The organism is Marinomonas phycocola (genome assembly GCF_047525455.1).
Classification (GTDB): domain Bacteria; phylum Pseudomonadota; class Gammaproteobacteria; order Pseudomonadales; family Marinomonadaceae; genus Marinomonas.
This window is the reverse complement of record NZ_JBLIXL010000013.1, coordinates 1-87,745: the sequence shown is the minus strand read 5'-3', so window position 1 is coordinate 87,745 and position 87,745 is coordinate 1. Positions and strand designations below refer to the sequence as shown.

81 protein-coding genes and 1 pseudogene are annotated in these 87,745 nt (G+C 40.1%); 34 read left to right on the top strand and 48 right to left on the bottom strand.

Going from position 1 to position 87,745, the window contains the following annotated elements; genetic code table 11:
• Window positions 1-31 precede the first annotated feature (31 nt).
• The gene (locus ACMUMJ_RS11035) at window positions 32-583 is read right to left on the bottom strand and encodes a recombinase family protein (RefSeq protein WP_414678891.1); all 552 of its coding nucleotides are present in this window, start codon (window positions 581-583) and stop codon (window positions 32-34) included.
• Window positions 584-744: 161 nt separating this feature from the next.
• Here ACMUMJ_RS11035 and ACMUMJ_RS11030 point away from each other — a divergent pair, with 161 nt between their 5' ends.
• Complete coding sequence (locus ACMUMJ_RS11030) at window positions 745-1,113, top strand: DUF4158 domain-containing protein (RefSeq protein WP_414678890.1); 369 nt, start codon at window positions 745-747, stop codon at window positions 1,111-1,113.
• A pseudogene (locus ACMUMJ_RS11025) lies at window positions 1,050-1,343 on the top strand (Tn3 family transposase); the annotation flags it as partial. The gene ACMUMJ_RS11030 and the pseudogene ACMUMJ_RS11025, both read left to right, overlap by 64 nt.
• Window positions 1,344-1,635: 292 nt before the next feature.
• On the opposite strand, the gene ACMUMJ_RS11020 reads toward ACMUMJ_RS11025, so the two are convergent.
• The 4 genes from ACMUMJ_RS11020 to ACMUMJ_RS11005 form a co-directional block, all read right to left on the bottom strand.
• Window positions 1,636-1,875: a hypothetical protein gene (locus ACMUMJ_RS11020; protein WP_414678889.1), complete on the bottom strand. Its 240-nt coding sequence runs from the start codon at window positions 1,873-1,875 to the stop codon at window positions 1,636-1,638.
• Window positions 1,876-1,893: 18 nt separating this feature from the next.
• Window positions 1,894-2,991 carry a chorismate synthase gene (gene aroC / locus ACMUMJ_RS11015; protein WP_414678888.1) on the bottom strand — a complete coding sequence of 366 codons (1,098 nt, stop codon included), beginning with the start codon at window positions 2,989-2,991 and terminating at the stop codon, window positions 1,894-1,896.
• Between the two features lie 17 nt (window positions 2,992-3,008).
• The gene (prmB, locus tag ACMUMJ_RS11010) at window positions 3,009-3,914 is read right to left on the bottom strand and encodes a 50S ribosomal protein L3 N(5)-glutamine methyltransferase (RefSeq protein ID WP_414678887.1); all 906 of its coding nucleotides are present in this window, start codon (window positions 3,912-3,914) and stop codon (window positions 3,009-3,011) included.
• 74 nt (window positions 3,915-3,988) lie between these two features.
• Window positions 3,989-4,762 (bottom strand): hypothetical protein, encoded by a 774-nt coding sequence (locus tag ACMUMJ_RS11005; protein ID WP_414678886.1) that lies wholly within the window; start codon window positions 4,760-4,762, stop codon window positions 3,989-3,991.
• A gap of 467 nt (window positions 4,763-5,229) precedes the next feature.
• Here ACMUMJ_RS11005 and ACMUMJ_RS11000 point away from each other — a divergent pair, with 467 nt between their 5' ends.
• Entirely contained in the window at window positions 5,230-6,183 is a 954-nt protein-coding gene (locus ACMUMJ_RS11000; RefSeq protein WP_414678885.1) for a hypothetical protein, read from the top strand.
• Window positions 6,184-6,611: 428 nt separating this feature from the next.
• On the opposite strand, the gene ACMUMJ_RS10995 is transcribed toward ACMUMJ_RS11000, so the two are convergent.
• The 8 genes from ACMUMJ_RS10995 to dinG form a co-directional block, all read right to left on the bottom strand.
• A complete protein-coding gene (locus ACMUMJ_RS10995) occupies window positions 6,612-7,415 on the bottom strand; it encodes a DUF4892 domain-containing protein (RefSeq protein WP_414678884.1) in 804 nt (267 codons plus the stop codon).
• 34 nt (window positions 7,416-7,449) lie between these two features.
• Complete coding sequence (locus tag ACMUMJ_RS10990; RefSeq protein WP_414678883.1) at window positions 7,450-8,313, bottom strand: alpha/beta fold hydrolase; 864 nt, start codon at window positions 8,311-8,313, stop codon at window positions 7,450-7,452.
• Window positions 8,314-8,340: 27 nt separating this feature from the next.
• Window positions 8,341-8,823, bottom strand: a complete 483-nt coding sequence (gene sixA, locus ACMUMJ_RS10985; protein ID WP_414678882.1) for a phosphohistidine phosphatase SixA — start codon at window positions 8,821-8,823, stop codon at window positions 8,341-8,343.
• A complete protein-coding gene (locus ACMUMJ_RS10980) occupies window positions 8,816-9,094 on the bottom strand; it encodes a DUF4389 domain-containing protein (RefSeq protein WP_414678881.1) in 279 nt (92 codons plus the stop codon). The genes sixA and ACMUMJ_RS10980 overlap by 8 nt, the downstream gene beginning before the upstream one ends.
• Window positions 9,087-10,118: an NAD(P)H-dependent glycerol-3-phosphate dehydrogenase gene (locus ACMUMJ_RS10975; RefSeq protein WP_414678880.1), complete on the bottom strand. Its 1,032-nt coding sequence runs from the start codon at window positions 10,116-10,118 to the stop codon at window positions 9,087-9,089. The genes ACMUMJ_RS10980 and ACMUMJ_RS10975 overlap by 8 nt, the downstream gene beginning before the upstream one ends.
• Before the next feature lie 38 nt (window positions 10,119-10,156).
• Window positions 10,157-11,605, bottom strand: a complete 1,449-nt coding sequence (locus ACMUMJ_RS10970; protein ID WP_414678879.1) for a protein adenylyltransferase SelO — start codon at window positions 11,603-11,605, stop codon at window positions 10,157-10,159.
• A gap of 34 nt (window positions 11,606-11,639) precedes the next feature.
• Window positions 11,640-12,956, bottom strand: coding sequence for a DEAD/DEAH box helicase (locus ACMUMJ_RS10965; RefSeq protein WP_414678878.1), 1,317 nt, complete (start codon window positions 12,954-12,956; stop codon window positions 11,640-11,642).
• Window positions 12,957-13,073: 117 nt separating this feature from the next.
• Window positions 13,074-15,206 carry an ATP-dependent DNA helicase DinG gene (gene dinG / locus ACMUMJ_RS10960; RefSeq protein WP_414678877.1) on the bottom strand — a complete coding sequence of 711 codons (2,133 nt, stop codon included), beginning with the start codon at window positions 15,204-15,206 and terminating at the stop codon, window positions 13,074-13,076.
• Between the two features lie 68 nt (window positions 15,207-15,274).
• Between dinG and lexA the strand changes: the two genes are divergently transcribed.
• Window positions 15,275-15,895 (top strand): transcriptional repressor LexA, encoded by a 621-nt coding sequence (gene lexA, locus ACMUMJ_RS10955; RefSeq protein WP_414678876.1) that lies wholly within the window; start codon window positions 15,275-15,277, stop codon window positions 15,893-15,895.
• Between the two features lie 117 nt (window positions 15,896-16,012).
• On the opposite strand, the gene ACMUMJ_RS10950 is transcribed toward lexA, so the two are convergent.
• From ACMUMJ_RS10950 to topA, 3 genes are read right to left on the bottom strand one after another with little or no spacing between them, the layout of a single operon-like run.
• On the bottom strand, window positions 16,013-16,291 hold the full coding sequence (locus ACMUMJ_RS10950; RefSeq protein ID WP_414678875.1) for a hypothetical protein: 279 nt from the start codon (window positions 16,289-16,291) through the stop codon (window positions 16,013-16,015).
• A gap of 2 nt (window positions 16,292-16,293) precedes the next feature.
• Window positions 16,294-16,761 (bottom strand): DUF6586 family protein, encoded by a 468-nt coding sequence (locus ACMUMJ_RS10945; RefSeq protein WP_414678874.1) that lies wholly within the window; start codon window positions 16,759-16,761, stop codon window positions 16,294-16,296.
• The gene (gene topA / locus ACMUMJ_RS10940) at window positions 16,758-19,388 is read right to left on the bottom strand and encodes a type I DNA topoisomerase (RefSeq protein WP_414678873.1); all 2,631 of its coding nucleotides are present in this window, start codon (window positions 19,386-19,388) and stop codon (window positions 16,758-16,760) included. The genes ACMUMJ_RS10945 and topA overlap by 4 nt, the downstream gene beginning before the upstream one ends.
• A 191-nt stretch (window positions 19,389-19,579) precedes the next feature.
• On the opposite strand from topA, the gene ACMUMJ_RS10935 reads away from it, so the two are divergent.
• Window positions 19,580-20,362, top strand: a complete 783-nt coding sequence (locus ACMUMJ_RS10935; protein ID WP_414678872.1) for a DNA topoisomerase I — start codon at window positions 19,580-19,582, stop codon at window positions 20,360-20,362.
• On the opposite strand, the gene ACMUMJ_RS10930 is transcribed toward ACMUMJ_RS10935, so the two are convergent.
• Window positions 20,359-20,748 (bottom strand): hypothetical protein, encoded by a 390-nt coding sequence (locus ACMUMJ_RS10930; RefSeq protein WP_414678871.1) that lies wholly within the window; start codon window positions 20,746-20,748, stop codon window positions 20,359-20,361. The genes ACMUMJ_RS10935 and ACMUMJ_RS10930 overlap by 4 nt on opposite strands.
• A 137-nt stretch (window positions 20,749-20,885) precedes the next feature.
• On the opposite strand from ACMUMJ_RS10930, the gene ACMUMJ_RS10925 reads away from it, so the two are divergent.
• Complete coding sequence (locus ACMUMJ_RS10925) at window positions 20,886-21,317, top strand: universal stress protein (RefSeq protein ID WP_414678870.1); 432 nt, start codon at window positions 20,886-20,888, stop codon at window positions 21,315-21,317.
• A 104-nt stretch (window positions 21,318-21,421) separates the two neighbouring features.
• Here the strand turns inward: ACMUMJ_RS10925 and cysS are convergent, their stop codons facing one another.
• The 5 genes from cysS to ACMUMJ_RS10900 all read right to left on the bottom strand — a co-directional run bounded on the left by cysS (window position 21,422) and on the right by ACMUMJ_RS10900 (window position 26,622).
• A complete protein-coding gene (cysS, locus tag ACMUMJ_RS10920) occupies window positions 21,422-22,804 on the bottom strand; it encodes a cysteine--tRNA ligase (RefSeq protein ID WP_414678869.1) in 1,383 nt (460 codons plus the stop codon).
• A 9-nt stretch (window positions 22,805-22,813) separates the two neighbouring features.
• Window positions 22,814-24,484: a glutamine--tRNA ligase/YqeY domain fusion protein gene (locus tag ACMUMJ_RS10915; protein ID WP_414678868.1), complete on the bottom strand. Its 1,671-nt coding sequence runs from the start codon at window positions 24,482-24,484 to the stop codon at window positions 22,814-22,816.
• Window positions 24,485-24,591: 107 nt separating this feature from the next.
• Complete coding sequence (locus ACMUMJ_RS10910) at window positions 24,592-24,918, bottom strand: branched-chain amino acid transport AzlD family protein (protein WP_414678867.1); 327 nt, start codon at window positions 24,916-24,918, stop codon at window positions 24,592-24,594.
• The gene (locus tag ACMUMJ_RS10905; RefSeq protein WP_414678866.1) at window positions 24,915-25,658 is read right to left on the bottom strand and encodes an AzlC family ABC transporter permease; all 744 of its coding nucleotides are present in this window, start codon (window positions 25,656-25,658) and stop codon (window positions 24,915-24,917) included. Before ACMUMJ_RS10905 ends, ACMUMJ_RS10910 begins: the two co-directional genes overlap by 4 nt.
• Window positions 25,648-26,622, bottom strand: a complete 975-nt coding sequence (locus ACMUMJ_RS10900; protein WP_414678864.1) for a GNAT family N-acetyltransferase — start codon at window positions 26,620-26,622, stop codon at window positions 25,648-25,650. Before ACMUMJ_RS10900 ends, ACMUMJ_RS10905 begins: the two co-directional genes overlap by 11 nt.
• Before the next feature lie 183 nt (window positions 26,623-26,805).
• Between ACMUMJ_RS10900 and queC the strand changes: the two genes are divergently transcribed.
• The 4 genes from queC (at window position 26,806) to ACMUMJ_RS10880 (ending at window position 29,611) form a co-directional block, all read left to right on the top strand.
• Window positions 26,806-27,486, top strand: coding sequence for a 7-cyano-7-deazaguanine synthase QueC (gene queC, locus ACMUMJ_RS10895; RefSeq protein WP_414678894.1), 681 nt, complete (start codon window positions 26,806-26,808; stop codon window positions 27,484-27,486).
• A gap of 120 nt (window positions 27,487-27,606) precedes the next feature.
• Window positions 27,607-28,257: a 7-carboxy-7-deazaguanine synthase gene (queE, locus tag ACMUMJ_RS10890; RefSeq protein WP_414678863.1), complete on the top strand. Its 651-nt coding sequence runs from the start codon at window positions 27,607-27,609 to the stop codon at window positions 28,255-28,257.
• Window positions 28,258-28,317: 60 nt separating this feature from the next.
• A complete protein-coding gene (locus tag ACMUMJ_RS10885) occupies window positions 28,318-28,818 on the top strand; it encodes a peptidylprolyl isomerase (RefSeq protein WP_414678862.1) in 501 nt (166 codons plus the stop codon).
• A 1-nt stretch (window position 28,819) separates the two neighbouring features.
• Window positions 28,820-29,611 carry a UDP-2,3-diacylglucosamine diphosphatase gene (locus tag ACMUMJ_RS10880; protein ID WP_414678861.1) on the top strand — a complete coding sequence of 264 codons (792 nt, stop codon included), beginning with the start codon at window positions 28,820-28,822 and terminating at the stop codon, window positions 29,609-29,611.
• A 56-nt stretch (window positions 29,612-29,667) separates the two neighbouring features.
• Here ACMUMJ_RS10880 and ACMUMJ_RS10875 read toward each other — a convergent pair whose 3' ends face one another.
• A complete protein-coding gene (locus ACMUMJ_RS10875) occupies window positions 29,668-29,973 on the bottom strand; it encodes a hypothetical protein (protein ID WP_414678860.1) in 306 nt (101 codons plus the stop codon).
• Between the two features lie 110 nt (window positions 29,974-30,083).
• Window positions 30,084-30,689 (bottom strand): MiaE family protein, encoded by a 606-nt coding sequence (gene miaE, locus ACMUMJ_RS10870; RefSeq protein WP_414678859.1) that lies wholly within the window; start codon window positions 30,687-30,689, stop codon window positions 30,084-30,086.
• 90 nt (window positions 30,690-30,779) lie between these two features.
• Between miaE and ACMUMJ_RS10865 the strand changes: the two genes are divergently transcribed.
• Together ACMUMJ_RS10865 and acnB are read left to right on the top strand one after the other, a co-directional pair.
• A complete protein-coding gene (locus tag ACMUMJ_RS10865) occupies window positions 30,780-32,534 on the top strand; it encodes an SUMF1/EgtB/PvdO family nonheme iron enzyme (RefSeq protein WP_414678858.1) in 1,755 nt (584 codons plus the stop codon).
• A gap of 194 nt (window positions 32,535-32,728) precedes the next feature.
• Window positions 32,729-35,329 carry a bifunctional aconitate hydratase 2/2-methylisocitrate dehydratase gene (acnB, locus tag ACMUMJ_RS10860; protein WP_414678857.1) on the top strand — a complete coding sequence of 867 codons (2,601 nt, stop codon included), beginning with the start codon at window positions 32,729-32,731 and terminating at the stop codon, window positions 35,327-35,329.
• Between the two features lie 275 nt (window positions 35,330-35,604).
• On the opposite strand, the gene aceF is transcribed toward acnB, so the two are convergent.
• Both aceF and aceE read right to left on the bottom strand, forming a co-directional pair.
• On the bottom strand, window positions 35,605-37,548 hold the full coding sequence (gene aceF / locus ACMUMJ_RS10855; RefSeq protein ID WP_414678856.1) for a dihydrolipoyllysine-residue acetyltransferase: 1,944 nt from the start codon (window positions 37,546-37,548) through the stop codon (window positions 35,605-35,607).
• A gap of 93 nt (window positions 37,549-37,641) precedes the next feature.
• On the bottom strand, window positions 37,642-40,308 hold the full coding sequence (gene aceE, locus ACMUMJ_RS10850) for a pyruvate dehydrogenase (acetyl-transferring), homodimeric type (RefSeq protein WP_414678855.1): 2,667 nt from the start codon (window positions 40,306-40,308) through the stop codon (window positions 37,642-37,644).
• 746 nt (window positions 40,309-41,054) lie between these two features.
• Here aceE and nadC point away from each other — a divergent pair.
• The 12 genes from nadC (at window position 41,055) to ACMUMJ_RS10790 (ending at window position 52,122) form a co-directional block, all read left to right on the top strand.
• A complete protein-coding gene (gene nadC / locus ACMUMJ_RS10845) occupies window positions 41,055-41,903 on the top strand; it encodes a carboxylating nicotinate-nucleotide diphosphorylase (protein ID WP_414678854.1) in 849 nt (282 codons plus the stop codon).
• Window positions 41,903-43,096 (top strand): acetate/propionate family kinase, encoded by a 1,194-nt coding sequence (locus tag ACMUMJ_RS10840; RefSeq protein WP_414678853.1) that lies wholly within the window; start codon window positions 41,903-41,905, stop codon window positions 43,094-43,096. Before nadC ends, ACMUMJ_RS10840 begins: the two co-directional genes overlap by 1 nt.
• A gap of 66 nt (window positions 43,097-43,162) precedes the next feature.
• On the top strand, window positions 43,163-45,256 hold the full coding sequence (gene pta / locus ACMUMJ_RS10835; protein ID WP_414678851.1) for a phosphate acetyltransferase: 2,094 nt from the start codon (window positions 43,163-43,165) through the stop codon (window positions 45,254-45,256).
• A gap of 104 nt (window positions 45,257-45,360) precedes the next feature.
• Window positions 45,361-46,155, top strand: coding sequence for a putative metalloprotease CJM1_0395 family protein (locus tag ACMUMJ_RS10830; RefSeq protein ID WP_414678850.1), 795 nt, complete (start codon window positions 45,361-45,363; stop codon window positions 46,153-46,155).
• Window positions 46,156-46,216: 61 nt separating this feature from the next.
• Window positions 46,217-46,684: a pilin gene (locus ACMUMJ_RS10825; RefSeq protein ID WP_414678849.1), complete on the top strand. Its 468-nt coding sequence runs from the start codon at window positions 46,217-46,219 to the stop codon at window positions 46,682-46,684.
• Entirely contained in the window at window positions 46,681-47,607 is a 927-nt protein-coding gene (locus tag ACMUMJ_RS10820) for a GspE/PulE family protein (protein WP_414678848.1), read from the top strand. Before ACMUMJ_RS10825 ends, ACMUMJ_RS10820 begins: the two co-directional genes overlap by 4 nt.
• A complete protein-coding gene (locus ACMUMJ_RS10815; RefSeq protein WP_414678847.1) occupies window positions 47,594-48,646 on the top strand; it encodes a type II secretion system F family protein in 1,053 nt (350 codons plus the stop codon). Before ACMUMJ_RS10820 ends, ACMUMJ_RS10815 begins: the two co-directional genes overlap by 14 nt.
• 50 nt (window positions 48,647-48,696) lie before the next feature.
• Complete coding sequence (locus tag ACMUMJ_RS10810; RefSeq protein WP_414678846.1) at window positions 48,697-49,434, top strand: prepilin peptidase; 738 nt, start codon at window positions 48,697-48,699, stop codon at window positions 49,432-49,434.
• Window positions 49,431-50,033 carry a dephospho-CoA kinase gene (gene coaE, locus ACMUMJ_RS10805; protein ID WP_414678845.1) on the top strand — a complete coding sequence of 201 codons (603 nt, stop codon included), beginning with the start codon at window positions 49,431-49,433 and terminating at the stop codon, window positions 50,031-50,033. Before ACMUMJ_RS10810 ends, coaE begins: the two co-directional genes overlap by 4 nt.
• Window positions 50,026-50,241: a DNA gyrase inhibitor YacG gene (locus tag ACMUMJ_RS10800; RefSeq protein ID WP_414678843.1), complete on the top strand. Its 216-nt coding sequence runs from the start codon at window positions 50,026-50,028 to the stop codon at window positions 50,239-50,241. The genes coaE and ACMUMJ_RS10800 overlap by 8 nt, the downstream gene beginning before the upstream one ends.
• A 19-nt stretch (window positions 50,242-50,260) precedes the next feature.
• Window positions 50,261-51,460: a response regulator gene (locus ACMUMJ_RS10795; RefSeq protein WP_414678842.1), complete on the top strand. Its 1,200-nt coding sequence runs from the start codon at window positions 50,261-50,263 to the stop codon at window positions 51,458-51,460.
• 5 nt (window positions 51,461-51,465) lie between these two features.
• The gene (locus ACMUMJ_RS10790) at window positions 51,466-52,122 is read left to right on the top strand and encodes a sensor histidine kinase (protein ID WP_414678841.1); all 657 of its coding nucleotides are present in this window, start codon (window positions 51,466-51,468) and stop codon (window positions 52,120-52,122) included.
• A gap of 336 nt (window positions 52,123-52,458) precedes the next feature.
• On the opposite strand, the gene ACMUMJ_RS10785 is transcribed toward ACMUMJ_RS10790, so the two are convergent.
• The 3 genes from ACMUMJ_RS10785 to ACMUMJ_RS10775 all read right to left on the bottom strand — a co-directional run bounded on the left by ACMUMJ_RS10785 (window position 52,459) and on the right by ACMUMJ_RS10775 (window position 54,857).
• A complete protein-coding gene (locus ACMUMJ_RS10785; RefSeq protein WP_414678840.1) occupies window positions 52,459-53,295 on the bottom strand; it encodes a phytanoyl-CoA dioxygenase family protein in 837 nt (278 codons plus the stop codon).
• 510 nt (window positions 53,296-53,805) lie between these two features.
• On the bottom strand, window positions 53,806-54,147 hold the full coding sequence (locus tag ACMUMJ_RS10780) for a hypothetical protein (protein ID WP_414678839.1): 342 nt from the start codon (window positions 54,145-54,147) through the stop codon (window positions 53,806-53,808).
• 32 nt (window positions 54,148-54,179) lie between these two features.
• Complete coding sequence (locus ACMUMJ_RS10775) at window positions 54,180-54,857, bottom strand: DUF3047 domain-containing protein (protein ID WP_414678838.1); 678 nt, start codon at window positions 54,855-54,857, stop codon at window positions 54,180-54,182.
• Between the two features lie 895 nt (window positions 54,858-55,752).
• Here ACMUMJ_RS10775 and ACMUMJ_RS10770 point away from each other — a divergent pair.
• Window positions 55,753-56,406 carry a DUF2959 domain-containing protein gene (locus ACMUMJ_RS10770; RefSeq protein ID WP_414678836.1) on the top strand — a complete coding sequence of 218 codons (654 nt, stop codon included), beginning with the start codon at window positions 55,753-55,755 and terminating at the stop codon, window positions 56,404-56,406.
• Between the two features lie 231 nt (window positions 56,407-56,637).
• Here the strand turns inward: ACMUMJ_RS10770 and ACMUMJ_RS10765 are convergent, their stop codons facing one another.
• The 5 genes from ACMUMJ_RS10765 to hrpA form a co-directional block, all read right to left on the bottom strand.
• Complete coding sequence (locus tag ACMUMJ_RS10765; protein ID WP_414678835.1) at window positions 56,638-57,927, bottom strand: hypothetical protein; 1,290 nt, start codon at window positions 57,925-57,927, stop codon at window positions 56,638-56,640.
• Window positions 57,928-58,095: 168 nt separating this feature from the next.
• Entirely contained in the window at window positions 58,096-59,523 is a 1,428-nt protein-coding gene (gene modF, locus ACMUMJ_RS10760) for a molybdate ABC transporter ATP-binding protein ModF (RefSeq protein WP_414678834.1), read from the bottom strand.
• Between the two features lie 187 nt (window positions 59,524-59,710).
• Window positions 59,711-61,186 carry a ketol-acid reductoisomerase gene (gene ilvC / locus ACMUMJ_RS10755; RefSeq protein WP_414678833.1) on the bottom strand — a complete coding sequence of 492 codons (1,476 nt, stop codon included), beginning with the start codon at window positions 61,184-61,186 and terminating at the stop codon, window positions 59,711-59,713.
• A gap of 259 nt (window positions 61,187-61,445) precedes the next feature.
• Window positions 61,446-62,261 carry an MlaA family lipoprotein gene (locus ACMUMJ_RS10750; protein ID WP_414678832.1) on the bottom strand — a complete coding sequence of 272 codons (816 nt, stop codon included), beginning with the start codon at window positions 62,259-62,261 and terminating at the stop codon, window positions 61,446-61,448.
• 9 nt (window positions 62,262-62,270) lie between these two features.
• Window positions 62,271-66,185 (bottom strand): ATP-dependent RNA helicase HrpA, encoded by a 3,915-nt coding sequence (hrpA, locus tag ACMUMJ_RS10745; protein ID WP_414678831.1) that lies wholly within the window; start codon window positions 66,183-66,185, stop codon window positions 62,271-62,273.
• 218 nt (window positions 66,186-66,403) lie between these two features.
• On the opposite strand from hrpA, the gene cysK reads away from it, so the two are divergent.
• Window positions 66,404-67,369 (top strand): cysteine synthase A, encoded by a 966-nt coding sequence (cysK, locus tag ACMUMJ_RS10740; protein WP_414678830.1) that lies wholly within the window; start codon window positions 66,404-66,406, stop codon window positions 67,367-67,369.
• Between the two features lie 240 nt (window positions 67,370-67,609).
• Here the strand turns inward: cysK and ACMUMJ_RS10735 are convergent, their stop codons facing one another.
• The 10 genes from ACMUMJ_RS10735 to ACMUMJ_RS10690 all read right to left on the bottom strand — a co-directional run bounded on the left by ACMUMJ_RS10735 (window position 67,610) and on the right by ACMUMJ_RS10690 (window position 77,740).
• Window positions 67,610-68,389 carry a class II glutamine amidotransferase gene (locus ACMUMJ_RS10735; protein ID WP_414678829.1) on the bottom strand — a complete coding sequence of 260 codons (780 nt, stop codon included), beginning with the start codon at window positions 68,387-68,389 and terminating at the stop codon, window positions 67,610-67,612.
• Between the two features lie 59 nt (window positions 68,390-68,448).
• On the bottom strand, window positions 68,449-70,344 hold the full coding sequence (locus tag ACMUMJ_RS10730) for a VWA domain-containing protein (RefSeq protein WP_414678828.1): 1,896 nt from the start codon (window positions 70,342-70,344) through the stop codon (window positions 68,449-68,451).
• Between the two features lie 117 nt (window positions 70,345-70,461).
• On the bottom strand, window positions 70,462-70,941 hold the full coding sequence (locus ACMUMJ_RS10725) for a YcgN family cysteine cluster protein (protein ID WP_414678827.1): 480 nt from the start codon (window positions 70,939-70,941) through the stop codon (window positions 70,462-70,464).
• Window positions 70,941-71,240 carry a YcgL domain-containing protein gene (locus ACMUMJ_RS10720; protein WP_414678826.1) on the bottom strand — a complete coding sequence of 100 codons (300 nt, stop codon included), beginning with the start codon at window positions 71,238-71,240 and terminating at the stop codon, window positions 70,941-70,943. Before ACMUMJ_RS10720 ends, ACMUMJ_RS10725 begins: the two co-directional genes overlap by 1 nt.
• A 15-nt stretch (window positions 71,241-71,255) precedes the next feature.
• Window positions 71,256-72,401, bottom strand: coding sequence for a ribonuclease D (gene rnd, locus ACMUMJ_RS10715; RefSeq protein ID WP_414678825.1), 1,146 nt, complete (start codon window positions 72,399-72,401; stop codon window positions 71,256-71,258).
• A 1-nt stretch (window position 72,402) separates the two neighbouring features.
• A complete protein-coding gene (gene recR, locus ACMUMJ_RS10710; protein ID WP_414678824.1) occupies window positions 72,403-72,996 on the bottom strand; it encodes a recombination mediator RecR in 594 nt (197 codons plus the stop codon).
• A gap of 12 nt (window positions 72,997-73,008) precedes the next feature.
• Entirely contained in the window at window positions 73,009-73,335 is a 327-nt protein-coding gene (locus ACMUMJ_RS10705) for a YbaB/EbfC family nucleoid-associated protein (RefSeq protein ID WP_414678823.1), read from the bottom strand.
• Between the two features lie 12 nt (window positions 73,336-73,347).
• Window positions 73,348-75,642, bottom strand: coding sequence for a DNA polymerase III subunit gamma/tau (gene dnaX, locus ACMUMJ_RS10700; protein ID WP_414678822.1), 2,295 nt, complete (start codon window positions 75,640-75,642; stop codon window positions 73,348-73,350).
• 256 nt (window positions 75,643-75,898) lie between these two features.
• Entirely contained in the window at window positions 75,899-76,885 is a 987-nt protein-coding gene (gene trhO / locus ACMUMJ_RS10695) for an oxygen-dependent tRNA uridine(34) hydroxylase TrhO (RefSeq protein ID WP_414678821.1), read from the bottom strand.
• Window positions 76,886-77,077: 192 nt separating this feature from the next.
• Window positions 77,078-77,740, bottom strand: a complete 663-nt coding sequence (locus ACMUMJ_RS10690) for a 2OG-Fe(II) oxygenase (protein WP_414678819.1) — start codon at window positions 77,738-77,740, stop codon at window positions 77,078-77,080.
• 94 nt (window positions 77,741-77,834) lie between these two features.
• On the opposite strand from ACMUMJ_RS10690, the gene radD reads away from it, so the two are divergent.
• Complete coding sequence (gene radD, locus ACMUMJ_RS10685) at window positions 77,835-79,619, top strand: DNA repair helicase RadD (RefSeq protein WP_414678818.1); 1,785 nt, start codon at window positions 77,835-77,837, stop codon at window positions 79,617-79,619.
• 89 nt (window positions 79,620-79,708) lie between these two features.
• Here radD and ACMUMJ_RS10680 read toward each other — a convergent pair whose 3' ends face one another.
• Entirely contained in the window at window positions 79,709-80,461 is a 753-nt protein-coding gene (locus ACMUMJ_RS10680) for a DUF1499 domain-containing protein (RefSeq protein ID WP_414678817.1), read from the bottom strand.
• A gap of 397 nt (window positions 80,462-80,858) precedes the next feature.
• A complete protein-coding gene (locus tag ACMUMJ_RS10675; RefSeq protein WP_414678816.1) occupies window positions 80,859-81,335 on the bottom strand; it encodes a DUF2947 family protein in 477 nt (158 codons plus the stop codon).
• A 315-nt stretch (window positions 81,336-81,650) separates the two neighbouring features.
• Between ACMUMJ_RS10675 and ACMUMJ_RS10670 the strand changes: the two genes are divergently transcribed.
• Both ACMUMJ_RS10670 and ACMUMJ_RS10665 read left to right on the top strand, forming a co-directional pair.
• Window positions 81,651-81,839: a hypothetical protein gene (locus ACMUMJ_RS10670; RefSeq protein WP_414678815.1), complete on the top strand. Its 189-nt coding sequence runs from the start codon at window positions 81,651-81,653 to the stop codon at window positions 81,837-81,839.
• 282 nt (window positions 81,840-82,121) lie between these two features.
• A complete protein-coding gene (locus tag ACMUMJ_RS10665; protein ID WP_414678814.1) occupies window positions 82,122-82,757 on the top strand; it encodes an HAD family hydrolase in 636 nt (211 codons plus the stop codon).
• A 76-nt stretch (window positions 82,758-82,833) separates the two neighbouring features.
• Here ACMUMJ_RS10665 and ACMUMJ_RS10660 read toward each other — a convergent pair whose 3' ends face one another.
• Window positions 82,834-83,853, bottom strand: coding sequence for a nucleoid-associated protein (locus tag ACMUMJ_RS10660; protein ID WP_414678813.1), 1,020 nt, complete (start codon window positions 83,851-83,853; stop codon window positions 82,834-82,836).
• 109 nt (window positions 83,854-83,962) lie between these two features.
• Here ACMUMJ_RS10660 and ACMUMJ_RS10655 point away from each other — a divergent pair, with 109 nt between their 5' ends.
• From ACMUMJ_RS10655 to ACMUMJ_RS10640, 4 genes are all read left to right on the top strand, one after another.
• Window positions 83,963-84,286 (top strand): hypothetical protein, encoded by a 324-nt coding sequence (locus tag ACMUMJ_RS10655; RefSeq protein WP_414678812.1) that lies wholly within the window; start codon window positions 83,963-83,965, stop codon window positions 84,284-84,286.
• A gap of 177 nt (window positions 84,287-84,463) precedes the next feature.
• On the top strand, window positions 84,464-84,958 hold the full coding sequence (locus tag ACMUMJ_RS10650) for a hypothetical protein (RefSeq protein ID WP_414678811.1): 495 nt from the start codon (window positions 84,464-84,466) through the stop codon (window positions 84,956-84,958).
• Window positions 84,959-85,034: 76 nt separating this feature from the next.
• The gene (locus tag ACMUMJ_RS10645) at window positions 85,035-86,390 is read left to right on the top strand and encodes a hypothetical protein (RefSeq protein ID WP_414678810.1); all 1,356 of its coding nucleotides are present in this window, start codon (window positions 85,035-85,037) and stop codon (window positions 86,388-86,390) included.
• 167 nt (window positions 86,391-86,557) lie between these two features.
• Window positions 86,558-86,980: a VOC family protein gene (locus ACMUMJ_RS10640; RefSeq protein WP_414678809.1), complete on the top strand. Its 423-nt coding sequence runs from the start codon at window positions 86,558-86,560 to the stop codon at window positions 86,978-86,980.
• Window positions 86,981-87,046: 66 nt separating this feature from the next.
• Here the strand turns inward: ACMUMJ_RS10640 and ACMUMJ_RS10635 are convergent, their stop codons facing one another.
• Window positions 87,047-87,295, bottom strand: coding sequence for a nucleotidyltransferase domain-containing protein (locus ACMUMJ_RS10635; protein ID WP_414678893.1), 249 nt, complete (start codon window positions 87,293-87,295; stop codon window positions 87,047-87,049).
• Window positions 87,296-87,610: 315 nt separating this feature from the next.
• Between ACMUMJ_RS10635 and ACMUMJ_RS10630 the strand changes: the two genes are divergently transcribed.
• On the top strand, window positions 87,611-87,745 hold a 135-nt coding region (locus ACMUMJ_RS10630), incomplete at its 3' end, for a helix-turn-helix domain-containing protein (protein WP_414678892.1).

Genomic DNA, 87,745 nt, shown 5'->3' with positions numbered 1-87,745 from the left:
AGATTCATTTTGATTTCTGGACTTTAAGTAATTAGTTCGACTCTTTAAGTAACTTATAAATTGTTGATCTACCAATACCAAGATTTTTTGCAACTTCAGTAGGGCTAATCCCTTGATCTATAAGATTCAAAACATTAGCTCTATTAATTGTTCGTTTACGACCAAACTTAACACCTTTAGCTTTTGCTTCAATACGACCCTCGTTTGTTCTTTCTAAAATTCTTTGTTTTTCTGCCTGAGCAACAGCAGATAATATTGTGACAACCATTTTACCCATAGTACCTTCGGTGCTAATGCCATCATCTAAAAATCGAATAGCAACATTCAAGCTATCAAATTCTTTTATTAATTGAACCATGTCAGCGGTGTCTCGACCAAGCCTATCAAGTTTAGTCACTAAGACAACATCACCATCCTCTACCTTCACACGAAGTAAACTTAAACCTTTTCGATCTGTATGGCTGCCTGATGTTTTATCAGAAAAAATTCTGCTGGCTTTAACCCCTTCGCTAACTAGTACTTTAATTTGCTCATCAAGTGATTGTTGGCTTGTAGATACACGAGCATAACCAAAAGTCCTCATAACCTTAAAATGTCTCCTAAATCGATTTGTAGAAAAACTTTCTATTAATGCTGTAATATCGATTTAATAGACATGATAATCAAAGGCAATTACTATGTCTACGAATTTATAATATAGTAGACAGTACCGAATTTACTCTTAATTATTATTTTGGATAACTGATGGCTGTAGATTTTTTAACCGTAGAGCAAAAATCTCAATATGGTCAGTTTTCCAATGATCCTAACGACATTCAGCTAACACGTTATTTTCATCTCGATGAAGCAGACATGGCTATCATTTCGAATCGTCGCGGCAATCAAAATAGACTGGGATTTGCTCTTCAGCTAACTTCTGTCAGATTTTTAGGTACTTTTCTTACAGAAATATCACTAGCACCAATCAACGTTCAGGTATTTCTTGCAAGACAGCTATTGATTACAGATTTGAGTGTATTAACAGATTATGCTCAAAGAGAACCGACCAAATTTGTCACGGCCAAAGAGGGGAAATTCGTAAGCGGTATCGAGAAGGACAGGAAGACCAGCTAGGGGCACTTGGCTTGGTAACGAATGCAGTTGTTTTATGGAATACTATTTACATGCAATCAGCTTTAGATCATTTACAAGGTTCTATTGAAATTAGAGAAGATGACGAGGCTAGATTATCACCATTAGGATATGGGCATATAAATGTATTGGGTCACTATTCTTTTACATTGGCGAAACAAGTGGCTAAAGGTAACCTCAGACCTCTTAACCTCTCAAGTATGGATGATTAAAACTGCTTAACGTACGTTTTCGTACCGTTGGACTTCAAACCCCTTTTAAAAACCTGAAAACCGACTATTGTTGCATGTATACAAGACTATTGGAGCACCTTCTCTATTGACAAAATGCACAAATAATAGCGTATGCTGGTTCTTTTATACGCAATCCGAGTGACCATATACACGCTCTAGTTACTGTCCGAAACTTTGTTTGTTTTAATGCCTTACGTTATGCGTTTTTAGTTTGAATACTTTTCTATTGCTCGGCATTGGTTATTTCTTTGTCCGTAAACTTAGCTTTAGGTTAGCCTTTTGTATCACTTTCGGCTAAGTTCCAATGCTCACCTATCCTGAGGCCATGCCAATCCTTCAATACCCCCCATTCAGGCTCACTCCCATCTGTGACCAATGAAGAATCAAGGCGTAGTGATTTTTCTACTAGGTACCATGCGATTGGCAAAGCGACTTTCAAGTGATTAATGATTTCTTGTTCATCATCGGCAATTTGAAAATTGTAATTTCTTAAATGCACCACGGGTGACATTAAATGATTTTTATAAACTTAAGACTGTGCAGGCACAATTGGTGTTGCACATTGAACGTCTGCATTTTGTCCGCGGTTTCTCATTATGTGATCAATCAAGGTTAATGCCAGCATCGCTTCTGCAATGGGTGTGGCTCGAATACCAACGCAAGGATCGTGACGACCCTTGGTTATAACATCGATTTCTTCACCGCTGCGGTTAATACTTTTACCCGGGATGGTAATGCTTGAAGTGGGCTTCAATGCCATGTGCACCACAATGTCTTGTCCAGACGATAGTCCACCTAACACGCCACCAGCATGATTGCTTAAGAAACCATTTGGGGTGATTTCATCACGATGCTGACTGCCCTTTTGTTCGATCACTTCAAAGCCGTCACCAATTTCCACGCCTTTCACTGCGTTGATGCCCATCATAGCTTTGGCAATGTCTGCATCAAGTCGGTCAAAAACAGGTTCACCTAGCCCTGGCATCACATTTTTAGCGATCACAGTGATTTTTGCACCGACTGAATCCCCCTCACGACGCAATGCGGTCATGTAGGTTTCCAACTCAGGAATGGCGTCAGGGTCTGGGCTAAAGAAGCTGTTTTCATACACTTGAGACAGATCTTTTACTGCCAGCTTGATAGGGCCAAGTTGGGATAAAAATCCCTGAATTTCGATCCCAAAACGCACTTTTAGGTATTTTTTAGCAATGGCACCTGCGGCCACACGCATTGCCGTTTCTCGTGCAGAGGAACGACCGCCACCACGATAATCGCGGAAGCCGTATTTTTGGTCGTAGGTATAATCCGCATGAGCAGGACGAAACGTATCGGCAATGTTGCCATAATCTTTGGAACGTTGATCGGTGTTTTCAATCAATAGACCAATTGGTGTGCCCGTTGTTTTGCCTTCGAACACCCCAGACAGTATTTTAACTTGATCGGCTTCACGACGCTGTGTTGTGTGTTTTGACGTGCCTGGTTTGCGTAGATCAAGGTCTTTTTGAAGATCCGCTTCCGTAATCTCTAAACCCGGTGGGCAGCCATCAATAATCGCGCCTAACGCTAAGCCGTGGCTTTCTCCAAACGTCGTTACTGTAAATAAAGTACCAAATGTATTGCCAGACATAATGTATTGTTACTCTCTTAAAAATTGAATTGTGATAATTGTTCTTTCGTCAAAACAAATACGCCATTGCCACCAGCGGGTAGGTCGACCCACATAAAAGGAACATTTGGATAGTTTTCTTGCAATGTCACTTCCGTATTACCGACTTCGTACACAATAATGCCGTTATTCGTTAAATAGTCTGCTGCTTGGGATAAGAATTGACGGGTGAAATCTAATCCATCAATACCAGACGTCAGCGCTAATCGCGGTTCATTGTGAAATTCTTTTGGTGCTGAATTGTAATCGTCCGCATCAACATAAGGTGGGTTGCAGATAATTAAATCATACTTCTTACCAAAAAGGTTGGTAAACATATCGGATTCAATCACTTCAACGCTTTCTCCTACTTCATGTAGCTGCACATTGTCTTGAGCGACTTTTAACGCCGCAGAACTGATGTCAGTAATATCGACCTTAGCGTCTTCAAACACCAACGAAGCAACAATGCCCAAACAACCAGAACCTGTACACATATCCAGTATGTTTAGTGGGTATTCAGACAACCAAGGTTGAAACTCAGTTTCCAGCAAAGACATGATCGGTGAGCGAGGTATCAAGGTGTCTCGGGTGACTTTAAAGGGCAAACCCATAAACCACGCTTCGCTTAACAAATATGGCAAAGGCTCTCTTTTACTGATTCTTAATTGCACTAACTTTAGAATGCGCTTCTTTTCATCAGTTGTTAGTGCGCAGTCCAACATAGAGCGATCAAAATCCATTGGTAGTTTTAGACTGCGCAATACTAGGTGTACAGCTTCATCCCATGCGTTGTCGGTGCCATGGCCGTAAAACAATTCGGCTTTCAAAAAGCGGCTGTAAGTCCAACGGATAAAATCTTGAATGCTTTTAAGGTCACGTACTGCGGATTGATTGACACTCATAGGAATCACTTATCAAAATCGAAAGGACGGGATTATAACCTGTATTACCCCACGCCTCCATCGAGTAGAAACGGTTATTGCTTCTTTTGAGTAACTTTGTTCAGGCTGTCTATTTTTGCAGAGAGAACATTGATAATGTTGGCGTCATTATGCTGTTGTAATGTTAATACGGTTTCTCTCAATTTTTCTATCTCATTTTTTTGTTGCTCTGTTTGGCGTATAAGGCGCCTGTTCTCGTTTTCTATTGCTTGATAGGCACTTTCTGCTTTAACCATATCGATTTCCTTTTGTACGAGATTAAGCTGACTTTCTTTAAGCTGTTCTTCCAAATGAAGCATATTTTCATTCGTTACATGTAAGGTAGATAAAGTGTCTTCGTATCGTTGCTTCATGTAGTCCAATTTGCTGGATACACTCACCCTCTCTTGTTCCATGGTATGGGCTTTGTTCTGACTGTCAGCCAATTCCTGCTCTTGTTCGCTCAATGCTGCTGATAGAGATAAGTAATGGCCATTAGTTGAATCAGACTTCAGCTTTTCTGCATGTTCAAACTCTCCGATCTTATCGTCCAATTGAGACTGCAAGACTTGAATGAACTCACGTTCTAGCTTTTTGAACACGGGCTTAACCGCTTCCCCTAGATCATTGAACTTTACTTGTTGCTGTTCTTTATAGATCAGCTCCCATTCACTGATGCTATTCAGCAAAGTGGTATTTGAACATTTTCTACCATCAAGTGTTGAAAAGTATTCTGCAACACGCGGGATGTTTGGAAAGTAGTTTTGCTCAAGTAAATTCCAGCAAGCTTGATGAATTTCTTCACGGGATATATTTGCTTTACGGGCCATAATGATAAGAGTCCAATCTCAAAGATAAATTTGGTAATTTATTTCTTAATTCTATCTTAAATAAATAAGATAACAAGCACTTCCCTTCTCTCGCCATCTTCGATGGTTGGGACTATGTTTTAAAGGCATGTTACAGCTCTCCAAAAGATCTTGAAGAAACTGTCTTACACATAAAGAATCGGGGCAGCATTGGTAATTACCTCATAGCTACATAAAATGACAACCATTATTTAGTCGTTTAGAGCTTAGAGTAACTTTTCGTACCATTGGGCTTTCCCCGTTACTAGCTTAAGGAAGGTGCGAATAAGTCTACTAAGACTCAGTCTTTCAGAGAAACCGTCAAATAAGGCACGATTCTGCAGGAATGTTCAAATTTATATGCTAGTCTAATAAAAGGGATTAATTTTTTATTTAAAACACTTGCGGTTTTTTAAATAAAATCAGCGGTGGCATAATGGAGATAAACAATGATTTCTTCTACAAGAGTCAATGTTGAAGATCAGTATTCGAGATTTGACAAAGGTACTAAACTTAATACCAGTAATCAAGAAGGTAATACGTTGCCAGCAAGTGAAAAAGCAACATCCTTACCTGCTATAGATAAGATAACGATATCTGATACTGCTATAAAAGCATTAGAGAAAGATCAAAACAATTCACCCAAAGGATATTATGAACAATTCATACCTACGTATGAGGGTTTTTCATCTAAAAATCTTGCTTTCGGGGTAAAAGAACCTGGCATGGAAACATTTTCCGCGGGGAAAGAGTTGGCTCAGGTTATTACGGATGCTCGTGCAAGTCTCGATAAAAACTACCAGAAATTAAAATCTATCGGTAAACCACATCTGGTTGGCCATTCCTCTCCTGAAAGTAGAAATTCATTATTCGGAGAGCTTGATCGACGAGCACTTAATGCAATTGTAAATGATAAACAGGGAACATTTACAAAGTATGAACAAGATATTGCTCGTAATAAAATGAGTCAACAGCAAGGACTAGCAATGGGGCTGTATAATGGCCCTATTAGTGAAGAAAGTAAATTTGTTGATCCGTTTTTAGGAAATAAAACAGAGCAATTTAAAGCCGGAGTTCAATTCTTAGATAAAGTAGGAAATGAAGAAAAAGCGACGATTGAATATGCTTTCCAACGGGCTGGGGTACAAAGATCTTATGAAAACCTTTCACGCGAACAAGGAGAGATTCCCGAAGATTTTACTTCGGAGCATCCATTATTAATTCTCATTCTCCAAGCTAGAGAATCTGCAAATGGTGATTTTAACAGAGGATTTACGACCGGAAGCATTAGAGACACAGATGATCTTAAAAGTCAGCCTTGGTTTGAAGGATTTGAGAGCAAACTGGATAATGCAATTAAAGCCACTGAAGATTTATTTTTTCCTAAAGAACAAATCGTATAATTTTTTCCAAATAAGCAAAGAGCAATATATTTATTTAGCACAGCTCTTTGCTTGTAATTTTTAGTAGATTTCTACTTTATCTTAAACTGAACCGAATACTCACCAGTAAAAGAGTTTTGTGAAATAACTTGTGATTCACAGTCAGAAGAAGGTGTTGCACCGTCCGAAAATTGATAAATAGAGCCTATCTTTATCACAGACCAATTGAACCGACAATCTAGGTAAGTAAATACACCTGCATCTATAGTACCGTGTTTAGACGATTCAACCAAGAATTCGAATTCAAGAATGAAAAATCGAGCGCTGTATTCTTATCTAATAGAGCGACATGGAAATAGAAGGGAATGGAGTGAGTTCGATTATATAGAGGGAGTGGCGATGTACGGCATCGCTAAAAAGCAATGCCGCATAACGTTCAATGACATGTTTTATTTTTCTATAAAGGTCAACTGATCCACACCATAGACCTCTAACCCTGAATTCCCTAAGTTCACAAACTCCATATTTTCCAGCAATCTAGGGCCAAGACCTAATTTTAAATCGTCAATATTCTCTGATGCAGCATCAAATGCCTCACTGGTCGTACTACCACTTGCGGTTACCGCAAGGTAATAACGTGCGTCAGAAGGCTGATCTTCAATATAGAGCCTGATCTTAGCGATATCATTCACAGATATTTGCTTTTTAAACGTAGGGTCAACTTTGAATTCAGACATAGGGATGATTTGATCAATTCTCACCATCACATCGCCCGCACCACGACGATTAATATACATAACCGTATAAAACTCGTTATTTTGAAGCACTTTCAATACTTGGTTATTGTCTCTTCCATAAAGTCGATAATCATTAAAGAAGTTGTTTGCCCAAGCATTACTGCTGCCACAACTTCTACCTTCACATTCAAATAACACTGTGTTTTGTTCTGTCGTGACTTGGTCTGAGTAAAAACGAATCACATCGTTTAAATCTGCACCTCTAGCAATTTTAAACGTGTGCCGGGTTGATTGTGACTCAATATTCAAAACCGTCTCAGGAAACCAGCTACGGTCTGCTCTCTGCATTTTAGACAGAGGAATTACATAATTTGAATTGTCTTTAATATCCGTCGTAGCAAGAGCAACTTCGCGGTGAGGGGTAATGGAAGGTAAAGGCGTGACAGCAGAAGATAATGTTGGCACCACTAAGGCACTGCTAATCAGTAGCATTGATATTGTATTTTGTATTTGCATATACACTTAACCTTAAACGTTAAAACACCGTTTGTTAATTATGGTCAATAAAATGCCTTATCTCTTCAGCAACTCGTTGACTCGTATCGGGTTCAAGATGGAAGTGGTGACCACCATCAATCCATTTCAATTTAACCCAAGAAAAGTGTTTTGCTCGAGCTTCAACAAAATCCGCCTTTTCTTTATAGATACCATCATTTGCAATTAAAACAAACGTCGGACAAACCACTTTATTAATAAAACTGTAAACGCTTTCTTCATCCATTCTATAAGGAGATGGAAAAGCCAATTTTCCATCGTGTCGCCACACCCATTGATCTTTTTCTTTATAAGCACCTCGCTGAACCAATGTACTGGAAGCAAAGTAACCCAGTTTAGTAAAGCCATCCATACGTGCCGTAATCATATCTTCTTGGGTTTTATAGCGAGTGCCATTGCTTTGTTTGAATTTTAACATCCTTTGAACAGCACGTTGCATAGTAGCAACACGGGTCTCAGGCTCCTCTGTGATTGGCCCAATATTGTCTAGCATAATGAGACCCCGTATCTTATCAGGCGCTAAAGCCGCAACAAGCATGGCTACCGTGCCACCCATGCTATGACCTATTAACCACACACTCTGTCTTTGTGTTTGTAAAAACTCAATTACATCCAAAGCATAGTCCCATAAATGATAAAAAACACCGACTGGACGATGCTTTGAAAATCCATGCCCAGCCAAATCCAATGACGTGATGGTCATGTTATCCATTTTAGGGCATAGTTCACAAAATGTTGCTGCGTTGTCTAACCATCCATGTAACGCAACAGCAGACAGTATTTCAGGGCTTTGTGGTGATTGCCATTTCAGTCCAGCTAACGAAGTATGTTTAAGCTGAAAATGCATCTCTTTTAGCATAAATAGACAACTCGACTTTTCTGAAATTTAAACGGAAGGCGAATAAAAACTGTTTAGAGTACAGCAATCTGTCACTAACAGTTCACCACTCATGGATATCAAGGTACCTGTGTCCATTGACAGTTCTGGCGGTAAATGAGAATTCGCCAATAAGTCCACCAACTGATAAGCAAACGGTTGATGAGTAACAATCAAAATATTGTCTGCTTTTAAGTTAGACAACCATATGGCAACATCCAAAGGACGACCACTAGGCGTAATAAGATCAGATGTTTCGACCACAACATCCTGACTAAGTTCATTTGAAAAATGCTTTGCTGTTTGTTGTGCCCTAATGTATGGACTCGCATAAACCGCATCCAATCGAATACCAAGAGATTCAAAGTATTGACCCGACAATCTAGCCTCTTTCATTCCCTTTTGAGTCAACTCTCTAAGGTCATCATGTTCAAAATCCGACGATTGTGCGGTACCGTGCCTAAGTATGAAAAGTGATTTTAAATTAGTCATCTTGCTTTACCTGAGGCCATGCCTTGAAAGGATAGGGTTTGTCTTCCGTTTTGAAGGTTAAAAAGCTCATGATCTCTGAAATAAATTCCGTGAGATTAAATTGAAAACGCACGATCGACTCTGGCTTATGCTGAGACCCAAAACGGATAACGGTCATTAATAGAATTAAAAAACCAAATATAGACAGTGCAACATTAAAGATAATCCAATACAGCACCATAAAAATAAGACGAATCCAAAAGCTTTGCTTTGTGTAACCAGGTTTAGACATTAGAGCCTTCCTTCTGAGTAATAAATTCAACATCCCACTTCTGATCACCTGTCATTAACCCTCTGATAAGAGAGTCCAATGTCGCACCAGAAAACAATAAAGCATACAAGCCTTGAGCTAACGGCATATATAGGCCATGTTTATTTGCTTCTTCCACTACCATTTTTAGCGTGTTTACCCCTTCCGCTACTTCCCCTATTTCAGCGACAGACTGCTCTAAGTCTTTCCCAGAGCCAATAGCAAAGCCCACACGATAGTTACGACTTAATGGAGAAGAACAAGTAGCGATCAAATCCCCCATTCCCGCCAAGCCTAAGAAGGTCATTGGATCTGCGCCAAAATGAACCGCAAAACGACTCATTTCTGCAAGACTACGAGTCATGATCATTGCCATGGTATTTTCACCCACTTTCAGGGCTTTAGCCAAACCACAGACAATGGCGTAAATGTTCTTCAATGCACCCGCTAACTCAACACCCGTCATATCCGAGCTTTCATATACCCTGAAAGTAGGTGATTTAAGCAGCTCTATCATTTGCGCTCTCACTTCCGCGCGATCACTCGCCACCACACTTGCGGTGAGCTGGCCTGCTGCGATCTCTTTCGCCAAATTCGGACCACTTAATACACCAATATTTTGCGTTAACCCATTACGATTTAAAATCTCACTCATTAACTCAAAGTGATTTGGGTTGAAGCCTTTTGTAGTGCTAATCAATGTTTTATTCGGCGTAAGCCAAGGGCAAATTCTATCCATAACATCTTCGAAAGATTTGGATGGTATAGATACAAGAATAGTATCGCTTTCACGGATGGCTTTTTCTAAATTTGTGGTGGCCATTAATTCACAATGCAAAGGTGCATTTGGAAGATACCGACTGTTCAACCCTGTCAGGTTAATTTCTTCCACCTGCTGCTCATTGCGCATCCACTGACTTACTTGATGACCATTATGAGCCATTATGTTTGCCAGTGCAGTGCCAAAACTTCCACCACCTAAGACACAAACTGATTTGGTTGTCATACTTTAAGTATTCCTTAGCATTTCACTGTGCTTATAATTTAAGAAGAACAACTCACTTCAAAATTCTTTGCCCACTCTGGTGACGGCAAGGATAATTCTTCACATTCTGCATGTTCACCACACGGTGTTTGCAAAACGTACAATAAACGCCTAAATGGAAGGTAATTCCCCATTTCCGCTTCCTCGATAGCCTGTTGAGCAAGATAGTTTCTTAAGATAAATTTGGGGTTTATTTTCAGCATTTCAATCTTGCTTTCATCCCAATTTCGCTTTTCGCTTTGTCTTTTGGCAATATAACGGTCTAACCACAGAGATACCGCATCCCGATCAACAAATTCATCAAGAATAATCGAGTAGTTTGATGGGTTCTCCATGTTGGACAACTTTCTAAAAAAGACGCTGTAATCCATTTTTTCTTTTTTCAGTAAACGATACAGCTCTCGAATAAATTCAACATCATACTCAGTACTGTCGCCAATACTTTCCGACCCTTCCATCAAAGATAGCCCCAGCTTTTGATACATTAACTGACGATAATGCGTCATAAGAGTCGGCTCATAAAAACCCAAGACTTCAATTAATTCATCACGTGATAGATGACCAGAAAACGCCCTCATCAGACAGTTCAAATTCCACAAACCAATACTCGGCTGATTTTCTAATGTGTATCGGCCTTCATGATCAGAGCGATTGGCAATCCATGTAGGATCATAATCTTCCATAAAACCATAAGGGCCATAATCAATGGTCTCACCCAATATAGACATATTATCTGTGTTCATCACACCGTGCTGAAAACCAATTGCTTGCCATTGTGCAATCATTTTAGCCGTGGCTTGAACAACTTCAATTAACATACTTTTAATCGGATTTTTTTGTAGTAATGCCTGTGGGAAATAGTACTTAAGACAATGGTCAATAAGCGCTTGAAGCTGCTTAGGTTGTTTACAATAATAGAAAAATTCAAAATGACCAAAACGAATGTGTGTTCGCGCCGTACGCAAAAGCATGGCGCCAGGCTCTGGTTTTTCACGGTAAACGGCTTGATTGCTGTCAAATAGACACAAAGAACGAGAAGACGCTATTCCAAGTGCGGTCATGGCTTCTGCTGCGAGATACTCGCGAATAGATGAGCGTAGAACTGCCCTACCATCGCCTCTCCTAGAATAAGGCGTTAATCCTGCCCCTTTAAGATGAAGATCAATCAGACCGTCTGGTGTACTCACTTCTCCAAGTAAGACGCCACGGCCATCTCCAAGCTGGGGAGAAAACCCGCCAAATTGATGCCCAGCATAGACCATGCTGAGACTGAGTGGCAGATTCGTATTACCACTCAAGATATTTAAGATGCGCTCATCTTTAATATCAATACCAAGCTCATCGCCTAGTTGACTATTAAATTCAACTAAGCGTTGACCCAGTAAGGGCTGAATCTGGGTAAAGCTAAAAAACGACTCACCAAGTTGCGAAAAAACATGTTTTATCATGTTAACCTCCAATCAATGAGTCTAGCGCACATTTTTAGCTGTTTATTAACAATTCGACATACTCGCAGCGAATACTCTCACCTACGACTTTTTCAATTTCCGGCACCAAGAACGCATCGTCTTCACTTGCAAAGCTGACTGAACGACCTAACTCACCACCACGACCCGTACGCCCTATACGGTGTACATAGTCTTCTGGATCTTCAGGTAAAGAATAATTGACAACCAACTCGATGTTATCAACATGAATGCCTCGACCTGCAACATCGGTTGCAACCAGCACCTGGATCTTACCATCTTTAAAGCCATTCAATGTTTTTACTCGTTTATCTTGAGCAACTTCACCAGATAGCATAGCGCAATTAATTTTCACCTCTTTCAAGCGCTCATACAAATCACGCGTTTCATCTCGGCGATTTGCAAAAATGATGGTGCGCTGACCAGGTTTTTCTAATAACAACTGATGCAACGCATCCCATTTTTGATCGGCTTCAACTGTATAAATAACTTGATCAATGTTCTTATTTGTTGTCTCTAATGGAACAACAGAGACTTCTTTAGGTACATAAGTCCATTGCTGAGCCAAAGCTTGAATGTCTTTCGGGAACGTTGCACTGAATAGCATCGTTTGACGCTTTTCTTTGTGGGGCGTCATGCGGATAATGCTTTTCACATCTGGGATAAAGCCCATAGAAAGCATTCTATCCGCTTCGTCCAACACCAATGATTCAACTTTGCTTAACATCACTTTTTTATTACGAGCAAAGTCCAGCAATCTTCCCGGTGTAGCAACAACAATGTCCACTCGCAGTGATTCTAGTTGCTGTTTTTGCTTTTCATAACTTAAACCACCAACCAGAGAAACCACATTAAGATCAGCGTTTGTCGTTAACTTTTCAGCGTCTTCGGCTATTTGCAGCGCCAGTTCACGTGTTGGCGCAATAATCAAACCACGAGCAAAATTATCCGCTCTTGCTTCTTCAACTGGGTAATCAAGAAAATCGGAAATCATGGCAATAAGGAATGCAGCCGTTTTACCAGTACCCGTTTGAGCCTGACCTATAATGTCGTAGCCCTGAAGTGTTTGAGGCAATGTCTCTGCTTGAATTTCACTGCAGTATTCAAAACCCATTTCCGAAATGGACTTTAAAACGCGATCAGGTAGGTTTAAATCATGGAATCTGAGTTTTCCAGACACAGGCTCAACTTGAAAATCGTCTATAGACCAAACCTTTGAATTTCCCTTACCTTGTTCAGATGCGTTCTGTTTAGAAGGTGATTTTTGTGGTTTTGAGTAAGTTCTGCGGCTTCTTTTTGGTTTTGATGGGGTATCTACAATTTGTTTTTCCATTTGGAATCTATTTGCTTCTTTATAAATGATTTGAATAACTTAATTCATCTAAGTGTACCTAAATGACCGAGATTTAGACACCTTTTCCAACTCTTAATGGTAAATTGGCTTTGCCCCTTATTTTTCCACTAACAAATGATACGGAGGTAAGCTATCGATTAACTGCTTCCCATAGCGTTTAGAAATTAGCCGTTTATCAAGTATGCATACCTTCCCTTCGTCTGCTTCACTTCTCAGCAAACGCCCTGTTGCCTGTACCAATCTAAGTGATGCATCAGGAATAGTGATTTCCATGAAGGGATTACCTCCTTTTTGCTGTATCCATTCTGCCAATGTCGCATCCACAGGATCATCAGGGACAGAGAATGGGATTTTCGCAATGACTACGTGCGTAAGGTATTTACCCGGTAAATCAACACCTTCTGCAAAACTTGCCAGCCCCATAAGCAAACTGCCTTTACCTGCATCAATTTTTTCTTTGTGCGAATCCAAAATAACACGCTTGGATTGTTCCCCTTGAACCAACATGATCGCCTGCAACTTAGCCTCAACTTGCAGAGACACTTCTTCCATTTGCTTACGAGACGAAAAGAGCGCCAAACTTGCGCCTTGTATATCAACTTGGTTATTTAAGTAATCCACAATAACGCTTGTATGACGCTCTACCTGTGTTGGCTCACAATCCATTTTGGGAATGATAAGTTGGCCTTTATTTTGAAAATCAAATGGACTGATTACTCTTAAATATTCACTTTCATGCGGAACACCGCTTCTCATATTAAAACGAGAAAAATTATTTAATGCAGTTAATGTTGCCGAGGTCACAACAGCGGCGTAACACTTATCCCATAATTGCTGACGCAATGTGTGTGCAGCTAAAATAGGGGAACCACCAAGCTCTATGTCTTGTTCCATGCCACTACCAGACAAGGTAAGCCAACGAGCATTAGGCGGGTAATTCAAATCGTCTAAAGTAGAATACAATTGCCATAGCGCTTTTGACTGCTCTAGGCGTGATAGCACAACCCCCAAAATAGGCATCCATGTATCTGCCACCTCTTGAGTCAGGCCCATACCTTCATTCTGCTTCGCTTTTTTGCACTCATCTTGAATGCTTTCAATACTGCCAAAGAGCTTTTGAAAACCGGTTTGTAAGCTGTAGGCCAATTGCCTCAGTCCGTCGGGGATCACACCAAATTCGAATCGGTGAACATTGTTATCACTGTCTAGGTTTTTATCAGCAATAAAAGGCGCAAGACCTTGCTGTGCATACTGGATAAAATTTACCAATGTTTGAACTTGCTGAGGTATTTTTAACAACAATTGCCCTGTAAGACTGATGTCATCCGTCAATTCTTGCTTAAGAGAAACTAGATTTTTTTCTAGCTGCCTCAGCCATTGAATGCTTTGTTGTAACCGCATTTCATGACGAAAGTGACTAATGGCTTTATCAGGTAGGTGATGTCCTTCATCAAAAACATAAACCGTGTCACTCGGGTTCGTTAAAATAGCACCTCCCCCTAAAGACAAATCCGCCAGAACTAAATCGTGATTAGCAACAATCACGTCTGCTGTCTCGATTTCAGCTCTTGCTTTATAAAACGGACAAGCGGAAAAATTAGCACAATTACGATTGGTGCATTGCTGATGATCCGTCGTCACTCTGCGCCAATCATCTTCTCGTAAAATGCCCTTCCAGTTGTCTTTATCCCCATCCCAATCGCCAGACTTAATAGCATTGTCCATTTCTTGATATAGAGCGGCATTCACATCACCAGCCTGTCGATGTTGTTCAAATAAACTCGCAAACATGTCTTCCATAACCTGAGTTTCGGAATCTAAAAAGCCTTCCAATTGATTAAGACACAGATAACGCCCTCTCCCCTTCGCAAGAGTATAAGCAAAATGATAATCTGTATGTTTCAAAAGATCTGGAAGCTCTTTGTGCAAAATTTGCTCTTGCAGAGCGACGGTGGCGGTGGAGATTACCAGTTTTTTGCCACGTTCTTTTGCGATGGGAATAACCGATAGGCAGTAGGACAGAGTTTTACCTGTGCCAGTGCCCGCCTCTACAACGGCAACGTGCTTCTCTCCCAAACGGACACCTTCAGAGTCTTGCTTAATATTGCCAATTGTACGAGCAATTGTGGCAATCATCTGTTTTTGCCCTAAACGTGGCTTATGGCTTTTTGCAGCCAAAGACGCTCTATAAGCACTATGTATTTTTGTCTTTAATTCATCTGAAAGCATTATTTAATTGAGAACATCTTTAAAAGCTGTATATAATAACAGTAACTGTACAAACAACCAGATGCCTTATGATTAAATTAACAAAAAGACAATCCGAAGTAATGGACATGATACGCGAATTCATTGCTGAAACAGGTTTTCCCCCCACTCGGGCCGAAATTGCAAAACACTTGGGATTTAAATCCCCTAATGCCGCTGAGGAGCATCTTAAAGCATTATCGAAAAAAGGTGCTATAGAGATCTTACCAGGTGCCTCCAGAGGATTAAAAATAGTTGAAGAACTATCCGATGAACTTCCTGTGGACATTGGTTTGCCCATCATAGGAAAAGTAGCCGCTGGTTTTCCCATATTAGCGCAGGAAAACGTCTCGTCTTATGTTCAGATTCCACCTGAAATGTTCTATCCAAAAGCAGATTATTTCCTCTCTGTCACTGGAATGAGTATGAAAGACATAGGGATTTTTGACGGTGATTTAATTGCCGTTCATAAAACCAATTCGGTGAAAAATGGTCAGGTTGTTGTCGCTCGAATCGATAACGAAGTAACCGTAAAACGTTTTCAACAAGATGGTAAAATCATTCATCTAATTGCAGAAAACAGTGAGTTTAATGACATTACAGTCGACTTAGAAACCACTGAATTTGCTATTGAGGGCATATCAGTTGGTGTTATCAGGCAATCCCTCTAATGCTCCTAACGCTTTATCGAAAATAAAAGAGCCTTTATAAATTGAAATATATTCTTTTTATAGGGGCTCTTTTATGAAGATGGCGTTCAACTATTGAATCAAATCCACTCTGATACATTAATGCAGTGTTTTTGGCGTATCAACTACTGTTTCAAAGTCTTCAATAAAGTCGTCTTCTGGCATGTCGTTAAAGTCTTCTGAGTAAACAAAGTCTATACCCGCATGGAACATACACTTTGCTAAATCAAAATAACGATTTTGCAAAAACGCTTTTGTATCATCAGAAATCGTTAATACAGCTAACGGCTCAGAGTTTTCATTTTTATCTGCATTGACTGGGCGCAACACAATATCACCATTATCTAATTCAACAATTTCTAAATAAGCTTCATTCATTCTTAATACTCTGTGGACTCTTCTCTATATCGAAGAGCTAACTCCGAGATAGATTGTAAATAGAATGCTATCGAATTTTCTGAGCTACTGCTACTCACAATCACGTTGCTCATCACAACGCCCTGAGGTCTTGAGTAGCACTCATAAGCCGTAACATACGCTTTCTCTAATTGGGAAAGCCAACTTGATGGGTCAGATGATAAAGCATTCAGCTCCTGTAATACAGGAATTGAAATGCCTTTTTGATTTGCCTGCTCCAAAAGGCGGGAAATATCCAAGTCGTGCTGCAATGAATAGTTCGCACACACCTCTTGAAGCAAGCCGTTTAATCCGCTCTTCAGATGAAATAGTGCAGAATCTTCATACGCTTTTTCCATCCAAGATTCATCCGAGCTAGATAACAACTTTAGGAAGCGACGCGCAACATCCAGTTTTTTATTGGTTACGCTCGCCCCACTCGGATTACTCATTTAGATTTTTTTCCTTCTTCAATCACCCATTTATTACCAACATAGTACGCCTTCCAGCCAGTCGGCTTGCCATTTTCTTCTGTCATAACGTACTGCTCTTTCGTTTTACGACTGTAGCGAATTACCGTAGGGCGTCCTTCTGAATCAGCCACTGGCGCATCGATAAAGAAATGGTATTTAGGATCAATTTGCTCCATATACGGAAGCAACTCAACCACTAAAGGCGCTCTTGTTTCACGTTTTTTAGGAAATTGACTTGCCGCTAAGAATAACCCAGTCGCGCCATCACGTAGAACATAATGATCTTCTACTTTTAAACAAATCAGATCCGGCATTGGCACTGGATCCATTTTTGGCGGAGCCGCTTCACCGCTTTTCAATAACTTACGCGTGTTTTTGCATTCTTCGTTAGTACAACCAAAGTATTTACCAAAGCGCCCATTCTTAAGCTGCATTTCAGATCCGCATTTATCGCATTCAAGTACAGGACCATCGTAACCTTTAATCTTAAACGCACCATGCTCAATTTCATAACCACTACAAGTAGGGTTGTTACCACACACATGCAGTTTTCTTTGCTCGTCAATCAAATAGCTGTCCATGGATGCGGTACATATGGGGCATCGACGCTTCGCTATTAACGCTTTTGATTCCGCTTCTTCATCGTACAAAGCAACGGCTTCTTCACCCCTTGTCAGATTGATGGTTGCTTTACAGCGCTCTTTCGGCGGTAGCACGTAACCCGAGCACGATAAGAAAACCCCTGTACTTGCCGTACGAATTTGCATTGGCCGGCTGCATGTTGGACATTCTATATTGGTCGGTGTCGGTTCATTCAACGCCATCCCCGTCTCTGGATTTTCCGCTTTTTTCAATGTCTCACTAAAGCTTGCATAGAAGGTGTTTAATGCTTGAATCCAGTCTTCTCTACCTTCTGCAATATCATCCAATTGTTCTTCCATTTGCGCTGTAAAGCTGAAATTCATAAGCGTTTGGAAATTGCTAACCAGACGGTCTGTTACAATGTCGCCCATTTTTTCAGCATAGAAACGCCTGTTTTCTACACGAGCGTAGCCTCGGTCTTGGATGGTTGAAATAATCGAAGCATAAGTAGATGGGCGACCAATGCCTCTCTTCTCAAGCTCTTTAACCAAACTTGCTTCACTAAAGCGTGCTGTAGGCTTGGTAAAATGTTGCTCGGGTAATAATTCAACCAATTCAAGTATTTCACCAGGCTCGATGTCTGGAAGAAGATTGTCTTCCACTTTTTTGCCTACAGGAGTAAGAACACGCGTATAACCATCAAAGCGAAGAATCCTTCCACGAGACTTGAGTTCATAATCATCAACAACCAAAGTAATTGTGGTCGACGTATATAAAGCTGGTGTCATTTGACACGCGATAAACTGATTACGTATCAGCTCATAGAGTCGATGAGCGTCTTTATCCATGCCAAGCAGTTCATTTGACGTGATCTTTACATCTGAAGGACGAATCGCTTCATGAGCCTCTTGAGCGCCTTCCTTGCTTGAATATCGAATAGGCTCTTCAGGCAAATACTCTTTACCATAATTGGAAAGAATGTGTTCACGTAGCGATTTAACCGCTTCCACACTTAGATTGGTTGAATCTGTTCGCATGTAGGTAATGTAACCGCCTTCATACAAACGTTGAGCAAGCATCATGGTTTTCTTTACGCCAAAGCCTAAACGTGTACTGGCAGACTGTTGTAAAGTGGACGTAATAAACGGCGATGAAGGTTTGCTTGATGTTGGCTTGTCTTCGCGTTTAGCCACTTTAAACGTTGTATTTTGCAGTCTTGCAACGTGTTCCTGAGATTCTTTGTCGCTTTCTGGACGGTATTCTTTATTTTTGTATTTTGTTGTTTCAAACACTAAAGGGGCATTAGATGGCGTTGTTAAGTGTGCATCTAACTCCCAAAACTCTTCAGGTATAAAGGCTCGTATTTCTTGCTCACGCTCAACAATTAAGCGTACAGCAACAGATTGAACTCGCCCAGCAGACAAACCACGTGCCACTTTAGACCACAACAAAGGCGAGACCATAAAGCCGACTACACGATCTAAGAAGCGCCTTGCCTGTTGAGCATTCACTCTATCTATATCAAGCTCAGAAGGTGACTCGAACGCTTGTTTAATGGCCTTTTTGGTAATTTCATTAAATACAACTCGCTTGTAACGCGAGTCATCACCGCCAATAGCCTCTCTTAAATGCCAAGCGATGGCCTCCCCTTCTCTATCCAAATCGGTCGCGAGATAGATGGTGTCAGCATTTTTGGCTAAACGTTTCAGCTCATCAACAACTTTTTCTTTTCCCGGTAAAATCTCATAATGAGCCTCCCAGTTATTCTCAGGGTTCACACCCATACGAGTAATCAACTGCTGACGAGACTTTTTATGGCGGTATTCTATTTTATCTTCCGCACTCATTTTACGAGTCAAGGCGGCTTGCTTAGCTCGCTCTTGTGGCGTTGATGTTGCTGTTTTTCCTGTAGGTAAGTCGCGGATATGCCCTACGCTCGACTTTACGACGTAGTCACTCCCTAAATACTTATTGATGGTTTTCGCCTTTGCTGGCGATTCCACGATAACCAGTGATTTTCCCATTATGCTATATAAGCCTTATTTTAGAGTACATCTCCGAATCAATACAAATGCGTAATTTATTCGCTCGGGGCGCTGATATTAAGCAAACCTCTTTTATATGACAAGTTATCACTGTATTGTTTCGCACATTATTATTTGCCAAATTACCCGTTTCTTTTTTAACATACTCAATAAATCGCCTAAGGACAATCATGCCATTACTACAAATACTCACAATTACCGCTTTATTTATCATTGTTGTGATCTCAGTAATCGTAGGTACAAGGGCACATCAAAAAGAAAAAGAAGCAACCGAGCGTCGCTTTAAGAGCCTACAGTTACTCAACCGAGCCGATCGTGTACAGCACCATGTAGCAGGCTTAAAAAATATTAATACGGACTCCATTGTAACGGATGTTTTATACGACTTTTATATCGACACGTTAAGAGATTTAATGAATTACAGTGATCACCCAGAGGAAATTGAACAAAGAATATCCAAAGCAGAAGAAGAACGTAACCAAGATTTAGTTGAATTCACAACCACACCGCATTCCTATAGCTTCCAAGAAAAAGCAAAATACAAAGAACGTTTAACGAAGGTTGCTAAGTTGTTGTTATACATGCGCCGTAAGGGCCGCATTAGCCACTCTCACTACAAAGCGTGCTATGACTACATACGTTGGCTGAATCTATGGTTGCAATTGAACCGGCAGCTCGTACAGGCTAACAACAACATATCCAGTGGAGACATGAGAGTCGCTCAATCTCTTTACACTGTGATCATGTCTCACTTGAAAGCAACCTCAATTGATCGACCTGAAAGACATCAAGCCATTGAATACGTAGAAAAACAATTCCAAGCCATTTTAGCGCCACCCATTGTTGCTATTGTAAATACAGATAACCCAGATGAATCCGTTGCAGATTTAGTTCTGGATCTTGATGAGACGCCTGATGATCAACTGCTTGATGAAAATGAAAAAGATACTTAGCGAATATTTTGCAACTCTTGAAGCAGCTCAGCCAGTGCTTTTACACTTTTGTCATCGCCTAACTCTTTCCAGAAGCACGTCACTGAATTAGACGATATTTCAATGCAGTCAACGCTTCCGTCAATGATTGCCAAATTAGATATAGCTTCTGGCGACAGCGTTATTGCAGCATTCGACCACCAGCCATCGCAAACCAGTGCATGCTTCCAAACTTCATTAGGAAACATGCGAATCGTCCCTTCTAATGTCTTAAGCTCTTTTATTCGATTCAATCGATATGCACACGATGCAATAGAAATTGTTGTTTTATCCCATTTGTCTGGTATGTTTACTTGCATTAACTGGACTGTCAGCTGGTATTTACGAGCCTCCATTCTCAAAGACATCTTATCCTTGTCTCTTTTTGATGGCATAATCCACATGACTGAGCCCAGTAAAGATAAGGTTATAAATACTACGATTATTATTGTCATCATCTTCTCAAATTGAACTATTATTATTGTGTAATGAATTGGAGGCGCTTATGCCCTATAAAAAAATAATACTTGCGGCCGATCTAACAGATGGAATGAATCAAGTATCAGACAAGGCCATACAATTATGTAAAAACTCTGGCGCTGAGTTAATTTTAATACATGTTATTGAGTCTTTAAATTATGCTTATGGAGGTGACGTCCCTATAGACATAACCGACATCCAACACCAACTGCATACGGACGCGGCAAATAAAATGGATCTTTTGATTCAGCAAATTGACATTACTCCAATTGAAACCTGCATTACGCAAGGCGGAATTGAACATGAAATTCATCGACTTGCAGAAGAAAAAGACGCGGATCTCATTGTCGTAGGGAGCCATGGACGACATGGTTTAGCCCTATTACTAGGTTCAACAGCAAACGGTGTCTTACATGGAGCACCTTGCGACGTATTGGCAGTAAGAGTCAAAGACTAACACCATTACCTATTAAACAAGCGTCATAAAACAGAAGGTGGTCATTTGACCACCTTCTATTACTTTTGTATTACTTAAGCATTAACCTCTAGAGCAATCAAGCATTAGCGACGCGTCCAGCTTGTCCCTTCGCGACTGTCTAGCAACTCCACCCCTTGAGCAGCCAACTCATCCCTTATCTCATCACTACGAACAAAGTTTTTATCTTTACGTGCCTGCTTCCGTTCAACAATGAACGCTTCAATTTGCTCTGCACTCAAACCCTCTGCAATCACACTGTTTTGCAAGAAGTATTCTGGGTCTTGCTGTAATAAGCCAAGCAATTCCGACAAAACAGATAGCTCTTTTGCCAGTACTTCCGCCTCTCTTGGGCTACTTGTTTTAGCCTTATTAAGCTCACGTGCCAAATCAAATAACACAGCAATAGCAACTGGCGTATTAAAATCATCATTCATCGCGTCGTTAAAACGAACTGAAAAGTCCGACTGCACATAATGATCAGACAAAGATTGCTCTTTCAACGCGTTATACAATCTCTCTAATTTCACTTTTGCTTCCAGTAAGCTGCTCTCAGAGTAATCAATCGCACTGCGATACTGGCTTGATACCATTAAGAAGCGAATCACTTCTGGATTGTACTTTTCAAGCACCTCTCGCACTGTGAAAAAATTTCCAAGGGATTTAGACATTTTTTCATTATTCACACGAACAGGGCCACAATGCATCCAAACATTGGCATACTTTTCTCCAGTTGCAGCTTCTGCCTGGGCAATTTCATTCTCATGATGTGGAAATTTTAAATCTGGGCCACCGCCATGAATGTCAAAATGCGCACCTAAGCAGCTAGTAGCCATCGCTGAACATTCAATGTGCCAACCGGGACGACCTGCCCCCCAAGGCGATGCCCAATGCACTTCACCTTCTTTTACCATTTTCCACAAAACAAAGTCCGCAGGATGCTCTTTGGCCATTTCAACATCAATTCGAGCACCAGCTAACATGTCTTCAAGTTTACGATTATTTAATTTCCCGTACTCTTTAAAAGCAGATGCGCGATAGTACACATCGCCCGTTGAACCTTGATAAGCAAACCCTTTGTCGATTAATGTTTGAATCAAATCAATCATTTCCTGCATGAATTCTGTTGCTTTTGGTTCGCGGTCAGGCATTTTATTACCCAATTTCAGCTCATCTTCAATTTGCGCTGCAATCATGCGCTGAGTTAATGATTCGGTTGTTTCGTTATTTTCAGCCGCTCTTTTTATGATTTTATCTTCTACGTCGGTAATGTTTCGAACATAGTTCAAATCATAACCAATATGACGAAAGTGGCGAGAAATAAGGTCAAACGATATCATTGCCCGTGCATGACCAATATGGCAATAATCGTAAACGGTATTACCACACACATACATACCAACTTTGCCGGGTACAATCGGATGAAATTCTTCTTTTTTACCTGTGAGTGTGTTGTATATTTTAAGCATTAGCTTGTATTACCTTTTTGCTTCAATTTTTGCCCAGGAATCACGTAGTGTAACCGTGCGGTTAAAGATCAACTTATCAGAAACCAAATCTCGACAGAAATACCCTTCTCGTTCAAACTGAAATCCAGTTCCTTTCGCAGCATGCTCAAGAGACGGTTCTAATTTTGCGTTCTGTAATACGACCAAGGACTCTTTATTAATAAAGTCTAAGAAGGTTTTTGTTTCATGATGCGCATCAGGCGCAGCCTCATTAAATAGACGATCATAAAGGCGTACTTCTGCCGTAACCGCATGCTTAGCACTTACCCAATGAATAACCCCTTTCGGTTTATATCCTTCCGGATTAACGCCTAGTGTATTTTCATCATAACGACACAAAAGCTCGACAACATTTCCGTCTGCATCTTTAATCGCTTCATCACAGGTTATAACATAGCCACCACGTAGACGAACCGCTCCTCCTAAAGTCAAACGCTTCCACTTTTTCGGTGGAGTTTCAGCGAAGTCAGCCGCATCGATGAATAAGTTTTTTGAGAATGGAACTTGGCGCGTTCCCGCTTCAGTTTTTTTAGGGTGGTTGTTCACCGTAAAAATTTCTTCTTTATCGTCAAGATAGTTTGTTAATGTCACTTTGATTGGGTTTAACACAGCCATTGCACGATTTGCACCTTGATCCAAATCTTCGCGAACAGCGTGCTCTAACATGCCAACATCCACAATGCCATCAGAGCGAGTTACACCAATACGCTCGCAAAAATTACGGATAGAACGCGCTGTATAACCACGTCTACGTAAACCAGAAATGGTCGACATACGAGGATCATCCCACCCCTCAACATGACCGTCATCCACCAATTGTTTAAGTTTACGCTTACTGGTTACTGTATAATTTAAATTCAGTCGTGCAAATTCAATTTGTTGTGGGTGCGCTGTTTTCAATGTGTCAAGCACCCAATCGTACAAAGGTCTATGATCTTGAAATTCCAATGTGCAAATTGAATGTGTGACACTCTCCATTGCATCCGAAAGACAATGAGTGAAATCATACATTGGGTACACACACCATTTATCGCCCGTTTGATGATGATGCATATGACGAATACGATAAATAATAGGATCACGCATGTTCATGTTTGGGCTCGCCATATCTATTTTTGCGCGTAGCACCATTTCACCATCCGCAAATTTGCCTTTTTTCATTTCCATAAACAAAGCAACGTTTTCTTCTGGCGTCGTATCTCTGTAAGGGCTATTCTTACCTGGCTCTTTTAATGTTCCTCGGTATTCTCGCATTTCATCAGGCGTTAGTTTGCACACATACGCTTTCCCTAGTTTGATCAATTCAACGGCAAAATCAAATAATTGATCAAAATAGTTTGAAGCAAATTTTGGCTCTTCAGCCCACTCAAACCCTAACCACTCAACATCCTTCTTAATTGAGTTGATGTATTCCAAGCTTTCTTTTTCTGGATTGGTATCATCAAAACGTAGATTACATTGACCATTAAAACGTTCGGCAATACCAAAATTTAAACAAATAGACTTTGCGTGACCAATATGCAAATAACCATTTGGCTCTGGTGGAAAACGAGTCATTACATTACCCGCGTATTTTCCTGTTTCATTATCTTTTTCAATAATTTGAGTTATAAAGTTGCCTGGCTTTGGAGTCTCTGACATGTAAATGCGTGTCCCGATCTGAGTTCATCTAACAAGATTGTTAATTTTGTTCGTTAGTATATCCGATTTAGGTTTCATAGTAATAACGGCTAAACGAAAAAATCCCCTTAACTGCCGATAAATTTCGCGACAAAAAACACAAACACACCCACAATGATTGTTAACAGTTGCTTTTGTAGCCAAATACCCGTTAAAAACGCAAACACAGCTCCCAACAACCAAGAGTTACTCAGTGAAACGTCGATACTTTTATTCGAAATAACAACCATTGGCGTGATAATAGCCGTTAATACTGCGACTGGTACAAATTTTAACGCTCTATCTAAAAAAGCAGGCATAACCACTTTATTGGCTCTCGCAAACAAAACAAACCTTATGCCAAACGTGACTGCAAACATGCCAAGGATAATAAAAACACAGTGTATCGTGTTCATTGGGCCCTCTCCTGATGTTCATTTATTGGTGAATAACGTAGATCCGCAAAATATCCAATTCCCACACCAACAATGGCCGAAATCAACAACCCTAAGTTGTTAGGCAGATCAAATAGAACAATAGATGCAACACCTGCAGAAACCATAGACAACCAAAATGGATACGATTTTAAATACGGGGTAATAATGCTAATAAACGTTGCTACCATAGCAAACTCAAGCCCCCAATCACTCATGCCGGGCACCAGTTCACCAAAAAGTACACCTAACACGGTTGTGATATTCCACATAATATAAAAAGAGAGAAATGAACCTAAATAAGCATAATGCCCTGATTCTTTATTTATCGTACCAGTTCCATACAGAGGCTGCACCGCTGCATAAGTTTCATCAGTCAAGCCAAAGCCCATAACAAAACGTGTTGTAATGGGTAAATGCTTGACGTATTTAACCAAATCAGCCGCATAAAGAAGGTGCCTTAAATTGACGATAAACGTTGTAGAAACAATCACCCATAATGGCGCATCAATTGAAATCAATCCAATAGCAACAAATTGTGCTGACCCCGCAAATACAAACATGGACATTGCAACCGCAAACCACGGGCTTAAATCATAACTTGACGCCAATGAGCCAAATAAAATACCAAACGGAATTCCTCCTATTATCATAGGAATGGACGCAATAGCACCTCGCTTCATTTCTTGAGCAACATTTACTTGATCATCGTTAATGGCCACTGTTTATTCCTTGATTCTGATTCATGCATTTTTCCATATAAACATCTGTCCTTTCATAAATGAATGGGACTGCATTGTGCTTTTTATAAAAGCCATTTTTCTCATAAAACATTCTGGCTGACTCCAGTATCGAAGAGGTTTCCAATGTAATGACATTCACCTTTCTTGCTTCTGCATAGCGCAGAACCTCATTAAACAGGCTCTGTGCCACTCCTTTACGCTGAGCATGGTCACTTACAGCCATTTTCATCATTTCAATCGATCCTTTTTCTACGTTAGGCTTAACCATTACCGTCCCTAATATGTCAACGGCATCTGGACGCTCACTTACTGCAACCCAAATCTTGCCTCCCTTATTTAAGATATGGCTTTTGGGATCACTCAAAATAGCTTCATCGTATTCCGCTATTTGAGTTGGGAAGTAACGCTTTAGCCATATCATATTAATTCGGTATAGCCCTTCAGCATGTATCGATTGAAAGGGAACAATGGTCACACCGTACAATCTATCCAATATTTTGGACTTCAATTGTCCATTAATCAGTTGTTCTTCCAATATTCCAAGTGACGTTAAAAAATCATTCCCAGCTAAACCAATGACCTGCTCTAATACAAACTGCATTTCTGCCAGGATGGGTTTAAGCGCCAGCATTACTGAACACCCTTTATCTGAAAGCATCAACATGTAGCGCCGACTGTCTTTTAGATCCGACACTTTCTCAATCAACCCTTCACTAACCATCTTAGACACTTGCTTGCTAATCGCTGGGTGGGACAGCTTGAGTTGACTCGCAATTTCTACAACCGAAATAGGACCGCTTACTTGCAACAATTTTAGAATTGGAAAATACGTCGCTGAGATGGCTATATCACAACGAACGTAAAGATCCTGCACTTCTGTAAACAAGCAATCACTCAACCTTTTTAAGCGGCTGCCAAGCGTCAACACACCAAATTGTTCCATATTATAATATCCGTAACCGGTTACTTAATATCATAATATCAATCTCAATTACTGCAATCAACCCCAAAAAGACAGAACTTAACTTAAGAGTTGACATTCATTTCTGTTATAATCTCGCTGCCGATTATGGTCACTTTGTTTTACATAAGGTTTTGAACTCATACATACTTTTGTCAAACACAGATAAAACAACCTATAGGGGGAGCAATGTCAAAAAAAGTGGTGGTTGTGTATTCTGGTGGGATGGATTCATTTACCGTACTGCATAACGCAATAAAATCCGGAGCGGACGTGTTTGCCATTTCATTCAATTATGGGCAAAAACATTCAAAAGAACTCGTCGTGGCTCACAAAGTGTGTCAAGCATTGAACGTTTCACACAAAATCGCTGATATAAGCAGCATTAATTCATTAATGGCAGGGTCGTCTCTTACAAGCGATATTGACATTCCTGAAGGTCATTATAAAGACGACAACATGAAATCGACCGTTGTTCCTAATCGAAATATGGTTCTACTTTCAATGGCAATTGCCTACGCCGTTTCTTTAGAAGCATCCGCAGTACATTATGGAGCACACTCTGGTGATCATCACATTTACCCAGACTGTCGCCCTGAATTTGTTCACGCCATGAATGCCGTATCTCAAATCGCCAATTACCAACCCGTTGAAATAGTAACGCCTTATCTAAACAATACGAAGGGTGAAATTTTAGCTTCAGGTCTTGCGATGGGGTTAAACTACATAGATACATGGACATGCTATAACGGCAGGGAAAAAGCCTGTGGTAAATGTGGCTCTTGTGTTGAGCGCCTAGAAGCATTCGCAGAACAAGACATGCAAGATCCACTTGCATACGAATAAACCACTCATTCATCTCAATTTTAGTTGATTAGCTTCTGTTCCACAGATGTACTAATCATTGACTAAAGTTGTTCACCGTTGCCTCGACTGTATTCGAGTAATCAATAAGGTGTAACATATATGTATTCAGTTAAAGAAGCTTTTTATTCTCTTCAGGGAGAAGGCACACATACGGGACGTCCTGCTATATTCTGTCGTTTTACTGGTTGTAATTTATGGTCTGGCAAAGAGACCCATCGATCCACATCAGAATGCCAATTCTGCGATACCGACTTCATTGGAACAGATGGCCAAAATGGCGGAAAATTTCGCAATGCTTTTGACTTAGCTCAACACTTACAATCACTTTGGCCTGTTAAAAACACCCATAAATACGTAGTCTTTACTGGTGGAGAGCCTGCACTCCAACTGGACAGCGAATTAATTAATGCCATGCATTCCCTTGGTTTCGAAATTGCTATTGAAACAAATGGCACACTGCCCTTACCTGAAGGCATTGATTGGATCTGTGTCAGCCCCAAAACCACAAAGACACTAATTGTCAATAAGGGCAATGAGTTAAAGCTTGTTTACCCGCAAGAACATTTACCTCCCCAGTTTTTTACCTCCTTAGATTTTGATTACTTTTATTTACAGCCAATGGATCAAAGCCACTTGCCAGAGGATCGAATTTCACCAGAAGCGACACAAAATCTCACTCTTCGCTATTGTTTGCATAATCCACAGTGGCGTCTTAGCTTACAAACACATAAAATGCTCAACATAGATTGAATGGCTTAGCGTCAGCTTGAGTCATTTTTTTGATTTAACTATTTATTAAGGAATCATATTATGATCGTTCTTCATACTAATCACGGCGATATCACTATTGAATTAAATTACGAAAAAGCACCTAAGTCGTCAAAAAACTTTGAAGCGTATGTTGAATCTGGCTTTTACAATGGTCTTATTTTTCATCGTGTCATCAATGGTTTCATGATCCAAGGCGGTGGGTTTGAGCCTGGAATGATACAAAAAGACAGCAATGACCCAATTGAAAACGAAGCGGACAACGGTTTAACCAATGAAATTGGCACGCTTGCTATGGCTCGTACAATGGACCCTCATTCTGCATCGTCTCAATTTTTCATTAATGTAGGTAACAATGGATTCCTAAACCACAAGTCAAAAACAACAAATGGTTGGGGCTATGCTGTATTTGGAAAAGTAACTGCAGGCATTGATGTAGTAAACAAAATCAAAGAAGTCGAGACGACAACAAAATCTGGCCATCAAGATGTACCAGTTGAAGACGTAATCATCGAAAGCGCAGAGATCATCAAAGAGTCATAAAATGCTTAGATATTTTATATCTGATTTGCATTTAAGCGAGAAACGCCCGGATCTAACCCGGGCGTTTACTTTATTAATTGATCAAATCAAACACTCAGAATGCCAGCAAGCAACTGAATTCTACATTTTAGGCGACTTCTATGAAGCTTGGATTGGAGATGACCATAACCCTGATTGGAACCACCCCATCATGAGTTCGTTGTCATCATTAAGAGATTCAAACATTAATCTGTTTGTTATGCATGGCAATAGAGATTTTCTACTCGGTGAGCGATGGGCAGAAAGCGTCGGAGCCAGACTTATCCCTGAACAAACGATCATTCATTCATCAAACTCTTCGTCGATTCTTCTGTCTCATGGCGATGAATACTGTATTGAAGACGTTGAATACCAAGCGTTCAGAAAACAAGTTCGCCAGCAAGAGTGGCAAGATCATGTATTGGGGCTACCTTTAGAGCATCGGATAGCATTAGCGGAGCAGCTGCGAAATGACAGCAAAAGCATGTCCGCTGAAAAAAACAATGACATCATGGATGTGACCAAATCTGAAATTGCAGCAACATTAAAAAAATTGAATTGCAATCACTGCATACACGGACATACACACAAACCACGCCTACATACAGATGAATATAACCGACTCGTTTTAGGGGACTGGGATGATTTTGTTTGGCTCGCTGTATTACATAACAACGAACTCACTCAATACAGATTGCCAATTAATTTGATAGCTACCTCCCAGAGTTGGCATAAAACACACTTAGAAAAGATACACTCTTTACACCTAAACTAAAATTTACGTAACAAAGCACATATTCTTTCATTGAGTTGCTTTACTCTCTACGCTTATCACATAGGTAGGTGAAGTAAATCTTTCACCCATATTGTTTCTTTTGCATTTCGTGAACGTTCGTACTCCAAGTTACGATCATACAATAATGCAATCGCTCGAAAAAAAGCGTTATTTACTAGCACTGGCGTTAATTCTTCACTATGAGCAGATTGCCAATAGCCTTGCGCTTTATTCGTTAGCACTTGATACAAGTAGTCCAACTCAAGAGAACCTTGATAAATTTCATCTAAATTTACTGGTGGGTCATTTTTAGCAATCTCCATTGCTAGCCAATAAGTCACATCTGCAAGTTTATCTTTCATGATATTCTCCAGCTCTACTGCCTCATTTTTAAAGTGTAGCAGCATTCTCTGGAGATAATAGAAAACTTTTAAACAAACACACTCTCATCCTACATAGAACACTCTAAATTCTACTGTGGAGGCCCGCTATGCAGTCGAAACTCAACATCCGGTGTTGTAATCAATTCTTCTTCAACCGCACGAAAAAGAGCGACTCGATCACAGATAGGCTCTTCACTGTATTCTTCCGCCAACGCTAAATAATCTTCAAAATGTCTTGCTTCAGATTTTAGCAGTGACAAGTAAAACTTGGACAATTCATCGTCTAAATGAGGAGCCAGTGCGGCAAATCTTTCACACGACCTCGCCTCAACAAATGCACCAACAATCAATGTATCGACCAACCTTGCAGGTTCATGCGTGCGAATGTTCTTACGGAGCCCATCTGCGTATCTTGATGCAGCCAAGTGTTGATACGCTATGCCTCTACTTCGCATTAACTTATGAACTTGCTCAAAATGAATTAGCTCTTCCCTAGCTAAACGAGACATTTTATGCAATAAATTATCTCTCTCTACATAGCGATACATGAGGCTCATCGCTGTTGATGCTGCTTTTTTTTCACAATGCGCATGATCAACCAACATCAATTCTGGATTATTTATTGCCCACTCAATCCAAGGTGCAGGGGAGGTACAAGGCAAAAAAGCCATTAATTCAGGGTAAGAGGATAACATTTTTCTACCTTTTTAATGAAAAAACACGAATTTATAGCTATTGTATAAAATTTAAAGTAACAACTCTTTGATTTGGATGCCATTTTAACAATGAATCAGTTTTTTGATCCAAACAAACTTTCGATTGGGCTTAAAGTAGGTCTTGAGTTAGATCCCTATATCTTAAACTACCCGCTAGGTAACACAAAAAACAGTTGGGTTGCTGATCAAGGTGGTCGACCTTTTGTCTTGCGTTTTTATGACCCAAGCCGAGGTAGTGCCGATGATTTTTTAGCAAACTCTAGAAAGTACCTGAATTTAAAGCACCCCTCCATTACACCAATTTACCCACCATTTTATTCAAATGTCTGGGTATTTGGCTCGTCTGCGGTCTGCGGTGGAGAAAAGCTATTTAGCTTCTTAGGGAAGCACCCTGACGGTGCACCATTAAATGTCGTCATCAGTATTTTTGAAGGCATTGCTAAGGCATTAGATCAATCTCATCAAAACAATTTATTTCATGGTACATTAGATTTGAGTCACATTCATGTTGTTAATGGCGTGGGAGTGATGGTTGCGTTTGGCCATAATAACTGGCTTTCTGATATAACAGAAAACGAAGCTGACTTAAGGTTTATTGCGCCAGAATCCAAGACAACTCAGCGAAAGATAAATGCAAGCACAGATGCCTACTCTTTCATGAGAATTTTAATTGCCGCTCTTATTGGGGAATCCAAGATTGCCAGTGACAGCACTATGAGCCTCCCCCCTTCACACCCAGCCATTAAAGACAAAGATTGGAAAAGCATCTGCAATTGGTGTAAAACACCGGTTAAACAGCGTCCGAAAAACCTACTTGATGTTATTCGCTTACTCAGAGCAAATTTGTACCTTGCGACATCCAATCAAAGCATTGAAACAAACATGAATTCCTTTAAAAAAGCATTTTCCTCAAAGAAAAAAGCCATTATTGCTGGCATTACAGGAACGATTTTATCACTGTCTGTTGCTGCCGCTTTATTACTCACAGATGACCCCATTGAGACAGAACAGGTGCCAGCACCAAACATAATTCAAGTTGAAGAAAAAACACCCGAAGAAATATTTACAGCACTTCCAAATAAGCTCCAAGATACTTTAGAAATAGGTGGCAAAGCACCAGAAGTAACAAAAATACAGCCAAGCACTTTTGAAATGGGAGACTTGCAAAATATTGGTGATGATAATGAAAAACCCGTACACACAGTCAACGTGCCGACAGGGTTCTACATTAGCTCTTATGAAGTAACGTTTAATCAATATGATTTATTTGCCAACTCGACAAATCGCCCTCTCCCTCCAGACAATGGTTGGGGGAGAGGTATGCGCCCCGTTATCAATGTAAGTTGGTATGATGCAAAGGCCTATACAAACTGGCTTATACAACAAACCGGTGAAGAGTATCGATTACCAACAGAGATTGAATGGGAGTTTTCTATCAGAGCAGGCTCAGACTCTTCTTTTTGGTACGGTGACTCTGTAAGCTCCGGTTACTCTGTTTGTGACGGCTGCGGCAGCCAATGGGACGGGCAATCCACCGCACCAGTCGGCAGCTTATTAAGCAACCCATTAGGGCTATTTGACATGCATGGCAATGTAGCTGAATGGGTAGAAGACTGTTATCACGACAATTATGTAAATGCTCCGTCATCTAACACAATATGGTCAAGCAGCAGTTGTGACAACCGAGTCCTTCGTGGCGGATCATGGTTTGATATTCCGCGTGTAGGAAGGAGTTCAACACGGTATCGTGCGGATCCTAATTTAAAAGCAAGTAACTGGGGCTTTCGGGTCACCAGAGTCGTTAAAAGCAATGTAACTCAATGATTATAAAGAATAATAACTCTACTAAATGCTGCTTATTTTGAATTATTATGACGAGAAAGCATTTTTTAGTAAGATAATCCTATAAAATAGAGTTAACACACACAGAAAGCGTACTTACAGTTTGTAATATACTTTCGCGTAATTATACCTACGTACTATCAAAGTAGGCAGAGAATAATAAAGGGGAATAAATAGTGTTAGAAGCATATCGTAAACACGTTGAAGAACGCGCATTAGAAGGCATTCCACCAACAGCACTTGATGCTGATCAAGTTTCTACGCTTGTTGAACTTCTAAAAAACCCACCAGCAGGTGAAGAAGATTTCATTCTTGACCTTTTAAAAAATCGCGTCCCAGCAGGGGTTGACCAAGCTGCTTATGTAAAAGCGGGATTCCTTGCCGCAATCACTACTGGCGAAGCAAGCTCTCCATTAATCTCTCCAAAGTTAGCCGTAGAGTTACTAGGCACCATGCTTGGTGGTTATAACGTACAACCTTTAATTAGTTGCTTAGACAATGACGCATTAGCACCAATTGCAGCCAAAGCATTGTCAACAACATTGCTTGTATTTGATGCATTCCATGATGTGGAAGAAAAAGCGAAAGCAGGTAATGTTCACGCCAAAGCCGTCATCGAATCTTGGGCAGCAGGAGAATGGTTTACCTCAAAACCAAAACCAGCGGAGAAAATTACTGTTACCGTATTTAAAGTAACAGGCGAGACAAATACAGATGACCTATCCCCTGCACCTGATGCTTGGTCACGCCCAGACATTCCATTACATGCAAATGCAATGCTTAAAATGTCTCGTGACGGAATCAATCCTGATGACGACGGTACGATTGGACCAATTAAGCAAATCGAAGCAATCAAACAAAAAGGCTTCCCACTGGCTTATGTTGGTGATGTTGTAGGGACTGGCTCAAGCCGTAAGTCTGCAACCAACTCCGTATTATGGCACATGGGTGAAGACATCCCTTTCATCCCAAATAAACGTGGAGGTGGTGTTTGTATTGGTAACAAAATCGCACCTATTTTCTTCAATACAATGGAAGATGCAGGCGCTTTACCAATCGAAATGGATGTAAACTCCCTAGAAATGGGTGATGTAATTGATATCTACATCTACGAAGGCGTTGTTAAAAAACACAACACCGATGACGTTGTCAGTACTTTTGAATTAAAAACAGAAGTGCTTCTAGACGAAGTTCGTGCTGGTGGTCGAATTCCTCTAATCATTGGACGTGGTTTAACTACTCGCGCTCGTGAAGTATTGGGTCTTGGTCCAGTTGACCTCTTTAAAACACCTGGGGAAACAGAAGACACTGGTAAAGGCTACACGCTTGCACAAAAAATGGTTGGTAAAGCGTGTGGTGTAACAGGTGTTCGTCCTGGCACATATTGCGAACCTAAAATGACTACGGTCGGTTCCCAAGATACAACAGGCCCAATGACACGTGACGAATTAAAAGATCTTGCTTGCCTTGGCTTTTCTGCCGACCTAGTAATGCAGTCTTTCTGTCACACGGCTGCTTACCCAAAACCAGTTGATGTTGTAACCCACCACACACTACCGGATTTCATCAGAAATCGCGCTGGCGTTTCCTTACGCCCAGGTGATGGCATCATCCACTCTTGGTTAAATCGCATGCTACTACCTGATACAGTAGGTACTGGCGGTGACTCCCACACTCGCTTCCCTCTAGGTATTTCCTTCCCTGCTGGATCTGGCTTAGTGGCTTTTGCTGCGGCAACAGGCGTAATGCCGCTTGATATGCCTGAATCGGTTTTGGTGCGTTTTACCGGTGAAATGCAACCTGGTATTACGTTACGAGATTTGGTTCATGCCATTCCTTACCAAGCTATTCAAGAAGGTCATTTAACGGTTGAGAAAAAAGGTAAGAAAAACATTTTCTCTGGCCGCATTCTTGAAATCGAAGGTCTTGAAAACCTAACAGCGGAACAAGCATTTGAGTTATCCGATGCTTCTGCTGAACGTTCAGCAGCAGGCTGCTCAATCAATCTGTCTGAAGAATCGGTAGCAGAGTACTTACGTTCTAACATTGTTATGTTGCGCTGGATGATTGCAGAAGGCTACGGTGATCCACGTACAATCGAACGCCGTGCAAAAGCAATGGAAGAGTGGTTAGCAAATCCTCAACTAATGCGTGCCGATGCTGATGCTGAATACGCTACCATCATTGAGATCGATCTTAATACAATTAAAGAGCCTGTCCTTTGTGCACCAAATGATCCTGATGATGCTCGCCTACTATCTGACGTTCAAGGCACTAAGATTGATGAAGTATTCATTGGTTCTTGTATGACGAACATTGGCCACTTCCGCGCAGCAGGCAAATTATTGGATGCTGCCGGTCAGGTTGTACCTACTCGCCTGTGGGTTGCCCCTCCAACAAAAATGGATGCACAGCAACTTACTGATGAAGGTTATTACAGCATCTTCGGTAAAGCTGGCGCACGTATGGAAATGCCGGGTTGTTCATTATGCATGGGTAACCAAGCACGTGTTGCTGAAAAATCCACAGTGGTTTCTACTTCTACTCGTAACTTTCCTAACCGCTTAGGCAATGGCGCAGATGTGTATTTAGCATCTGCCGAATTAGCTGCAGTAGCATCCCTACTAGGAAAACTTCCTACTACAGAAGAGTATTTAGAGTACGCAAACAAGATCAACAGCATGTCATCTGAAGTTTACAGCTATTTAAACTTTGACAAAATGGGCGATTTTGTTAAGAAAGCCTCTTCTGTTATTGCAACAGATGCAAGCGCGTAACTTGCCTTAGACGTTTGTAGCAAAAAAGCCCTCTCTTGTAGAGGGCTTAATATTCAGGATTGTTATGAGACCTTTGCATGAAGTCATGAACGACAATAAGATGAGGCAAAAACAGACGAAAAGCGGAGTTTATGAGTTATAAATGCACATTTTGAGCCTATTTTTAACAAAGTATTCATAAGCATGGTAGTCGTACAAAGCTCTCATTATGGTTAATTTAAATCAAAAAAACCCGCTAAACAGCGGGTTTTTCTCAGGAAAGAGAGCAGATTGAATTACAATATCATACGACGCAAATCGCTCAAAATTGAATTCAAATACGTCATAAATCTACCCGCATCACCTCCATTAACAGCCCTATGATCATAGGACAGACACAATGGTAGCATTGTTCGTGGCTCAAACTCTTTACCATTCCATCTAGGCTCAATGTCAGCTTTAGACACACCTAATATGCCCACTTCAGGACAGTTAACGATTGGAGTAAAGCCTGTTCCACCAATTGCCCCCAAACTAGAGATAGTAAAACAGCCACCTTGCATATCATTTGGCTTCAACTGCTTGCCCAATGCCTTCTTAATCAAAGCATTCGCTTCTTCAGCTATCTGAACAATGGATTTTTTATCTGCATCACGCAATACAGGAACAACCAAACCAATTGGAGAATCCACTGCAATACCAATGTTTACATAATGTTTTTGAACATAGTTTTCACCATCTGACATTAACGAAACATTAAACGCAGGATTTTCCACCAGAGCCTGAGCTACTGCTTTGATCAAGAATGGAAGAGGAGTAAGTTTTACGCCTTTTTTCTCCATTTCTGCTTTTAGCCCTTTACGGAACGCTTCAAGATCTGTGATATCCGCTTTATCAAATTGGGTAACATGAGGAACCACCAAAGAATTACGAGACATATTCTGTGCCGTAAGTCTTTGTATTTTGCTCATCTTAACAATATCAACATCACCAAACTGGCTGAAATCAATATCAGGAACTTGAGGAATACCAGCACCAGAAGTCGTTGCTGGGGCTGGAGCAGAAACAGCCACCTTAACCGCAGCTTTTACATAAGCATGAACATCTTCTTTGATAATACGACCACGTGGGCCACTTGAGCGTACAAGGCTTAAATCAACACCCAATTCACGAGCCAACATTCTAACCGCTGGGCCAGCGTGAACCTTCTTTGATGGTGTTGCTAAAACAGCAGATCGAGCTGGAGCATTCACTGAAGCAGAAACAACAGAAGTTTGTTGTTGAGTTGGCTCAGCTTTTTCAGCTACAGGAGCGCTAACTGGAGCAGCTACCACAGAAGCTTCAACCTCCAAACCAAGAATCAAATCCCCTTCAGAAACCGTATCACCAATGCTCACTGAAATGGATTTAACCACACCTGCTTTTGGCGCAGGAATTTCCATCGATGCCTTATCTGTTTCAAGAACAATCAGTGAATCGCCTTCAGATATTTCATCACCAATAGAAACGGTAATTTCAATAATTTCAACGTCTGTCGCACCACCAATGTCTGGAACATTTACAGACTCAATGCCACCAGCCGTTACAACCGCTGGCGCTACAGTAACATCACTAGAAGACCCAGTAGGTGCGACCTCAGAAGTAATTGGAGCAACAACATCTGGAGCACTCGCTGACGCTGTAAACAATTTCAATATATCACTTCCCTCGGAAACCTTGTCTCCTATTGAAAGGATAATTGAGCCGACTTTACCGCTGAATGGAGCAGGAATATCCATAGATGCTTTATCTGTTTCAAGAACAACTAAAGAATCACCCTCTTCAACATCATCACCTTCAGCAACACAAATCTCAATAACCTCAACGTCCGTTGCACCACCAATATCAGGAACAACAACTTGAACATCACTGCTTTGAGACACAGCAGCTTGAGGCGCTACAGAAGCAACTGCAACAGATTTAACATCTTCTTTAGCAACATCGGCAGCAACACTTGCTGTTGATTGAAGCTCAATTTCAAGAATCGTCGAACCTTCAGAAACCTGATCACCCTCGGCAATGGAAATGCTAACAACTTTGCCAGCTACTGGCGAAGGAACATCCATAGATGCTTTATCTGTTTCTAATACTATAATTGGTTGATCAACCTCGACCATGTCACCAACGCTGACACTAATCTCGATTACATCGACATCGGCTGCACCACCAATATCCGGTACGCGAATGATTTCTGTACTCACGGAAATCTCCTTTGTCGTAAAGACACATCAAATAAGTAAAAAACGGCATTGGTCTAAATTAACTAGACCGATGCCCTATTAGTTGACTGACAATTAGCAGGTAACTGGATTCGGCTTCTCAGGATCTAAGCCAAATTTAGTGATTGCTTGTGTTACAACAGATGCGTCAATTTCTCCTTTGTCCGCCAATGCCTTCAAAGAAGACACAACGATCCAATATCGATTAATTTCAAAGAAGTGACGTAGTTTTTCACGAGTATCACTGCGACCAAAACCATCTGTACCCAGCACATTATAAGCACCTTTAACAAACGGACGAATTTGATCAGCGTACAGTTTCATGTGATCGGTAGAAGCAATAACTGGGCTTTCTCCATTTAGCATAGAAGCCACAAAAGACGTTCTAGATTCCGCTTCTGGATGCAGCATATTCCACCGCTCAGTATCCAAACCTTCACGACGCAATTCATTGAACGACGTCACACTGAATACATCAGAGTCAACGCCATAGTCATTCAATAGCATTTCTGCTGCAGCTTCCACTTCACGTAAAATAACACCAGCACCAAGCAATTGAACGTGCTTGCTATTGCCTTTTTTCGTGTTTTCTTGAAGCTTATACATCCCTTTGATGATGTTAGCTTCAATGCCTTCAGGCATATCATCGTGCGCGTAGTTTTCGTTCATTACTGTTAAATAATAGAACACACTTTCTTTCTCTTGATACATACGACGTAAACCATCTTGAACAATAACGGCTACTTCGTAAGAGTAAGTTGGATCATAAGAAACACAGTTAGGAATCGTGCCAGCAATAATATGGGAATGCCCATCTTCATGCTGCAAGCCTTCACCATTTAAGGTAGTACGACCTGCTGTTGCACCAATTAAGAAACCACGTGCTTGAGAATCACCCGCCGCCCACGCAAGATCTCCAATACGCTGGAAACCGAACATTGAGTAGTAGATGTACACAGGAATCATTGGGTAGTGACTATTACTGTAAGAAGTTGCACATGCTAACCAGGCAGACATAGCGCCTGCTTCGTTTATGCCTTCTTGTAGAATTTGACCTTTTTCAGATTCTTTATAATACATAATCTGAGTATGGTCATGAGGTGTGTATTTTTGACCTTCAGCAGAATAAATGCCCAGCTGACGGAACATACCTTCCATACCAAACGTTCGCGCTTCATCTGCAACGATTGGTATTACTCGATGACCAACTTTCTTATCTTTAACCAACGTATTCAAAACACGTACAAACGCCATTGTAGACGAAATTTCACGGCCTTTTGAACTTTGTAGTTGAGCTTTAAACGCTTCAAGAGATGGCACTTCTAACGCTTCGCAATCACGACGCCTTACAGGGAAATCTCCACCTAGCGCAGCACGACGACTTCTCAGATATTTCATTTCTGGGCTGTCTTCAGCTGGACGGTAATAAGGCAGATCTTTTAACTCTTCATCCGTAATTGGAATACCGAATTTGTCACGGAACATCGCCAATGACTCTTCATCCAATTTCTTCGTTTGATGGGCTGTATTTTGAGCTTCAGCCGCTTTAAACATGCCATAACCTTTTACAGTTTGAGCAAGAACAACCGTTGGTTGACCTTTATGGGATGTTGCTTCAGCATACGCAGCATAAACCTTATACGGATCGTGTCCACCACGATTCAGATTCATGATATCATCATCAGACATATCCTTAACCATTTCTAGCAATTCAGGATACTTACCAAAGAAATGCTCGCGAGTATAAGCGCCACCATTTGCTTTGTAGTTTTGTAACTCACCATCACAAACTTCATCCATTCGTTTAACCAAAAGGCCTTTATGGTCTTTTTCAAACAGTGGATCCCAATGACGTCCCCACAAGCACTTGATAACATTCCAGCCTGCTCCACGGAACACACCTTCAAGTTCTTGTACGATTTTACCGTTACCACGTACAGGGCCATCTAAGCGCTGTAAGTTACAGTTAATAACGAAAATCAAGTTATCTAATTTTTCACGGCCAGCCAATGCAATTGCACCTAAAGATTCAGGCTCATCACATTCACCGTCACCTAAGAATGCCCATACCTTACGGTCGCCTTGATCAACAAGACCACGACTATGCTGGTATTTCATAACATGAGCTTGGTAAATCGCTTGTAGCGGTCCCAACCCCATAGAAACGGTTGGAAACTGCCAATAATCAGGCATTAACCAAGGATGTGGGTAAGATGACAATCCTTTTCCATCTACCTCACGACGGAAGTTATCTAACTGTTCATCGGTAAGACGTCCTTCGATGTAAGAGCGTGCATAGATACCAGGAGAAATATGACCTTGGAAAAACACCATGTCACCATCTTGTTTATCAGTATTACCACGGAAAAAGTGGTTAAAACCAATATCATATAGCGTCGCAGCAGAAGAAAAGCTGGTAATGTGACCACCGAGTGTAGAATCAATTCGGTTTGCCTTCATTACCATTGCCAATGCATTCCAGCGAATAATAGAGCGGATTTTGCGCTCCATAAATAAGTCACCGGGTAATGTTTTTTCATTCTGAGGTGAAATGGTATTACGATAAGATGTTGTTATAGAAGCAGGCATTGGTGTTCCAGCCTTAGTTGCTTCTTTCATTAAACGATCTAGGATAAATTTTGTGCGCTCAGGACCTTCTTCTCGAAGGACAGACTCAAGTGCATCTAACCACTCTTTCGTTTGAGTTGGATCGACATCTTCGAGTATATGCTGCTCCGTCATAGTTTTATAACCCCCGCCATAAGAACAGATTCTAAAATCCATACCATGTAACTTTGTAAGATAATGATATGGAAGAGTTAAACGAAACGTTGGAATTCACACCATAGTTAATGTAAAAACCAGTAATAGCCACGACATACATCAGATATTAAAGTATTCGTCTGTAGCTTTAGTAACCTTTAAAATGCGTAGAAGTATTCTTATTTTAGTTTCTTTTCAACGTCATTCCGAAGTTACTTCACTTGAATCGTTTATTAAGTTGAAACTCTATTCGTGTAAATTATTTTGATATTAGAAATACACTTTAATACTGGCAAACACATTCAGTCTTCTTGGACTGGTCTACAAGTTGGGCTAAGAGTAACACCTAATCTTTAGATCGACTAGACTGGACAAACAATACTCATTTGATGTAGACGTTGTATCTGCTATCGTCATAATATGGGTTATTTTGCATTATTAGATTAAATTTTAAGCTAAGAATACTGATGTATAGGTTGTTCCCTACACTGAAATTTTTCATTCATGACGTAAATACTTAGTATTATTAGCATTGAAACATCATGCAAACCGCACTGTTCCACTATAAAGCCGTATCCAACATACTTCTCATTCATCATGGGAAGTATTTATTTCATACTCCTTTTTTAGACTAAATAAAATGTTTTCCATTTTAATTCATTAACTGACGGAGTACGAATAAAAAGCTACAATAACAAAGCATTAAACTATTAGGATTCGATACAATGGCACTAGATACACACCTTCAGGCGTCAATAAAGCAACAAGTAGAGACAGCGTTATACGAAGATTTAGGAAGTGGTGATATCACAGCTCAACTTATTCCGGCAGAAAATACACTAATTGCAAATGTAATCAGCCGAGAGTCGGCTGTTTTATGTGGAAAAGAATGGGTAAACGCTGTTTTTAAATCCATTGATCCGATGGTTTCTCTTACTTGGCAAGCAGAAGAAGGTGAATTACTTGAGCCCAATCAACCTTTTCTTGTTATTCAAGGTTTAGCAAGATCCATTTTAACCGCTGAAAGAACGGCTTTGAATTTTTTGCAAACACTGTCCTATACTGCAACCGTGTCAAGAGAATATGTAAACCTTGTTGCCGGATCAAAGTTGACGATACTTGATACTCGCAAAACCATTCCTGGATTGCGATTAGCTCAAAAATACGCAGTAACCGTAGGAGGCGCTCAAAATCATAGAATAGGTCTATATGATGCATTCTTAATTAAAGAAAATCACATTATGGCCGCAGGATCGATTGAAAATGCCGTATCTATGGCTAAAAAAATCGCCCCAAATAAGAAAATTGAAGTCGAAACAGAAAATTTAAAAGAAGTAGAAAGAGCCGTGAACGCGGGCGCAGACATAATAATGCTCGACAATTTCACTTTGGATGATATGAAAACAGCGGTGGCAAAATATCAATCACAAGCGAAGTTTGAAGCGTCTGGAAATATGACTAAAGACGATTTACTTCAAGTCTCTCAAACTGGCGTTGATTATATCTCTATAGGTGCTTTAACTAAACACATAAAGGCCATTGACCTTTCATTGCGAGTTTTAGAGGAACAATAATGAATGATGCGATTTTAGTTATTAATAGTGGTAGTTCATCATTAAAATTTGCCATTCTTTCTGGTCGTGGCAACACCGTCATTGTAGAAGGCATTGCTGAAGGGTTAGGTTTCGATAATGGTCGTTTAAGCATTAAGTTTAACGACAAAAAAGCACTCATAAAGCTCTCTCCTTCTGATCATAAATCCGCACTCATAGGCATTAATGAATGGCTTGAACAACATGCGGAGATAAAATCGGCATTAGTAGGCGTTGGCCATAGAGTTGTTCACGGCGGAGAGTTCTTTAGTTCATCCGTTATTATTGATAACACCGTCATTCAAACAATTCATGAATGCACTGATCTTGCTCCACTGCATAACCCAGCGCATTTAAAAGGAATAGAGGTCGCTCAGTCTCTTTTCCCACTACTTCCTCAAGTTGCTGTTTTTGACACGGCATTTCATCAAACCTTAACAGAAACCCAATATCTTTACGGTATTCCCTTGAGGTTATACCGCGATCACCATGTAAGAAAATACGGTTTTCACGGCACCAGCTATCGTTACATAAGTCAAAAACTGGGCGAAATTAAACCTGAAAGCCTACATCAAGGCGTACTGGTTGCTCATTTAGGCAATGGGGCAAGTGTATGTGCTATTGCTAATGGAAAAGCAACCGACACCAGTATGGGGTTGACTCCCTTGGATGGGCTCATTATGGGAACTCGCTCTGGAAGCATTGACCCTAGCTTAATTGCGTTCATATCAGAAAAAGACCAACTATCCATGTCAGAAACAATGGACGTTCTCAATAAAAAAAGTGGTCTTTTAGGCATCTCAGAACTGTCTAACGATTGCAGAACACTTGAAGAAGCAATGAACACTAAAAACAATAAGGCACAATTAGCACTTGATATGTTTGCCAGCAGGACCGCCAAGCAACTTATGAGCGCAGCCACAACACTGGATACAATTGATCATTTGGTTTTTACTGGAGGGATTGGTGAGAACTCTCAGTATATTAGACACAAAGTATGCGAGCACCTACGTGCTTTCAATATAAAGATAGATCAAACTAAAAACGACTCAGCCTCAAAAGGTGACGCTGCGCTCATTTCTGACGATAACCAAGCACTTCAAGTTTGGATTATCCCTACAAATGAAGAAAAAATGATCGCTCTAGACACTTTAAACTTAATAACTAAAAACTAAACTCAATTACTAAAGACTGAATGAGCGAGCACGTTCATTACTTTAATAAGCAAGGTGGAGCAAAAAATGTCAACAAATGTATTGATGACTGTACCAACAGGTCCAGGAGTTGGACTTACCTCTGTATCAGTAGGCCTTGTGAGAGCGCTGGAGCAACAAGGACTAAAAGCCAGTTTTTTTAAACCCATATCACAACCACACCCTACCGATACTGGTCCAGACAGATCAACGGCCATGGTTTCCCAAGGCTCTACTTTATCCCCCGCAGAACCCATTTCGCTAACTGACGCTGAACGTTATTTATACAATGACAAACTCAACGAATTAATGGAAGAAGTCGTTGGTCGTTTTCAATCATCGATCGAACCAGGCTCTACAGTTGTTGTTGAAGGTTTAGCTCAAATTTCTGGACACCCTTATGCCACTCGCTTAAATAAAGCCATAGCTAAAACCTTAGATGCGGGCCTCGTCCTTGTGACTGCACCGAACAATATGAGACCTAATGAGTTGGAACACCACGTTGAAATTGCGGCGGGATCATACGGTGGAATTAAAACATCGGATGTTATTGGCTGCATACTAAACAAGACATTACCAGGCTCATTAGGCGTAAAGTCTTACGGAGACACATTCGCCCAACGCCCTATTTTCAAACGTAACTTTAGCTTACTTGGACAAATACCTTCATCAGACGAATTAACACACCCAAGGGTCAAAGACGTTGCTGATTTTCTTAATGCAAAAGTCATTAATGAAGGGGAAATGCAGACACGTCGTGTGCAGTCCTTCACATTGTGTGCTAGAGGCGTAGAAAATATGTTAGAAGCACTGAAACCGGGCGTATTGGTATTCACCCCCGGCGATCGCACAGACATTATCATGGCGACGGCTATTGCCGCCCTAAATGATATAAAAATTTCCGCTCTCGTCTTAACTGGCGGCTATCAACCAAGCGAATCTTTAATGTCACTGTGTGGAAAAGCAATGGCGAAAGGGCTGCCTGTTTTATCGGTTGACTCAAACAGTTGGGATACCGTCATAAACATGCAGTCATTTAACCAAGAAATACCACTAGACGACAAAGAACGAATTTTAAACGTAAAAGAACACATCGCACGTTGCATTGATCATGACTGGATCAACTCTTTTGCGCTAAATCAAGAAGAAAGAAAGTTTTCACCTCCTGCATTTAGATACCGCTTAATTGAGCAAGCAAGAGCCTACAATAAACGCATCGTTTTACCTGAAGGCAATGAAATGCGCACCATACAAGCGGCTTCTATCTGCGCTGAAAGAGGCATTGCGCGATGCACCTTGCTTGGTAACAAGTCTGAAATACTCAGAATCGCGAAGAATAATGGCATTGAACTAAATGATCGAGTGGAAATATTAGACCCAGATTCCATAAGAGAAAAGTACATAGGCCCAATGGTTGAGCTACGTAAAAAGAAAGGCTTAACAGATATTATTGCTCAAGAACAGCTACAAGATAATGTGGTCTTAGGCACCATGATGCTTCAGGTCGGGGATGTGGATGGCTTAGTTTCAGGGGCAGTGCATACAACAGCCAACACCATTCGCCCTGCTTTACAGCTAATAAAAACGTCACCGCATTCTTCAATTGTATCTTCTGTGTTTTTTATGTGTTTACCGGATCAAGTCTTAGTTTATGGTGACTGCGCCATCAATCCAGATCCATCCGCAGAGCAGCTGGCTGAAATTGCGATTCAAAGTGCAGATTCAGCCGCCGCTTTTGGTATAACCCCTAGAGTTGCGATGATCAGTTACAGTACGGGAGGCTCAGGGACAGGTAACGACGTTGATAAAGTGAGAAAAGCCACAGAACTGGCTTCTGCAAAAAGACCTGATTTATTAATCGATGGTCCGTTACAATATGATGCAGCGATAATGGAAAAAGTCGCAAAACAAAAAGCGCCTGACAGTAAAGTAGCAGGCAAAGCAACTGTCTTCATTTTCCCTGATTTAAATACAGGAAATACAACCTACAAAGCCGTTCAGCGTAGTGCTGAAGTGGTGAGTATTGGTCCAATGCTGCAAGGTATTCGTAAACCTGTCAATGATCTATCACGTGGTGCATTGGTAGACGACATTGTTTACACCGTTGCAATAACCGCAATACAAGCTGCAACCGACCAATAAAATTCCACATATACCCACTTATTAGCTTTGTCTATTCGCCTAAACAATAGACAAAGCTTTTAACAAAAGCTATAGTAAATGCGTATCGTATCAGGGTTGCAGCCATGTCAGTTTCTCTCTCTTATTTAAATAATTACCCGACTCAGCCTTCTGTTGATAATGAGGTAATTTCAAATAAAAACACCGTTTCTGATAAAGAGAATCAAACTCTTACAACATCATCTACGGTTGTTACGCTGTCTGAAGAAGGAAAGCAACTCTCAGAAAGAAGTAACCCGGAGCAAAACGCAGCCAATGATTCAAATTTAGAAGGGAATGACGACGAAGTCGTTGCTAATGCAACAGATGAAAAAGAACTAGAAGAACAAGAGCCAGCAGGTAAGAAAGAAACGGAATTAACGGAAGAAGAACAAGATCACCTTGACTACCTAAAAGATCGAGATCGAGAAGTTAAAATCCATGAACAAGCCCACGCATCAGTTGGCGGTCAATTTGCTGGTTCACCAAGCTATACCTATGAAAAAGGCCCTGACGGTCAAAGCTATGCAGTTGCCGGAGAAGTCCCCATTGATGTCAGCCCTATTGCTGGCGACCCTCAAGCGACCATATCTAAAATGGAGCAAGTATATCGCGCTGCCCTTGCTCCAGTTGAGCCTTCATCCGCGGATAGACGTATCGCCTCTGACGCTCAATCGAAAATATCAGAAGCCAGAGCCGAGATAGTACAATCTCAACTCAAACCATCTGAGGAGGACGAAAAAACAGAGTCAGAAAGTACTAAACAAGAAGACACTAACTCAAACAGCATCAACGACTCTGTATCCACAAATGACAGCCGTATTGCTTCGTATAATTTAAGCTTAAACACCCTAGGGGGGACAATTTCTCACGCGATATAATCGAATCAATAAACAACAATAATACAGGACGTATTATTTACTCATTTTTAAAGGACTAAAAATGCACTATAAATTCAAACCATCTCATTCTGCGTTTACGCTGATTGAACTTCTCGTTGTTATTACTATAATTTCAATACTCGCAAGCTTCAGTGCCCCTCAATTCATACAAAAAATAACCAAAGCTAAGTTACTTGAAGTGTACAGCTTTTCAAATGCACTCCAAACCTCCATTGAAGAACATGTCATTACCAATGGGACCTTTCCCACTACTACTCAATTCAATGCATTAAAGGCTCAGCAGAGTTTAAGTGAAAAAAGTGTCATATCGTCGAGTAACATAGAACAAAATCAAGGCGTCACAGGCACAATCAAAATTCAATTAAAGGAAGAAAGCGCCATTGAAGCGAATCAATATTTCTTATTCGCTCGGACAACATCAGCTCAATGGACATGCACTTCAACCCTTCCCTCAGAACTGCTGTCAGGCCATTGCAAGACAATCAGCTCTAATGAGGATACAGAATGATGATAATTGAGGAATCCATTAACATTGCTATTAAGAATGGGGCAACAGACATCCATTTATGCCCAACGCCTTCTGATTATCAAGCAAAATATCGCGTGGCGGGAAAAATTACGGTTTTACATGATGACCTCGTCCCTAAAAATGCGGTAAATCGACTTAAAATACTGTCCAATCTGGATTTATCCGAAACGAGGAGAACTCAAGAAGGCCAATTTTCATACACGTTCAAACAAGAGCAGTTTTTTATTCGTATTAGCATTGTGAACACAAAACTGGGTGAAAAAGTCTCACTTCGTATTCTCCCAACAGAGTTTAAGTATTCATTAGAAAACATAAAACTCCCACCTTCTTTATATAAGAATCTTGTTACCGCATTAGAAAAACCCAAAGGTATTATTTTTGTCTGTGGCGCAACAGGCGCAGGTAAAACCACCACTCTGTACTCTTGCCTTGAATATTTAAACAATGGTGAAAAAACAATTTTTACCATAGAAGACCCTGTAGAATTCAATATTGATGCCTTTTATCAATGTGAGTTAAACACCCACATTAATATAACGCCTCAATATTTATTAAAAAGTTTATTACGACAAGATCCAGATATTATTTTCATTGGCGAACTGCGAGATAAAGAAACCGCTGAGCTTGCTTTAACTGCCGCCCATACAGGTCACTTGGTATTAACAACTATCCATACAAACTCCGCACTTGAACTGTTCTATCGACTTCAAAGCTGGGATATTGATATGTTCACCCTAGCAAGCTCATTAAACTTTGTTATGCACCAAAGGATGATCTTTAAAGACAATAAACGAACACCCAAATTTACGGGCATTACACCGTCATGGAATAAAAAGCTCCCTGAGAATTACCACGCATTAATCAATAACGAGCGTTACTGGATGGTGCATGATGAAGACTAATACCAATAATGTATTTTTCTTTATTGAGGGTGAAAGCCCTCAAACCATAGAGCTCAATTATAGCCAACATCTACTCTCTGAATTAAAACAAGGCTATAAAGGAGGCAAAATACAGAAACAAAAGATTAATAAATTAAACTCAACCAAATTAATTACCTTATTCCAAGAGCTAATCAATTTCATGAACCTTGGAATGACACTCAACGAGGCAATATACAATATCGCCATTTCAGGTAACAGAAAGTTTTCTCCTACTTGTTTATATTTGGCGACACATTCCAGTAATGGCGTTCCATTAGAAAAGGCATTATTACAATTATGCGATAAAAAGCATCAATTTATAGGAGATCTTTTACCCAAAAACACAACACAAGAAAATTTCAGAAAAAGTTTAACCGTGATATTAGACAATTTAATTTCAAAAAAAGAAACATCAACTCAATTAACAAAATCCCTTTACTACCCTTTCTTTATCATCCAAGCATCCATTCTATCTCTTATAGGAAACATGCTTTTAGAAGACACGCTGGAACTGAATATAATGATGGTTTATTTTCTTGTGAGCGCTGTTCAAATCATCACGATTCACCAAACAACCACAGGAAAAGCCATTTACTTTCTGGAATATTTCTCTTCATCATTAAGGTTATATAATTTTTTTGAACTTCTTTCCTCTTCCCTTGATACAGGAGAATCATTACAAGATACCATCAAAAAAATTGCCGACTCAACATCGCACCAGCATCACAAAAAACAACTGTATGTAACCTATTACAAACTTAAATTGGGGCTGGGATACGCTGAAAGTTTCCCCAGATACTGGTTTCTTGGAGAATCCTATCTCGCCTTAGTGAATTCAAGCAAAAATGGCAATATTGAAAGGGCATTATTATTGGCTTCTGCACTTCAAAAACAACGTTGGTTCTATATACTATCGCTACTTAATCGAATCGTTCCTGCCCTATCTCTATTGACGGCTGGCTTTTTTGTTGCCAAAGTTTTAATCAATATCTACGCACCGCTTATGGAACCTTACTGATGTATCATGACCTTCTCTTTATATCATTATTCTGTGTGTTTATTTTATGCATGGGTAGTTTGATTAGTGCCTTTCTACATCGATGGCCTATTTGGTGTGAATTTCATTGGAGAAAGGAAGCTCATAGCATTTTAGAGCAAACATTTTCCGAAAAAGAACCTCCATCATTCACAAGCGGCCGATCCCAATGCACTCACTGCAATAAGCCATTGTCGGCACTCGAATTGATCCCAATATTCAGTTTTGTATTCCTCTTAGGAAAATGCAAACATTGCAAAACCTCCATTGGGATACAATATTTAATTCTTGAGCTAGCCACACTAATTATCTGCCTCCCTTTACTGCTCTTAAACTTATCGATATTTGAAACTCTATTCATCGGTTTGATTTTCTGCTGTTTACTCACTATCTCCGTTTTTGATTTTCATCATCAATGGATTCCTGATGAACTAAACGGATTACTCATCCTATTTTCACTGCTATTGTCACTGGAATCAGAAAGCTTACTTGCTTCTTCCGTTTACGGCATGCTATTAGGGTACGGTGGGATTTATGTCATTCGATTTACGTTTTTAAAATTGAGAAACATAGAAATAATTGGATTAGGCGATGCAAAACTTCTTGCAGGTATTGGCGCTTGGTTTGGCGTTAGTGCAATTTCGTACATTCTATTTTTAGCAAGCACTCTAGGTTTATTGGCATTCTTATTTCATAAGAACCGAAAAATTGCTTTTGGGCCATACCTTTGTCTTTCAGCTTACATTTTCTTTTGGAATCAATTCATATGACACAGACAATCATTGGCTTAACGGGCGGTATTGGCAGCGGAAAATCCACCATTGCCAGCTTATTTGCTAAACTGAATGTGGATTACATCGATGTTGATGATGTTGCAAGAGAAGTCGTTAAGCCTGGCACTGAACTACTGGGTTTAATTCACGATCGATATGGCCCATCCATGTTAAACGACGATCATTCTTTAAACAGAGCTACATTAAGACACATTATATTTAACGACTTAAATGAGAAAAAATGGTTAGAATCGATTACACATCCTATAATTAGATCAACCACAATGGAGAAATTACACAAATCGACATCTAAGTATTGTTTGCTTGTGCACCCTTTGCTATTCGAAACGAGACAAAACGAAATATGCAGCGACGTCATTTCTATTTCTGTGCCTCAGACACTGCAAATTGAAAGAGTTTGCAAGAGGGATTACTCCACAAAAGAAGATGCATTAAAAATCATTCAAACACAAATAAGCAACCAAGAACGAATCCAAAAAGCCAAATATGTTATTGAAAATACTGGCAATATGAACGAATTGGGTGATAAAGTTTATGCAGTACACCAACAAATTTTGAATAATATGAATGAATAACACTCAACAGAATACTTACATTGCCTGCCCTACTTGTAAAAAACAGGCTATATGGTCGATAAGCAATCCTTCTAGACCTTTTTGTAGTGATAGATGCAAACTAATTGATCTTGGTGAATGGGCGAGTGGAAACTACGCGATTCCCCAAACAGACTCAGAAGAAGATGAAATAATGACAACGCAATTATCTCAAGAATCTGGCTACTAGCATTGAGGCAGTATCATCTATGATCGACTTTTCCCAAAAAAAAGCCATTTTAATTGAAGATATGGCAGAAGCCAGAATTTTACAAAAAAAAATGCTGACCGATTTTGGCTTCAAGTCTATAGACATAGCAATGAAAGCCGAATCTGCAATTGAGCTTTTAAGAGACAACACATACGATCTCATCTTATCCGACTATAACCTTGGTAATGGTAAAGATGGTCAGCAGCTACTAGAAGAAGTGCGCCACTCGGAGCTAATCCCCAACACTTCTACTTACTTAATGGTAACAGCAGAAACCTCCATTGAAATGGTGATGGGAGCTATTGAGTACCAGCCAGATGGTTATATTACTAAACCATTTTCTCAGGCACTACTTCAAAGAAGGCTACTCAAGCTTGTTGAAAGCAAAGAGAAGCTACGCTCCGTAAACACGGCGTTAGATTCAAAAAACTTCAAAAAAGCAATAGAGGAATGCGAAGAAATAATAGAAAAATACCCCTATTTAGAAGGAAAGTGTCATCGTATCATTGGGGAATGCTACATCAGTTTAGGCCGGTACTCTGATGCTAAAAACGTTTACTCAACCGCACTAAAAAAACAAAAGATGCCTTGGTCGCTGTTTGGGTTAGCCAAAACACTTTTTTTAATGGAAAAGTACGTTTCCGCAGAAAAGAAATTCCAGCAACTCATGCTAGACAATAAGTTTTTTGTAAACGCCTATGATTGGCTAGCCAAGTGCCTGATTGCACAAAACCGGCACGATGAAGCAAAAACAGTACTCATTGATGCCATTGAGAGGTCGCCGAAAAGCATTCTCAGGCAAATCGAACTGGGCAAGCTCAGCTTACAATTAAAAGATTATTTCCTCGCTGAAATGTCTTTTAGAAGAGCAGTATTCCTAGCCAAACACTCTTGTTTCAATTCCCCTGAGATCTACTTAAACCATTTACGCTCAATTGCTGGTATGGCATCTCAAGAAGAAGTGCTACCACGACAAAAAGATGGCTTTAAAAGCACACTGAAAAAAATTGAGGAGTTTCGACTTGAAGACATCGATGTAGCCACATCTACCCATGAGATAACGATTCAATTTTATTTAAACCAAAACGACAGTCGTAGTGCTACTGATGCTCTTGCGCTCTGGGAATCAGATTATCAAGAAGGATTAGCACACCAACCTTCAGAGCAGCATAAAGTCACGCTAGATATTGAAGGATAATCAATATGGATAAATTAGATATTAGTACCATTTTAGCCAGTGCAATACATGAAAGTAAAAACCGTATTGGCACATTGCTATATCATACTCATACCATCAAAAGTCATAAGGAAATGAACACGAATATTGAGAAGACCATTGATACAATAGAAGAGTCTTTAAAGCAATTAAATGATGAATGGGTTGAGTACCTCTACCTATACAAGCTGTCCACAGACGGTTATCCAATTCTTTATAATTCCGTATCTGTCTCTGAATTTCTCGATGACCAAGTCTTCGCACTAGAGAGCTCAGCTTCCTCTAGAGACCTTACATTAAACTTCAAATGCGACGAAGACATCATTGGTTTTTTTGACGAACGCTTGATTACATCCGCCGTCAGTACTTCTATTTATAATGCACTTCGTTATGCAAAACAGGCCATACTACTCACCGCCAATATTGAGGCAAACTTTTTAGTTATTACCATTGAAGATGACGGTCCAGGTTTTTTTAATGATGAAAGCGATGAAATGCTGTTTTCAAAAAATACTGGACTGGGTCTCTATTTTTGTGAATTGTCTGCAAAATCTCATTCAATTAAAGACGTAAATGGTTACATCACTAAAGAAACATCCAGTAAATTAGGCGGAGCTTGTCTAAAAATATTCCTCCCTCAATAAACTTTTTTATCAATATGTGAAACACGCTCATACCGTCCCAATAAGCGTGTATTGAGGTGCACAAAAACGACAACAAACTGGCGATGCTGCTTGCCTTAGCTAATGAGTTTAAAATAGACCAGATGATACGAGCGGCAAGAGGTTAGTCCGTTCAAGACTCACTAAATAAGGCTAAGTCGGCTTATTTAGTGGCGAAAAGTACAAAAATGAGTGACATCTTGTGCTTTTTATTTGAATGAAAGGTTTTTAGTGTACTGAGCGCTTCTTAAGCGCAGTTTACCTAGCGAGGATATAAATAAGGATCGTAACGAAGTAGCACCTTACAAAAACCTGATTCTAATCAAACCCTCGTAATGGCAAATTAATGGTTTGCAACCAATTCTCCGACGCATAGACAGCGTTACCATCTGTTACGTGAAGCGTATATGCTTGTCTGGATCTACTAGAGTAATTTGGTGCACTGTAATGTGGTAAGTAACCATGAAAAATCATTAAACTTCCTGCCTTTACTTCCACCGGTATAGTACTTTTTTCTGTTGGCCATGGTGTTTTATCTAAGGTCACCATATTTGTATCAAGACCACTTCTATTAAAACGTTCTCTTAATGGCCCTTTATGACCTTCGGGTTCAACCCATAAACACCCATTTTCTAATGTCGCATCTTCCATTGCAAACCAATAAGTAACAACACTCTGAGGCTCGGTATAGAAAAAGCTGGCATCTTGATGCCAATTTACAACACCACCAATTTTAGGTTGTTTAAAAATATACATAGATTGACGAATCTGAGGATTAATCAAACCAATCGACGCTGCTATCTCACCTAAAATAGGCAAATGGCTAAAACGTTCAAAAATAGGATCGAGTTCGTGTAAAGCATGACCAATTTTATTAATACACAAATTTTTATCTTGGCACAGTTCGCCCTTGTCATTAAACGCCTCTTCTTCGAAAAAACAACTTATGTTCTCCGATGAACTCAGAAAAAAATCATTACCACTTCGATCATTATCTTCAGTGGTAAATATGTGGTCTTGCGACAACTCGTCCCATTCACTAATGATTTTTTCTGCTTGTGCTTTTATCTTGTTAATTTCATTTACATCGAATAACTCATCTAATACAAGATATCCTTGCTCGCTATATTGCTTCACTTGCTCCATGGTTAACATACGTATTTCACCCTTATTCTTTTTATATAACCCATAATTTATGTTTCTTTAGAGCAAAGAGCATGTTCTTACTCTATTTTTGCAATAAATATTCATATCTATGAGAATATAATATTCTATTCATATTAAGGACACGAATTCTTTTTAGTGCTTCCATATAGCTCAGCCCAGATCTCAGTGATAAGCAACACAACCTCATCCTAAAGTTTTTGAGACACACATTAATCGGCATTTCCCTAAATCGCTCTGGGGAAAAACATGCAATAACGAACATGATTTAGCCCGCTGAACTGAAAAAGCACACAAAGAAAATTATCAAGAGACAGATCCTTCTGCTCCTATATGGAAATCACATTTGGAAATGTTACACTCGAATTTGGCTCATTCCCTTATGCCCATTGCAATCCACAAATAAACATATTGAGTACCAATTTATTTATAAAAACCGTTTAGAAGCTCATTTAATCAGTGACTAAGTTTATAACATACAACAATAGAGCTAAAAGTAACTTATTTACCCTTAACTCGATTTATATCGTTCAGCTTTTCTTTGTCATTAACCCATTTAAACAACTCATAAAAGCCGTAAACAGTCAGTAAGCCGTAAACGCCACCTATGAAATAATTCGCCTCTGTTGTGATGGCTAGAATAATATTGATAATTGCACCAGTAACAAATAATATCCACAACTGCAAATGAAAACGAGTAGAAGCAAGAACAGACACTAACAAAAAAGGAACACCTGTTAATAATGTAAAATACTGACCTGTTACAACACCGTTAATCGTGGCTATAGTCAATGCTATAAAAAGTATCCACTGATTTGGCTCTTTAAATACGCTTGTCTTCATTACTGTTCTCTTCAGATATAAAACTTTAACAATTAATTAGGAAATACATATTTATTTTTAGTTAATCTAATATTCGAATATAGCGCTTCAGATTGAGTACCACTATTGTCTGCGTCCGTCATAATAGCAATTGCAGAGAGGTAACGAATATCTTCACCAAACATTTCTTTAAGATCTTGTTTCATGTTTCTTTGAACATTCTTCCATACCCCTACATTTTTACTGGATTCAACAGATATCATATAGGCTTTTTTGCCTGCAAATGGATTCTCCCAAACATCGCCTTTTTCAGCCTGTTGAGACCAGACATAACTGATTCCTTTTGTTGAAAACACCGTACCTTTGTTAAACAGGATGTGAACACGGCTTGCAAAATCATCGCCTTTCTTACTTCTCTCATTTTCAACGGTTGGAAATGTTTCAACTCGCCAAGACCATGACAGCCAAGGAGTGTCCTCTAAATCAATTTTTTCTTTATAAAAAAGAGCAGATGCAGACGCAGAACTCTTAGCAAATAGAGCACCTGATTGAGGAATATCTTTAAAAGTTATAGAGTCTGGTGTGATAACCGAATAATAGGTTTTATCTAAAAAATATCGCACAGACCAAGAATTCATGTCCTTCGCAGCAAATTTCATTTCTTTAGAAAAAGAGGACGATGAGAACACAACACAAAAAAAGCTTGTTAAGAAAATGATTATTTTTTTCATTAAAAACCTTCACACATTATTTTTTGTTAGACATAACAATTATCATTACACTGATATTGTAAACAATCTAGCTTAACAACTGGGCGACTCAACCCAAACTGTTCAAAAACCAGATGTCAGTATCGACTATCAAGTCGTTCAAGCATTGTTAGAGTCTAACAGTAGTAAAGGCGCTCTTGAGACAAATCAACTAAAACAGCCCACAGTCTATAATTCTAATTTAGAAAGCGTAACGTAGCCTTTAGGGCAAATTTTAGATGTTAAAGCGTAGTATTGTACCTAATTATAAATCACTTACAAACTGCCTTATTAGCAACGTCTTTATCGGAAAGGCGCAATGTTCGTTTAACTGGCTATATTATTTCCTAACACTTAATTTGAAGGAAACGGAAGAAAACTAGGATTAAGTCATGATGATTCTATTTTTTAGGACGAGTATCCACAAGTAATGAGTTGGGATTTACTTTAATTTCATATGGATGGATTGACAATGAAGTTAATAAAAGAAAAAACGAAGACTGGATTTTTCACTCTCATAAAGGCCTAAATTCTGAACTTGAACCTGAAAATGAAAATCCATTAAGTAGTACGTTATTATCTTTGAAGACATTCAAAGAGAAAGCTCGGGGTGTGACCTGTGACCATGATTTCATCATTGCCAGACCCTGTAACAGATTCTGTGTACATTCACATCTATCTTATCTGTATGTGGATCATCATTAAACGTCAACAATCTTAGGGAAGGTACGCTTAAACTAAACTCATTTTTCCCACTTCATATCATTAACATCAATTCAATAAATGGACACAAAGACCAAACTGATTAATCCAATTCATAATGCTAGAATACGGATAAACATTAACATCGTATTAGCAAAATAATCAGGTTCTTATAATGACTAATAAAACATTACTAAACGCATCCATACTGACATTATCCCTAGTATTGGCAGGATGCCAAACAGCCTATTACTCAGCACTGGAAACCGTTGGCATCCATAAGCGTGATATTCTTGTTGATCGTGTCGAAGAAACCAAAGAATCACAGGAAACATCTCAAGAAGAATTTCAATCGGCATTAGAGCGGTTAACAACTCTAGTCAATTTTGATGGAGGCAAGTTAAAAGACGTTTATGATCAACTAAATGACGATTATGAATCCAGCTCAGACGCAGCCGAGGACGTTACCAATAATATTAATAATGTTGAAGAAGTTGCCAATGCGTTATTTAACGAATGGAATGATGAGCTGGATCAATACACAAATGCGACCCTTAAACGTGAAAGCGCTAAAAAGCTGGCCGAGACAAAACGTCAATTTAGTAAACTATTACGCTCAATGCGCAGCTCTGAAAATAAAATGAAACCCGTACTATCATCCCTTAAAGACAATGTTTTATATTTAAAGCATAACCTTAATTCTCACGCAGTGGCGGCGATAAAAGGCGAATTCTCAAGTTTAAAAAGAGACATTCAAGTTTTGTTAACGGACATGAACAAGTCGATCTCTGAATCCAATAAATTTATCGAAGAAATGAATCAAGGTTAATTAATATATTTTTTACACTTTCATTTTATGCCTTTAATAGTATGGAAAGTTCATATCCCATATTATTAAAGGCATTACTAGAAGCAGTCGAACCTGAATAATGGCATTTCAAACGTGGAACGCCATGCTTTTTTCATGTTCTTCTAGCAATGCCATTTTTAATCAGAATAAACTTAAAAATACACCAAAATATTGAGCATCATAAAGCTAGGTAGTGTTCAAAAATCTGTGTCATTTCAATAAACTAGTAAAAATAGAAATCATGCCAATAACACTTTCTTGATACTCTGATTCTATTTTCAACATAGAGTCCTCTCCTGTTCGTGCATCATTAACCGCTTTCCTTAATTCAGAGTTTTCCCTCAAAGCTTCAATGGAGCTCATCACATCCTGATGTTCAGTCATATCAATCGGCAATTCAGATTCATCATCTAATGAGTCTTCTAATAAACTCTCTAGACCCATAGTACTAATATCTAAATAAGCAATTTGCTCATTTCTGTCTAACCCCTTTAAATCATTCGACATCTTCAATATCTGCTCTTCAGAAAGGTCAAAGTTTTCCAATAGAGAAACCGTTTTATTCATCATATCTATACTCATTTTAAACGAGTATTCCGTCATCCCTTTCAGTCGTGCTGCCTTATCAGAAGGACTGTTTGCAAAAATTGGTAGGTCAGCAAAAATATTAGTTTTTGAAGAAACATCACCTAAAAACGATAACATTTGGTTTTTCACTTTATCGCTTTTGTCCAACAAACTGTCTAACGTCCTTTCCCCAATATCTTGATCAAGTGCAAACACGTTCAACAGATTATTTTGCTGATCGGGGCTAAATTGATTCAATTTATCAACTAAAGATCCAGGATCCTCTGAATCGATCACAGCAGACATAAAATTTTGTATATCATCAGACGATGATGTTTTTTTTAACAAAACACTCTCTTGCGTGTAAGTGTCTTTTACTAGATCTCTATCTTCAAATAAATTCACATTTTTAGCATATTGCCCAGCCTGTGAGATTATTTTATTCATTGCCTCTGGGGGAACTTCGTTTAAAACAGCCATAAACTGTTGCAGCTTCTCTTCTTCGCTTCGCTTCCCATGCTTATAATACTCATTGACTATTGAGTAAATAGCTTGAGCATTAATTTTTATTGAGTCGGCAACATTTACTAAAGCATCTAAGTTATCACTGTTCATTTTAGATGTAACAGACAAAAAATGATCGTCCTTCGCCATTCCATTACGAGCCAAGGTCCTTTGTTGATATCCAGAGAGTTTTTCAAACAAAGATGTGATTTTATCTTTCTTTTCAGAGGAAAAATCAGCTTGTAATGGCTCTTCTAACCAGTTTTCTACATTGAACTCTTTCTTTGACATTTCACTGATAAAAAAAGTGTCTTGACTGTTTGCAGGAATATGTTTTTCAGACAGAATGTTTGTCGGAACGAAAGGTATACTTTGTTTGGATATCACGGGTTTAACTGAAGAATGATTATTAGTCGGTGTGAAGTTCATAAATGCATCCCTTTGTATTTATTGTCATTAAATGTTAATCGGCAAAAAATACACTCTTTAAAGGAATATCAATCATAAATTAAATTCATACCTATAGCAGCATCACAATCAATTTAGACAGTTTCTCTTAAAGAGCGTAAAGCTCATTTCCGACAACCACAGGTTCTTTCACCCATTCTTTCGCAATGCCAAGTAATGCTTTATGCCTGCAATTTTATCTTCAGCATGATGGTTTACATACAATACTGTGGAGTCACTGTCCGCACAGATTTTTTCTATCAAAGCCAACACTAACTGACGATTCATATCATCTAATCCTAGACAAGGTTCATCTAAAATCAAAAGAGGTGGATGTTTTACCATCGCCCTAGCAATCAACAACAGTCGTTGATCGCCATAAGACTGCTTATTAAAAGGTTGATCTGCTTTATTTGCCATTCCTAATAGCTGCAACCATTCATCTGCAATGACTTTTTGCTGATCAGTGGACTTATTATACATACCAATACTGTCGTAAAAGCCCGAGATAATGACATTTCTCAAATTAGTACTGACACGATATTCCCACTGCAACGCTGTCGAAACATAACCAATATATTGTTTGATTTCCCAAATACTTTCACCATTTCCTCTCTGAAAACCAAAGACAAAAATGTCATTACTGTAACATTGAGGATGATCTCCTGTGATCAAAGATAAAAGTGCAGTTTTTCCACTACCATTTGGACCGCTGAGCTGCCAGTGCTCTCCAGCATAAATAGTCCAGTCTAGGCCCTCAATAATAGCTGTGTCTTCGTATTTAACACTAATATTAGCTAATTTAACTAAAGGCTTCATTGAGTCAAGAGAAATTGAAGATTGAGATTCAATAGATTTAGGAATGACTATATCTGTGGTCTTCAAATGCATTAATTGATACAAACTGTTAAAAGCGACGCTGTCTTGACGCTCAATTTTATGCTCTAACCGCCCTTCATTTACATAGCCAATATGAGTAACAAAATCAGGAAACTCATCAAACCGATTCAGCACAAAAATGATTTGCATCGATTGGCAGATGGTTAATAAATACGCTTGGAGTTGGGATAAGGTAAAGGTATCCAAACCATCAAATGGCTCGTCTAGTATAAGGAGATTTGGCTTACTGGCTAACGCTCGAATCAAAATCACTTTACGAGACTCACCTGTAGACAATTTTCTGAACGCTCTGTCTAGTAGGTAGTCTAATTGAAACCTATCTATGAGCTGTAAAACTTTCTTCTCGTCAGCCCCATCTTGTAAAAGAAGTTCACGAACTGGCGTTCCTTCAGAGATGACATCCATTATATCAGCGTCGTCTTTTTTCAACTCTTCCGCAATAATCTGAGCCTGCACTTCAAAAGAGACCATTGCCACCCGGTTTGGCAAACCTGAAATGGTACCAGAAGCGCACTTCCCTACCCCTGATAACGTTGCGGCTAACGCAGATTTACCAGCGCCGTTCGCGCCCGTTATAGCCCAATGCTGACCTGGCTCTATAGTCCAATTAATTGAATCTAATTGAAAGCCCTCATCAAAAGTAACAGAGGCATTGGAGAATACAATTGAATTAGTCATTACGGCGATTTGATCTCAAATATTTTGTCCTTTAAATGTAAAATATTTTTCTTAAAACTACCAATTAAATCAATAAAATAAATGACGTAACCATCAATCAGCTTGACTGAATATAGCCACGATAAAAACAAAAAAACCAAGGCAGTAATACCTTGGTTTTTTTGAGGAATAAGACTGTTTAATATAATTAAACGATCTTTTTCATATCCGCCATGTGACCACGAAGAACACCACCAATGGCTTCAACTGGGTGATTACGCAGTGCCGCATTTACTTCAATTAGGCGAGCGTTATCAACGCCGTTGTCATCTGTAGAAAGACCTTTGCCGATTACATCTGTTTTGATGTCTTTCATGAAGTCTGTTAACAATGGTAGGCAAGCGTGGTTGTATAAGTAGCAACCGTATTCTGCTGTATCGGAGATAGTTGCATTCATTTCGTAAAGTTTCTTACGAGCGATTGTGTTCGCAATCAGTGGCGTTTCATGCAGAGACTCGTAATAAGCCGATTCAGCAATGATGCCCGCAGCCGTCATTGTTTCGAAAGCCAACTCAACACCCGCACGAACCATAGCCACCATTAGGATGCCGTTGTCGAAAAATTCTTGCTCAGAAATTTCAACATCACCTGCTGGTGTTTTCTCAAAGTTTGTCTCAGCCGTTTCAGCTCTCCAACCTAACAATTTTTTATCATCATTCGCCCAGTCTTCCATCATACCGCTAGAGAAGTTGCCGTTGATAATGTCATCTTGATGCTTGTTATACAAAGGACGCATTATCACTTTAAGCTCTTCAGAAAGATCGAATGCTTTTATCTTAGCTGGGTTAGATAGGCGATCTAGCATGTTTGTCACGCCGCCGTACTTCAGTGCTTCAGTGATTGTTTCCCAGCCGTATTGGATCAGCTTAGATGCGTAACCTGCGTCGATACCTTCTTCAACCATTTTGTCGAAGCAAAGGATAGAACCTGTTTGCAACATGCCACATAGGATCGTTTGCTCACCCATAAGGTCAGATTTTACTTCCGCAATGAAAGAAGACATTAAAACGCCTGCTTTATGACCACCAGTACCCACTGCGTACGCTTTTGCTAAAGCAAGACCTTCGCCTCTTGGATCGTTATCTTCGTGAACAGCAATCAATGTTGGAACACCAAAACCACGTACGTATTCTGCGCGAACTTCAGAACCAGGACACTTAGGAGCAACCATGATTACAGTAAGGTCTTCACGAATCTGCATACCTTCTTCTACAATGTTGAAACCGTGAGAGTAAGATAGGCAAGCGTCTTTTTTCATAAGAGGCATGATTTCTTTAACAACTGGAGTATGCTGCTTATCAGGTGTTAGGTTTAAAACAACGTCAGCTGTAGGAATAAGCTCTTCGTAAGTACCAACAACAAAGCCGTTTTCCGTTGCATTTTTCCAAGATTGACGTTTTTCAGCAATGGCCGCTGCACGCAAAGTGTAAGAAACATCTAAACCGCTGTCGCGAAGGTTCAAGCCTTGGTTAAGACCTTGAGCACCACAACCGATAACAACGATTTTTTTACCTTTAAGCGCTTCAACACCGTCATCAAACTCGTCCATAGTCATAAAACGGCATTTTGCTAATTGAGCAAGTTGCTCACGTAAAGGCAATGTATTGAAATAGTTCTGAGACATAATTATTTTATTCCACTTTGTTTAACGGTCATTGCTTATTCAAGCAAATACATAATAACTTTCGCTGCATCATGTCGATCCAACGTCCAATTGGCAGTCACTTTATAATAAGTTTAATCTTGTGTATATTGATATATAATCAACCTTATATTTCATTTTACGCAACACAAAAGATTCCAATAACGTCCCCATAAAAAAGCCACTCTATTGAATGGCTTTTTACCTTTACATTATTCGCTCTAGATGAAAACGGACATTATCAAATCGCATCTACATCATCACCCCAGCTATCCTCTTCTGAGTCTTCACCCCAACTGTCATCGTCACCCCAGCTGCCCTCTTCATCATTAACATCATGCTGAGTTTTTACTGGCTCACCGTCTCTCACCGCTCTCTCACGAGTTTGTAAATAAACATCACGAATGAAAGTATAGTGGTCACCAAAAATTAATGATTCTGCGGCTAGAAAGCCTGCTCTCAAATCAACAACATCAAGCGCCGTAAGACCTAATTCACCATTACTGGTTAGATCAAGTAACGCTACAGGATCATAATTGGTATAATCTACAATCAAACTACCGGTGTCTCGCACCGTAGAAGGGCCAAACAAGGGCAACACAACATAAGGCCCTGAAGCAACTCCCCAATAACCCAATGTCTGACCAAAATCTTCTTCTTTTTCAGTTAGACCAAGCTCAGTCGCAATATCAAAAATACCACCCCAACCTGCTGTGCTATTAATTACAAAACGAAAGAAGGAAGTCGCCGTGCCATCTGCCTTACCTTGCAATAAGTTGTTCGTTAGATTGCTAACTTCACCTAAATTTGAAAAAAAGTTGTTCACACCTTTCTGTACAGGTGTTGGAACCACTTTCTTATAGCCTTTTGCAACAGGCTTTAATAAAACACTGTCTAGCCCTGAGTTGAAACTAAACATGGCGCGATTATAGCCTTCCCATGGATCGTCTACATCCGTTGCAGTAGGTGCGTCTGCCGCCGAAACAAGCGAACAAGCAAAAGACAAAACCACGACACTGCATAACTGTCGACTACGTGAAATAAATTGAGTGTACATAAAACCTCTTTATACTAATTTTTTAACCAACTGCCATTGTTTAGACAAGCGTTTTTCGGAAATGGGCTCCAAAGTACCGACAGTCTGAGAAAACAGAGAAATTCGATATTCTTCCATCATCCAGCGATACTTCATCAATTCTGGATCGTATAAATTCTTCGCCAGATGCGCGTTTTTCTGCTTAAGATAGCGCTCCCACAGAGCTTCAAGCTCAACCACTCCCGCATTCTCTTTTGCTAAATGGTTCTGAAAACGCTCCAAGCGCGTTTCGATGCCTTTAAAGTAGCGTGGAAATTGTTCCAACCAAAAAAGCGGTGTCTCACTGATAAATCCGGGGTAAATCAAATTCCTCAACTGAATTTGAATATCCCCATAAATACGAGTCCAAGGTAATGGAATATTACCCTTCATCCGTTTTGCCACTTTCTGATAAGAAGATAAGACCTCAAACAATTGAGTTGCCATGGTATTAGCAACGCTAATTAACGTATTCTTTTGATGATCAATACGCGCTAAAAACTCCGACTCAGAGCGAGGCAACGCCATTCCGTCAAGAAATACTTTATCCAATACCGCATGAAGCAAATCATTAAGTAAGACATCCTTTTTGCCAATTGGTGCAAAAATTAATAATGATTTTTGCAAATTAGGCATATTTTTTTGCAGATACTTCACTTCTTTATGCAAATAAAGCCCCAACAAACAAATTACACCTTTACGATGTTCATCTTGTGCTGTGTGTTTGTCGTCAAACATTTTGACAGAAACCGTATCCCCTTGAGACACCAATGCAGGATAAGCCACCACTTTAATGCCCGCTTGTGACAGTTTTTTATCTTCCGGTACATCTTGCTCAGGCCAGCGAGTTAAACCTGCCACTTCGTGTGCTTTGGTTCCAAACTTGGCAAAACTTTCATCAACTTGCTTAGCAAATTCTTCTTGAAGTTTGGCAAGATCTTTACCGGAACCAAGCACCTTACCCTTTTCGGAAATAACCTCAATCGTCAAGGTTAAATGCTTATCCAAGCGTTCCGAATTCCATTCACTTAATGGTATATCAATGAGAGTTTCACGTTTAATCTGCAAGGTTAATTGATCCAGTAAATCCCCTTTCCCTTGTGAGAGATTAGGATAAACACGCTCAATAAATTGCGGAATCGGTACAAAGCGCCTTCTCAATGCTTTGGGTAGTGCTCTCAAATACGCTTCGCATTTTTCACGAATAAAACCGGGTACCGCCCAGCTCAATTCATCAATGTTCAACTGCCTTAATAAACCAACAGGCACTTTTAATGTCGCCCCATCCTTCTCTTGGCCAGGCTCAAACGCATAGCCAATAGGAAGTTTGACATCATTTAGCTTAAAGTCATCAGGAAACGCATAAGCATCCGCTTCTAGGTTTTGATTAATTAAATCATCGCGTGTGAGCTTTAATTCCGTTGGCTGTTTTTTCAGCCAAAATTCCAATCCTTTTTGATTATAAATGTCTTCTGGAATACGGCGGTTATAGTAATCAAACAACACCTCATCATCCACAAGGATATCTCGGGTTCTTAACTTAGCTTCTTGGCTTTCTACTTCTTCTATTAACTTTTGGTTAAATTTAAAGAAGGCGGCACGAGTTCGCATTTCACCTTCAACTAAGCCCGAACGAATCAGAATTTCACGAGCTTCAGTGGCAAACACTTGCCCATAATCGACTCGTCGTTTTGCTATCAATATCAGCCCATATAAAGAGACCTGCTCATTTGCCACAACTCGCCCTTGGCTCTTTTCCCAATGAGGATCAAAATATTGACGTTTTACAAATGGTTCCGCGTACTCTTCAATCCATTGAGGATCAACTTTAGCCACCACCCGTCCAAATAATTTCGACGTTTCAACCAATTCAGCTAATACAACCCATTGAGGTGGCTTTTTGAACAACATTGAACCGGGAAATAAGTGCAGTTTTCTACCACGACAAGCTAGAAACTCTTTTGTCTCATCCAGCTTATTTGCTACTTGAGTAAACAAACCGGCCAACAAAGAACGATGTATGGCTTCGTAGTCTTTTTCTTCACGGGTAACTTCTTTGAACCCCAGCGATTTACAGGCTAATAAAATCTGGCGGTGAATGTCTCGCCACTCTCTCATGCGCATAAAATTCAAAAACTGCTTACGGCAATACTGACGCAAATGATTCTGAGACAATTCCAGTCTTTGAGATTCATAGCGCTCCCATAAATTGAGCAGTACAACAAAGTCTGAATCTGCGTCTTTATCTTGGGCGTGCGCTTGGTCGGCTTGCGTTTTTTTATCTTGAGGGCGCTCTCTTGGATCTTGCACAGAAAGCGCACTGACAATAATGGCAACTTCTTTAAGCACATTTTTTTCTGCCGCTGCAACCAACATCCGTCCAAGTTTTGGATCGATTGGTAATTTCGCCAATTGACGACCAATAGGCGTTAATTTACTGTTTTTGAGTGCGCCCAATTCTACAAGCGCTTGATAACCATCATTGATCATGCGTTGATCAGGCATTTCTACAAACGGGAATTTTTCTACGGCACCCAGTTGAAGATTGGCCATTTGTAAAATAACAGACGCCAAATTGGTTCTAAAAATTTCAGGATCGGTAAACTCACTTCGGCTCGTAAAATCCGCTTCATCGTATAAACGAATACAAATGCCTTCCGCAACACGTCCACAACGCCCCGCTCTTTGGTTAGCACTGGCTTGACTGATTTTTTCAATAGGTAATTGCTGAACTTTAGAACGAACACTGTAACGACTCACACGAGCCAGACCAGGGTCAATAACGTAACGAATACCTGGTACGGTCAACGATGTTTCGGCGACATTGGTAGATAACACAACGCGCCGTCCAGAATGAGATTTGAAAATACGTTGCTGTTCACTACTGGATAAACGGGCATACAGAGGCAAGACTTCAGTGTTTCGCAGCTCGGCTTTGCGCAAAATTTCCGCCGTTTCTCGAATTTCCCTTTCACCTGGTAAAAACACAAGAATGTCACCCGCGCCTCGATAGCCTGTCGATTTCTCCTCTTGAATCAGAATTTCAACCGCATCAAGAATCCCCTGCTCCATGCTTTGATCCGCATCCAGTTCTTCAGAGTCTCCTTTATTCAATAACGGCTGATAACGAACCTCAACAGGAAAGGTGCGTCCTGATACTTCAATGATTGGCGCGTTGTTAAAATGTTTTGAAAAGCGTTCAACATCGATCGTTGCAGAGGTCACAATCACCTTAAGATCGGGTCTAGACGGTAAAATACGACTCAAATACCCCAATAAAAAATCGATATTTAAACTTCGCTCATGCGCCTCATCAATAATAATGACATCGTATTTTTGTAAAAAGCGATCTTGTTGTATTTCAGCCAACAGAATCCCATCTGTCATCAACTTTATTAGGGTTTTTTCACCGCTCTCATCATTAAAGCGAATTTGAAAACCGACTTGCTCCCCAAGATTCACATTCAGTTCATCACTGATTCTGTCCGCGACACTTCTAGCCGCGATACGTCGTGGCTGCGTATGACCAATTAACCCAGCCACACCAAGACCCGCTTGCAAACACATCTTAGGCAATTGCGTGGTTTTACCCGATCCGGTTTCACCCGCAATGATGATGACTTGATTCTCTTTAATCGCGTCAATGATTTCTTCAGCCCGTTCCGCAACAGGCAAATCATTATCGTATGTAATATCAGGAACCAAAGCCTGTCTTTCGAGAAAAGTCGCATTCGACTTTGCAATAATCTTATCCAAATCTTTTTCTAAACGATCGCACGGCGCACCTGTTTTTTTTCGTTTAGCGATAGTGTGTTGCTTCTGCTTAATGAAATGACGATCACGAGTCATTAAAGTCTGTATTTCAATGTCTAACAAAATGGAATCCTGTTTTTTACTTACGCTCATTGATAATTACAACCTATTGATAAATAAGTGTAATCACCGTGTTATGGAGCATTCTTATATAGATATGGTTGCAAATTCTATCACTAAACCTTATCAAGAGGTTATAGTGTCTAAAAACAAGACTTTAAGCTCGTCACCTTGATGGCTATAAAGCTGGTATTTTAAAGAAATAATTTACCTACTCAGGCTATTTCTACCTACAGTAAAGGAAACCACTCATGTCACACACTATTTTTGAAGACAACTCCCTAACCATTGGTAACACCCCACTTGTTCGACTAAACAAAATTGGCAATGGCAATATCTGGGCAAAGATTGAATCTAGAAACCCAGCTTTTTCTGTTAAATGTCGTATTGGTGCCAATATGGTTTGGGATGCAGAGAAAAAAGGCACACTAACAAAAGGTAAATCACTGGTTGAGCCAACAAGTGGTAATACAGGAATCGCACTGTGTTTCGTTGCAGCGGCCCGTGGTTATCCGATTACATTAACCATGCCTGCCAGCATGAGCCTTGAAAGACGCCAAGTAATGAAAGCACTCGGCGCAAACATTCTCCTAACGGAACCAGCAAAAGGCATGAAAGGCGCTATTGAAAAAGCCAAAGAAATCGCTGAAGACCCTGATTTCATTTTACTACAGCAATTTGAAAACCCAGCAAACCCAGAAATCCATGAGAAAACAACGGGTCCTGAAATCTGGAAAGACACTAATGGCGAGATTGATATTTTTGTTGCTGGTGTTGGCACAGGTGGCACGATTACAGGTGTAAGTCGCTATATTAAAAACGTTGAGAAAAAAGCCATCCTAAGTGTTGCCGTTGAACCAACAGCGTCCCCTGTTATTACACAAGCGATGAATAACGAAGATTTGACACCTTCTCCGCATAAAATCCAAGGCATTGGCGCAGGCTTCATTCCTAAAAACCTTGACCTTGATATGGTAGACCGTGTTGAACAAGTTACCAATGAAGACTCTATTTCAATGGCGAAGCGTTTAATGCGTGAAGAAGGCATTTTATGCGGTATTTCTTGCGGTGCCGCTGTTGCCGCCGCGGAAAGACTTTCTCAATTAGAAGAATTTGCAGATAAGAAAATTGTTGTTGTCCTACCTGATTCAGGGGAAAGATACTTGTCTACAGCGTTGTTTGAAGGTGAGTTCTCCGAAAACGAAACTGTGCAGTAAATTATTTATCTTTTTTACCCTAACTACACCATTACAATCGAAGGACTGGACTAATAGGAAGGCTGTAGAAAGAATAAAATCGTACCGCTGCATTAAAAAAACCACTCTGACGTTAACCAATGTCAGGGTGCTTTTTTAACTTACTCTCTTAAATCACATAAACATTACGTAGATCAGGCGAGCATGATGCAATTCAACCACTCAGTATTTCGTACTTTAAAGCAACGGTAGATGGAGCTATTAATATAAGGAGTTATAAATCACTTCACCTGCACGAAAGCCGATAAACTCGCCTTCTTGCATTTGTTGCCACGTTTCATTTGTAGTTAATGGTTGGGTTGCAATGACCGTCACCACGTCTTTATCTGTGGTTACTTCGGAGAAGTTAATCGTAATGTCTTCGTCTGATAGGGTGGCTTTTTTAAACGGTGCTCTACGAGTAATCCAATGCAATTTGGTGCTACAATAACAAAACAAGAAATCTCCTTCAGATAGCATCATATTGAAAACCCCCATAGACTTAAGATGCTTAGCCAAACGACACAACGCTTTCGACAACTCGTTTTCATTTGGCATCGCATCACCAAACTCATTCGATAAGCTTTCTAGAATCCAACAAAAAGATCGCTCTGAATCGGTCGTTCCAATAGGAATAAATCGATTAACAGACAAGCTTTCTGAATTGGTCAATTGACCGTTATGCGCATAACTCCATGTCTTTCCCCATAACTGCCTTGAAAACGGATGAGTATTCGGTAAACACACTTCACCAACATTGGCTTGACGTATATGGCTGATTACAACCTCACACTTCAACGACGTACGGCTAATCACATCCGCCATATCTGAATCGGCACTTGGTCGAGGGTCGTGAATTGACCATACTTGGCCATGGCGATACATCGCCACGCCCCAGCCGTCTTTATGAGGCCCTGTGCGCCCACCCCTGGCCATTAAACCAGCAAAACTAAAGCAAATATCCGTTGGAACATTTGCACTCATTCCCAATAATTCACACATACACGTTCACACACACATTGACACATCTAAGTTGAGAGAGACCGTAAAACACAGGCCAATTAATCACTTTCACTCATCACATTAGCAGCGACATCTCTCTTCATCCGACGATATAAAAAATACACTGTTGCAAAAATAAACGCGGCTCCAAGATTAATAAGCACATAAAACCAAACATCACGCTCTGTCACTATCTCCTCTTGCCAGTCTGACACATTTTGAAATATTCGATCAGCCGTCTCTTCAAAACTCGGGTCCACACTGATATTTAGCGTACTATCACCAAAATCTGCACCTTCAGAACCACTCTCATCAAGCACTTCACTTACTTCCAGCGATGATGAAGTAAATACAGGCACAGCATCTTGACTGTCTAACTCAAATTGAGCGATAGACACTTTATTCCCCAGTTTATCTAAACGCTCCACTATCTCTGCAACCGCTTGGGTTCGGTCTACGTCCCAATAATTAGACCAATAGGTAAAGCGGCCACCAGATTGAGTCACCGCATCCAATCTCACTCTCACAGAGAAAATTTTCTCAGGATCAAAATCGACTTTTTCCCAATGACCCTGAGCAACAACAGGCAACTCGCTTTCAGTAACCACACCTTCTGAGGACGTTACTTCCAACACCAAGCGGCTATTTAAAATATCCAACCTCAAGTTAGTCGGTTTCACCGAATAGCTCATTATGCCTACACCACTGACCTTCAACTCAAGCTCAATAGGACTAACAACAGAAATATGTTGTACAACTTTTCTTGTAAAGCTGCCACCATCAACAAAACTGACTAACTCATAGCCACCTTCAGACAATAACCCATCAAATGTATTTTTATATTTAAAATCCAACTGAGGGATATCATCCAACTGACTAATCGAATCAATCACTTCACCATTCTTTTTATTGAGAGATTTACTCACTTGAATGACATCCAAAAAAGCCTGGTCTTGAATCAGTTCATTGTCTTGATAGAGCCCAATCTCAGAAAAGAAAGATTCATTTTGAAAAAGAACTGTTGGGATTGAATTGGCCTTAGCGCTTAAATCTGTGATAACGCGTATTGTACTTTTTCCAGTATTAACATTGTCGACGTTCCACGTCCCTACTATTGGGTCAACCACAGTCACTAGAGAGTAATATTCTCGATTCTCGCTTTTAACTTGCTTGGAGTTAGATAGATTCATTCTGCCTTTAGCATCAAACAATCGAAACTTCTCATTAGGTGCATGAAATACAAGTAGGGTAAATTCATCAATACTTTCATCGATAAAAAACGAGTTTCCTTCAAATGGAATTTGATCTGAATCAGAGCTCAATGAAAATATTTTGTTAAAAGCAGTCAGCAAGTCTTCAGGGAAGGCTACTTCAGTATGGGTCGCATTAGTTTTACTCGACAATGCTTTCAGCAGCTTCTTATCTGTGTGTCCAGTCATAGAAATTGTATGAAGGTATACTTCTCTTTTCACCAATTCATCTAACAGTTCACCTTTAATTCTTTCTCTAGAGGTTCCGTTAATTTCATCCTCTAAACTAATGTCCACCATGCCATCAGTCACAAGAATCCAGTGCTTTTCTGACTCTTTTTGCCCAGTAATTTCGTCCTTAAGCAATACATCAAGAATGGCCTCAAGATCTGTTTTTAGATCAGAGGTAACATAAGAATCAACATAAGAGGCCAATTTTTGTCGATGCTCAGGTGTCACAGCTGCATCAGGCAAAAGCACTCTCGGCTCCTCCCCAAACAGCCAGATCCCTAAAGACGTTTCTTTTTCTGGAGCAAGATCCGCAATCAAACGCAACGATTCAGAAGTCAGCTTATCAGGGTCACTGATAACCATACTCCCAGATGCATCGACAATAACTCTAAATTGCGTTGCCGCATAAAGAGACGAGCTAAAAGCAAACACACCAATTAGGGTCAATAATTTCAGAACTAATTTGATATACACAAGAATCCACTCCGTTAGGTTTGATATTATCAAGTAAAGCCCTAATTAGAGCCCTAAGTTCGCTCAAGACTTCTTAGCACAACATTACACGACTCACTTAAAAAACTAAGATAACCCTCACCCTACCCGATAAGATTCTGGCAGCCCATGCACCCAACGAATAACATGTAAGTCCCAATCCTCTTCATCAACTGTTGTTTCATTTTCTGCATATTTAGTCACAGTTAACCCTTGAAGAACCATTTCTTTTTGACTACCAACGATCAAAGGGTGCCAATTAGGCAATTCACCTGTTGACTGCAACACTCGATAACTGCAAGAGTCCGGCAACCACTTAAACTGATCAATACTGTCCGGAGTCAGTGTTATGCAGTTAGGTACAACCTCCTGACGCGTTGAATAAACACTGCATTGACATGTTTTTATATTTAACTGAGCACAAGACAAACGGGTAAAAAAGATTTCTTGGGTGTCGGTGTCTTCAATTTTTTGCAAACAACATTTGCCGCAACCATCACAGATCGACTCCCATTCGTCTGAAGTCATATCTTCAAGCTTAGTTGTTTTCCAAAAAGGTTCATAACGCTTTGCTATCATTAATACACCGCTTCCGTTGGGGCTTTATATAAATCGAGCAAATATTCTTCTTTAGCCGCAGGTAGCTGCAAATAAAAACCTTTTGATTCAATATCTTCCATAACTTTTTCAGCATCCGCTCTTGCTAACTTTTGATCTTTCTTAAGGAGCATAGTCATAACACTCGTGCCCTTTCCAAAACGATCCATAAGCACTTCAGGCACCGCCTTTAGACCTTCTGCTTTTTTAACATACAAGAACATGTCGCTATTGCGAGATGAACGGAAAATTTCAATAATCAAATGATTCATTATGTTCATTAAAGTCTCTTAGGGTTATTCATATTTGCCGAATTTTTTAAGAATTGGTGTAATAATAATGTCTTTACGCCACCCAGTCATGGAGATTGAATTTTCTTCTAATGGCGTACCGTTAAAAAGATGATACATAATTGGATCTAATAATTTACGCTTCAGCATCGCCTCTGGTGCAACCTTCAATTCATCCGCTCTGGCTCTGATAAATGCCTTCACAGATTTAGCTAAGTCCCCAGCATTAGAAGGCAACGGCATAGGCAGCAAATCAACCAGCTCATCTTCCGACAACTGTTTAACAATGTTCACTTTTTCCAAAATAACATCACCGTATAAGCGCTGCTGCTTATGCGTTATTTCTTCCGCTTTGGATATGGCCACATGGCTGTCAGGCAGAAGTTTGGCTAGGCACCACAGTGTACGATCTTTTAAAATTTGCCCTTTTGGTACATTTTCTTTACGAGCTTGCTCATCACGCCAAATAAATAACAAGCGTAAAAGCGTCAAACTACGTGCAGGCAAACGCCAAGCCGATTTTATACCACTCCAGTTCATTTCTGGATTTGTATTAATGCGATATTGCTCTTTCAATGTATCACAATCTTCAAGCGCCCAATCCAAGATGCCTTTTTCTTCTAGGGTTTTTCTTTGCAATGGATACACCTGAGCCAAGTAAACAACATCCAATGCTGCATAGCGTTTTTGTGCTTCGGTTAACGGTCGCTTTAACCAATCCGAGCGGGTTTCATCTTTTGCTACCTCAATACCAGTGTAAGCATGTATAAGCTTCACATAACTTAAAGACCACTGACCACTTGCATAGGCTTCACCAATTTGAGTATCAAAAAACGGTGCAGGCAATACGCCAATCAATTGTTCAAAAACATCCAAGTCTTCAGAACAAGCATGAAATACCTTCATGACATTTTGATTTTCCATTAATTGGGAAAACGGCGTCCAATCTGTAATAGACAAAGGATCAATCAAGACAGCTTGCTTGCCCTCACTCACCTGTATCAATCCAGCAATTGGGAAATAAGTAGTGCGTCGAATGAATTCAGTATCGACAGCAATAATAGGCAGCTCAGCCCAATAATCGCACCACGTTTTTAATTCTGAATTATTGTTTACCCAAATAAGGTTTACATTCTCTAATGAGGATTCCATACTACAGCTTCTTCCGCCCATCTAATGCCAACGCCAACGTATTACCATCAACAAATTCCAACTCACCACCCATAGGAACCCCATGAGCAATGCGACTTACGTCAATATTCAACTCTTTTAACAGCTCAGCAATATAATAGCTGGTTGCTTCGCCTTCCACCGTTGAGTTAGTGGCGATAATAACTTCAGAAACATTATTAAATTCAACAAGGTTTTTTAATTTATCTAAACCCAATTCATCAGGGCCAATACCATCAATTGGAGATAGGTGACCCATCAAGACAAAATAACGCCCTGAAAAGCAACCCGATGATTCAATGGCAATCACATCTGCAGGCGTTTCCACAATACACATCACACCTGTGTTGCGCTTATCATCTCGACAGATTTTACACTCAGCTTCTTCTGTCAAAGTACGGCAAGAAGAACACCTTCCAACTCGATCTAAAGCAGTGCGTAAAGCACCAGCCAAACGGTCGGCGCCCTTATATTCACGCTCAAGTAAGTACAATGCCATTTTCTGCGCTGATTTTGGACCCACTCCAGGTAAGCAACGCAATGACTCTATTAATTCATCAATGAGCGGACTGAACACGTATTTCTTCTCCTAAAATGGCATTTTGAAGCCTGGTGGTAATTGCATGCCAGCCGTCGCTTCATCCATTTTTTCTTTTTGTGTTGATTCAATATTTCTGACTGCATCATTGACAGCCGCCGCGATTAAATCTTCAAGCATTTCTTTATCTTCTTCGAAAAGGCTTTGATCTATGTGAACACGTTTCACATCATGACGCCCCGTCATGGATATTTTTACAAGACCTGCTCCAGACTGCCCTTCTACTTCCATATTGGCAATTTCATCTTGCACCTTCTGCACGTTTTCCTGCATTTTTTGAGCTTGGCGCATCATATTACCCATACCACCTTTGAACATGTTCTTTCTCCGTTAAGCTTTTACTTTTACTGATTCATAAATAAGTTGACCACTCAAGCTCTCACTAAGCCCTTTAACAATGGGATGTGAGTTTAAATGATCGATTGCTGCCTGTAGCGCTTCAGCACGTTTACTGGCAGCAAATTCTTCTGCCGTTACACCCGAAACATCTTCGACGGTATCGATTATCAAGGGAACGGCTAGGCCAAAAAAATCACCTAGAGCCTGTTGAATTTGCTCGTAACGCACTTGATTTAGCATGTGCCCATACTCTAGTGGCACCTGTATTTTTAAACCCAGCTCTGTTGCTTCTATTAGACTGGAATTCATCACAATATTTTGCACCAGACCAGTCAGATCAAGCCTTGGAGCGACTAGCCACCAGATTTGCATAGTTAATTCAGAAAAATGATATATTGGTGGTAATTCTATCGCAAGAGCAGGTTGGGCAATCGTATTAACAACGCGTTTTTGTGCTTTGGGTAATGATTCTTCATCACCTATTTCAAAAACACTCTCGGATTGATCAACACTGCCATCCTGATCTGTTGTCGATAATGCATTGACCAAATCGGAGACAGAAAAGTGAGGATCTATCGATTCATTAATAGTCCTTTCTTCAGCATCAAACTCATTTTCGTCTTCAGAACTTTCATCATCTACAACGGCATTTTTCATATGTTTCGTTTCAGAAGCCTCAGTCATCTTCACGTCGATGTCTTGCTTAACGACCGCACGCTCAACCTCAAGTTCTTCGATCTCTATAGAAAACTCTGGTTCAACAAAAGGCACGTTCATCTTGGAAGATTCTGAATGAGCCAGCGCCACACTGTCGTCACCTTCGTAATGCTCGGCAGGAGGATTCTCTGCATCTTCATGTGCAAAGTTAACCACCGTCTCAACAGCTTGAGATTCCAGCACTGGCTCTTCCCAAGGAGGACGCACCTCCGCAGACTTATAAAGAGAATCCGAAGACTCAGACGGCGTTACACTTACATCATCTTGCTCATTTAATAGAACAGGCAAATCAATCTTTGACTCATGTGGAGACGGTATACTAGGAGGAACATCAACGGTGCGCTCTACTGGTGTCACTGGAGAAGCATCGAGCGTTTTCTCAGTTCGCGCGACCTTTGGCTGAGCGACACTTGATTGAACTGCATTTGGCTGGACTACAGTCGGCTGGACAGGCTCAGAAGACATTTCAATATTAACAGGTGCCGCTGGCCTAAATGCGATAAGGCGCAACATCAACATTTCAAAACCAGACTTTGGCGAGTGTGCCAAATGCAGATCTTTGCGACCAATTAAAAGGTTTTGATACAGTAACTGCACTTCCTGAGGAGAAGTTCGTTTCGCTAGCATGTGAATGTGCTCTAAATCACCCAACTGATCTTCTAACGCTCCGGGAACCTGTTGCTCAATTGCAATACGATGAAAAACATCCATCAAACTCGCACAAATGGCCACAAAGTCGGGCTGATAATCCGCCAATTCATTTATTTTGTTTAATAACGCCAATGCATCACTACTGGTAATGTGTTCAACCAATGCCAGTATTTGACTTTGGTTGACTAAGCCGAGCATGGACGTTACGCCTGTTTCAGATATCACACCATCACCAAACGCAATTGCCTGATCGGTGAGGCTCAATGCGTCTCGCATACTACCATTAGCAGCTTGACCAATTTGCCATAAAGCGGCCTCTTCAAATGCAAGCTGCTCCTCCCCTAAAATTTTCGTTAGGTAAGTCACTATTCTTGAAGACGACATGTTTTTTAAATTGAACTGCAAACAGCGAGACAACACAGTAACAGGAAGTTTTTGAGGGTCAGTGGTCGCCAAAAGAAATTTCACATGAGCTGGTGGCTCTTCAAGCGTCTTTAACAGAGCATTAAAAGAGTGCGCAGACAGCATGTGCACTTCGTCTATCAAATAGACTTTAAAACGTCCTCTGGTCGGCGCATATTGCACATTTTCTAATAGTTCTCGTGTATCTTCTACTTTGGTTCTAGAGGCCGCATCCACTTCGATTAAATCAACAAAGTTACCTTGAGCGATTTCGACACAACTAGAACACGTACCACACGGCTCAGGAGAGATACCATTGGTTTCACAATTCAAACACTTCGCAAAAATTCGAGCTATGGTCGTTTTACCGACACCACGGGTACCGGTAAACAAATAGGCATGATGCAAACGTTGTTGGCGTAATGCATTAACTAAGGCTTGCAAGACATGATCTTGTCCTGCCATTTCGATAAAAGTTTGTGGTCGCCACTTACGGGCTAAAACTTGATAACTCATAATCCGCACTGGCTATTTGTGTGAGATCTGTCATTGTACGGCACAGACACCCTTTAGGGAACTACTTACCAAAGAGTATCTTAGAACTAAGCGCAGAAGTATTTTTCCATTATAGAATATTGAGTTAGCGATACTAATCTCCCACAATCATAACGCAAGTTTCTCCCTAAAACCCACACCCCTCTATCACGCAGTACCTATATTGCCTTAATGTAAAATGGAGACTATTATCTTTATTAAAATAAAGTGCATCATTTTACTTTGCTGCTCGTAAGGCTCTTTGACGTTCTTTTTCCAATTGCTTTTCTTGGCGATGCTTTTCTACCGCATGCGATACATCCGCACCGATGTGCTCTTCGCCACGCTCACGAGCCAGCTGAACCTGTCTTTCACGCTCAATAAACCGTTGGCGCTGCTGATCCGACACCTTATCAAAACAATGCACACAACTCACACCTTGCTGGAAACGCGCATCTCGCTTTTCTTCTTCCGTAATCGGCATACGACAAGCGTGACATTGATCGTACTCACCTTTTTCAAGATGATGATTTACAGACACACGATTATCAAAAACAAAGCATTCGCCTTCCCACATTGTTTCTTCAGGGGATACTTCCTCTAGATACTTAAGGATGCCACCTTCTAGATGATACACCTCTTCAAACCCCTGCTCTTTCATATACGCTGTGGATTTTTCACAACGAATGCCGCCAGTACAAAACATCGCTACTTTCTTTTGTTTTGTGGGATCCATGTTTTCCTTTACGTAATTAGGGAACTCTCTAAACGTATCTGTTTTTGGGTTTACCGCATTTTTAAAGGTGCCAATTTGCACCTCATAGTCATTACGCGTGTCCACCAGCACCACGTCTGGATCAGAAATAAGTGCATTCCAATCCTTTGGCTGAACATAAGTGCCCACGACTTCTTTTGGGTCAATGCCTTCAACGCCCATAGTAACAATTTCTTTTTTCAACTTTACCTTGGTACGGTAAAAAGGCATGTCATCATCGTAAGACTCTTTAGAAGACAAGTTATCCAACCCCGGCACCTTGGATAACCACACCAGCATGGTATCAATAGCCTCTCGACTACCAGCTACCGTGCCATTAATTCCCTCTGTGGCAAGCAGCAAAGTCCCACGAATGCCATTTTCTTCAAGTATGTTTTGCAACGGCTCACGCAATTCTTGGTGATTTTCTAAAGTGACGAATTTATATAAAGCACAAACAACAACAGACACGTTTCTCTCCTCTGCGATCTGGAACGTAAAACCAGAGCATTAATGACAATTTTTACTTCAATTTTTTACAGCAACCCAATTCACACTATTTTTAGCGGAGCGCATTATAGAAAATGCGCTGCGTAATTTCGACCCCAAAAATGCGTTTTTCATTGCGGTAAATCAATTAAGACTCAAATAGAGCAATACCCTTTAACGGACTGGGTCAACTCTAGAATGTTTCGATGCATTAATTCGAAACCACCCAGCAATACTATGGCGACACACTTTGGCAGGGTTGACTTGGTGATAGAAACTTTCGCTTAGAAAAACAACAAAGCGGCCCTTCTCTGGTCGAATGTGGGCAATTTCTTTCGCGGTATCGAATTCATCAAACAAGACCAATTCCCCACCATTATCTGTCTGCCAATCATTATTCAAATACAACACAGTCGATAACATCCGATTACTTTCACCTTTAAAAGCATCAAGATGTTTTTTATAAAACCCTCCTTTATCATAACGAGCAAAATGCGCTTCGTAATAAAAAAGCCCTAATAGAAGCGACCGGTTTAAGGCCACCCTCATTGCTTCCATTATCCCTAAGAACCTAGATCGAAGATCCGTATTGGCATCAATCCACAAAATACTGTCTCGTCGAGCATCCTGTTTCACCTGGTAATCAGTACGCCTACCGATACCTGCCTGTTGCAATGCAGTTCTTGGTAACTGAGAGGCCTCAGTGACTAAACTATCAATTAAATCGCTAGAAAAAAGATCATCAAGTACACACCACCCTTTAGATCTTAACGAGTCAATTAGCTCGTCCATTGCCACCTTTGAGAACACATTACTAGAACCAATTAAAAGGCTCATAAAACTCTTCCTAAAATACATCATTAGATCGAGTGACATGATACTGTAACAACCCTCTTTCTGACGCATTAAATATTATATTATTACCTTAAACATGATTCCTTTTAAACTTCGTGACTACCAAACCAAAGCAGTTCAAGCAACGCTCTCTCATTTTCGAACTTCCCTTGCCCCTGCCGTCATCGTATTACCAACTGGTGCAGGTAAAAGCCTAGTCATTGCAGAGCTCAGCCGTCTAGCGCGAGGCCGAGTACTTTGCCTTGCCCATGTAAAAGAACTCGTCGAACAAAACCACGCAAAATTTGAAGCAACAGGCAAAAAAGCAGGCATCTTTTCCGCAGGGCTCGGGCAAAAAACAGCATCCGAACACGTTACGTTTGCTAGTATTCAATCACTTTCACCGAATTTAACTGAGTTCAAACACGAAATAAGCTTATTGATTATTGATGAATGCCATCGAATTTCAGACAGCACAGACACTCAATACCAACAAGTCATCCAGCATCTTAAAGACATCAACCCCCAGATAAAAATCCTTGGATTAACAGCCACACCATTTCGCCTAGGATCAGGCTGGATTTACGAACAACACTATTATGGTTTTGTTCGTTCTACCGAGCCCAAACTGTTTAAAAAATGCATTTATGAATTGCCTTTGCGACAAATGATTAAAGAGGGCTATTTAACCAACCCTGTTTTATTTGATGCGGCCATCGCCCATTACGACTTTTCTAAAATGGAGACAAACCATAATCCAGAGGATGAAGGAAACCAGAACAACACATCCCTCAACACATTAGTCGGCAAATACCCTAGAGTAACTCAAGCCATTGTTGAGCAGATCATTCATCTTTCACAAGCTCGACAAGGGGTTATGATCTTTGCATCAACCGTGCAACATGCTCACGAAATCACCCAATACATACAAAATCAAGACCCTCATAATGGAGTTGAACTTGTCCATAGCAGCACCTCAATTACCGACAGAGACAAGATTATCCAGGCTTTCAAAGCGAAGCACATTAAATACCTAGTTAATGTCTCCGTGTTAACCACAGGTTTCGATGCACCACACGTAGATGTTATTGCCATTTTAAGACCCACTCAATCCATCAGCCTATTCCAACAAATTGTAGGTCGGGGATTGCGTCTCAGCGACAATAAGAAGGATTGTCTAATCTTAGATTACGCCAACAATGGTTACGATTTATTTATGCCAGAGGTTGGCGAAAAAAAACCTAAAAGCGACTCAGTTCCAGTACAGGTAGAGTGTCCAATCTGTGAATTTGCCAATACCTTTTGGGGAAAAACAGATCAGGATGGAGACATAATAGAGCACTTTGGCCGTCGATGTCATGGATTGGTCGAAAACCCCAATGCAGTTAATACAGAAGAAAGCTTAATCCAATGCAGTTATCGATTTCGGTTTAAAACTTGCCCACTGTGTAATGAAGAAAATGACATAGCAGCAAGGCACTGTCAGTCCTGTGAAGGAAGATTAATTGACCCAGACGATCTACTAAAAAAAGCACTCAATTTGAAAGACGCTAAAGTCATTCGCTGTGCTGGTATGGAAACAAACATCAAAGACAGCATATTAAGCATTCGATATTTTGACGAAGATGGCAGTGAACTTAAAGAAAAGTTTGATTTAAGAAAAAAAGCAGCACTCACTCGCTTCAATGAATATTTTGCTCGCCGACTGGCTCAAGCAACACGCCCTGTAGATTTTACTACGGCAGAAGAAGTAACACCATTTTTAGCATTCCTGCCCCATCCAGATTTTGTGATTGCAAAAAAGAAAGGTCAATATTGGAAAATTACAGAGCACATATTTGACTACGAAGGCCCCTATCGAAAAGCCAATCAACTTAACTAGCCATGTAGGTTACGCGCAATTTCCTCGCATAACGCAACAAGCCCTTAGTAAATTCAAAATAAAAAGAGCTAAGGGCTTGCTTATAGTATTCATTGAGGAGTATTTTCAACTCGGTCATGCAATTGTGTTTCAAGGTTTAACATGAAATCTTTAATGCGATCTGCATTCATCCCCCAATCCGCACTACCAGTACGTGAACTGGAGCGCATATCAACACGTGACAGCTCATTCTCTTGTCGGACACGAAAAACCACATCGTCCCTAAAACCAAATACGGGTGTACGTGCCGTCGCCTCAATTACACCCGCTTCAGGGTAAATTGCAACAACCTCCCACCCCTTCTCACCCACCAGCAATAACACTTCATTAAACACTTCCTCTCCACTCAAAAGAGAGAATGCGGGCTTTACATTCGGGTAATGCTCAAGTTGCACCCGAACCGATTCTGCATCATAAAGCGTGTCATTTTCCATTGATCGACGAATAAGAGGAACATGTATATAGCTTGGAGGCGTTTCAACATCCGTAGTAATATCAGATAAGTGAGGATGACCAGATTTCGAAAAATAAAACCCTAACCAAAACAAACCGTATATCAAAGGCAAGAATGCCGCACAACAAAAAATGAATTTACTGTTTGACCCCTTTTCGCACGGACAACGAAACACAAATAAAAAAGCCGCGATTGAAAGAACAATAGAAGCGATGACGCTTTTAGTCAGTAAAGCAAAGCCTGTTACTGGTTCAAAAAAACCGACTCGCACGCCTGCAATTGATACAAAGATTAAACACCCAAGTAACAATAGCAATATATATAAAATTGGTGAGATATACCGACTCATTTTTCACTCATCATTAATAAGAATTACTTAACAATATACCTCGGATGTTTCCCTGAAAAGCTCTAACACCTTGGTTTAACTTTGATTCCTTGTTATTTGCATAATTAGTAACCACAACCACCAATAGAGCACAATTTAAAAGTCAATTTTCATCGGTTTTGCATCGAACCCCAACTAAAAAAAGAGCGATACACCTATAATTTCAAAGAAATAAAACCGCTGACCTTCTCCCAAAATAAAATCATGGAGAAGCACACTCTCTAGTCTGCATGAGCCCAAAACAAGAGAAAACAATTGATTAATACAACCGTCACGTTACATAAACACAGAAAAATGCATATAGGGTAAACGACATCTAGTTGATGATCACATTTCAGCTAAAAATATGAAAAATGCCCTAACTTCGCATCAATAATCGACACAGTCCATTACTAAAAAATTGCACAGCTTGTCTCTTCTTTTTACCAAATAAAATTGGACCATTATCAAAAAACAAGAAATTTTTCCAATTACGGCTAAACACCCCCCAAGTCGTTTCAATCACTTCATCGCTGTGATAACAGAACAATACTTTCGTGTCACTGCCCCAATGCCCAACGTGACTCAAAATATCTTCTGGCAGACTTTCTTCATTAGATTCCCAACAAGATTCCCAATGAACACTTTCCTTTTGATGGATATCTAAATTTAACCAATCCGACTCAGTGAAATGATCAGGGTGCAAGTGATCTTCACTAACATAATCACGCCAAATATTATTCGCAAACTCCACCGACAAAACACGAATTTCATTCAAGTCTTCAGGAGAAACTTTAGGGTCATCGCGCTTAAAAGCCCATGCTTTTTTGAACGCATTAAAATCAGAATACTGCATACAGAAGGTTGTATCTCTCTCTTACACTTCATATCGTATAAACAGCCACTTACCTCCCAAGATAAAGCACGAAAATAAGGACCAAGAATCAAAATACCCGCTACCATACCGAATGCATTAACAACTATCAATAAGAGCACCCTTTCAGAAATGGGGCCCCTCTTGGATAAATGAAATATAGAAACCAGCAAATAGATGAGAAAAATTCACCTTTTATGTGAGAAAGCATCGTTTGTAGATTATCTCATCCTTTCATATTATGAGGTTGTTGTAATAAAACAACATTTTAACTTCATAGTATTTTAGGAGCTTAACATGGATACTCAAGAAAAATACGAAGCGTTATTGGCTGACTGGGGTTTTGACGGTACCGAATTCAAAAATACCAAAAAAACTTATGCGTTCATAGCCAAACAAAGCAAAGCAGCCATTGTATGGCTAGTCTCTGCCCGTGCAGCAGCAAGCGAAAACACCGTTAGAAATCGCTTTACTACGCAGTTTTAAATAAAAAGTACGGTATTGATGGGGTAAAAAAAATAATTAACCCTTTATCAATTACTTTTTAACATACTTTAATGACACTGAATGCCTTTCTAAACACCCACATTCTCAACCTCTCTTCAACAAATTACATACAATCAATACACCGCTCTTCTACCCATTTGTTCATACACTTTTACTATTTCGTAAAAAAGAAACAAGAATTTCTCCACCTCTAAGTACGAATAACGTAACATTAGATCACTAATATTCACTTGCCCAATTTGTAATTTAAGAGACTGTATTATGTACGAAGCCATAATCTTCGACTGTGATGGTGTGATTGTCGATACTGAAAACATGATCAATAAAATTTTCCAAGAAGAGCTAGCTATATTAGGTCTTAACCTTACCCATAAAGAGATGGATCACTATTTTAGTGGATATGCCGCTACCGCCAACCTAATCACCATTGCTGAATTATTAAACGCTCCGGTGCCTGATGGGTTCAGTGAAAAAGTACAAAGCCGCTTTAAAGACGCCATGACAGAAAGCCTCACGCCTATTCCCGGAATAATAGAGTTACTCAAAAAAGTTAAATGCCCTTTTGCAATGGCAACCAACTCCAGAACCGAGTCACTTAAATTCAAACTGACTAAAATAGGCTTGTTAGACACATTCAAAGTTCGCTTTTGCGTTGAAGACGTAGAAAACCCAAAACCAAGCCCAGACCTTTATTTAAAAGCAGCAGAGGCATTGCAGATTGAACCACAGCATTGCATTGCGATTGAGGATTCGGTCGCAGGCATCACGGCAGCAGCAAGTGCAGGCATGACGGTATACGCGTACAGCGCATCGATGGACAAGGAAGCACAACTCAATGCTGGCGCAGCACTGACATTCGACTCCATGAAAGAATTGGAAACGCTACTGAGTCTATAACATACAAACACAGAACGACGGTCAGATAGTAAACCGTCGCTCTTACCTATTACCTCTTACACCTTACAAAAGCCTGTTACTTCTTCAGTTGCTTCAATAATGTCTTAGGCAAATCAGTGATCACCAACGAATTGGTCTCTTCATCAAAGCGAATAGACTCGCCCAGTAGAGCACTGTCAAAACTCAAGGTGAGCGCACGTGAACTACCAGAATAACGGGTCAATTTTTTCAGTGCGGCCTTTTCAACAAACATGTCTCGATCCAAGGCAAAACTCTCTGATTCGGCAATTTCCATAAACAATCCAGCGTCATCAGGAGAAAAGCGCTCTTCCACTTCTTTCGCCATTTCGACCAAATCGAGGCGCTCATTCTCATCCGCTTTTTCTAAACACAACTCAGAGACAACACGTTTTAGCTCGTTGGCTTTTGGTGTCGGCAAGGATTTCATTTCACAATACGCCGACGTTACGTCCACCAGTTTACGGGTTTCTTTTGCCGTCACTTTTGGTTCATCACACCCGATAAAACGAGTAAAGTAATCACTTTCTACTTTATTCGCACGACCAAAACGAAATGAGATATAACGACTTTCATCTTGTGATGCCCACGCAGACAAATTAATCCGCATGGCCATATGCAATTTTTCTAATTCGATCTGTTCAATTTGCGCCAAGCTTAAATCCGCATTAAGGATCATGCCCTGCTTACGCTTTAATAAAACAATGAAAAGAAAATGCGTATCATGCAATTCATAATGGTTAAACCACAACAACCCACCTTCTGCCTCTTCAACGTCACCAATACAAGAGACAAAATCCGAAGCACACGCTTTTGAAAACGCGGCAAAATCATTGAAACCATTTTCACCATAAAACTGAGTCAGCAACGTCGGTAGCTTTGCCCCCGTCTCACTGCCCTGTGGATTGGTAAACTGCCCTGTGTTCATCCCAGAACGATTAAACAGGCTACCCACCTGCTCCGCCAGCACCTCAGCTTGGGCATCTATCGCATTTTCTGTCGGTCTCGCAACCAGCACCGCTTTACTTGAACCCGCGTTTTTTTGTACTTCATGTACAATTAAGTTTGCAATTGACATTGCCCCCCCCCTAAAAAATCGAAGAAAATATATACAAATTACAGTAATTTTACTGTATTGTAGAACGTTAACCCAAAACATTAACCATGAAATAATCTGTTGATACATTATGACAAAACTTCCAACAACCAAAAGAGAAACTCGTGCTGAGATAAATGCTCAAATCGAAGAGTTCTTAAAATCTAAGGGAGAAATCACTCAAGCGAATATGGGTGAGTCTGGATTAGTGGATGGCAAGTATAACACGAGCCATGTTGGATTTACTGGGCCAAAACAAACAAGAACGCCATTGAATTACGTTGTCGCCACATTAGCACTACGCAAACAGCAGAAATACAATAACCTCCCTAAGACAACCACCAATAACAGCCCTAAAAGAAAAGTAATCTACGACGACTTCGGAGACCCTATCAGGTGGGTGTGGGAAGAGTAACCTACTGATCACCGTTATTTCTAACCATAACGAAACTTCTCTATAGTCATCCTTGAATAATAGACCAAAAGCAACCCCTCTCGACATAAAAAACATTGATGCACATTGACATATAAATACATCAAGATAGTTTTGTTTTCATCATGAGTTGTACGTAATTCTGATGTTAACTAAAAAATGGACCTTAAGGATTATCATGAAAATATTAAATTTATCTCTTCTTTCTTAGTCGTATTAAGCACTCAAAGTTCTGCGGAACAGTTCCAAATACAAAAAGATATACAACCATATAGAATGTTAGTACTAAGTGCTGCAGGAGGAATCTCGGGAGCTTCAGCCTCAGTTTCAGGCTTTGATTTAGATAGGATTGAGATACCTTACTATCAACGCAAAGGCAAAATTACTGGCGTCGAATACACAACAGCAAGCTACCCTGCCCCTAATGAGATTGTAGAAATTTGTTATGTTCGTCCCTATCGTATAGATCCTCTTTTTTGCGATAGTGATATTGCTCCAAATTCTACAGGTATAACACATAGATTCGATGGCCAGGAATTTGCACCGGGAATAGAAATTAAAATTATTCATAGAGTTGACTCTACAGGGGAACTGCATTACTCGGCTCCAAACAGAATGGAAAGTGTAACAATCCATTACGACAGCTATAGATAACTTAAACATTGCCTTACATTAAATACGTGTAAGGCATTTTCTACTATTTCAATTCAAATATTACCAGGAATAATATATGGATATAAAAGGATTTATTACAGAAAACAGTAGCAAGATACCAATTACGACAAATAATCAGAAGCCACCTGAAATAGTAAAGAGCTTACGTTCTGACAATTCAATCTCGTCATTTTCTCAAAAATTAGCCAAGGCAGAGACTTCGATTAATGACAGTAAATTAAAAAATTTACCACCCTCTGAGTTACGAGACATTCTGAATACAATAAAAGAAACACCTTACTCAAATACGCTTGATGATTCACCTCTACTTAAACTGCCTAAACCACAATTAGAGTCGGTGATTTTTGACATTAGCGATTCCTTTTCAAGTTCTGAAAAGCGTTTAGCATTAGATACATGGTACTCAATAGAGGATGATTGGGTAAAAAGTTTGTTTAATAGTCATTTGTCTCTCGCCAATAATTCAGACTTGTCACCTACGATATCTAACGATTTTCAATCTCGCCAGCAATCCATATCACCTTTTGAAAAAGCGCTCCTCCCTGAGGATTATGAGAACCTGTTAAATGAACGCTTTAATAGCTTGAACACAATTCCCGAACCAAGCAGTTCTAAAGGGTACGATTTGATGATCGAGGAGTTTTACGGCGGAGTCATAAAACCGCCTGTTAGCGGTGTAAATGGCATGGGAAGAGATAAAGTACTGCTTCCTCTGACTGAGTTCTTAACAACGAAAGACCGTGAGCTTTTTGGTGAAATGTTTGCCTATGCAGAGAAAGAGAATATTGATTTTAAACACTTAAGAAGTTTAGCAACAGATTTAGGTCGTTATCGCCAACATAACGATGGAAAGCTATCAGGAGGTTTTAATACTGGGCATTTCGATCTTGAAGGACATCAACTCACTGTCAGCTTTATTCCTGAAGATGAAGCAATTGTTGAGAGGGTCTCAAACAGCGACGCTCTCGATTCGACCAAACTTGATAAGAAATTTCTTAATCATCTACTAGACCCCAGTTTTGGCGCATTAATGCACTCTACTGATTTTGAGTTTTTAGAACACATGATTCATATTTTTAGTGATGAAGGATCAACAAGTGAAAGTTCAGAAGGACGCTTTGCAAACTACACCACCTCTTCTAAAGAAGGCAATAAAGGCATTATTCACACTTCTGAGGAAGTTGTCTTTACATTACCAGAACCTGTTTTCAAAGTAGTGAATGGCGTAGGGATCATAACGCCGAAAGGAATAGCAGAAGGGTTTAAACCAAATAACAGTATGGAATTGGATAACAACCTATTCCCCTACTTGATGAACACTCAATTTAATTCTCTTAATTCGTTACTTCTTCTATTAGACGATCATAAAAAGAATAAAGAGCCTTCATCAATAGAATTACTTTATGAATAAGTAATTAAAAGAAGTAATCTACACAAGCAATATAGATTACTTCTTTTTAAAACTTTCTTAAATCACCCAAGCATCTCTTTAGATAAATACATTATTTCCTTGTTTTGAAATTCAGCTTTGCGTGAAAATACGCTACCATCATTGCCATACACATTATGGAGAGAACCATGTCTATTCGTTATTTACACGCGATGATTCGCACTAACCTACCAGAAGAAAGCCACACGTTTTACACACAAGGTTTAGGATTAATCAAAACACGCCAGTATGACAGTGAAAAAGGCCGCTTCTCCCTTATCTATTACGCAACAGAAGAAGGTGCACCAGAAGTAGAGCTCACACACAACTGGGATCATAGAGAGTACGATAATGGCGATCAATTCGGCCATTTAGCCTTTGAAGTCGCGGATATTTACCAAGTTTGCCAAACCCTAAGCGATCAAGGCGTCACTATTTTACGCCCGCCAAGGGACGGCCATATGGCATTTATTAAAGACCCTAACGGTATCTCCATCGAGCTACTACAAGAAGGCAAAAGCCTTGAAGCGCAAGAACCTTGGGCCTCAATGGAAAACACAGGAAACTGGTAAAAAACAACCAACCCACTTGATACAAGTGGTTTTGATCATTTTCGTGGCGTCACGAAAATGATCAATTCAGAGAAAGAGATAATGCCCTTCTTTTAACATTTCGTTCATATCCTGCTGAGTGTGCACAATCAGCCCAAGTGGTGCTTTGATTCTACGGGCGATTTTATTTTCCACCACGTACCAGACTTCGTACGCCTTTACCAAGGCAATTTGATTCACAATTATCAATATATCGTAATCACTCACATAACCATTCGCCGTATCATTCACCCACGTGCCTTTTGCACAACTACCAAATAAAATGATCTTATTAATACCGTACTTAGCCCGCTTACCCGACCCGTCCTACATAAAATCATCAAGCACATCTCGGATGATGTTCGCGATGGTTTCAATGTCTTGCAATTTACGTTCTGACAAGGGCCTAAATGTGAAACCACATAGCTAATGCATGACCAACCGTGATTGCTTTTAGCGCATCACGGTGGCTTGTACTGTCAAATTGATGGGCTGCCGTATTGCCTAATCCTAAATTCAGATAATAAGTGCGACACTGCTAATCAGGTGTAGAAGAAGCCAACTGCTGAAGTTGGTACACTTCTTTTCACCACAAAACTAAGCAGTACCAACATGAATTATCACCAGTTGACCGAAGGCAAAAGATACCAGATTTCTGCTCTTTTAGGGCAAGAAATATCAGTGGCAAATATTGCACGTACACTAAATTGTCATAGAGCTACGATTTATCGTGAGTTAAAGCGGAAT

What these genes read in the sequence shown, in the direction of transcription:
- ACMUMJ_RS11035 (WP_414678891.1), bottom strand. Translation starts at nt 583, where the DNA reads ATGAGGACTTTTGGTTATGCTCGTGTATCTACAAGCCAACAATCACTT.
- ACMUMJ_RS11030 (WP_414678890.1), top strand. Translation starts at nt 745, where the DNA reads ATGGCTGTAGATTTTTTAACCGTAGAGCAAAAATCTCAATATGGTCAG.
- ACMUMJ_RS11020 (WP_414678889.1), bottom strand. Translation starts at nt 1,875, where the DNA reads ATGTCACCCGTGGTGCATTTAAGAAATTACAATTTTCAAATTGCCGAT.
- aroC (WP_414678888.1), bottom strand. Translation starts at nt 2,991, where the DNA reads ATGTCTGGCAATACATTTGGTACTTTATTTACAGTAACGACGTTTGGA.
- prmB (WP_414678887.1), bottom strand. Translation starts at nt 3,914, where the DNA reads ATGAGTGTCAATCAATCCGCAGTACGTGACCTTAAAAGCATTCAAGAT.
- ACMUMJ_RS11005 (WP_414678886.1), bottom strand. Translation starts at nt 4,762, where the DNA reads ATGGCCCGTAAAGCAAATATATCCCGTGAAGAAATTCATCAAGCTTGC.
- ACMUMJ_RS11000 (WP_414678885.1), top strand. Translation starts at nt 5,230, where the DNA reads ATGATTTCTTCTACAAGAGTCAATGTTGAAGATCAGTATTCGAGATTT.
- ACMUMJ_RS10995 (WP_414678884.1), bottom strand. Translation starts at nt 7,415, where the DNA reads ATGCAAATACAAAATACAATATCAATGCTACTGATTAGCAGTGCCTTA.
- ACMUMJ_RS10990 (WP_414678883.1), bottom strand. Translation starts at nt 8,313, where the DNA reads ATGCTAAAAGAGATGCATTTTCAGCTTAAACATACTTCGTTAGCTGGA.
- sixA (WP_414678882.1), bottom strand. Translation starts at nt 8,823, where the DNA reads ATGACTAATTTAAAATCACTTTTCATACTTAGGCACGGTACCGCACAA.
- ACMUMJ_RS10980 (WP_414678881.1), bottom strand. Translation starts at nt 9,094, where the DNA reads ATGTCTAAACCTGGTTACACAAAGCAAAGCTTTTGGATTCGTCTTATT.
- ACMUMJ_RS10975 (WP_414678880.1), bottom strand. Translation starts at nt 10,118, where the DNA reads ATGACAACCAAATCAGTTTGTGTCTTAGGTGGTGGAAGTTTTGGCACT.
- ACMUMJ_RS10970 (WP_414678879.1), bottom strand. Translation starts at nt 11,605, where the DNA reads ATGATAAAACATGTTTTTTCGCAACTTGGTGAGTCGTTTTTTAGCTTT.
- ACMUMJ_RS10965 (WP_414678878.1), bottom strand. Translation starts at nt 12,956, where the DNA reads ATGGAAAAACAAATTGTAGATACCCCATCAAAACCAAAAAGAAGCCGC.
- dinG (WP_414678877.1), bottom strand. Translation starts at nt 15,206, where the DNA reads ATGCTTTCAGATGAATTAAAGACAAAAATACATAGTGCTTATAGAGCG.
- lexA (WP_414678876.1), top strand. Translation starts at nt 15,275, where the DNA reads ATGATTAAATTAACAAAAAGACAATCCGAAGTAATGGACATGATACGC.
- ACMUMJ_RS10950 (WP_414678875.1), bottom strand. Translation starts at nt 16,291, where the DNA reads ATGAATGAAGCTTATTTAGAAATTGTTGAATTAGATAATGGTGATATT.
- ACMUMJ_RS10945 (WP_414678874.1), bottom strand. Translation starts at nt 16,761, where the DNA reads ATGAGTAATCCGAGTGGGGCGAGCGTAACCAATAAAAAACTGGATGTT.
- topA (WP_414678873.1), bottom strand. Translation starts at nt 19,388, where the DNA reads ATGGGAAAATCACTGGTTATCGTGGAATCGCCAGCAAAGGCGAAAACC.
- ACMUMJ_RS10935 (WP_414678872.1), top strand. Translation starts at nt 19,580, where the DNA reads ATGCCATTACTACAAATACTCACAATTACCGCTTTATTTATCATTGTT.
- ACMUMJ_RS10930 (WP_414678871.1), bottom strand. Translation starts at nt 20,748, where the DNA reads ATGTCTTTGAGAATGGAGGCTCGTAAATACCAGCTGACAGTCCAGTTA.
- ACMUMJ_RS10925 (WP_414678870.1), top strand. Translation starts at nt 20,886, where the DNA reads ATGCCCTATAAAAAAATAATACTTGCGGCCGATCTAACAGATGGAATG.
- cysS (WP_414678869.1), bottom strand. Translation starts at nt 22,804, where the DNA reads ATGCTTAAAATATACAACACACTCACAGGTAAAAAAGAAGAATTTCAT.
- ACMUMJ_RS10915 (WP_414678868.1), bottom strand. Translation starts at nt 24,484, where the DNA reads ATGTCAGAGACTCCAAAGCCAGGCAACTTTATAACTCAAATTATTGAA.
- ACMUMJ_RS10910 (WP_414678867.1), bottom strand. Translation starts at nt 24,918, where the DNA reads ATGAACACGATACACTGTGTTTTTATTATCCTTGGCATGTTTGCAGTC.
- ACMUMJ_RS10900 (WP_414678864.1), bottom strand. Translation starts at nt 26,622, where the DNA reads ATGGAACAATTTGGTGTGTTGACGCTTGGCAGCCGCTTAAAAAGGTTG.
- queE (WP_414678863.1), top strand. Translation starts at nt 27,607, where the DNA reads ATGTATTCAGTTAAAGAAGCTTTTTATTCTCTTCAGGGAGAAGGCACA.
- ACMUMJ_RS10885 (WP_414678862.1), top strand. Translation starts at nt 28,318, where the DNA reads ATGATCGTTCTTCATACTAATCACGGCGATATCACTATTGAATTAAAT.
- ACMUMJ_RS10880 (WP_414678861.1), top strand. Translation starts at nt 28,820, where the DNA reads ATGCTTAGATATTTTATATCTGATTTGCATTTAAGCGAGAAACGCCCG.
- ACMUMJ_RS10875 (WP_414678860.1), bottom strand. Translation starts at nt 29,973, where the DNA reads ATGAAAGATAAACTTGCAGATGTGACTTATTGGCTAGCAATGGAGATT.
- miaE (WP_414678859.1), bottom strand. Translation starts at nt 30,689, where the DNA reads ATGTTATCCTCTTACCCTGAATTAATGGCTTTTTTGCCTTGTACCTCC.
- ACMUMJ_RS10865 (WP_414678858.1), top strand. Translation starts at nt 30,780, where the DNA reads ATGAATCAGTTTTTTGATCCAAACAAACTTTCGATTGGGCTTAAAGTA.
- aceE (WP_414678855.1), bottom strand. Translation starts at nt 40,308, where the DNA reads ATGACGGAGCAGCATATACTCGAAGATGTCGATCCAACTCAAACGAAA.
- nadC (WP_414678854.1), top strand. Translation starts at nt 41,055, where the DNA reads ATGGCACTAGATACACACCTTCAGGCGTCAATAAAGCAACAAGTAGAG.
- ACMUMJ_RS10840 (WP_414678853.1), top strand. Translation starts at nt 41,903, where the DNA reads ATGAATGATGCGATTTTAGTTATTAATAGTGGTAGTTCATCATTAAAA.
- pta (WP_414678851.1), top strand. Translation starts at nt 43,163, where the DNA reads ATGTCAACAAATGTATTGATGACTGTACCAACAGGTCCAGGAGTTGGA.
- ACMUMJ_RS10830 (WP_414678850.1), top strand. Translation starts at nt 45,361, where the DNA reads ATGTCAGTTTCTCTCTCTTATTTAAATAATTACCCGACTCAGCCTTCT.
- ACMUMJ_RS10825 (WP_414678849.1), top strand. Translation starts at nt 46,217, where the DNA reads ATGCACTATAAATTCAAACCATCTCATTCTGCGTTTACGCTGATTGAA.
- ACMUMJ_RS10820 (WP_414678848.1), top strand. Translation starts at nt 46,681, where the DNA reads ATGATGATAATTGAGGAATCCATTAACATTGCTATTAAGAATGGGGCA.
- ACMUMJ_RS10815 (WP_414678847.1), top strand. Translation starts at nt 47,594, where the DNA reads ATGATGAAGACTAATACCAATAATGTATTTTTCTTTATTGAGGGTGAA.
- ACMUMJ_RS10810 (WP_414678846.1), top strand. Translation starts at nt 48,697, where the DNA reads ATGGGTAGTTTGATTAGTGCCTTTCTACATCGATGGCCTATTTGGTGT.
- coaE (WP_414678845.1), top strand. Translation starts at nt 49,431, where the DNA reads ATGACACAGACAATCATTGGCTTAACGGGCGGTATTGGCAGCGGAAAA.
- ACMUMJ_RS10800 (WP_414678843.1), top strand. Translation starts at nt 50,026, where the DNA reads ATGAATAACACTCAACAGAATACTTACATTGCCTGCCCTACTTGTAAA.
- ACMUMJ_RS10795 (WP_414678842.1), top strand. Translation starts at nt 50,261, where the DNA reads ATGATCGACTTTTCCCAAAAAAAAGCCATTTTAATTGAAGATATGGCA.
- ACMUMJ_RS10790 (WP_414678841.1), top strand. Translation starts at nt 51,466, where the DNA reads ATGGATAAATTAGATATTAGTACCATTTTAGCCAGTGCAATACATGAA.
- ACMUMJ_RS10785 (WP_414678840.1), bottom strand. Translation starts at nt 53,295, where the DNA reads ATGTTAACCATGGAGCAAGTGAAGCAATATAGCGAGCAAGGATATCTT.
- ACMUMJ_RS10780 (WP_414678839.1), bottom strand. Translation starts at nt 54,147, where the DNA reads ATGAAGACAAGCGTATTTAAAGAGCCAAATCAGTGGATACTTTTTATA.
- ACMUMJ_RS10775 (WP_414678838.1), bottom strand. Translation starts at nt 54,857, where the DNA reads ATGAAAAAAATAATCATTTTCTTAACAAGCTTTTTTTGTGTTGTGTTC.
- ACMUMJ_RS10770 (WP_414678836.1), top strand. Translation starts at nt 55,753, where the DNA reads ATGACTAATAAAACATTACTAAACGCATCCATACTGACATTATCCCTA.
- ACMUMJ_RS10765 (WP_414678835.1), bottom strand. Translation starts at nt 57,927, where the DNA reads ATGAACTTCACACCGACTAATAATCATTCTTCAGTTAAACCCGTGATA.
- modF (WP_414678834.1), bottom strand. Translation starts at nt 59,523, where the DNA reads ATGACTAATTCAATTGTATTCTCCAATGCCTCTGTTACTTTTGATGAG.
- ilvC (WP_414678833.1), bottom strand. Translation starts at nt 61,186, where the DNA reads ATGTCTCAGAACTATTTCAATACATTGCCTTTACGTGAGCAACTTGCT.
- ACMUMJ_RS10750 (WP_414678832.1), bottom strand. Translation starts at nt 62,261, where the DNA reads ATGTACACTCAATTTATTTCACGTAGTCGACAGTTATGCAGTGTCGTG.
- hrpA (WP_414678831.1), bottom strand. Translation starts at nt 66,185, where the DNA reads ATGAGCGTAAGTAAAAAACAGGATTCCATTTTGTTAGACATTGAAATA.
- cysK (WP_414678830.1), top strand. Translation starts at nt 66,404, where the DNA reads ATGTCACACACTATTTTTGAAGACAACTCCCTAACCATTGGTAACACC.
- ACMUMJ_RS10735 (WP_414678829.1), bottom strand. Translation starts at nt 68,389, where the DNA reads ATGTGTGAATTATTGGGAATGAGTGCAAATGTTCCAACGGATATTTGC.
- ACMUMJ_RS10725 (WP_414678827.1), bottom strand. Translation starts at nt 70,941, where the DNA reads ATGATAGCAAAGCGTTATGAACCTTTTTGGAAAACAACTAAGCTTGAA.
- ACMUMJ_RS10720 (WP_414678826.1), bottom strand. Translation starts at nt 71,240, where the DNA reads ATGAACATAATGAATCATTTGATTATTGAAATTTTCCGTTCATCTCGC.
- rnd (WP_414678825.1), bottom strand. Translation starts at nt 72,401, where the DNA reads ATGGAATCCTCATTAGAGAATGTAAACCTTATTTGGGTAAACAATAAT.
- ACMUMJ_RS10705 (WP_414678823.1), bottom strand. Translation starts at nt 73,335, where the DNA reads ATGTTCAAAGGTGGTATGGGTAATATGATGCGCCAAGCTCAAAAAATG.
- dnaX (WP_414678822.1), bottom strand. Translation starts at nt 75,642, where the DNA reads ATGAGTTATCAAGTTTTAGCCCGTAAGTGGCGACCACAAACTTTTATC.
- ACMUMJ_RS10690 (WP_414678819.1), bottom strand. Translation starts at nt 77,740, where the DNA reads ATGAGCCTTTTAATTGGTTCTAGTAATGTGTTCTCAAAGGTGGCAATG.
- radD (WP_414678818.1), top strand. Translation starts at nt 77,835, where the DNA reads ATGATTCCTTTTAAACTTCGTGACTACCAAACCAAAGCAGTTCAAGCA.
- ACMUMJ_RS10680 (WP_414678817.1), bottom strand. Translation starts at nt 80,461, where the DNA reads ATGAGTCGGTATATCTCACCAATTTTATATATATTGCTATTGTTACTT.
- ACMUMJ_RS10675 (WP_414678816.1), bottom strand. Translation starts at nt 81,335, where the DNA reads ATGCAGTATTCTGATTTTAATGCGTTCAAAAAAGCATGGGCTTTTAAG.
- ACMUMJ_RS10670 (WP_414678815.1), top strand. Translation starts at nt 81,651, where the DNA reads ATGGATACTCAAGAAAAATACGAAGCGTTATTGGCTGACTGGGGTTTT.
- ACMUMJ_RS10665 (WP_414678814.1), top strand. Translation starts at nt 82,122, where the DNA reads ATGTACGAAGCCATAATCTTCGACTGTGATGGTGTGATTGTCGATACT.
- ACMUMJ_RS10660 (WP_414678813.1), bottom strand. Translation starts at nt 83,853, where the DNA reads ATGTCAATTGCAAACTTAATTGTACATGAAGTACAAAAAAACGCGGGT.
- ACMUMJ_RS10655 (WP_414678812.1), top strand. Translation starts at nt 83,963, where the DNA reads ATGACAAAACTTCCAACAACCAAAAGAGAAACTCGTGCTGAGATAAAT.
- ACMUMJ_RS10650 (WP_414678811.1), top strand. Translation starts at nt 84,464, where the DNA reads ATGGACCTTAAGGATTATCATGAAAATATTAAATTTATCTCTTCTTTC.
- ACMUMJ_RS10645 (WP_414678810.1), top strand. Translation starts at nt 85,035, where the DNA reads ATGGATATAAAAGGATTTATTACAGAAAACAGTAGCAAGATACCAATT.
- ACMUMJ_RS10640 (WP_414678809.1), top strand. Translation starts at nt 86,558, where the DNA reads ATGTCTATTCGTTATTTACACGCGATGATTCGCACTAACCTACCAGAA.